Here is a 112198-nt window from a genome sequence, read left to right on the forward strand (position 1 = left end):
AGTACCTGGTTGCAAGCCTTGACCAATCTCTGCACCGGATGGGACTCGATTACGTTGACATCTTCTACTCACACCGCGTCGACCCGACGACGCCCCTCGAGGAAACCATGGGCGCCCTTGCGCACCTGCATCGGCAGGGCAAGGCCCTCTATATTGGCATTTCGAGCTACTCGCCCGAACTGACGCGCAAGGCCGCCGCACTGCTGCGCGAAGAGCGCGTGCCGCTCTTCATACATCAGCCGAACTATTCGATGTTCAACCGGCGCATTGAGCATGGGCTTCTCGACACGCTCGAGGACTTGGGAACTGCTTGCATCGCCTTTTCACCGCTGGCTCAGGGCCTGCTCAGCAACAAGTACCTTCACGGCGTGCCTGAGAGCGCCCGCGCCGGACGTGGCGGGTTTGATAAGAGTTTGATCACAGATGAACTTGTTGGGCGCATTCGATCGCTCAACACGATCGCCGAACGCCGTGGTCAGACCCTGGCACAGATGGCCATCGCTTGGGCTCTGCGGGATCCCCGAGTTACGTCGGCCCTTATCGGCGCACGTACGGTTGAGCAGCTCGACAATTCTCTCAGCGCGCTTGAAAAGATGGAGTTCGAGACGGAGGAATTGGCCGAAATCGAATTGCATGCCAAAGATGGCAATATCGACTTCTGGCGGATCTCGAGCGACCTCTAATGCGCGAGAACACGGCCAGGGAATTTCCTAGGTCCAAATGCCGCTCGCAACCGTGCCGTCCTGCCCGTGCAGGGCGGCACTGCGACTGAGATGGTCTCGATGGAGAGGCCACAAGGCTTGGATTAGCAACTGCGTGCGACACCGCAGCGAGAGTCCCAAAAGGTCCGCATACCGGGAGTTTATTAAGTATGCAGCGAACGGCCGCTCCCCGCCCGACACTTCCCTTCAACCGACTGCGTCAGGCTGCCCCACTCAGCCCCAGTCCCCGGAAAACCCCTTCGGCACCATGAGGATATCCCGGTCCACGCCGCGCACGTCGCGGTGGCCGCAGAGCGCCATGCTCATGTCCAGCTCCTTGTGGATGACCTCCAGCGCCTTGGTGACGCCCGCCTCTCCCATCGCACCCAGACCGTAGACATAGGCGCGGCCGATCCAGCAGCCCTTGGCGCCGAGCGCCAGCGCCTTCAGCACGTCCTGACCCGAGCGGATGCCGGAATCGAGGTGCACCTCGATCTTGTCGCCGACCGCGTCCATGATCGGCTCCAGCGCGCGGATCGAGGACAGCGCGCCGTCCAGCTGGCGACCGCCGTGGTTGGACACCACGATGGCGTCGGCGCCCACGTTGCAGGCCTCCAGCGCGTCGCGGGGGTCGATGATGCCCTTGATGATCAGCGGGCCGTCCCACATCTTGCGGAACTCGCGGATGCGGTCCCAGTTCAGGGACTGGTCGAAGCTCTCGTTGGTCCAGTTGCCAAGCGAGGAGGGGTCGGTGACGCCATGCGCGTGACCGACGATATTGCCGAAGAAGCGCCGCTTGGTCTGAAGCATCTCGAGGCCCCAGGTCACCTTGGTCATCATGTCGGCGATGGACTTGGCGGTGAACTTCGGCGGGGCGGAGAGGCCGTTCTTGAGGTCCTTGTGGCGCTGGCCCAGCAGTTGCAGGTCGACGGTGATCACCGCGGCAGAGCATTTGGCCGCCTTGGCGCGGTCAAACAGCCGCGTCATGTAGTCGTCGTCCTTCAGCGTGTAGACCTGCATCCAGAAGGGTTTCGTCGTGTTCTCGGCCACGTCCTCGATGGAGCAGATCGACATGGTCGAGAGGCAGTAGGGTACGCCGAATTTCTCGGCAGCCTTGGCGGCCTTGATCTCTCCGTCCGCGCTCTGCATGCCGGTCAGGCCGACGGGGGCGAGGGCCACGGGCATGGACACGTCCTGTCCGATGAGCTGCGATTTGGTCGAACGGTTGGCCATGTCGATGGCGACGCGCTGGCGCAGGTAGATCTTGTCGAAATCCGAGGTGTTCTCGCGGAAGGTCTGTTCCGACCAGGATCCGCTTTCGCAATAGTCGTAGAACATCTTGGGCACGCGGCGGCGGTGGATGCGCTTGAGGTCGTCGATATTGGTAATGACGGGCATGGCGGACTCGCTTTGTGCAAATTGGTAAGGAACGGTTACCAATTTAGTGTGGCTGGTGCAATGCGCGATTAAGGCGCCGTTCATGCCCCCGGGTTTAGTCTGCCGCAGTTGTTGCAGGAGGGTACCCGTGAAGGGCATCGTGTTCACCGAATTGCTGGCCATGGCAGAGCAGGCCGTGGGCGAAGCGGCCGTCGATGCGGTTCTCGACGAGGCAGAGCTGAGCTCTGGCGGGGTCTTCACGGCGGTGGGCTCTTATCCCTGCTCCGATCTCATGGCCATCGTTGCCGGGCTGTGTCCGCATACGGGCATGAGCGTGGAAGCTCTGCAACGGGCCTTCGGCGGCTGGATGCTGCGGTATTTCGTGGCCCACTACCCGGGGGTCTTCGCCGGCAAGTCCGGCCCGCTGGAGATGCTGGAATCGGTCGACGGCGAAATCCACGTCGAGGTGCGCAAGCTGTACCCGGATGCCGAACTGCCGCGGTTCCGGACCGCGCGCGGGGGCGCAGGGGAGTTGCAGATGATCTATACTTCGGCGCGGCCCCTGACGGCCTTCTGTCACGGCCTGATAGAGGCCTGCGTCGCGCATTACGGAACGGTGGCCCAGATCCGTTGCACCCCGCGCCCGCCCGACGGCGCGGTCTTCGATATCCGGCTGGAGCGGTAGCGGATGGCAGGGCGCGCGGCCGGTCAGGGGGCGCCGCCGGACGGTGTCTCGCGCCGCCGCTACGAGCGCGAGCGGCTGGCCCGGATCACGGCAGAGCACCTGTTGGAAGAGAAAGCCCGCGCGCTTTTCGAGTCGCAGCAAAGGCTGGCCACCCACGCGGAGTCGCTGGAAAAGGCATTCGAGGCGCGGACGGAACAGCTGAAGGCTGCCATGGTCGCCGCCGAAAGCGCCAATGCCGCCAAGAGCGGCTTTCTTGCCATGATCAGCCATGAGATCCGGACGCCGCTGAACGGGGTCCTGGGCATGGCGACGGTTCTGGCGGAAACCGAGCTGAGCGCCGAACAGATGGAGATGGCGCAGACCATCCTGCAGTCCGGGCAATCGCTGCTGTCGCTGCTCAACGACGTGCTGGACCTGAGCAAGATCGAGGCCCGCAAGATGGAGCTGGAGGCGCAGGACGTGGATCTGCGCCTGTTGTGCAACGAGACGCTCAAGCTGTACCGCGACCGGGCAGAGCGCAAGGGGCTGAGTTTCGCGGTCGAGGTCAACGGCAGCGCCCGGCGCTGGGTGCGCGTCGATCCGACCCGGGTGCGGCAGGTTCTGGGCAACCTCGTCTCCAACGCGATCAAGTTCACGCCGGAAGGGGGCGTTCAGGTCCATGTGCGCCAGACCGGGTCAGAGCTGCAGTTGCGGGTGCGTGACAGCGGCCCGGGGGTGCCCGAAGAGCGCCGCGACCGGCTGTTCGAGGCCTTTTCGCAGACCGACGAGACGATCACCCGGCGCTTTGGCGGCACCGGTCTTGGCCTTGCGATCTCGCGCCAGATCTGTCGGTTGATGGGCGGCGATCTGGTCTATCGCGCGGTGCCCGGGGGCGGAAGCTGCTTCGTCGCCACCCTGCGGGTCGAACGGGCCGGCGGCGCGGCAGACCGGCAGGCCCGCAATCCGCGCAGCGCCGACAGCGTCCTGAGGTCGCGGTCATGGCGCATTCTGGTGGCCGAGGACAGCCTGACGAACCAGAAGGTCCTGCGGCTGCTGCTGCGCAATTTCGAACTGGATATCGAGTATGTCGGCAACGGGGCGCAGGCGGTCGAGATGCATTGCCACGACCCTTTCGACCTGATCCTGATGGATGTGAACATGCCGGTTCTGAACGGGCTGGAGGCGGCGGCCATGATCCGCCAGAGCGAGGCGGCGCTGGGGCTGAGGCGGGTGCCGATCGTCGCCCTGACCGCCAACGCCATGACGCATCAGGTGGCAGAGTACCTGCGGCAGGGCATCGATGCGCATGTGGCCAAGCCGGTCCGTCGCGAAGACCTTTGCGAGGCCATGGCCCGGCTGTTGTATGACCGGACCGCCGGGCCGCAGGGGCCGGGCGGGCAGGGGCAATGACCTGTGGTCGCGGCCCTTGGGCGCGGCGCGGGGGCCGCGACCGGGCCAATCCTGCGCCTCGGCCTGGCAGCGGCGGGCGATGCTGCCGGGCGCCGCCCCGGGGCGGCGATGCGGCTCAGGCGCTGTGGGCGCCGCTTGCAAGGCCCTCGACAAAGGCAAGGATCTCTGCGGTCGGGCGGCCCTTGGCGATCTCGCCGACGATGGCGGAGCCGACCACGCAGCCGTCCGCGACCGATGCGATCTCGCGCGCAGTTTCGGGGGTGCGGATGCCGAAGCCCACGATCACGGGCAGGTCGGTGCCGGCCTTGATGCGGGCGACCTCGGGGCCGACGTCCACGGCCTGCGCGGCGGCGGCGCCGGTGATGCCGGTGATCGAGACGTAGTAGACGAAGCCGCTGGTGTTCTGCAGCACGCGCGGCAGGCGGGCATCATCGGTGGTGGGCGTGGCGAGGCGGATGAAGTTCAGCCCGGCGGCCTGTGCGGGCAGGCAAAGCTCTTCGTCCTCTTCGGGGGGCAGGTCGACGATGATCAGCCCGTCGATCCCGGCCTCTTTCGCCTGGGCCAGAAAGGTGTCGACGCCACGCGAGTAGATCGGGTTGTAATAGCCCATCAGCACGATGGGGGTGTTGTCGTTCCCGGCGCGGAAGTCGCGAACCATCTGCAGGGTGCGGTCCAGCGTCATGCCCTGTTCCAGCGCGCGCTGACCGGCCAGCTGGATCGTCGAGCCGTCGGCCATGGGATCGGTGAAGGGCAGACCCAGTTCGATGATGTCCACCCCGGCGCCCGGCAGGCCCTTCATGACCGCAAGCGAGGCATCGACGTCCGGGTCTCCGGCCATGATGTAGGAAACGAAGGCCTTTTTCCCCTCGGAGCGGAGGCGGGCAAAGGTGGCGTCGATGCGAGTCATATTGGTCCTTCCTTCGGCAGGGGCCTTGCCGTGTTGCCGGATGCGCGCGGGAAAAGCAATGGCGGAGGGAAAGCGCGCCTGGGGGGCTCAGGTCGCCCCACGCCTGGTGCCATCGCGGCGCAGGATCGAGGGGCAGGGTGCGGCGGGGTGGGATTTGACAGGCCGGTGGGGGCCAGAGAAGATGCCGGCCGACCCGTGACGGTCGAGGAGGGAGAGACGATGCAGGACGCCAGCGGCACGCCCCGGGAAGAGCCCCCCGTCGAGATTGCAATGGCTGCCCCGGGGGCGGCGGCGCAGACCCCTGTGGCACCCCGGGCGCCGACCCGGCGCCAGCCCACGCCTGCCGAGATCCGCCACGCTTTCGAGAGCGGCACCTACCCCTATGACGTGAAGCTCTCGCGCCGCAGCTACGAGCGCGAGAAGGCGCAGCTGCAGGCGGAGCTTCTGAAGGTCCAGCTTTGGGCGCTGGAGACCGGGCAGAAGTTCGTGCTGCTGTTCGAGGGCCGCGATGCGGCGGGCAAGGGTGGCACCATCAAGCGCTTCACCGAACATCTGAATCCGCGCCATGCCCGCGTTGTCGCCCTGAACAAGCCGACCGAGGAAGAGCGCGGGCAATGGTATTTCCAGCGCTAGGTCGCGCAGCTGCCCACCGCCGGAGAGATCGTGCTCTACGACCGCTCGTGGTACAACCGGGCGGGGGTCGAGCGGGTCATGGGCTTTTGCGAGCCGGCCGAGTACCTCGAGTTCATGCGCCAGACGCCCGAACTGGAACGCATGCTGGTGCGGTCCGGCATCCGGCTTTACAAGTACTGGTTCTCTGTCACGCGTGACGAACAGGCCGCCCGTTTCGTCAGCCGCGAGACCGATCCGCTGAAGCAATGGAAGCTGTCGCCGATCGACAAGGCCTCTCTCGGGCGCTGGGACGACTACACCGAGGCGAAGGAGGCGATGTTCTTCTACTCCGATACGGCGGATGCGCCCTGGACCGTGGTGAAGTCGAACGACAAGAAACGCGCAAGGCTGAACTGCATGAAGCACTTCCTGTCGACGCTCGACTATCCCGGCAAGGATCCCAGGGTGGCCAGGGCACCGGATCCGCTGATCGTCGGCGGGGCGCAGCATGTCATCCACCGTTCCGACCATATCCTTGGCGGCGTGCTGCGTCCCGGGGCGGACCCGGAAAGCTGACCGGTCAGGTCACCTGCGTCAGCCAGTCCATCAGCGGCCGGAACGCCGCGAAGCGATCCTTCAGCGTCTGTTCCGGGTCGGCGGTCAGCGCCTGTTCCAGCCCGTCGGCCCATGCGATCAACCCGCGCTGGCGCAGCAGCGCCGCGCGGGGGTGGTCCGCCGGGTAGGGGTGCGGCATCCGCCTCATTTCAGGGTCGTCGATGCGCCAGCCGCCTGCGCCAAGGATCGCCTCCAGCTCTGCCCCGGCGTCAGAGGCCACGGCCTCGCGCCAGCGAAGCTGCTGATCCCTTTCGAAGCGCATGATGCCCGCGCCGGTCGTCGCGTAGTCGGGCGCGATCCCCAGCATCCAGCTGCGCCCGTCGGGCAGGAACCACATCATGTGAAGATGCGTGTGAAAGGGCGTCTTGTCCTCGGAGAAGCGCACGTCGCGGTGCGGGCGGAAGAGTTTCGTGCGCGGGTGCAGGTTCAGCTCCTGCGCGAACCAGGCGGCGATCTCTGTCAGCAGCTTTTCCGAGGGGCGTTTCAGCGCGCTGTCGTATTGCGCCTTGTTGGCGTTGAACCAGCCGCGGTCGTTGTTTTCGGACAGGGCCTTCAGAAAGGCGCGGCTGTCCGCGAAGAAGCCTGACAGGGCGATGGGATCGGCCATGGGTGCCTCCGCGCCGGGTGGGGTCGGTGCAATTCTAGCACAGAACGGCCCGGCTGGCATGCCACATGCGGACATCCTCGGCGGCGCCCGGTGCCGCCATGGCTTGCCCTTTCGCGGGACCGGGCGTAAGCGCGAAGCATGGGACAGGATGTGATGAATTTTCGGGCACATGCCCGGGCCACGCTGGCGCTGGGTCTGCCGCTGATCGGCGGGCACCTTGCGCAATTCGCCATCGGGTTCACCGATACGCTGATGATGGGCTGGTACGGGGTGCCGGAACTGGCGGCTCTGACGCTGGCCTCGTCGCTGTTCTTCACGCTGTTCCTGTTCGGTTCGGGTTTTGCCTGGGCGGTGATGCCCATGGTCGCGACCTTCGCGGCGCAGGGGGATGACGTGTCCGTGCGCCGCTCGACGCGGATGGCGCTGTGGCTGTCGGGGCTGTATTTTGCCGCGGTCCTGCCGGTCCTGTGGTTGTCGGCGCCGATCCTGCGCGGCCTTGGTCAAAGCCCGGAAATCGCGGCGCTGGCGCAGACCTACCTGCGCATCGCCTCGCTGGGCATGCTGCCCGCGCTGGGGGTCATGGTTCTGAAGAACTACCTCGCCGGGCTCGAGGATACCCGCGTCGCCATGGTCATCACGCTGGCGGCGGCAGCGCTGAACGTGCCGGCGAACTACGCGCTGGTCTTCGGCAACTGGGGCGCGCCGGAGATGGGGATCGCCGGGGCGGCGGTTGCCTCGGTGCTGGTGCAAACCGTGTCCCTGTTGCTGGTGGTGGCCTACGCGCTGCGCAAGCGCCCCGAGCACCAGCTGTTCGTGCGTTTCTGGCGGGCGGATGGCGAGATGTTCAGCCGGGTCTTCCGGCTGGGCCTGCCGATCGGGCTGACCACGCTGGCCGAGGTGGCGATGTTCGCCGCCGCCGCGTTGCCGATGGGCTGGCTGGGCAATGTGCCGCTGGCGGCGCATGGGGTCGCGCTTCAGATCACCTCGGCCACCTTCATGATGCAGGTCGGCCTGTCGAACGCGGCCACGGTGCGGGTCGGCAATGCGCTGGGGCGGCGCGACCTCGGGCATCTGCTGGCGGGCGCGCGGGTCGTCGTGGTGCTGGGCGCGGTGGGCGTGGCCCTGTCGATGGCCCTGTTCCTGCTGCTGCCGGAAACGCTGGTCGGGGCCTTCGTCGACCCGGAGGATCCGGCGCGGGACGAAATCATCGCCACCGGCAAACGCTTCCTGTTCTTCGCCGCGCTGTTCCAGCTGGCGGATGCGGCACAGGTTCTGCACCTCGGGCTGCTGCGCGGCCTTCAGGACACGCGGGTGCCGATGATCATGGCCTCGGTGGCCTATTGGGGGATCGGCCTGCCCTCGACGCTGCTGTTTGCCTTCCCGCTCGGGCTGGGCGGGATCGGCGTCTGGCTGGGGCTGACCCTTGGGCTGGCGGTGGCGGCGGCGCTGCTGATCTGGCGGTTCTGGACACGCGGCGCGGCACTGGCAGAGGCGCAGGTTTCGGCGGCCTGACGGCAAAATCCGGAAAGGCGAGCAGCCAGACCGCGTGCGCCACGCGGTTTCGGCCTTGAAATGCCCCGCGCAGAGTGGGGAAAACCAGCATTGTCCCAAGGCCGGGTGAAATGGTTAACTCTGCCCGGAACCCAAGGGCGACAGGCCCGGGGCAATACAAGACACATGAGATTTGCAAAGGGACATGATCATGGAAAGCACGATGGGTAACGGCGGATACACCGGCGGTTCGGCCTACAGCCGCGAGGTCGGCTACGGCGAGGCGTTGAAGCTGTTTTTCGCCAATTACATCAAGTTCGAGGGCCGCTCGAACCGGGGCGAATACTGGAAGGCCGTCCTGCTGCTGATCGTGATCAACATCGTGGTCGGGGTGGTCGACACCATCCTCACCGGCGCGGGCGGCGTTCCCTTCCTGGGCATGATCTTCTCGCTGGTGACGCTGGTTCCCAGCCTCGCCATCGGCGCCCGCCGCCTGCATGATATCGGCAAAAGCGGATGGTGGTTGCTGATCGGCCTGATCCCGCTGATCGGCTTCATCATCCTGATCGTCTGGTTCGCCAAGAAGCCCGACCCGGCACAGAACCAGTACGGCTGATCTCTGCCGCTTGAAGGAAAGGGGGGCGGCGCGAGCGGATCGCGCCGCCCCCTTTTTGGTGTCAGCCCTCGTATTCTTTGGCCATGACCATCCAGCGGGTGCCCCATTTGTCGGACAGCGTGCCGAAGGCCGGTGTCCAGAACATCGGCATCATGGGCATCCGAACCTCTCCGCCCTCGCTCAGGGCGTCGAAGACACGTTGCGCCTCCTCCGCTGTCGGCAGCACGATATTGACCGAAGACCCGGCCATGGGCGTGAAGTCCGGCCCGACCTCGTCCGAACCCATCAGCGTACCCGACCCGATATTCAGCGAGGCATTCATGACCGCGTCGTCGGCAACGCCCGGCATATGCGCCTTGTCTTCCTCCGGCAGGTCGGCAAAGGCCATGATCTCGGGCGCCTCGACGCCAAGGATCTCGGCATAGCGGGTCATGGCCTCTCGGCAGGTGCCGGGGAAGAAGAGGTAGGGGATGATTTGCATCGCGCGTTCTCCAAGTTGCGTTGATATCAACCTATCCACCCCGGGGCGCCCGCGTCAAGCGGCGTGCTTGCGCTTTGGCCATGCTCTGCCTAGAAGGCGCCGGAACCGCCAGAAAGGGAACGCGACATGGGATTTCGCATGGGCATCGTGGGTCTGCCGAACGTCGGCAAGTCGACCCTCTTCAACGCTCTGACCAGAACCGCCGCGGCGCAGGCCGCGAACTTTCCCTTCTGCACGATCGAGCCCAACGTGGGCGACGTCGGCGTGCCGGACCCGCGTCTGGATACGCTGGCGCGGATCGCCAAGTCGCAGAGCATCATTCCCACGCGCATGACCTTCGTGGACATCGCCGGTCTGGTGAAGGGCGCGTCGAAGGGTGAGGGCCTCGGCAACCAGTTCCTTGCCAATATCCGCGAGACCGATGCCATCGCGCATGTGCTGCGCTGCTTCGAGGATGACGACGTGACCCATGTCGACGGGCGCGTCGATCCGGTGGCCGATGCCGAGACCATCGAGACCGAACTGATCATCGCCGACATGGAATCGCTGGAAAAGCGGCTTCAGAACATCGTGCGCAAGGTGCGCGGCGGCGACAAGGAGGCCGTGCAGCAGGAACGCCTGATGAAGGCCGCGCTGGCGGTGCTGGAAGAAGGCAAGCCCGCCCGTCTGGTCGAGGTGGCCGAGGACGACCAGAAGGCCTGGCGGATGCTGCAACTGCTTAGCGCGAAGCCGGTGCTCTACGTCTGCAACGTCGACGAGGGCGAGGCCGCCGAGGGCAACGCGCTGTCGGCCAGCGTGGCCGAGATGGCGGCGGCGCAGGGCAATTCCCACGTCGTCATCAGCGCCAAGATCGAGGAAGAGATCAGCCAGCTCGACGCCGAAGAGGCGCGCGAGTTCCTCGACGAGCTTGGGCTGGAAGAGGCCGGTCTCGACCGGCTGATCAAGGCGGGCTACGAGCTCTTGGGCCTTCAGACCTATTTCACCGTCGGCCCGAAAGAGGCCCGCGCCTGGACGATCCGCAAGGGCACGCTGGCGCCGCAGGCGGCGGGCGTGATCCACGGCGATTTCGAGCGCGGCTTCATCCGGGCCGAGACCATCGCCTTTGACGACTACGTCGCCGCCGGGGGCGAGGCGGGCGCCAAGGAGGCGGGCAAGATGCGCGCCGAGGGCAAGGGCTACGAGGTCAAGGACGGCGACGTCCTGCACTTCCTCTTCAACACCTGATCCGTGACGGCGGGCGCGGGGCCGGTGCCCTGCGCCCCCGCCGCGCCGGGGAAAGGCGACACCCCGTCAGCGCAGGCTGCCTTGCCTGCTCAGCGCCTGCGCCCAGGCAGTCTTGCCTGGCCAGCGCGCCCGCCTGTTCTGCCTTGGCGCGCCTGTGCGCACCGCCGCGCCTGAATGGCCGCCCCGCGCAGACATTCGCGGCGAACAGGCCCGCCTGTACCTAAGCCCGCGCGGCCTTCTGCGCCGCCACGGTGCGCGTCACGAGATCCTTGTAGAGCGTTCGGATGCGTTCTGTGACGGGCATTGACCCGTCGCCCACCGGCTTGCCGTCGATGCTGGCGACCCGGGTCTGCGCCCCGAAGGTGCCGGTCAGAAAGACCTCTTCGGCGCCATAGGCCTCGTAGAGCGAAAAGTTCTTCTCGAAGACCGGAATGCCATTCTCGCGACACAGGGCGATGACATTGGCGCGGGTGACGCCGTTCATGCAGTAGTCGCCGGTCGAGGTCCAGACCGCGCCCCGGCGCACCACGAAGAGGTTGCAGGCATTGGTGGTGTTCACGAAGCCATGCGGGTCCAGCATCAGCGCCTCGTCGGCGCCCGCCGCCTCGGCCTGAAGGCAGGCGATCACACAGTTCAGCTTCGAATGGCTGTTGAACTTGGCGTCCTGGCTGTGGGGCAGGCCGCGCACCTGCGGCACGCTGGCCAGACGGATGCCCCTGGCCAGCCCGGCGGCGGGTTTGGAATGCTCGACGATGGCGACGATGGTCGGTCCCCAGCGCGAGAGGGACGGGTGCTGGAAGGGCTTGGCCTTGCGCCCGCGCGTCACCATCAGGCGGCAATGGGCGTCGCCGGTCATGCCGTTGGCGGCGGCGGTCTCGTCCAGCAGGGCGCGGATCTCGTCGCGGCTCTTGCCGATGTCCAGATCGACCGCCTTGCAGCTGTTGAACAGCCTGTCCATATGCGCATCGAAGAAGGCCCATTCGCCGTCGTAAAGTCGCATCCCCTCCCACATGCCGTCGCCCAGCATGAAGCCAGAGTCGTAGACAGAGACCACCGCCTCGTCCTTCGGCACCAGAGCGCCGTTGACGTGGATCAGAAGCGCGTCGTTGCGCGGGTCGTGCTCGGCGTCATGGGTGGTCCGGCCGGTGGGGTCGATCATGGTCTCAGCGCCTCCGCGCGCATCTTCTCGTAATAGGGCAGGGCCTCGGCGCAGACCCCGGCCAGCGCGCCGTCGAGCACCGGCAGCGGGCCTTCGGCCCCGGCGAAACCGGTAGAGCGGTGCACGGCATCGTACCAATGCGCGGCCCAGACGCCGTCGTCCTTGTGGCCGCCTGCGGGCCAGCGGGTCATCGCCGGGTCGTAGGGGATCGCCAGCGCCGCGCAGAGCCTGCGCAGCATCGGCTCTGGCGCGGCGCGGATCTCGGCGCTGTCGATCACGGTCACGGGCAGGCCCTGCGCGCGGACCGCATCGAAGATCTCGGCCTGCTGGCGAAAGCCGATGTCGTCCAGCGTCGCGCGTTCGCGCTTGCGGTCATAGCTGGCAAGAACGCGGGCCGGATGGCGGATCAGGAAGACATGCGCGACCGAGCCGAACCAGTCGCGGGGCACACCCGGCACCATGTGGTGGGTCATGTGCTTCTGGTAGAAGAGCGGCCTGTCCGCAGGCGCGGCGCAGCGGCTGGCGACGCGGGCGGGGTCGGGCTCTCCGGCGGCGATGATGGCCTCGCGCATCGGGTGGTCGAGGCCGGTAAGCCGCAGGTAGGCGGCGTAGAAGGGCTCGTCCCAGACCGCGCAATCGGACCGCGCGCCGAAGGCGTACATCATGGCCGTCGACAGGTTGCGCGGGCCGGACCACATGGCAATATTCGAAGCGGGCATGGCGGTCTCCTGCAAGGGGGCCCGTGCAGGAGAGCGGAGCCGCAGCGGATTCGCAAGCGGCGGAGGCATCGAAGTCTTGCAAAGACTTCGGGTCGGTTTCTTTGCAAGAAACCGACGCCCGATTGGCCGGGACCGGCGCCTCGGGTCTTCGGTGCGAGGGTGAAGGGCGCCGGCGCCTTATGCATGATTTGGCACCCGGCCTTTTCCCCTGGGGCGCGGTCCGGGCGCGGCAGGCCTTTCAGAACTTCGGGCGCGCGAAGCTCCAGTCGGGCCGGTGCTTCTTCATCTCGGTTGCGTCGTCGCGCAGCGTGATGCCGCAGGCAAGGTACTGGCGGTGCAACCGGGCCAGCTCTGACCGGTCGAGCGTGACACCAAGGCCCGGCCCCTCCGGCACGGCGAGGCAGCCCCCGGTGAAGGCAAGCTTGCCGCCCTCGATCACCTCGTCGCTCTGCCACGGGTAGTGGGTATCGCAGTCGTAGGTCAGGTTCGGCGTGGCCGCGGCCAGATGGGTCATCGCCGCCAGCGAGATCCCCAGATGAGAGTTCGAGTGCATCGACAGCCCCAGCCCCCAGATCTCGCAGATCCGGGCAAGCTCGCGGCTGGCCCTCAGCCCGCCCCAGTAATGATGGTCCGACAGGATCACGCGAAAGGCATCCCGCGCCATATTGGGCGGCAGGTGGCTTTCGTGGACGACATACATATTCGTGGCCAGCGGCGTATCCGTTGCGGCCTGCACCCGGGCGTTGCCCTCGATGCCCACGGTCGGATCTTCGAGGTACTCGACCAAACCGTCGAGCTGCGGCAAGAGCTTCAGCGTGGTCTCGACGCTCCAGCCGCCGTTCGGGTCGATGCGCAGCGGCGCCTCGGGGAAGGTGTCGCGCAGGGCGCGCAGGCCCTCGATCTCTTCCTCGGGCTCGAAGACGCCGGCCTTCAGCTTGATCGCGTCGAAGCCGTGAAGCGCCTTCATCCGGGCGGCCTGTTCGACCAGCCCCTCGGGCGTCAGCGCTTCGCCCCAGTCGTCGGGGGGCGTGCCATCGGCGTGCTTGCCGAACTTGTAGAAGAGATAGGCCGAAAAGGGCACTGTCTGCCGTACCTGCCCGCCCAGCAGGTCGCAGACCCGGCGCCCCGTGGCCTTGCCGTAGGCATCCCAGCAGGCCACCTCGATTGCGGCGATGACGCGGGGCAACAGCCGCTCGCCGCCGGTGTAGGCGTCCATTGCACTCGTGACATGGGTGCGGCAGCGCGCGGCGAGGCCGTTCAGATCGGTGACGTCGAGGCCGGTGAGATGCGGCGTGACGCGGGCCAGCGCCTTCAGCACCGGTTGGGAGCCGTAGCTTTCGCCAAGACCCACTGTGCCATCCCCGGTCTCGACCTCGATGATCGAGCGCAGGGCAAAGGGTTGGTGACAGCCCGCATTGTTCAGCAAGGGCGGGTCGGCAAAGGCGATGGGGGTGGCGCGGACGTCGGCGATACGGGTGTCGGGCATACAGGTTTTCCGCTGGTCAATCAGGGCGAATGTCAGGGCGAACGGTCGGTTAACGGGTGTTTCGGAGTGTCCCTCTCCCTACCGCCCTTCATCCTGAAGCGATTCGGTGGAGAAAGGGTTCAGGCGGCCCGGTGCGACAGCGGCCGGTCCGGGCGGGGTGGCGCGGCAGGGGTCAGACAAGGTTGCCCTCGATGTAATCCCAGTTCAGATCCTGCCCCAGCCCCGGGTCTTCGCGGCCATGCACGTAGCCCTCGGCATCCATCTCGTCGTCGATGCGGTTCTGGTAGGCCTTGGGCTCGTCGTAGTCGATGAAGGGGTGCAGCAGCCCGCGCTCGTAGTAGCTGGTGTTGTGGATCGCCAGCGCGACCGAGAGGTTTGCGGCGCCGGTGCCGTGCATCTCGCAACTCATGTGAAAGCTCTCGGCCATGTTCGCGCATTTCATCGCGGGGGTGATGCCGCCCATGTCCCAGACCCCGGCGCGGACGATGTCGCAGGCCTCGTGCCGGACCCATTCGGCGCGGGTCCAGTGCTTGCCGGTCATGGTCTCGGGGCCGAGGATGTTCAGTTTCGTCTTCGCGGTCAGCCACTTGAACGAGGACATCGAGGCCTCTTCCATCGGCTCTTCCATCCAAGCGAAGTCCAGTTCCGCCAGCTTGTCGGCCAGCCACAGGACCTCTGTCCGGGTGTAGAAGTGGTGCGGGTCCAGCATCAGCGGCACCTCCGGCCCCAGCGTCTCGCGCACGGCGGCGCAGGCGCGGTAGTCCTTCCTGACGTCCGGCGCGCCGGGGACGGGGGGCATCCAGCCGTGCAGCTTGACCGCCTTGTAGCCGCGCGTGTTCACCAGCCAGTCGGCGAAGCGGGCGTAGTCCTCGGGCGTGGCGAGGCCGTTTTCCAGATCGTCGCCGCACATGGTCGAGCCATAGGCGAGGATCTTTGGCCGCGCCCCGCCCAGCAGCTTCCAGACCGGCATCCCGGCGGCCTTGCCCTTCAGGTCCCACAGCGCGAGGTCCACCGCCGCCAGCACGCGGTCGGTCAGCAGCCCGGCGCCAAGGCGCTGCCACTTGTAGACCTTGTACCAGAGCGCTTCGGTGCAGAGCGGGTCCTGCCCGATCAGGTTGGGCCGCACGAAGCGGTCCAGCAGCGCCTCGGACACATCCGCCGTGCGGGTGACGATATGGCCGGAGAGGCCTTCGTCGGTCTCGATCGACAGGATGGCGCTGGTGGTCTGCGAGACCGGGCCAGGGTGGCCGTGGCCATCGCTGTCGCGCACGGTGTTGGTGCTGTGCCGGAAGGTCCGGGCGGTGATGGCGGTGATCTTCATGCGGTCGTCTCCTTGGTCCCGATCCCTGCAAGGAAGGCGCAGGCCCGGGCGATGGCGGCATCGGTGGCGGGCACGAGGCGACCGCGATTGATGAAGCCGTGGGTCACGCCGGGTTCGACGTGGTAGTCTGTGCGCACGCCGGCGGCGCGCAGGGCCTCGGCAAAGGCGCGGTTGTCGTCGAGCAGCACGTCGTGTTCGGCGGCGATGATCGCCGTGTCCGGCAGGCGGCCCAGGTCATCCGACAGGACCGGCGTGATCAGCGGCTCTGAGGCGGCGCGGCCCTTGGGGTCGTAGTGGCCGAAAAGCTCCATCATGCGGGCGCGGGTCAGGCCGGGGCCGTCGCGGTAGCGGGTGTAGCTGTCGCTGTCGAAGTCGCAGCCCAGCACGCCGTAGAAGATCAGCAGCCCCGCGAAGCGCCCCGGGTCGGACCTCAGCGCGGCGGCGGCGGCAAGGTTGCCGCCCGCCGAGGCGCCGCCGATGACCAGCGGCCCGGTCAGGCCAAGCGCCGCGCCCTCACTCTCGATCCAGCGGGCGGCGGCGAGGCAATCCTCCAGTCCCGCCGGGAAGGGATGCGCGGGCGCGAAGCGGTAGCTGATCGAGACCACGTTGGCGCACGCCCCGGCGGCCAGACCGCGTGCCGAGTAGTCGTGCAGCTCGATGGAGCCGCCGACCCAGCCGCCGCCGTGGATGTAAAGCAGCACCGGCGCGCCCTCCGCGCCGCCCCGGTAGAGGCGCAGCCGCTGCGGCTGGCCCGCGCCGCCGGGGTAGGAAAGCTCTTCCGAGGGCACATCCGCGCCGCCCTGCGACCAGTAGACCCCGGCCTCTTCGGGGGTGAGGGTGGCTTCTTTCTGAAGGGCTTCGGCAATGCCTTGGGCAAGGTTCATCGGGCGGACTCCGTGTAGCGGTGGCGCTGGCGGGTGCCGCGCAGGGTGGGGTCGGGGATCGGCACGGAGGACAGCAGCGCCCGGGTATAGGGGTGCTGCGGGTCGGTGATGACCTGCTCGGTCTCGCCGATCTCGACGATCTGGCCACGATACATCACCGCCACCCGGTCGCAGAAATAGCGGATCACCGCCATGTCGTGGCTGATGAAGAGGAAGGACAGCCCCATCTCGGCCTGCAACTGCAGCAAGAGGTCCAGCACCTGCGTGCGGATCGAGACATCCAGCGCCGAGGTCGGCTCGTCCGCGATCACCAGCTTCGGGTCCAGCGCAATGGCGCGGGCCACGACGATGCGCTGCCGCTGGCCGCCGCTGAAGGCATGCGGATAACGCTCCATCATGCCCGGGTCGAGGCCCACGTCGGTCAGCAGCTTCGCGACGCGGTTCTCGAGGTCCCGCCCCTTGGCGAGGCCGTTCACCACCAGCGGCTCGGCCACGATCTGCTTGACCGTCATGCGGGGGTTGAGGCTGGCAAAGGGGTCCTGAAAGATCATGCGGATCTGGCGCCGGGCATCCCGAAGCGCGCGCCCCTCGGCGGTGACAAGGTTCTGGCCCGCGTAGTCGATCTGCCCCTTGGGGTCGTAGACCCGCGCGATGCAGCGCCCCACGGTGGTCTTGCCGGAACCGCTTTCGCCGACAATCCCCAGCGCCTCGCCCTCGCGCAGGGTGAAGGACACGCCGTCCACCGCGCGGGTCACATCGGTCACGCGCTGGAAGAAGCCTTCCTTCTTCTCGAAATGCAGGTGCAGGTCGTCGACCGTCAGGATGGGCCGCGCGTCCGGGGCGGGGCGGACCTTGGCGGTGGCGGGTTCCTCCAGCCGGCGCACGGCGCCCAGCAGGCGCTGCGTATAGGGGTGCTGCGGCGCGGCAAACAGGCGGAAGGTCTCTCCCTGCTCGACGACGTGGCCCTTTTCCATGACCACCACCTCGTCGGCGATTTCGGCCACCACGCCCATGTCGTGGGTGATGAACATGATCGCCATACCCAGGTCGCGCTGGAGGTCGCGCATCAGGTCGAGGATTTCGGCCTGTGTCGTCACGTCCAGCGCCGTGGTCGGTTCGTCCGCGATCAGCACGTCCGGGCGGCAGGCCAGTGCCATGGCGATCATGGCGCGCTGCCGCATCCCGCCGGAGTACTCGAAGGCGTAGCGGTCCACGGCCTTCTCGGGCTTGGGGATTTCCACCTGCGCCAGCGCGTCCACCGCCATCCGCCGCGCGGTCTTCTTGTCGACGTCGCGGTGCAGGCGGATCGCCTCGACGATCTGGTTGCCGATGGTGTGGACCGGCGAGAGGGAGGACATGGGTTCCTGAAAGATCATCCCGATGCGTCCGCCCCGGATACGGCGGATCTCGCGCCCGCGCGGGTCCATGGCGGTCAGGTCCATGGGCTCCGTCCCGTCGGGCGAGAACAGCACCCGGCCGCCGTTGATGACACCGGGGCGGGGCACCATGTTGAGGATCGTGCGCGCGGTGACCGACTTGCCGGACCCGCTTTCGCCGACGATGCAGGTGGTTTTGCCGCGATGCAGGTCGAAGGACACGCCGTGCAGCACGTCCACCACGCCCCTGCGGCTGGAAAAGCCGACGTTGAGGTCCTGAACCTGGATGATGGGGGCGGTCATGGGCGGGCCTCCGATGGGGTGAACGACGCGCAGTCCTGATCGGATGCCGGGTGCCACGCCAGCGCATGCGCCATGCCCGACCTCGGGAGGGCCGTTGCGCGGGGCGAACCGATACGGGCGCAGACCACCGGGCTTGCCGAGCCTGACCTCTGTGGGACATATGCCCTCCCGACACGCCATAGGCGTGCCGACCTCGATCGGCGCCCCTTTGGGGCGACGGGGAGGTCGGGCATGGCGCATGCGCGCCGTGTTGCGCGGGGGTTCGGAGGTTCGACACCCCGCCGGCCGATGCCGTAGTCACTTCGCTGGCGCCGCGCCATGCGAACCGCAAAAGGGTCGGGCATGGCACATGCGCGCCTTGTTTCAAACGGCGTCACGGGTCGTGCTTTATGCCGGACTCCAGCGCTCGAAGGTCTGCCTGCCGGGGCTGTCCGACCCTTTTTGCGAACTGACATCACACCCTCACTGCGCATAGGGGTCGGCGGCATCGCGCATGCCGTCTCCGAGGAAGTTGAAGGCCAGCACCGCGATGACCACGAAGCCGCCGGGGATGAAGAGCCAGGGCGCCTGCGAAATCGAGACGATGTTCTGCGCCTCCTTCAGCAGCACGCCCCAGGATATCGCGGGCGGCTGCAACCCGAGGCCGAGGAAGGACAGGCCGGTTTCCGCAAGGATCATCAGCGGGATCGCCAGCGTCAGCGAGGCGATGATATGCGAGGTCAGCGAGGGCAGCATGTGGCGGAAGATGATCCGCCGCTCGGACGCGCCGTCCAGCCGCGCCGCGATGACGAAATCGTCGTTCTTCATGGCAAGGAAGCGGCCCCGCACCACGCGGCCCAGTTCTGTCCAGCCGACCAGCGACACGATCAGCGTGATCACGAAATACTGCTGGTAGATCGGCCATGACGGCGGCAGGGCGGCGGCCAGCGCCAGCCAGATGGGGATCGTCGGCAGCGACAGCACGAACTCGATCAGCCTTTGGATCACCATGTCCACGCGCCCCCCGTAATAGCCCGAGAGGCCCCCCAGCGCGATGCCGAGGACCAGCGAGATCGCCACCCCCACCAGCCCGATCGACATGGAAATCCGGGTGCCGTAGATCACCCGGCTGAACATGTCGCGGCCCAGCCGGTCCGCCCCGAAGAGAAAGAACTTCTCGCGCGGCTCGACGGTGGCGAAGAGGTGGCGCTGGGCGTTCCAGAGGCCCCAGAACTTGTAGTCTTCGCCCTTGCCGAAGAGCGTCAGGTAGATCTTTTCCTCGGTCTGCACGTAGGTGATCTTCAGCGACTGCGGGTCGCGCTGGCGGTCCATCTTCCAGACGTAGGGGCGGATGCGGGTGCCGTCTTCGGTGCTGTCGATGAAATGGATCATCTGCGGCGGATGGTAGATCGCGCGCCGGTTCTGCCTGGTCGGATCGGCGGGCGCGACGAACTCGGCAAAGAGCGACAGCAGGTACAAGAGCCCGATCACCCAGAGGCCCGCCATGGCCAGCTTGTGCCGCCTGAAGGCCCACCAGGTCAGCTGCGCCTGCGAGGCGATGGCGACGCGGTCCATGTCGCGCTCTGCCGCGATGGCGGGGGCGTCGTGGACCGGGGTGTCGGCGGGCAGCGCCGTGCCGTGGGGCGCGTCGAGCGCGGGATCCTTCGCGCTGTTACTCATAGCGGACCCTCGGGTCGAGAAGGACGAGAAGGATGTCCGAGATCAGCATCCCGATGACGGTCAGCGAGGACAGCAGCAGCACGAAGGCCCCGGCGAGGTACATGTCCTGAGACAGGAGCGCCTGCAGCATCAGCGGCCCGGCGGTGGGCAGCGACAGCACGATGGCGGTGACCACGGCGCCCGATACGAGGTTCGGCAGCACCCAGCCGATGGTCGAGACGAAGGGGTTCAGCGCCACGCGCACCGGGTATTTCATGATCAGCGCGAATTCCGACATGCCCTTGGCGCGGGCGGTGTCGACATAGGGCTTGTTCAGCTCGTCCAGGAGGTTGGCGCGCATCACGCGGATCAGCGAGGCGGTGGCCGAGGTGCCCAGCACGACGATCGGTAGCCAGAGGTGCTCGACGAGGTTCAAGAACTTGGCCCATGACCATGGCGCGTTCTGGTATTCGGGGCTGAAGAGGCCGCCGACGTCGGTGCCGAAATGGACGACGCCCACATACATCAGGATCAGCGCCAGCAGGAAGTTCGGCGTCGCCAGCCCGATGAAGCCGATGGTGGTGGCGATGTAGTCGCCGACGGAGTACTTGCGCACCGCGGAATAGACGCCGATGGGAAAGGCCACGGCCCAGGTGAACAGAAGCGTCGAGAAGGACAGCAGCACCGTCAGCGCCATGCGGCCCCAGACGAGGTCAGAGACCGGCTGGCGCCATTCGAAGGACATGCCGAAGTCGCCCTGCAACAGGTTTCCGACCCATTTGAAATACTGCACGTAGAGCGGCTGATCCAATCCGAAGCGTGCCCGCAGGTTCTGGATCGAGGCCTGATCCAGCACCTCGTTCGATTCCCCCAGCTTGGCGATATAGGTGGTCAGGTAGTCCCCCGGCGGCGCCTGGATCAGCAGGAAGGCCACGATGGAGACCGCGAAGAGGAAGGGAACCATCCAGAGAAGGCGTTTGAGGATGAAGCGCCAGATCATGCGGGGAACCTTTGGGCAATGCGGCAGCGGGGCAGGGCCTTGTGCCGCGGTTGGGGGCGGTGTCGGGCCGCAGGCCGGCCTGCGGGGTCGCGGCGGCGGGCCGAAGCCTCTGGCCCGGACGATTGCAGAGCGCGGGGCCGGGCCGGCACTCCCCCGCCCGCAAGGGGCGAGGGGCGCGGTCCGGGCGGCGCTATCGACGCACCTGCGCCCCTACTCCGCGTAGTAGTAGGTCTGCGGCAGGGTCGGGCCCGGGTCGGGGTACATCCACGATCCCGGCAGCGCCCCCGGCACGTTGCGCAGCCTGGCGTTCACCACGCCGTAGGTCGAGGGCCGCGTCGCCACGCCGATAATCTCGAATTCGTCCGCGGCGATCTGGTGGATCTGGCGGAAGATCTCCTGCGCCTTCTCCGGATCGGCCTCGCCCTTGAACCGGTCGTAGAGCGCCAGCCGTTCCTTCATGCTTGCCGAGGGTTCTTCCCCGTCGGAGCCGCCGGTCAGGTACCAGCGCGCCCATGGAATGGCGAACCACGAGGCCTGCGGGTGGATCGACAGCACGTCGCGGGGCGACAGCGTCGGGTCCAGACCGCCCGGCGCGCCCCAGACCATGAAGTCATGCTCGTTGGCCTCGCCGCGCGAGTAGTAGATCGACCGTTCCACCGAATTCGCCGTCAGGCCGACGCCGATCTCTTCCCACTGCTCGCGGATGATCTCGAGGTTGTCGCCCCATGCCGGGACCTCGACGCCGGTATAGCTGACGTTGAACTCGAACCGGCGGCCATCGGGCAGCAGGCGAAAGCCCTCGTCGTCCCGCTCGGTAAAGCCCTCGGCATCCAGCATCGCGTTCGCGCGGTCGGGGTCGTACTCGGTGTGTTGCTTGCCCAGCTGCTCGTTATACAGCGGATGCTGCGGCAGCGGACCGATCTGGTAGGGCTCCGACTGGCCCTGATAGACGATGTCGATGATCTCGTCCCGGTCGATCCCCAGCGACAGGGCGATGCGCACGTTCTTGTTGCGGATCACTTCGCGCATCACCGGGTCCTTGTGGGTGTGGTTGAAGTGGATCGCCATGTCGTTGGCATCCGCGCTGGTCCGCTCATAGAGCTTGTAGCCGCCCTTTTCCTGGTTCTCGAACAGCACCGGCACGTTCTGAAGGTTGGTCAGACGCCGGGCCTGCATGTCGACATTGCCCGCGATGGCCTCGAGCAGGATGGCCTGCGCATCGCCCGAGACGCCCCATTGCAGCGTGTCCACGTAGGGCAACTGGTTGCCCTCGGTGTCGACCTGCCAGAAGTAGGGATTGCGCTCCATGATGACCTGCGTGGACCCGGCGGTGTAGCCGTCCCCCGTCACCACCCACGGGTCCAGCGTCGGACGCTCGGCATTGCCCCAGCGGTTGGGCGCCTCGACTTCGCCGCAGCGCAGGCGGAAGAGCGCGGGCCAGTCCTCGACGGCCTCGGTTTCGTCCACCATGGCCTGCACGTCGTCGTTGTAGGCGGGATGGAACTGCTGGCAGTAGTGCTTGGCCCAGATCACCGGTTCCTGCGCCAGCGGCGTCGCCAGTTCGGTCAGGAAGGTGCCGTAGGGCGCCGCGAAGCTCAGCACGACGGTGGTGTCGTCGATCTTCTCGGCCTGCATCGGCTGCCCGTCGATGACGAAGCGGGCCGGGGCGTTGGGATAGAATTCCTTGTTGTTCAGCAGGTCGTTGACGAAGAAGACGATGTCGTCGGCGGTGAAGGGTGCGCCGTCCGACCATTTCATGCCTTCGCGCAGGTGGAAGGTGAAGGCGCTGCTGTCCTCGTTGACCTCCCAGCTTTCGGCGACATTGGGGATCACCTCGGAGAAGTCGGGCGACCAGCGCGTCAGGCCCTGCGGCGAGACGAAGCGCAGGATCGAGTTGTGGTCGTTCGACCCGGACAGAAAGCGGCGGATGGTGCCGCCGTAGCTGCCGATGCTGTCCAGCGGCGTAATGACCTCGGGGCTGGCAGGCAGGCGGTCGTCGACCGGGGGCAGGTCGCCCGCCTCGACGCGGTCCGCCAGCATCGGGGCCTCTTCGTAGGCCAGCGCCGCGAGGGGCGCGCAGAGCGCCGTCACGGCCACCCCCGCAAGCGCGGTGGTTCTCCATGTCTTCATCGGTTTCTCTCCTCCCTGGATGCCGGGCTTTGCGCCTCGACCTCGGTAGTCCTGCATTTGAATGACAGCTTGTCAAACATATTATGGCATGTTGTAAGGTCGTCCTGGGTGCTATCGAGGATGCCATGACAGGGATCGCAACAAACGAACCGGGGGCCGAGAAGGGCAGGGAGCGCGCTGGCGGGCGGCTGGAGGATCGCGTCTTCGGCAAGCTGCGCGAGGCAATTCGCTCTGGCACCTACAGCCTTGGCGACCGGCTGCCCTCGGAGATGGAGCTGGCGCAGGAGTACGGCGTGTCGCGCCCGGTGCTGCGCGGCGCCCTGTCGCGGCTGCGCGAAGAGGGGCTGATCGTCTCCCGGCAGGGCGCCGGGTCTTTCGTCAGCAGTGGGCTGCAGGCCTCGGGCGAGGGCTTCGGGCCGCTCGACTCGGTCGACGACATCGCCGCCTATTTCGCTTACCGCAGGCTGCTGGAGGCCGAGGCCGTGGCCCTTGCGGCCCTGCGCGCGACGCCGGCGGATCTGGCCGAGCTGCGCGGTCACATGGCGGACATGGCGGCGCTTGTCGAGGTTGGCACCGCGACCATCGAGCCGGACCTGCTGTTTCACCAGAAAATCGCCGAGTTGTCGGACAACCGGTTCCTGGTTGACAGTGTCGCGATGCTCCGGCCTCACATGGTCTTCATCGGGCGCTTTGTGCGGTCCCTGGGCAGCACCGGCTACGCGCGAGGCAAGGCTGCGATGTCGGATGAGCACGAAGACATCGTCCGGGCACTGGAAGCCGGCGATGCAACGGCCGCGCGGGCGGCGATGGTCGCGCATATCGACCGGTCGCAGCGGCGCGTCTTCAAGGGAGAATGAGCATGGATCCGAAGATCACCTGTGTCGCGCCGACGCGCAGCACGGTCGGCGAGGGCGCCGTCTGGGACGACTGCGAGAACGTGCTGTGGTGGGTCGATATTCCGGCGGGCATTGTCTACCGCTACGATCCCGCGACCGGCGAGAACCGCGCGCATGAGGTGGGCGAACCGGTCGGCTGCCTCGCCCTGCGCGAGGCGGGGGGCATGGTGCTGGCGACGAAGTCGGGCTTCTGGTTCTGGGACCCGGAGACCGGCGAGAAGACTGCGATCCACGACCCCGAGGCGCATCTGCCGGAAAACCGCTTCAATGACGGCACCACGGACGGGCAGGGACGGTTCTGGGCCGGCACCATGAAGGACGGCGGCGACCCGCAGGCGCGCGGCACCTTCTACCGGCTAGACCCGGACCTGACGGTGACGGCATGGCGCGGCGGCATCTGGACGACGAACGGGCTGGCCTTCAGCCCCGACGGCAAGACCATGTACCACTCCGACAGCAACGCCCGGGTGCGCACGATCTACGCCTGCGACTACGACAGGGAAACCGGCACGCCGGGGGCCGTGCAGGTCTTTCGCGACACCAACGGCCTGCCCGGGCGCCCGGATGGCGGCACGGTGGATGCCGAGGGCTGCTATTGGCAGGCGGGCATCGAGGGCTGGCAGTTGTACCGCTATTCGCCCGAGGGCGCGGTGATCCTGACCGTCGACATGCCCATCGAGAAGCCCTCGAAGCCGATGTTCGGCGGCGAAAAGCTGGATGTGCTTTACGTGACCTCGCTGGGCGTGCCGGACGACCCGAAGCAGCCCGAGGCCGGATCGCTGTTCTCGGTCGAGGGGCTGGGCATTCGCGGCGTGCCGCAGACCCGCTTCGCAGGGTAACGGCCCATGAAGATCACCGGTCTGCGCAGCTTCATGGCCCGCGACGGCAACCGCCCCCGGGTGATCGTGGCACTGGATACCGACGCAGGCATCACCGGCTGGGGCGAGTGTTACAACCATGGCCCCGACCGGGCGCTGCCGCCGCTGCTGGATTACCTCTTCGGGCAGATCGAGGGCGAGGACCCGCGCCGGATCGAGCGGATCATGCTGAAGCTCTACCAGCATACACGCTTTCCCCCCGGCGCGCTGGGGCTGGCGGCCATGTCCGCCATCGACCATGCGCTCTGGGACATCTCGGCCAGGGCCCTGGGCGTGCCGGTCTACCAATTGCTGGGCGGCACGGTGCGCGACCGGGTGCGCGTCTACCTCGGCGTCTACTCGGCGCCCGGTGCGGAACAGCTGCGCGACCATTGCGCGGCGGCGCATCAGGCCTACGGGCTGAATGCCTTCAAGCTGTCGCCCTACCGCGCCGACATCCATGCCGAGCCATGGGGCAGGGTGATCACGCAGACGGTGGACTGGGTCGAAGAGGTCGCAGACCTCTGCCCCGACTGGGAATTCGCCTTCGACGCGCACGCCCGCATCTTCGAGCCCTGGCAGGCGCAGCAACTGGGCAATGCGCTGGCGCCCTTTCACCCACTCTTCTTCGAGGAACCCATCCGCCCCGAGAACATCGAGGCATGGGGGCGGCTGAAATCGCAGCTGACGGTGCCGCTGGCCACGGGCGAAAGCCTGTACTCCAGGTTCGAGTTCCTGCGGCTTTTGCAATGCGCGGGCGCCGACATCATCCAGCCCGACATCTGCGCCGTCGGCGGCCTCTTGGAGATGCGCAAGATCGCCACGATGGCAGAGGCCTTCTACGTGCCGGTCGCGCCGCACAATCCGATGGGACCGCTGGCGACGGCGGTGAACCTGCATTTCGCCGCCGCCTGTCCGAACTTCAAGATCCTCGAATACCGGCTGCCCGGCACCGCGGCCTTCCTTGGCCGCGAGCTGGCGCAGGTGGACGAGGCGGCGGGTTACGTCAAGGACCCCTACCTGCCGGTGGATGGCTACCTCGAATTCCGCCCAGACCGGCCCGGCTGGGGTGTCGAGATCGACGAGGACTACCTGAAGACCGACCGCTACATCCACTGGGAACGCAAACTGCCCATCCGCCCCGACGGATCGACGGGCTACACATGACCGAGGCCGCTGCCCTGCGCGCGACCCTGCGCCGCCTGCTGGCGCTGGAGCCCGAGGCCCTGCCGCCCGAGCACAGCTTTCTGGTGCCCGAAGGCGAGGGCCCCTTTCCGGCGGTGCTCTATGCGCATCTGCACGGCGGGCACTACCACCTCGGGCGGCGCGAGTTGACCGAGGGCTGGCGCTGCCTGCAAGGCCCCTATGCGCCGGACCTTCTGGCGGCGGGCTACGCGGTGCTTTGTATCGACATGCCCGGTTTCGGCGCGCGGCAGGGCGAGGGCAACGAGGGCGCGCTGGCCAAGGCGGCGCTCTGGCAGGGGCGCACGCTGATGGGCCGGATGCTGGGCGAATTGCAGGCGGGCTTCGACTGGCTGGCGGCGCATCCGAAGGTGGACGCGGGCAGGATCGCCACGCTGGGCCTGTCCATGGGCGGCACCCACGCCTATTGGCTGGCCGCTCTGGAACCGCGCGTCGCCGCCGTGGCGCAGCTTTGCGTGCTGGCCGATATCGGCCCGATGATCCGCGACGGGTCCTTCGACAAACACAACCACTACATGACCGTGCCGGGGTTCCTGCGCCATGCCGAAATGGGTGACGTGGCCGGGCTGGTCGCGCCGCGCCCGCAGCTTGTCTGTCACGGCGCGGCCGACGCCCTGACGCCGGAACCGGCGCGCGGCCATGCTCTGACGCGCCTGCGCGCAGCCTATGGCGGGTCCGAGGCGCTGGAGCTGTTCACCGCGCCCGGCGCGGGTCACGAAGAGACACCGGACATGCGCCGCAGGGTGCTGGATTTCCTGTCCCGGACCATCGGGCAGGAGTGAAATCAATGGGAGGAACCATGCTGAACCGACTTCTGATCACCGGGGCCAACGGCAATCTGGGGCGCGAGATGCGTACGCGCCTGACGCATCTGGCAAAGACCATCCGCCTGTCCGACCGGGGCGACCTTGGCGCGGCGCAGGCGCATGAAGAGCTGATGCCCTGCGATCTGGGCGACAAGCAGGCCGTGGAAGAGCTGGTCGAGGGCTGCGACGGTATCCTCCACCTTGGCGGGCAATCGGTCGAGGCGCCCTGGGAGGTGATCCGCAACGCCAACCTCGACGGCATGTTCAACCTCTACGAGGGCGCCCGGAAATCGCGCGTTACGCCGCGCATCATCTTCGCCTCGTCCAACCACGCCATCGGCTTTCACAAGCAGACGGAACGGCTGGACGCCAGGTCCGTCACCCGGCCCGACGGGCTCTATGGCGTGTCCAAGGTCTTTGGCGAGGCCATCGCCAGCATGTATCACGACAAGTTCGGGATCGAGACGGCCAGCGTGCGCATCGGCTCGTGTTTCCCCGAGCCCAAGAACCACCGGATGCTGTCCACATGGATGAGCCACGAAGATTTCGTGCGCCTGATCGAGCGGATCTTCATCACGCCGCGCCTCGGCTGCCCGATCATCTACGGAGCCTCGGCCAATGCGGCGTCCTGGTGGGACAACCGCGAGGTGGCCTACCTGGGCTGGACCCCGCAGGACAGTTCCGAGCCCTTCCGCGCCAAGATCGACGCCGAGATGGACCCGCCGAAGGGCGACGATGCGAACGCCCTCTACCAGGGTGGCGGCTTCTGCGCCGACGGCATTCACGAAGACTGACCCATTCCTCAAACCGAACGATTCAAGGAAGATACGAGCCATGATTGCCCCGACCGAGCTGCGCGACATCATCCGATCCGGCCTGCTGTCCTTCCCCGTCACGCCCTTCGACGCTGACGACAATTTCAACCCGACCGCCTTCTCGGCCCATCTGGAATGGCTGAGCCCGCACAAGATCGCGGGGCTGATCGTTGCCGGCGGCACCGGAGAGCTGTTCTCGTTGTCGCCCGCCGAGGTGGTCGAGGTGGTCAGGACCGCCCGCGCCGCACAGCCCGGCCAGCCGGTGCTTGCCGGCTGCGGCTATGGCACGAAGATGGCCTGCGACATGGCCCGCGCCATCGAAGCGGCGGGCGGCGACGGCATCCTGTTGCTGCCGCACTACCTGATCGGCGCGCCGCAGGACGGGATCGAGGCGCATATCCGCGCGGTCTGCAAATCCACCGACATGGGGGTGATCGTCTACAACCGCGGCCAGTCGGTCTGTTCCGCCGACACGCTGGCGCGACTGGTCGAGGATTGCCCGAACCTGATCGGCTTCAAGGACGGCACCGGCGACATCGACACGGTCAAGCGCATCACCGTGACCCTTGGCGAGCGGCTGGCCTATATCGGCGGCATGCCCACGCATGAGCTCTTCGCACAGGCGGTGCGCGGCGCGGGCGTGGACACCTATTCCTCGGCCGTGTTCAACTTTGTCCCCGAGACCGCGCTGGAATTCCACGCCGCCTTCAAGGCGCATGACGATGCCAAATGCGAGCAGATGCTGCGCGATTTCTACTATCCGTTTGCCAAGATCCGTGACCGCAAGACCGGCTACGCCGTCTCGGCCATCAAGGCGGGTGTCAGCCTGCGCGGCTTCGACACCGGGCCGGTGCGCAGGCCGCTGACCGACCTGACCGAGGAAGAGCGCGGCATGATGATGGCGCTGATCGGGGATCGAAAGTGACGGTTTGAGAACCGGTTTCGCCTCGCTTGCGCGCGGCGACCGGCCGGGGGCTTTGCCCCCGGACCCCCAAGGTATTTGCTGGACCAAAGAAGGATGGGGCGCGGTCCCTCCGTCTTCTTTGGTCCGAAAATACCTCGGGGAGTGCGAGGGGCGGAGCCCCTCGTTCCCCCGGTCACCCCTGGGGCGGATGCGGTGCGTAGGACCTAGCTGCGCGACGATCGCCAGCGTTCGAAGTCTCTTTGCGCGGCTTCCAGGGTCTCGATGTTCAGCGTTCGCGTCACCAGCGCGCGGTTCAGGGCGCGCACGCGTTTGTTCAGCGGGCGGTCGGTTTCGCAGTCGTCGTCCACGCCCAGCTTGTCGTAGAGCGCCAGAAGCCGGTTCTGGACGGTGCGCAGGGACATGCCGCGCCGCTCGGCGATGAGCTTGTCCTGCAAGCCGATCGAGAGGTCCAGCAGCACCGCGTATTCGCTGTCGTCGAGCGCATTGCGCGGGGTGGCGGCGCGGCGTTGCAGGCGGTGGATCTCGCGGTCCACCATGATCTGGCCCTCGATCAGCACCGCGCGCAGCGCCAGTTTCAGCCGGTCGCGCGGCGCGGTCTTGAGCACGTAGCCATAGGCGCTGTCCTCGGGCACGATGGCGGCGATGCCGCGCAGGTAGGCCTCGTCCGCGTAGTTCGACCAGAACAGGATGCGCGTCTCGGGGCGCTCCTGCCAGAGCGTGCGCGCCGCCTCGATGCCGTTGCGGCGGGCCATGCGCAGGTCCATGACCACCGCCTCTATGCCGATGGTCCGTGCCTCTTTTTCGGCCTCTTCGCCGTGCAGCGCGTGGTAGATCTCTGTCACCTCGGGCAGGGCCTCGGCCAGTGTATCCTCCATGTAGGAGGCGTGGAACTGGTCGTCCTCGACAAGCAGGACCTTCATTGCGGCGCCTCCAGCGTGACCGTGACGGTTGTCCCGCCGTCGCCGGTGATCTCGAGCCTGGCCGAGATCAGCCGCGCCCGCGTGCGCATATGCGACAGGCCCGACTGCCGGGCGGGCGTTGGCGGGATGCCGCAGCCGTCGTCGCGGATCGTCACCGCAAGCGCGCCGGGGGCGGGGCGGGCGACGGTGACGCGGATCTGCGCGGCGCCGGCGTGCCGGGTGGCGTTGTTGACCGCCTCCTGCACGATGCGGAAGAGCGCGGTGCGCACGGTGGGGTCGAGCCGGTCGGGCGCGCCATCGGTGCCGTCATCCACCGCGGTCCGCGCCCGGCCCGAGGCGGCGCGTTCGAGATGGACCCGGACCGCATGGGCAAAGCCGAAGAGGTCCAGCAGCGTCGGCACGGCGGTGTCGATGATCCGCCGCAGGTCGTCGATGGTGTCGCGCAGCCGCGCCGCAAGCTCGGATGCGGGCAGGGGCCGGTCGCCGGTCGCCTCGCGCAAGAGCCGCGAGAGATCGGCGAGCGTCTGGTCGTGCAGGTCCATGCCGACGCGCTGCCGCTCCTGCTCCAGCTGCTGGGTGAGTTCCAGCGCGCCCTGCCGCAGGCCCTCGTCGCTGGCGCGCGCCAGCTCGATGCTGCGGGCGCCGCGCCGGATGCGTTCGGCCTGATGCAGGGCGTGCACATGCGGCGCCAGCGTGTCCGCGATGTCCCGGGCGCGGGCCACGGTTCCCGCGTCGTAGAGCCCCTGCGTCGAGTGCGACAGGTTCAGCGTTCCGATCAGCCGCCCCTGTATGCGCATCGGCACGTTCACCCGGGCGCGCAGGGCGTGGTTCAGGATGGGTTCGCAGGAGGCGCCTGGGTAGGTGTAGCGCGGGTCCGTGGTGGCGTCCTCGGCCAGCATGACATCGCAGGCGCCGGTCAGGATGTCGCGGATCGGCGCGTGATCGACCCGGCCCGAGGCGCGCGACCAGCGGGTGCGGATGCCGGTCTCGTAGCTGACGACCCAGCCGGGACGGTCGAGCAGGCAGATGTCCGCATGGGTGAAGGGGATTGCCGAGGCGATCTCTGCCGCAACCGAGTCGAGCGCCCGGGTGATGCTGCTGCGCCGGTCCAGCGCCCTGTCGATGCGCGCGCAAAGGCCGTCCTGCGGCAGGGTCAGGGTGTTTTCGGCTATGTCTCCTCCGGGCGGGTCGCGGGGGTCGGGTTGCGCGTCCCTGCAACCTTGCCCCCCGAATGGCGGAAAGGGAACAGCCGAACCCGCAAGCCTCTTGCGGGAACCCGCAAGCGTTCTGCGGGTCGCTGCCTTTACAGCCGGGGCCCGGGGGCTTCACGATTGCCGCGTCGCAGGGGCTGCCGTGAAGCCGGTCGCCTGACGACACGGGAGGAGGCGCGGCACAGGCGCCGTGGGACACGGGTGTGCGCGCTGCGCTCGTCCGAAGGCCGCGCGGCAGCGTGCGGCCGGCATTCTGCGCGGAGACGCGCAATCGCTATGCCGCGCGGGAGAGGCGCGGTGCACATGATGCGCGGAGACACGCGCAAGGGAGGACTGACATGAAAAGGCTCTTTCTGGGCGCGGCGACGCTGGCCCTGATGGCGGGCGCCGTCTCGGCGCAGGACGCGGACACCAGCGGCAAGCGCATCGCGCTGTCGAACAACTACGCGGGCAACTCGTGGCGGCAGGCGATGCTGTCGACCTTCCAGGAGACCGCCGATCAGGCCGTCGCGGAGGGTGTCGTGGCCGCTGCCGACCCCTATACCACCTCGGAAAACCAGGCGACCGAACAGGCCGCGCAGATCCAGAACATGATCCTGCAGGGCTATGACGCCATCGTGCTGAACGCCGCCTCTCCGACCGCTCTGAACGGCGCGGTCAAGGAAGCCTGCGACGCCGGGCTGGTGGTTGTCAGCTTCGACGGCATCGTGACAGAGCCCTGCGCCTGGCGCATCGCGGTGGATTTCGCCGCCATGGGCAAGGAAGAGGTGGACTATCTCGCGGGCCGTCTGCCGGAGGGCGGCAACCTGCTGGAGATCCGCGGCCTCGCGGGGGTCTTCGTCGACGACGAGATCTCCAAGGGCATCCACGCGGGCGTGGCCGAGCATGACCAGTTCGAGATCGTCGGCTCGGTGCATGGCGACTGGGCGCAGGACGTGGCGCAGAAGGCGGTGGCGGGCATCCTGCCCTCGCTGCCCGAGGTCGTGGGTGTCGTGACGCAGGGCGGTGACGGCTACGGCGCGGCGCAGGCCTTTGCCGCCGCGGGCCGCGACACGCCGCTGATCGTGCTGGGCAACCGTCAGGACGAGCTGAAATGGTGGGCCGAGCAGCGCGACGCCAACGGCTATGAGACGCTGTCGCTGTCGATTGCGCCGGGCGTGGCCTCGCTGGCCTTCTGGGTGTCGCAGCAGATCCTCGCGGGCGAAGAGGTGCCGAAGGACCTGACCGTGCCCTTCCTGAAGATCACGCAGGACACGCTGGACGAGGCGCTGGACACGACGCCCGAGGGTTCGGTCGCCAATGTGTCCTATGCGCTGGAAGACGCGCAGCAGGTCATCGCGGAGGCAAAGTGAGCCGGAACGGCAAATTTCATCGATGAAATTTGCAAAAGGTGTCCACACCTTTTGACACCGCCCCTCGCGCGCGACGCGCGGGGGGCACGCGACAGCCCTTGGGACGAGCGAAGACCATGACAGCGACAGAGGGCCTGCCCATCGTCACATTGACGGGGGCGGCGAAGCATTTCGGCCCGGTGCGGGCGCTGGATGGCGTGGACCTGACGGTCCGGCCCGGCGACTGCCTTGGCCTTGTCGGCCACAACGGCGCGGGCAAATCCACGCTGGTGAATATCGTGAACGGCTCTCTGCCGCCCTCGGGCGGCACGGTGGACTTCCCCGGCGGGCCACAGGGGCTGCGCAGCGTCTTTCAGGAGCTCTCGCTCTGTCCGAACCTGACCGTGGCCGAGAACCTGCGCATCTCGCATCCCGCACTGAAAGGGCCGGGCTGGCGCCGCCCCGCGCGGGCCGAGATCCGCGCGGCGCTGGACGCGGTCTTTCCCGGCCATGGCATCGACGCCGATGCCGAGGTCGACACGCTGTCCATCGCCGAACGCCAGATGGTCGAGATCGCCATCGGCTTCGCCCGCCGGGGCGGGGCCGCGCGGCTGGTGATCCTCGACGAGCCGACCTCCTCGCTGGATGCGGGCATCGCCAAGCAACTGCTGGCGCATATCCGCCGCTTCTGCGCCGGGGGCGGGGCGGTGATCTTCATCTCGCATATGCTGGGAGAGATCTTCGCCGTCGCCAGCCGCATCGTCGTGCTGAAGGACGGCAGGGTGGTCGCCGAGCGGCCCGCCGAGGGCTTCACCCGGCAGGGGCTGGTGGATGCCATGGGCCATGTCGCCACCGAGGAAACCGCCCGCGCCGCCGAGGCCCGCCCGCCGCTGGGCGCGGTCATCCTGCAAGCCGAGGGGCTGGAGGCCCGGCGCGGCGAGGTCGTGGGCCTTTCGGGCCTCGCGGGCCATGGGCAGGCCGCCGCTCTGGCGCGGCTTTATCTTGCGCAGACCTCGGACTGGCGCGCGGGAAAGACCGCGCGCGCGGTCTTCGTCGCCGGCGACCGGCCGCGCGACGGGGTGCTGCCGCTCTGGTCCATCCTGCGCAATATCTCGGTCTCCGTTCTGGGCCGCGACGCGCGGCGCGGGATGGTGAACCGTGAGGCGGAACAGCGCATCGCCGAGGACTGGAAGCGCCGCATCGGCATTCGGACCGGGAACCTCGACAACCCGATCCTCTCGCTCTCGGGCGGCAACCAGCAGAAGGTACTCTTTGCCCGCGCGCTGGCCTCTTACGCGCCCATCGTCGTCATGGACGACCCGATGCGCGGCGTCGACGTGGGCACGAAACAGGACGTCTACGCGATGATCCGCGCCGAGGCCGCGAGGGGCCGCACCTTCCTGTGGTACTCGACAGAGACAGAAGAGGTCTGCCAGTGCGACCGCGTCTTCGTCTTCCGCAACCACCAGATCAGCGCCGAACTGACCGGCGCCGACATCACCGAAGAGAAAATCCTCGAAGCCTCCTTCGAGATGCAGGAGGCCTCGTGAATTTCCTTTCCCGTCACCGGATCATCCTGCCGGTCGTGTCCCTTGCCGTCCTGCTGGCGCTGACCTTCTGGATGCAGCCCCGCGCCATGAGCTATTTCGGCCTGAACCTGCTGTTCAACCTCGCGGTGCCCATCGCGCTGGCGACCATCGCGCAGATGTGCGTGATCATGGTCAACGACATCGACCTGTCGATCGGTGCCTTCGTCAGCCTCGTGGCCTGCGTCACCGCGACCTTCCTGAACGACACGCCCCTGCTGGGGCTGCTGATCCTGCTGGCGCTGATCCTGTCCTACGCGGCCATGGGCGCGGTGATCCACGCGCTGGATCTGCCCGCCATCGTCGTCACGCTGGGCCTGTCCTTCGTCTGGGGCGGGCTGGCGCTGTTCATCCTGCCGACGCCGGGGGGCGCCGCGCCGGGCTGGATCCGCACGCTGATGACGGTGAAGCCGCCGTTCGCCCCCATGGCTGTGGTGGCGGCGGTGCTGATCGCGGCGGTGACGCATGTCATGTTCATCCGCTCGGGCCTTGGCACGGTCCTGCGCGGGGTCGGCGGCAACATGCGCTCCGTCCAGCGGGCGGGGTGGAACGTGATCTACCTCAAGGCGCTGGCCTACGGGCTGGCGGGCCTTTTCGGCGTGCTTGCGGGCATGGCGCTGGTCGGGCTGACCACCTCGGCGGATGCCAATATCGCGCTGCGCTACACCCTGCTCAGCATCGCGGGGGTGATCCTCGGCGGCGGAGAGTTCATCGGCGGCAAGGTCTCTCCGGTGGGGGCGGTAATCGGCGCGCTGACGTTGACGCTGGCGGCCTCTTTCCTGTCCTTCATGCGGCTGTCACCGGACTGGCAGATCGGCGCGCAGGGGGCGATCCTGATCCTCGTGCTGACCGCGCGGCTGCTGTTCGCCCGGAAAGGAGCGGCCGCATGATGACGCGTGCGACCCCGCTTGCCGCCCTCGCGCGCCCCTGGCTCTGGGCCTGGGTCGCCGCCGGGCTGGCCTTTGCCGCGACGCTTGGCCTGACCTCCGGGCGCGGCGCCGGGGAACTGGCCTATGCCGCGCTCAGCTTCGGCGCCTTCGCCGCCATCGTCGGCATGGGGCAGATGCTGGTCATCACGCTGGGGCCGGGCAACGTCGACCTCTCGATCCCGGCGACCATGACGCTTTCTGCCACGCTGGCGCTGAAGGTCATGGGCTCGGACCCCGGCACTGCCCTGCTGGGCCTTGCGGTGGCGCTGGCCGCCGGGCTGGGCGTGGGGCTGGCGAACTTCGCGCTGATCTACCTGCTGCGTCTGCCGCCGATCATCGCCACGCTCGCCGCCTCGCTGATCTACCAGTCGCTTGCGATCTGGTCGAACCGGGGCCTGCGCATCAAGCCGCCCGAGGGACTGGCGGATTTCGCCACCGGGCGCTTCCTCGGCCTGCCCAACGTGGCATGGGTGGGCCTCGTGCTGGCCCTGGCCACATGGGTGGTGCTGGAACGCTCGGTCGCCGGGCGCTGGCTGCTGGCCACGGGGCAGAACCTGCGCGCCGCGCGGCTGGCGGGCATCCCCGTGCAGGCGGTGCGCGCCGTGGCCTATGTCACCGTCGCCCTGTGTGCCGCGCTCGCGGGCTACCTGCTGGCCAGCTTTTCCGGCGGCGCGGCACTGAACATGGGGGCGGAATACCTGCTGATGTCCATCGCCGTGGTCGTCATCGGGGGCTGCTCCATCGCCGGGGGCAACTCCAACGTGCCGGGCATCTGGGGCGCCGCACTCTTCATGTTCCTCGTCGTCTCGATGCTCAACAGCTACGGCGCGGGGGCGGGCGTCCGCAACATCCTCACCGGCGCCATCATTATCGCCATCGTCATCGCCGCCAGCACCCGGAGGTCCCGCCCATGATCACCTTCCCGCCGCACCTTCAGGTGCACGACCCGCGCTTTCTGGAGCTGGTCCACCCCATGGCCAAGCTGGAAAAGATCGCCGAGGGCTTCACATGGACCGAGGGCCCGGTCTGGTTCGGGGACCGCGACTGCCTGCTGTTTTCGGACATCCCCTCGCGCCGTATCCTGCGCTGGTCCGAGAGCGAGGGCCTGTCGACCTACCGCGCCGAGAGCGGCTTCAACAACGGCAACACGCGCGACCGGCAGGGGCGGCTGCTGGGCTGCCGCCATGGCGCGCGCGACGTGGTGCGGACAGAACATGACGGCAGGCTGACGGTTCTGGCGGATCACTTCGAGGGCAGGCGGCTGAACTCGCCGAATGACGTGGTGGTGTCTTCGGACGGCGCGGTCTGGTTCACCGATCCGACCTACGGCATCCTGTCGAACTTCGAGGGCTACCGGGCGGACCCCGAGCAGGCCGCCCACAACGTCTACCGCCTGTCGCCCGAAGGCGACCTGACGGCGGTCGTCAGCGATTTCACCCAGCCCAACGGGCTGTGTTTCTCGCCCGACCAGAGCCTGCTCTACATCGCCGAAAGCGGGTCGAGCCACGACGACACGGTGCCTTCGCATATCCGCGTCTTCGGCGTGGACGGCGGGCGGCTGGTGGATCGCGGGGTCTTTGCCGCCATCGACAAGGGCCTGCCGGACGGGATGCGCTGCGACGTCTTGGGCAACCTCTGGTCCTCTGCCGCCGACGGGGTGCATTGCTTTGCGCCCGACGGCACGCTGCTGGGCAAGATCCTCGTGCCCGAGGTCGTGTCGAACCTCTGTTTCGGCGGCTCGGACGGGCAGCGGCTGTTCATCACCTCGACCACCAGCGTGCATCGCATCTTCGTCGACACCATGGGCGCCGAGCCCTGGACGCGGGGCCATCAGTGCCCGTAGCCCGCCGGCAGATGTCGAGATCAAAAGAGCGTTCAGAAGCTCTTGCGTCCCCGGTTCTGCTTTGCTAACTAGCCGCACGATCCGAATGGGTGTACTGTTCGGGTTCCGGTGCCGCCTTAGCTCAGTTGGTTAGAGCGCCTGATTGTGGATCAGGAGGTCCCCCGTTCGAGCCGGGGAGGTGGTACCATTCTTCTCCCCCGTGACATCGCCGAAAACCGTTGCCGCACCGTGCAGAGGCAGCGCAAGAGCCGCTTGGCCGGGCCCTTGCGGGCCAGAACGGTCCAGTGTCGCCACCGGGGCCGGGCCGCGACACGGTAAGGGCCGGTGCGCCGCGAGTCATGGAAAGGACGCGGAATCGCGCGGTTCGGGGGCTGCCGGGCATTATGCCGGTTCGGACCGCATGGCGATCCGGCAAGCCATGATCAAATTGCAGCCGAATCCGGCGCTCAGGCGGCCAATTCCCGAATTACGGAAATCCCGACCTTGTTCCGGCGTAGGCGCCACGGTTACAATTTCCCGTAAAAGTAGATTTATTGAACAGTGATTCAGTCAAAAAGTGAGTTCGGGGAAGACCTCATGACCGTGACACAGGCGATGGACCGTGCCGCCCGTAAAACCCTCTGTGCCCGCGCCCGAGCGCCCTGTCGTGGTGGGGCGAAGGGCTGCGAGGCCGGGGGCATGCGTTCGGATGCCCGTGCCATCCTGCGCCCGACCGCCGGGGCTGGGGCGTGGTTCGACCGCGTGTCGGCGCCGGATCTCATGGCCTTCCGCAAGCGCCGGGCCGTGGTCCGGGGCGCCTGAAACGGGGGGGGCTGCGCCATGGCCAGGGCGATCATCGTCGGCGGCGGCATCGGCGGGCTGACCGCGGCCCTCGCGCTGCGGCGCCTGGGGATGAGGATTTGCCTGCTTGAGTGCAACGACAGGCCAGGGACGGGCGGAACCGGGCTGACGCTTTGGCCCAATGCGCTGCGGCAACTGGAGCGGCTGGGTCTGCAAGAGGAGATCGTCGCCCATGCACGGCCCTTGCTGAAGGGCGAGGTCTTCGACCAGTCTGGCAAGCCGCTGGCCGAGGTCGACCTGTCGTCGATCGAGGCGCGGACCGGACACCCCCTGATCTGCCTGCGCGAGGCGGATCTTTGCAGGGTGCTTCTGGATGCCCTTGGAGAAGTTGAGGTTTGCGCCGAAACCACTTGTTTTTCCTATGAAAACCATCCGGACCGCGTGGTCGCACAGACCAGCCGGGGGGTGGTCGAGGGTGACATGCTGGTGGCCGCCGACGGCATGCGGTCGCGCCTGCGCGGACAGATGCTGGAGACCGATCCGCTGCAATACCTCGGCTGGATGACATGGCGCGGCGTGGCGCGCCTGCCCGGGGGAAGCTTTCCCGAGGGGCTTTACCGCGAGTTCTTCGGGCGCGGCAGCCGCTTTGGGATCTTCGCGATCGGGAAGGACCTCGTGTACTGGTCGGGCAGCCGCAATGGCCCGGCGGAGGCGGGCGGCCCGGTCGGTCCGGCCCATCGTGCCGAGGCCCTGTGTGCCTTCGCCGGGTGGCCCGATCCGGTGCGGAGCGTCATTGAGACCACCCGGGCCGAGGATCTCGTGCGCAGCGGGGTCTACGACACGCAACCGCTGGCGCGGTGGAGCGACGGGCGCGCGGTGCTGCTGGGAGACGCGGCGCATCCCATGACGCCGGATCTTGGGCAGGGTGCCTGTCAGGCCATCGAGGACGCCCTGTGCCTTGCGGAATGCGTCGTCGCGGCGGCAACGGTGCCGCAGGCCCTGCGCGCCTACGAGCGGCAGGGACAGGAGCGGACGGCCTCGCTGGTGGCGCGCTCGCGGCGCATGGGGCGGATGCGGCAGTGGCAGCACCCGGTCATGGCGCGGTTCCGAAACGGGCTGATGCGGTCGATCCCGCCGAGCGTTCTGTTGAAACTCTTCAACACCCGGTAGGGCCGTCGTTGCGGCGGGCCCTGAGCGTCCGGGATGCGCCTCGGTCCACCCGGGTGGTCTGGGTTGCGGCTGTGGATGGGCTTCGTGTTCTGCGCAAGGAATGCTCGTTAAGCGCATGAATTAAAGCAAATAATTGTTTTGTGGTGATTGGAGGGCGAGGCGTTCTGGCGCTGGTGTTGCAGGGGGCTCTGCCCCCGCTGCGCTCCCCCGAGGGTATTTGAGGGACCAGAGAAGACGCGGGCGCGATTATTGCGAGAGCGTCTCGATGCAGAGCACCGTGGGCAGGTGTCGGGCGATCTCGGCCCAGCTGTCGCCCTCGTCCGTGGAGGCAAAGACCGAGCCGCTGTTGGTGCCGAAGTAGAGACCGGGGGCCGCGGCGGTATCGGTGGCCATGGCCTGACGCAGCACGGTGAAATAGCAGTTGTCCTGCGGCAGGCCCCTGCGGCAGGCCTGCCAGGTGTCGCCCGCATCGCGCGAGCGCCAGACGGCGGCGGCGGCGTCGGGCGGGAAGCGGCCCTGCATGTCGCCGTTCAGCGGCAGGGTCCAGAGGGTCTCTGGCCTGCCCGGATGGACCGCCACCGGGAAGCCGAAGGTCGAGGGCAGGCCCGCGGTGATCTCGTCCCAGCTGCGCCCGCCGTCGCGCGAGCGGAAGACGCCGAAGTGGTTCTGCTGGTAAAGCAGGTCGCCGCCGCGCGCGATATTGTGCACGCAATGGCCGGTTTCGCCGCCCGAGGGGCCGGCGGGGTGGCTGTGCTGGGCGCAGGCCTCTGCGTTGGACAGGCGATTGCGGCGCTGCCAGCTTGCGCCGCCGTCCTCGGTGGCAAAGATGCCCGCCGCCGAGATGCCCAGCCACATCCGGTCGGGTGCGTCGGGCGCAGTGACGATGCTGTGCAGGGTCAGCCCCGCGCCGCCGGGCTGCCAGGTGTCCGCCGAGGGGTGGTCGGTGAGGCTGTCGACCGCCGCCCATGTCTCGCCTTCGTCGGTGGAGGTGAAGAGCGACGCGGGCTTGGCACCGGCGTAGAGGCGATGGCCCGCGCGGGCGAGCGACCAGAGGTTCTCGATCCGGCCCGAGAAGGGCGCGGGATCGGCGGGGGTCACGCCGAAGGCCTTCGCCGCCTCGGGGTCATTGCGCGCCCAGTCGTCCATTTGCCCGTCCGCGAGCTTGGTCAGGGTCCATGTGGCGCCCCGGTCGGTGGAGCGCCAGACGCCCGCGCCGAAGAAGTCGCCGCCGCCGCAGGCCCAGAGGCTGCCGCTGACGGGATCGCCGATGGCGTGGTTGATGCCCCAGCCGCCGCAATGCGGACCGGAGACGGACCAGGCGACGCGGTCGTCGGAGGTGAGGAGGAAGAGGCCCTTGGTGGTGCCCGCCAGAACGGTCGTGTGCTGCGACATGGCATGGTTCCCTGTTTCAGGGCGAGCCTAGCACGGGTTTGCCTGTCGGCGGTGGGGATTGTTCGGGAATGCGCGGGGAATGGCACGGGGACCGGGTCGCGGGCGCGCGGGATGGCGCCCTTCGCCGTCCACCGGGGCGCTTTTGGGGCGACGTGGCGCGGGGGGCGGCGGCGGAAGAGGTATTTGGGCCAAGAAGAAGCAGGGGACCTGTGCCTTGTCTTTGGCGGTGGGGTTTAGTGGGGTCCCTTTGGCCGAGGGCCCGGGGTCAAGGTGGGGTCGGGGGCTCAGCGCATCCAGAAGCCTTCGCGCTTGATGCGGTTGCGGATCGCCTGTTCGCGGCGCGGCAGGTCGTCCCGGTCGAAGAGCGCGCGAACCTTGGCGCCCCGGCCCTGGTAGATCATGCGCTTGGCGGGTTCGTATTGCTTCAGCACCTTCTTCAGGCGGTTGGGGGCCGCGATCTCTTCGAGCAGGGCCACCACGGTGTCGGCCTCGCGGGCGTAGAGCAGCGGCAGGGTGCGGTAGTGGCAGGTGACCCGGCCGTCCAGCAGGCCCTCGGGCAGGCTGTCGCGCCCGCCGCCGAAGCTGTGGATCACCAGCGGCAGGGCGACCTGGTCGAGCCAGGGGTCGAGGCTCTGGCAGACCAACGCCTCGGGCGTGTCGTCGCGGATCGACAGGGCGTAGTCGAGGAAGCGCTGGCCGAAGGCGCGGGGGCAGCGATAGAAGAAGAAGCCCGCGTTGAAGTAGAGGTAGCGGCGCCAGTATTCGTCGGGCTGCGTCAGGTCGAGCGAGCTGTCGAAGTCCAGACCGAAGCGGTCGTAGAGGGCCTTCCAGGTCTCGGTATAGCCCGGCCCGTAAAGCTCTGGCTGCGGCCAGGTGCCTTCGCGCCGCAGTGAGGCGGTGGGCCGGTCGAAGTCGAAGGGCACGTCGGAGAGGTCGCCGGTCACCAGCGTGTCGGTGTCGAAGAAGACGAAGGCTTCGCCCTCGGGCAGGGCGAAGAGCGCCTCGATCTTGTTGCCGTAGGGGTAGGACTGGCCGAAGTGGCGGCTTTCGAAGGGCAGCAGCGTGGCGCCCATCTCTTGCAGCAGCGCGCGCAGGTCCGCGTCGCGGATGCGCGGGTCATTGTCCCAGATGTCACCGGGTTGAGGCTCGGCGACAAACAGGCGAAAACGCGGGCGGGTGGTGCGGGCGCGCAGCGAGGCGGCGAAGAGCAGCGCCTCGTAGGCCAGCCGCCCGTTCTGCCCGACGATCATCAGATTTACGGTTTGAGGGGCGGGGTTGTCGCGTGCCATCATGGTGCTGCTCGGGGCTTTTGCCGGGCACTATAGGCGGGACGGCGCAGGGCTGAAAGCCTTGCCGCGCGCGGGCCTGCGGGGATTTTCATGAAGGAGAGCGGCATGCTCGATTTTCTCTTGGTGGTGATTGCCTTGGCGACTGGCGGCGCACGGCTGGAGGCAATGGACGGTGGCGCGCCGATCCCGACAGAGGTGGCGAAGCCGCGTGTCGCCGGGGTCGAGGAGAAGGCGCCGGTGGCAGGCGGGGAAGAGGCGCCGCCGGGCTACGAGGCGCCGGTGGCCGAGGCGGACGCGCCCTTGCCCTACGAGGCGGAACAGCAGGTCGCCACGGGGCGCTTCACCACCGCCGTCGAGGTCAAGCCGATCATGGCGGCCACGCGGGCCAACTGGATCGCGGTGCGGGAGTTCAACGGGCAGGATCTGGTCTATGTCACGCATATCTGGTCGTGGCGCTGCGGGCTGGTGGCGCTGCACTACGGCGTGAACGGCGCCGCGCCCGAGCCCTGGCCGCTGCCGGACTGTCACGAAGAAACCAACGCGCCCAATGCCATGCTGCCGGACGACGGGTTACCCTATCGCGGCTACCCGCTGGGGTCCATCGAGACGGTGACGGTCGAGCTGATCTTCGACGACCTGACGGTGGAGCGGGCGACCTTCAACCGCCAGGGTGCGATGATTCCCTGACCCGCGAGCCCCGTCTCGCGGGTCAGCGTGGCAAGGCTGCCTTCTGCGCAGCAGAAGGTCAGCAGCCACTCGCCAGCCATTGAAGCGCGGGCGGTCGCGCTGCCGACCTGCGGGCTGGTTGCCCGTCTCGCGGATCAGCGTGGCAAGGCTGCCTTCTGCGCAGCAGAAGGTCAGCAGCCACTCGCCAGCCAGTGAAGCGCGGGCGGTCGCGCCGCCGACCTGCGGGATGGTTGCCTGTCTCGCGGATCAGCGTGGCAAGGCTGCCTTCTGCGCAGCAGAAGGTCAGCAGCCACTCGCCAGCCAGTGAAGCGCGGGCGGTCGCGCCACCGATCTGCGGGCTGGTTGCCCATCACCCGGTGGCCCTTGCCGGGTGGGTGCGGTGCAAGCCCCGCCGCACCGCGACGGGGCAACCGATCCGCATGGGCCGCGCGGGTGCGCCTATGCCGCGCGTCCCCCTACAGCGTGATCGCCTGCATCACCTGCGGTTCGATCACGTCGACGCCGGGCAGGCCGCGCGTCAGGGCCTCTGCCGATTGCTCCAGCGCCGGGAAGGTGCGGTAGTGGCAGGGGATCACGGTTTTGAAGTCGAAGTACCGCTTCGCAGCCCAGGCTGCCGCCTTCATGTCCATGGTGTAGTAGCCGCCCGCCGACAGGATGCCGATGTCGGGTTTGTGGTAGGCGCCGATCCAGTCCATGTCGGCCATGATCGTCGTGTCGCCTGAGAAGTAGATCGTGTGGCCCTCGCCGGAGATGATGAACCCGGTCTCCATCCCCATGTAGCGCGCCGTGCCGTCGACCGGCATCGAGGAGGAATGCGAGGCGGGCACCATGGTGACCGCGACCTCTCCGAACCGGACCGTGCCGCCCTTGTTGAAGGCGTGGCCCTCGACTGCGCCCTGCGCCGTGAGGGCACCGGCCAGTTCGACGATGGCGTTCACCGGCACACCGGTCCGCTTCGACAGATCGGCGACGCCGCCGGTGTGATCGCCGTGCCCGTGGGTCACGAGGATCTGCGTGGCGCCCTTCAGGGCGGCCTCGGTATCCTGCCCTTCCATCATCGGGTTGCCGTCGATCCATGGGTCGATGAGCAGGACCTCTCCGCCGATTTCGATGCGAAAGCTGCCGTGGCCAAGCCAGAGGATGTTCATTGTGGGACTCCCGTGTTGTCTGGCCGAAGGGTAGCGGCGGGGCGCGGATTGGCCAGTGCCGTCAGGCAATCGCGTCGGGTGAAGGCCCGGGGCGCCGGTTCCGCGATGCCCGCAGCCGCCGCGGCGGCGCATTCGGGAGAGGAGGGGGCGCGCCCCCGCATCCCCGGTCCCGCCGGGACGGCCCGCCCGCGTCCCGGTGACCGTCGCACAACCGGCGCGTCCGGGCAGTTGCGAGAACACCGGACGAGCGGGACACCACCGGACCGCCGCGCCGTTCGTCAACGGCGGGGTGCCGTGCCGGGAAGCCTGCGTCTTGTCTGGTCCGACAGGCGGCCTACCTCTCGGGCAATCGAGCCGATCGCCTGCGACGAGGGACGGATGGACTGGACACGCCCCGTCGACGGGTATTGCGAAAGGCTGGACGCCGCCTTCTGGGCGGAGCCGGTGAATGCCGCGACCAACGCCGCCTTCCTGTTGGTGGCGCTGTTCATGTGGGGCCGGACCTTCGGTCTGGGCCGGGTGCTGGCGGCGGTGCTTTTCATCATCGGTGTGGGGTCGTTCCTCTTCCACACCCTTGCGCAGCCTTGGGCGGGGCTGGCGGACACGCTGCCGATCCTCGGCTTCGTGCTGTTGTATATCTTCGCCGCGAACCGGGACTTCTGGCGGCTGGGGACCTGGCCCGCCGCCGGTCTGACGCTGCTCTTCTTCCCCTTCGCCGCCGCAACGACGCCGCTCTTCGCCATGATCCCGGGCATCGGCGGCTCTGCCATGTATATGCCGGTCCCGTTGCTGATCGCGCTCTATGCCGCGATGCTGGCCAGACGCGCGCCGCAGACCGCTCGGGGCCTTGCCATCGGGGCCGCGATCCTGCTGGTCTCGCTCACCGCCCGCGTGCTCGACGAACCGCTCTGCGCGGTCTGGCCGCTGGGCACGCATTTCCTGTGGCACATGCTCAATGCGGCGATGCTGGGCTGGATGATCCACGTCTGGACCCGCCACAGGCTTGCGACCCGCCGCGCGGGGCGGTAAAGCCGCAACCGACATTCAGCGAAAGAGGCCCCCATGTCGATCGACATCGAGACCGCCGCGCGCGTGGCGAAACTCGCCCGCATCAAGGTGGAAGAGGACCAGCTGCCCGAGCTGGCGATTGCCTTCAACGACATCCTCGGCTTCATCGAGCAGTTGAACGAAGTCGACGTCGAGGGCGTCGAGCCCATGGTTTCGGTCACCCCGATGCGGCTGAAGCGGCGGCAGGACGGCGTCACCGATGGCAACCAGCAGGCCAAGGTGCTGTCCAACGCGCCCGACGCGCGCGAGGGCTTTTTCGCGGTTCCGAAGGTGGTCGAGTGATGAGCGAACTGACGAAACTGAAAATCGCCGAGGCGCGTGACGCGCTGCGCAAGGGTGACGTGACCAGCGCCGAGCTGACAGAGGCCTGCCTTGGCGCCATCGAGGGCGCCGATGCGCTGAACGCCTTCGTGCACAAGACGCCCGAGATCGCGCGCGAGATGGCCGCACAGGCCGATGCGCGGCTGAAGGCGGGCGAGGCGCCCGACCTCTGCGGCATCCCGCTGGGCATCAAGGACCTGTTCTGCACCAAGGGCGTGGCCTCTCAGGCGGCCTCGGGGATCCTCGAAGGCTTCAGGCCCGAGTACGAGTCCACCGTCACCAGCCAGCTTTTCGACGCGGGCGCGGTCATGCTGGGCAAGCTGAACATGGACGAGTTCGCCATGGGCAGCAGCAACGAGACGAGCGTCTACGGCAATGCCGTGAACCCGTGGAAGACGGACAACCGGCAGCTGACGCCGGGCGGATCGTCGGGCGGCTCTGCCGCTGCCGTGGCCGCCGACCTCTGCCTTGGCGCGACGGGCACCGACACCGGCGGCTCGATCCGCCAGCCCGCCGCCTTCACCGGCATCACCGGCATCAAGCCGACCTACGGGCGCTGCTCGCGCTGGGGCATCGTGGCCTTTGCCTCTTCGCTGGATCAGGCCGGGCCGATGACCAAGGACGTGCGCGACGCGGCGATCATGCTGCGCGCCATGTGCGGGCATGACCCCAAGGACAGCACCTCTGTCGACCTTGCGGTGCCGGATTTCGAGGCCGCGCTGACCGGCGACATCAAAGGCAAGACCATCGGGATTCCCAAGGAATACCACATGGACGGCATGCCCGCCGAGATCGAGGCGCTCTGGGCCGAGGGCCGCGCCATGCTGCAGGATGCGGGCGCCAAGATCGTCGATATCTCGCTGCCGCACACGAAATACGCGCTGCCCGCCTATTACGTGATCGCCCCGGCAGAGGCCTCGTCGAACCTCGCCCGCTATGACGGGGTGCGCTACGGCCACCGCGCCAAGCTGGGGCAGGGCGACGGCATCACCGAGATGTATGAAAAGACCCGCGCCGAGGGCTTCGGCGAAGAGGTCCAGCGCCGCGTGATGGTGGGCACCTACGTGCTGTCGGCGGGCTTCTACGACGCCTATTACAACCGCGCGCGCAAGGTGCGGACGCTGATCAAGAAGGACTTCGAGGATGTCTTTGCACAGGGCGTCGACGCGATCCTGACGCCCGCAACGCCCTCCGCCGCCTTCGGCCTGGGCGAGATGCAGGATGCCGATCCGGTCAAGATGTACCTCAACGACGTCTTCACCGTGACGGTCAACCTTGCCGGTCTGCCGGGCATTGCCGTGCCCACCGGGCTGGACAAGCAGGGGCTGCCGCTGGGGCTGCAACTGATCGGCCGTCCGTGGGAGGAAGGCGACCTGCTGAATACCGCCTATGCCCTCGAACGCGCGGCTGGATTTGTTTCCAAACCGGCGAAATGGTGGTAAGGCGCCCGTTAACATTCTGGCAGGAACCCTCATGCGTTACTTGATCTGCGGCGTGGCCAGCCTGGCCCTCATGGCGTGCGACCCCTCGATGCCCGACAGCGGTGCGGGGGTCGCGGAGCGCGGGCAGGGCGTCGGCTTTTCGGATTACGACAGCTACCAGTCCTACCATAAGGAGCGTGAGGCGCGGCTGAACGGCACCGCGCCCGCCACCACCATCGCCGCGCCCCCCGCGGTCAGCGGCGGTGCCCTGGACGAGGCCGACTCGGTGGCCGACTCCAACGCGCGTATCGCGGCGGCGGCGGCCAATTCCGGTGTGGCGCCGCTGAATGCCTCGCCGTCCAACGCGGCGCCGGCGATCGTGGAAAATGCGCGCGGCATCTCGGGCGAGAACGACTTCGACGCGGTCGCCGCACAGCGCGACATCGACGACGACGCCCGCCTGATCGCGGAGAATCGCGCGCAGTACCAGGTGGTCGCCCCCGAGGCGCTGCCGACCCGCGAGGGTTCGAACCGTCCGAACATCGTGGCCTTCGCCCTGCAGACGACCAACCCGGTCGGCACCGCGCTGTACAAGCGCGGCGGCTTCAATGCCGAGGCCAAGTACCAACGCGCCTGCGCCTCTTACGCCTCGTCCGATCTTGCCCAGGAAGACTTCCTCGCCAGCGGCGGCCCGGAAAAGGACCGGAAGGGCATGGACCCGGACGGTGACGGCTTTGCCTGCAGCTGGAACCCGGCCCCCTTCCGCGCGGTGCGCGGCGGCTGAACCGGGTGCCGGGCACCGGGGTTCCCTGGCATCCCTCGCCGAACCACGGCGAGCGCCGCGGGGTCACCGCCCCCGACATGGTCGTGCTGCACTACACCGCCATGCAGTCGGCAGAGGCGGCGCGGGCGCGGCTCTGCGCGCCCGAGGTCGAGGTCTCGGCGCACTACCTGATCGCCGAAGACGGCCGGACCTGGCAGATGGTCGAGGAAGAGCGCCGGGCCTGGCATGCCGGGGCCGGGGCCTGGGGCGCGGTCCGGGACGTGAATTCCCACAGCATCGGGATCGAACTGGCGAACCGAGGCGATCATCCCTTTCCCGAACCGCAGATGCGCGCGCTGGAAGGCCTGCTGGCTCCGATGCTGGCGCGCTGGTCGATCCCGCCGGAGCGGGTCGTCGGCCATTCCGACACCGCCATCGCGCGCAAGATCGACCCGGGCCCGCGCTTCGACTGGCACAGGCTGGCGCGGCGGGGGCTTTCGGTCTGGCCGGCACCCGCCAGCCCCGGGGACTTTCTGCGCGATTGCGCGCGGTTCGGCTATGACAGCGCGCAGGCCGGGGCAGAGGAAGTGTTGTGCGCCTTCCGCCTGCGGTTCCGGCCCATGGCCAGGGGCGCGCTGGAGGACAGGGACCGGGCGCTTGCCGCCGACCTCGCCGCGCGCTGGCCCGCCCGCTGAGGCGCGGGACCAAATTTCTTCGAAGAAATTTGCCAAGAGTTTTCGAAAACTCTTGGCCGCCTGCGGGAGCCGGGCGCGCTATTCCAGCCGGTAGGGCAGGGTGTCGCGCCGGTCCGGGTCGATGGAGAGGTGTTTTTCGAGCGGCGGCACCGAGCGCTGGTGGCAATGGGTGCGTTCGCAGATCCGGCAGGAGATGCCGATGGGTTCGAAGGATGCGGCGCGGGTGAAGTCCATGTCATCGGCATAGACGAGGCCGGCGGCGTGGCGCACCTCGCATCCCAGCGCAATGGCGTAGCGCCGCACCGGCGCGCCGAAATGGCCGCCGGTCTTGGACACGTCCCGCGCCAGCAGGATGTAACGCACCCCGTCCGGCGTCTCGGCCAGTTGCCGCAGGAAGCGGCCGGGCGTCTCGAAGGCGCGGTGGACGTTCCACAGCGGGCAGGCGCCGCCGAAGCGCGCGAATTGCAGCCGCGTGGCAGAGTGGCGCTTGGTGATGGTGCCGGCCTGATCGACGCGCACGAAGAAGAAGGGCACGCCCTTGCCGCCGGGCCGCTGCAGGGTGGAAAGCCGGTGGGCAACCTGTTCGATCGAGGCGCCGAAGCGCGCCGCCAGAAGCTCCAGATCGTGGCGCGTTTCCTGCGCGGCGGCGAGAAAGGCCTTGTAAGGCATCATCGCGGCCCCGGCGAAGTAGTTGGCCAGCCCCAGCTTGGCGATGGCGCGCGCCTCTTCGGACTGGAAGCGCGCAAGGTCCAGCGTCGCGTCAAGCAGCTGGTTCTGCCGCAAAAGCGCGACCTGCACCAGCAGCTGGAAGGTCTGCGTTTCCTTGGTCGCCAGCGCCGAAAGCGTGATCTCCTGCTTTTCGCTGTCGTAGACCCGCAGGGGCGTCGCGCGCACCAGCCGCGTGGTGATCCCGCGTGCCGCCAGCCGCTCCAGCGCGGCGCTGCGGATGTCGCTTTCCCCCTCGCTCAGCCGGGCGAAATGCTCTGCCGCGCGATCCACCGCATCGATGTAGTTGTCGCAGTAGTGGAAGAAGTCGCGCACCTCTTCCCAGGGGCTGGGTTGCAGCTGCGTGCCCTCGCGCCCCAGCGCCTCGTCCAGCGAGGCGAGCCTTTCGTGGGTCTGTCGGTAGGCACGATGCAGGGCCAGGAAGGCCCGCGCCAGAACCGGCGCGTTTGAGGCGGTCAGCCGCAGGTCCGCCAGCTGCGGCGTGCTTTCGCCGAAGACCGGGTCGGCCAGCGCCTCGCGCATGTCGCTGACCAGCCGTTCTGCATCGCCCTGTCCCAGTTCGGTGACGTCGAAGCCGAATTCCTGCGCCAGCGCCAGCACCACCGTGGTCGAAACGGGGCGGTTGTTGTTCTCCATCTGGTTCAGGTAGGGCAGCGAGATGCCCAGCTTCGCGGCGAAGTCCTTCTGCGTCAGGCCAAGGCGGCCGCGGATGTCGCGCAGCTTGGCGCCCGCGTAAAGCTTTTGCGGCGGCATATCCGTCCCTTTGCATCTTTGCGAAGCCTTCGGGACGACTTTGCAATGTCGCTCAGGCGGCGTCCAGCCCCCCGAGCTGCTTCTCGCGTGCCATGACATGCGCGATCGCCAGAACCGAGGCCACGCCGCAGGCGAACATCAGCCACAGCAGCGGCCATGCGCCGCTGCCCGGTTGCAGCATCGCGCCTGCCAGCGCCGAAAGCGCCGCGCCGCCGCCGATCATGATCGCCCCGCCCAGCCCCGAGGCCGAGCCCGCCAGATGCGGGCGCACCGACAGCGAGCCCGCGGTGGCATTGGGGATGGTCAGCCCGTTGCCGAGGCCCACCAGCGTCATGGAGCCGAAGAAGATCAGGGCAGAGCCGCCACCGATGGCAAACAGCACCATGGTGACCGTCATGCCGCCCGACACGACCACCGCGCCGATCAGCACCATGCGGTTGATCCCGACGCGGGCCGAATAGCGTCCGGACAGGTAGTTTCCGAGCATGTAGCCAATGGCGGGCGCGCCGAAATAGTAGCCGATCACGGTCGAGGGCAGGCCATAGACCTCGGACCCCACGTAGGGGGCGCCGCCGAGGAAGGAAAAGAAGGCCCCGGAGGAAAAGGCGCAGGCCAGCGCATAGCCCCAGAACCGCTGCGAGCGGAAGAGTTCGGGGTATTGCGAGAATTGCTGCGACAGGGTCAGGCCGCTTTTGGCCGCGGTCTCTCCGAGGTCGCTCCGGACCAGCCAGATCATGAAAAGCCCGAGGCCCAGCATCAGCCAGAAGCTGGCCTTCCAGCCGAAGACGTCGCCGAGGTAGCCGCCGATGGCCGGGCTGACCATGGGAATCACCGCCATGCCCATGGTGACATAGCCGATCATCGAGGCGGCCTCGTTGGCGGGGACCATGTCGCGCACGACGGCGCGGCTGAGAACCATGGCGACGGTGACCACCGCCTGAAGCATGCGGAACAGCAGGAAGACGTAGACATTCGTCGCAAGCAGGCAGCCCAGCGTGGCCAGACAGAACAGCGCCAGCCCCGCAAGGATCACCGGGCGCCGCCCGATCTTGTCGGAAATCGGCCCAACGACAATCTGCAGCAGCGCGTTGGCCGCAAGATACACCGTCACCGAAAGCTGCAAGAGACTGTAATCCGCCTCGTACCAGGCCGCCATGTCCGGCAGGCTGGGGAGGAAGATGCTCATCGTCAGCGCCGACATGCCTGCCAGAAGGACAAGCGTCGAGATATGGGGCGGGGTAGAGCGGTCCAGGAACCGCACGGGGCTTGGTGAACTCATGTGTTCAGCGGTAAGAGCATTCCGCTGTTTTGTCCAACCTTAGCGGCGGAAAAACATGCCCTGCGCATCATTTTGCTGCTTTGCAATTTCCACAGCGCCAACTTCGCCGGATTTGCAAATTTGCCGGATAGTTCTTGAGGCCGCTGCATTCCCCTGTATTTTCCAGCCAAACCGAAAGGGGCGCCAGATGAAAGACATTCTCCACGAATTGCAGGACCGCCGCGAGAACGCCCGCCTTGGCGGCGGGCAAAAGCGGATCGACGCGCAGCACGCCAAGGGCAAGCTGACCGCGCGCGAGCGGATCGAGCTTCTGCTCGACGAGGACAGCTTCGAGGAATACGACACCTTCGTCGCCCACCGCTGCACCGACTTCGGCATGGAGAAGAACCGCCCCTACGGCGATGGCGTGGTGACCGGCTGGGGCACCATCAACGGGCGCATGGTCTATGTCTTCAGCCAGGATTTCACCGTGCTGGGCGGCTCGGTTTCGGCCACCCATGCGCAGAAGATCTGCAAGATCATGGATATGGCGGTGCAGAACGGCGCCCCGGTGATCGGGCTGAACGATTCGGGCGGCGCCCGCATCCAGGAAGGCGTGGACGCGCTGGCGGGTTATGCCGAGATCTTTCAGCGCAATATCATGGCCTCGGGCGTGGTGCCGCAGATCTCCGTGATCATGGGCCCTTGCGCGGGCGGGGCGGTCTACAGCCCGGCGATGACCGACTTCATCTTCATGGTGAAGGATTCGTCCTACATGTTCGTCACCGGCCCCGACGTGGTGAAGACCGTGACCAACGAGGTCGTCACCGCCGAGGAACTGGGCGGGGCCTCGACCCACACGAAGAAGTCTTCGGTCGCCGATGGCGCCTTCGAGAACGACGTCGAGGCCCTGGCCGAGGTGCGCAGGCTGGTGGATTTCCTGCCGCTCAACAACCGCGAGAAGCCCCCGGTGCGGCCCTTCTTCGACGACGTGGACCGGATCGAGACCAGCCTCGACACGCTGATCCCCGACAACCCCAACATGCCCTACGACATGAAGGAGTTGATCACCAAGGTTGCGGACGAGGGCGATTTCTACGAGATCCAGGAAGAATTCGCCAAGAACATGGTGACCGGCTTCATCCGGCTGGAAGGCCAGACCGTTGGTATCGTGGCGAACCAGCCGATGGTTCTGGCGGGCTGTCTGGATATCGACTCGTCGCGCAAGGCCGCGCGCTTCGTGCGGTTCTGCGACTGTTTCGAGATCCCGATCCTGACCTTCGTGGATGTGCCCGGCTTCCTGCCCGGGACGTCGCAGGAATACGGCGGCGTCATCAAGCACGGGGCGAAGTTGCTCTTTGCCTATGGCGAGGCGACGGTGCCCAAGGTGACGGTGATCACCCGCAAGGCCTATGGCGGTGCCTATGACGTGATGGCGTCCAAGCACCTGCGCGGCGACGTCAACTATGCCTGGCCCACGGCGGAAATCGCGGTGATGGGCGCCAAGGGCGCGACCGAGATCATCCATCGCGCCGATCTGGGTGACGCCGAGAAGATTGCCGCCCATACGGCGGAATACGAGGATCGCTTCGCCAATCCCTTCGTCGCCGCCGAGCGTGGCTTCATCGACGAGGTGATCCAGCCCAAGTCCACCCGTCGCCGTGTCTCCAAGGCCTTCGCCATGCTGCGCAACAAGCAGCTGACGAATCCCTGGAAGAAGCACGACAACATTCCGCTCTGAGGACCGACCATGGTGGCTGAGGCCGACAGCATCGCGGGGCAGGGCGCGCCGACCGCCCGCCCGGGCCGCCGCAACGGCTGGTACGAATCCGCCGCGGCGGGGCGCTATGTCCTTGCCCGGCACTGGCCGCCGCGCTTCGATATCTGCGCGGAAACACGTCTGCCGATTGCGAATCGCAGGCGGATCGCCTTGCAGGTGCGTCAAGATCTGTGGAGAGAATTAAAGCACTTGCGTGGTTTTTCACCCGTGATAGAAGTCTCGCAGTGCGACCAAGGTCTTAGTCTGGTCGCAGGTGGGCGGTTGAACGCGGCCGCACCGTCGACCCTTGGGTCCAGGATTTCAGCGCTTTTGGACAATCCCGCCAATCGGGAACGATGGCTGTCCTGGGCGCGGGAGCGCACGTCATGAACCGGCGTGCCTCAATTCCGCTGCCCTCGATGACGGCAGCACGGAACACCACCCCGGGCGCGCCCGCGGGTTCAGCAGCCCCGACGGGAGGAGCCTTCGGGTGTCGGGGCTGCGCCAAACTTGCCCTGATGGCAGTGACGCTTTGCCTGCCCGCGCCGGATCTTTCCGCGCAGGAAGCGGCGGCTGTTTCCCTGCCCTCGGGGCTGGTCGTCAACTATCTGGATCGCATCGACGAATCACCGACCTGGCGATACCGCTACATCGCGCCCGCGCTGGATGAGGAATCCGTCGATTTCACCGCTGTCGCGCAGGACATGGAGATGCTCTGCGCCACCCATGCCCTGCCGCAACTGCAGCATGACGGACGGTCACCCGAGCGTATCATCGTCTCGCTGATGTCCGAAAAACTGGACTTCGGCGTGATGTCGCCAGAGGTCCGTCAGTTCTTCGAGAGTTATCGCGTCGAGGATAACCTCTGCATCTGGGAGGTATTCTGATGCTTGCACAATATCTTGAGGGGCGTCTTTCATGTGGAAAACCATATGAGGCTTTCGAGTCACAGCTTCAGGACTTGCATCGGCTTGCATATCTTTTTCCAAAAGGCCAAGGTAGTTTGAGCGTCGATTGCACCCAAGCAATCGTTACCTCGAAATGGGGACAGGCAGGGCGCACGCGCTTTGCAGGTTTCGCAGAAACTGACAGGAGTAAGAGATGTCCAAGAGCATCAAGCTTCTTGCCCTTTTTGCAGTCGCAGCCGGCGTTGCCGCATGCGCACAGCAGGAAGAAGAGTACGTCGTGGTCGACCCCGAGCCGATCACGGTCGAACCCGTCTACACCGGCAAGTACAAGTAAGAACCTATCGGGACGGACGTTCGCGCCCGTCCCGATTTTCCTCCCCTCGCGGGCCCTCGAAACACAGGAGGGCAGGGGATGCTGAAGCACCGCGGCTTTCCCGGACGCCTGTCCGGCACCGATTTCCACTTTGTCATCCGTCGCGCCAATCCCAAGGGCGTCACCGCGCTGAAGCAGCTGGAGCGGTATCGCGACCGCCGTCCGGCGGACAAGCGCGCCGATGCCGCCTTCATGCAGGCGCTCTGGCAGCATTTCGGGACCGAGCCCTTCGAGCGCGGGAACCTGGATGCGGGCAGGCTGTCGTGGCTCTTTGGCCGCGAGGTCAAACCCTATGACGATCCCTTCGACCCCGCCAGCTACGACTCGCTTCTGATCATCGACGAGGCGGTGGCCCGGGTCTCCTTCCCCGAGGCCTTCGAGGAGGCAGAGGAATGGTAGGCGCAATAAGCGTGTTCTTGCCAATCCCGCGAAGCCTTGGGCAGGGTGCTGCCTATGGTTGCACAAATCGCTTTGCTGCACGGGGACGCAGGGTAAACCTTGTCCCGGGTACGGTTTGGGGCGCGTTTTCGGCCCCTTGTTCCCTTCGTGCCCACTCCCCATCGGGGCGGCTGGACGTTTCCCCGAACCAGCCGCCCCACCTCTCTCCCTGTCCCATCGGCCAATGTCCGCCTGACCCGGCGGAAAGCCATGGAACGGTTTACAATGCGCTGGCGTTGCCATGGCAGATGCCGCAGGAGAGTGGCCAAGAAACTGACACGGAGTCGAGACAATGCGTACCCTTATCATCGCCCTTACGGCCTGCACCGCCCTTGCTGCCTGCGAAGGCACCGACCTCGAGCGCGGCGCGCTGGGTGCCGGCATCGCGGGTGGCGCGGCCATGGCGACCGGCGGCAACGTGGCGGGCGCCGCTGCGGTTGGCGGCCTCGCCGGTGTGGTCTGCGACGACGTCACGCCGCAGCTCTGCCGCTGACCTGACAGCCGGCCCGCGCGCCGGAACAGAGGGTGCGCCGTCGCTGACGGCGTCTCGCCCCATATCCATGCAACGCCGTCCGAAGCACAGGCTTCGGGCGGCGTTTGTCGTTGCACAACAGCGCCCCAAGGCGCGGAAGACGAAGGGACTGACATGTTCGACAAGATCCTGATCGCGAACCGGGGCGAAATCGCCTGCCGCGTCATCAAGACGGCCCGCAAGATGGGCATCAAGACGGTCGCCGTCTATTCGGACGCCGACCGCAACGCCCTGCATGTCGAAATGGCGGACGAGGCGGTGCACATCGGCCCGCCGCCCGCCAACCAGTCCTATATCGTGATCGACAAGATCATGGAGGCGATCAAGACCTCGGGCGCGCAGGCGGTGCATCCGGGCTATGGCTTCCTGTCCGAGAACGCCAAGTTCGCGCAGGCGCTGGAGGCCGCTGGCGTCGCCTTCGTCGGCCCGCCGGTCGGCGCCATCGAGAAGATGGGCGACAAGATCACCTCGAAGAAGATCGCCAAGGAGGCGGGCGTCTCGACCGTGCCCGGCTACATGGGCCTGATCGAGGACGCCGACGAGGCGGTGAAAATTTCCGGAGAGATCGGCTATCCGGTGATGATCAAGGCCTCCGCCGGCGGTGGCGGCAAGGGCATGCGCATCGCATGGAACGACGAAGAGGCGCGTGAGGGCTTCCAATCGTCCAAGAACGAGGCGGCCAGCAGCTTTGGCGACGACCGCATCTTCATCGAGAAGTTCGTCACCCAGCCGCGCCACATCGAGATCCAGGTGCTGTGCGACAGCCATGGCAACGGCATCTACCTGAACGAGCGGGAATGCTCGATCCAGCGCCGCAACCAGAAGGTCGTCGAAGAGGCGCCCAGCCCCTTCCTCGACGAGGCCACCCGCAAGGCCATGGGCGAGCAGGCGGTGGCGCTGGCCAAGGCGGTGGACTACGCCAGCGCGGGCACCGTGGAATTCATCGTCGACGGCGAGCGGAACTTCTACTTCCTCGAGATGAACACCCGTCTTCAGGTGGAACACCCGGTGACGGAACTGATCACCGGCGTCGACCTCGTGGAACAGATGATCCGCATCGCCAATGGCGAGGCCCTGTCGATCACCCAGGACGACGTGAAGATCGACGGCTGGGCCATCGAGAACCGGCTTTACGCCGAAGACCCCTATCGCAACTTCCTGCCCTCCATCGGGCGGCTGACCCGCTACCGTCCGCCCGCCGAGGGCGAACTGGGCGAGGGCGTCGTGCGCAACGACACCGGCGTCTACGAGGGTGGCGAGATCTCGATGTACTACGACCCGATGATCGCCAAGCTTTGCACATGGGCGCCCACGCGTGCGCAGGCGATCGAGACCATGCGTCGCGCGCTCGACAGCTTCGAGGTCGAGGGCATCGGTCACAACCTGCCCTTCGTCGCCGCCGTGATGGATCACCCCAAGTTCATCTCGGGCGACATGACCACCGCCTTCATCGCCGAGGAATACCCCGAGGGCTTCGAGGGCGTGACGCTGGACGACGGCCAGCTGAAGCCCGTCGCGGCGGCGGCGGCGGCGATGAACCGCGTCGCAGAGATCCGGCGCACGCGGGTCTCGGGCCGTCTCGACAACCACGAACGCCGGGTCGGCTCGGACTGGGTCGTGGGGCTTCAGGGGCAGGACTTCGCGGTGACGGTCGAGGCCGATCAGGGCGGCTCCACCGTCCGCTTCGAGGACGGCACCACGCATCGGGTCGAGGGGGCGTGGACGCCGGGCGACAGCCTTGCGCATATGACCGTCGACGGCGCGGCGCTGGTGCTGAAGGTCGACAAGATCGTGCAGGGCTTCCGCCTTCGCACCCGCGGGGCCGACATGAAGGTCCACGTGCGCTCTCCGCGTCAGGCGGAACTGGCGAAGCTGATGCCCGAGAAGCTGCCGCCCGACACCTCGAAGCTGCTGCTCTGCCCGATGCCGGGGCTGATCGTGAAGGTCAATGTCGCCGAGGGCGACGAGGTGCAGGAGGGGCAGGCGCTCTGCACCGTCGAGGCGATGAAGATGGAGAACATCCTGCGCGCCGAACGCCGGGGCGTGGTGTCGAAGATCAACGCCGGGGCAGGCGACAGCCTTGCGGTGGACGACGTCATCATGGAGTTCGAGTGACATCATGCTCCGCGGCCTCCGCATCTGGCTCTTTCACGGGTTGGCCTTTCTGGCCGGCATGATCGTGTCGGCGGTGGTGGCCTCGGGGCTGATGGTGCTGGCGCCGGGCGGCGCACCGGCGGTGATTGCCGTCGCCGCGGCGGGGCTGACGCTGGGCTACCTGGTCTGGGCGGCGCTGGTCTGCCTGCTGCTGGACATGGCGGCCGGGCCGGTGCTGAAGCTGATCGGGCCGGGGCTGCTGATCGCCACGATGCTGGGCTATTTCGCGCTGATCTACTGGGAGGTGGCCACACCGACCGAGGGCAGCGTCCTGATCTACCTGCTTCTCTTCCTCGCCGGTGGCCTCTGGCTGTCGTTTCGGCCCGAGGAATGGGAGGAATGAGCCCGCTGCCGGAAACCCTTTGGCAAGGCCCTTGCGCTAGCCTTTCCCTCGTGGACGACCACGGGGGGAAGGCCCTTGCGACGCGTCTTGATGCAATGGGCGGCCTGCTGGCGGGCGGGGGCGAAGGCCCTTGGCAAGGCGCTGTTGCGGTGCGGGCCGGTTCCGGCAAGGGCCTTCCGCGCGGGCCGCGGGCTGGGCGCCGACTGGCTGGCGGGGGCCTGTGGCCTTGCGCTGCTGGCGGGCTGCCTGCCGCTGGACCGGGAAGAGGCGGTGCGCAGGGAGGTCGGTCGCTTCGTCTTCCTGGCCCAGACGCGCGATTTCAGATCGACCGCGACCTGCACCGCCGCCTCGTTCGAGGTGATCTCGGACCAGTTGCGCACCACCGGCGGGCCGGTCCGGGTGTCCTCGGTGCGCGATGCGCTGCCGCGCTTGCAGAAGGGGCAGGCGGTGGCCTTCGAAATCCCCGGGGCCTCGCCCAATGCGATTTCCGAGGCGTTGATGTCGCTGTCCCTGCCGACCGGTCTGGGCCTTGTCTCGGCGGTGGTCGGCCCGGCGCGCGGCTGCATGTCAGAGGTCTTCAGGATGGATGTCGCGATGGTTCTCGCCTCGCCCGACACGGTGCTGGTCTACGACCCCGGACGCGATGCGGCGCTGCTGCTGTACCGGCCTTTGCCCATCGCCTTCTTCCTGCGCGGCACCGTCTGAACGGGCTTTACCGCAGCGCGTCGCGGCGCTCGCGGACCTCCTGCTGGCGCAGCGGCTGCTTGTCGATCGAGCGGGTGATCTCGCGCACCGACCAGGGCGAGGGCTTGCGGGCGATGATCGTGCCGTCCTTGGCGATGATCGTCAGGGCGAAGCCGCGCGGCCGCAGCTTTTGCCGCACCGCGGTGCGCGCCGCCGGGTCGGTGTCGGTGATCACGACCACGTCGCGCTCTTCCAGCGCATCCAGCCGCTCTGTCAGCAGGGCCATCTGCTGCACGAAGCGGGGGTCGGCGGCATTGTCCGCGAAGACCACGATGGGTCGCCGCAGCCAGATCCAGTCGTCCAGCGTGGTCTCGGCTGCGGAGCGGATCATCTCGAACGGCTTCGGGACGGTGACGTCCTGCTCGGCCCCCTGCGCGGCGCCGATCCCGGCCCAGAGGCCCAGTGTCACCACCGCGAATAGTCGGAAATGCTTGTTCATACGGCAAGATATAAGCCGCCCCCGGCGTTCTGCACAGTCCGGCACCGCCCGCCCGCGCGAAAATTTTATCTTTAACCGCCCGCTCAGCCCGATCCCCGACACTCGCGGCACGGCGGCGCCGGTCGCCGCGGCGAAAGGATCGAAGAGCATGGACGTCATTCTGCATCTCGGCGCGCATCGCACCGGCTCCACCAGCTTTCAGCACTGGCTGCGCGCGCATCGCGCCGGGCTGCAGGCGGCGGGTATCGGGTTCTGGGGGCCGTGGCGCACGCGGTCGGGCCTGCTGAACGGCATCGCGGACCCGCGCCAGAGCGCGCAGGCGGCGGCGCGCCGCGCCGGGCGGCTGGGGCTGAACCTTGCCCGCGCGAAGCGGCACAGCCTTGGCGCGCTTGTGGTCTCGGACGAGAACATGCTTGGCACACCCCGGCGCTGCCTGCGGCGGGGCGTGCTGTACCACGACGCGGGGGAACGTCTGGCGCGGCTGTCGCAGGCCTTTGGCCAGCCCCGGCGCATCGTGCTTCAGATCCGGTCGCTGGATGCCTGGTGGGCCTCGGGCATGGCCTGGCTGATCCCGCGCGGCGAGGCGGTTCCGGCGCCGGAGTATGTCGCGCGCATCGCGGGCAGCGCACGCAGCTGGCGCCATGTGGTGACCGATATCGCCTGCGCCTGCCCGGGCACCGAGATCGTCGTGACCGCCTTCGAGACATACGGCAACCGGCCCGACCGGCTGCTTGCGGCCATGACCGGCCGGACCGACCGGATGCCGCTGCGCGCCGGGACCTTCTGGGCCAACCGGCGCCCCGACCTTGCGACCCTGCGCGCCTGCCTTGCCGGGCGCGGGCAGGACGGCGGAGCCCTGCGGGCGGATGGCCCGCGCTGGCAACCTTTCGACGCCGCACAGGTGGCGGAGCTGCGCGAACGCTATGCCGACGACCTCTTCTGGCTGATGTCGGGGGCGGACGGGCTGGCGAGCCTGAGACAAGAGGAAGCGCCTGCAAGACCGGGAATACATCCGGCGGCGGGCCTGAAAGACAAAGGACAAGGACATGACCGATCTGCCCGAAGACTGGCGCCGCATCGCCGAGAAGGAACTGCGCGGCAAGGCGCTTGAGGACCTGACGTGGAAGACCCTCGAGGGGATCGAGGTCAAGCCGCTCTATACCGCCGCCGACACCGAGGGGCTGCCGCATATGGGCAGCCTGCCGGGGGTGGAGCCCTTCACCCGGGGCGTCAAGGCGACGATGTACGCGGGCCGTCCCTGGACGATCCGGCAATACGCGGGGTTCTCGACGGCGGAGGAATCCAATGCCTTCTACCGGCGCGGGCTGGCGGCGGGGCAGCAGGGCGTGTCCGTGGCCTTCGACCTGGCCACCCACCGCGGCTATGACAGCGACCACCCCCGGGTCGAGGGCGACGTCGGCAAGGCGGGTGTGGCCATCGATTCCGTCGAGGACATGAAGATCCTCTTCGACGGCATCCCGCTGGATCAGGTCAGCGTCTCGATGACCATGAACGGCGCGGTGATCCCGGTGCTGGCCAGCTTCATCGTCACCGGCGAGGAACAGGGCCATTCGCGCGCGGTGCTGTCGGGGACCATCCAGAACGACATCCTGAAGGAGTTCATGGTCCGCAACACCTACATCTACCCGCCGGCGCCCTCGATGCGGATCATCTCGGACATCATCGAGTATACCTCGAACGAGATGCCGAAGTTCAATTCGATCTCGATCTCGGGCTACCACATGCAGGAGGCGGGCGCGAACCTTGTGCAGGAGCTGGCCTTCACGCTGGCGGACGGCAAGGAATACGTGAAGACCGCGACCGAGGCGGGCATGGATATCGACAAGTTCGCGGGGCGGTTGTCGTTCTTCTTCGCCATCGGCAAGAACTTCTTCATGGAGGCGGCCAAGCTGCGCGCGGCGCGGATGCTGTGGCACCGCATCATGACCGATCTCGGCGCGCAGAACCCGCGCTCGAAGATGCTGCGGACCCATTGCCAGACCTCGGGCGTGTCGCTGGCCGAGCAGGATCCCTACAACAACGTCATCCGCACGGCCTATGAGGCGATGTCGGCGGTGCTGGGCGGCACGCAGTCGCTGCACACCAATGCGCTGGACGAGGCGATTGCGCTGCCCACGGATTTCTCGGCCCGGATCGCGCGCAACACCCAGCTGATCCTGCAGGAAGAGACCGGCGTGACCAAGGTCGTCGATCCTCTGGCCGGGTCCTATTACGTCGAGAAGCTGACCCACGATCTGGCCGAGGCCGCGTGGAAGCTGATCGAAGAGGTCGACGAGATGGGTGGCATGACCCGCGCGGTCGAGAGCGGCATGCCCAAGCTGCGGATCGAGGAGGCGGCGGCGAAGCGGCAGGCCGATATCGACCGGGGCACCGACGTGATCGTCGGCGTCAACAAGTACCGGCTGGAAAAGGAGGATGACCTCGACATCCTCGATATCGACAACGCCAAGGTCCGTGCCGCGCAGGTGGCGCGGCTGGAGAAGATCCGCGCGACGCGCGACCAGGCCGCCTGCGACGCGGCGCTGGCCGAGCTGGAACGGCGCGCGCGGGAGGGCGGCAACCTGCTGGAAGCCGCGGTAGAGGCCGCCCGCGCACGGGCCACGGTCGGAGAGATCAGCATGGCAATGGAAAAGGAATTCGGACGGCACCGCGCCGAGGTAAAGACGCTGGCGGGTGTCTATGGCGCCGCATACGAGGGCGACGAGGGCTTTGCCGCGATCCAGAAGTCGGTTGAGGCCTTCGCCGAGGACGAGGGCCGGCGCCCGCGGATGCTGGTGGTGAAGATGGGGCAGGACGGCCACGACCGCGGCGCCAAGGTGATCGCCACGGCCTTTGCCGACATCGGCTTTGACGTCGACGTGGGCCCGCTGTTCCAGACGCCGGCCGAGGCGGCGCAGGACGCCATCGACAACGACGTGCATGTCATCGGCATCTCGTCGCAGGCGGCGGGCCACAAGACGCTGGCGCCGCAACTGGTCAAGGCGCTGCAGGCCGAGGGCGCGGGCGATATCATCGTGATCTGCGGCGGGGTGATCCCGCAGCAGGACTACGAGTTCCTCTACAAGGCCGGGGTCAAGGCGATCTTCGGCCCGGGGACCAATATTCCCGAGGCGGCGCTGGATATCCTGAAGCTGATCCGCGCGGCACGCTCGGAAGCGGCCTGAGACGGTGTTTCGCCCCGCTTGCGCGGGGCGACCGGCCGGGGGGCCAGCCCCCCGGACCCCCCGAGGTACTTGCAAGACCGAAGAAGGGCAGGGGCGGCGTAGGGCGCGCGCGCGCCCCGGGGCCGGAGGCGCCGGGGTCCGCAGGGGGGGGGGGGGGCGCGAGCGGTGCGCGCCTATTTCGTCAGGATCAGTTTTCCGGCGCGGGTGATGCGCAGGATGTAGGTCTGGCCGTCCAGCACGATTTCGGCCTTCACGCCATCGGTGATCAGGTCGTGGGCGTCGTAGACCGGCGTGGCACCCTGGGCGGCGGCGGTGACGGGTTCGGGAGCGCGGCGCATGAAGGTCATCGTGCCTCTTCCCCGCCGCGGGTCTTGCGGTCGATCAGCGCCTCGAGCGCGAGGTCACCGATGGCCGATGCATCAGCGCCGGTCTCGATCAGCGTCTTCCAGTCGGGAGTGCGGGGCGCCCGGTCCTGCGTCCTTTGGGTCATTGTCGTTCCTCTTGTCCGACATCCGGGCTTCCTTGGCGGTGGCTGGGACGGGCGCGGCGTCGCGCCTGTTTCTTGCAAAGGTGACGGATCGAGTCGCCTTTTCAGCACCTGTTTTTCATAACCTATTATTTTAGTCAAGAATATCCGGGGCCGGGGCCGGGTGTGGACTGTCTGATCCATGGGCCGCCTGCACAAGGCAAAGCGGCCGCGGATCGCTCCGCGGCCGCTGTGTTTCTGCCGGTTGGCGCTGGCCTATTGTGCCGCCTGCGCCTCTGCCGGGGCGGGTTCCGTGCTGGACAGGCGCAGGGCGACGAAGCCCGTGACGCCCGAGATCAGCGACCCGCAGAGCACGCCCAGCCGCACGCCGTTCATCAGTTCCTGATCGTCGAAGCTGAGAGAGCCGATGAACAGCGACATGGTAAAGCCGATCCCCGCAAGGCAGGCGACGCCGAAGATCTGCGCCCAGTTCGCGCCATGCGGTTTGCGGGCGAGGCCCAGGCGCACCATCAGGTAGGTGATGCCGAAGACGCCGACCATCTTGCCCAGCACCAGCCCCGAGGCGATGCCAAGCGGCAGCGGCGCGAGAAGATCGGCAAAGCTGATGCCGGTCAGCACCACGCCGGCATTGGCGAAGGCGAAGATCGGGATGATGCCGAAGAGCACGTAGGGCGCAAGCCCATGCTCGATCGAATGCAGCGGCGACTTGCCCCATTTGTCCTTGAGCGGGATGAAGAAGGCGGTCAGCACGCCGGCCAGCGTCGCATGGACCCCGGATTTCAGCACGAAGAACCACATCACCACGCCAAGCAGCAGGATCGGTGCCACGCGGTGCCAGCGCCGCATGTTCATCCAGAACATCAGCACCGCCGGGATCAGCGCGAGGAAGAGGTAATCGACCTTCAGCTCGGCGGTATAGAACAAGGCGATGATCAGGATCGCGCCCATGTCGTCGAGGATCGCCAGCGTCAGCAGGAAGATCTTCAGCGACGAGGGCACGCGGTCGCCCACCAGCGCCAGAACCCCCAGCGCGAAGGCGATATCGGTCGCCGCCGGGATCGCCCAGCCGCCGACCGTCACCGGGTTGCCCCAGTTGAAGGCCAGGAAGAACAGCGCCGGCAGCACCATGCCGCCCACCGCCGCCATGCCGGGAAGCACCACGTCCGAGGGGTTCTTGAGTTTGCCTTCCAGCAACTCGCGCTTCAGTTCCAGCCCGATGAGGAAGAAGAAGATCGCCATGAGGCCGTCGTTGATCCACAGGATCAGGGGTTTTTCCAGCCCCTCACCGCTGATGGTGACGGCCAGATAGGCGCCCAGCACGCCCTCGTAGACGCCGGAAAGCGCCGAATTGGCCACGATCATGGCCGCCAGGGCCGCGACGATCAGCAGGATGCCCCCTGAGGCTTCGTGCGAAAAGAAGCGGTCGATGGCGCGTAAAAGCATTAAGAGTCCCCCGTTTGGAATGATGGTTTTTCACGTGGGGCTGAATCGTTCCAAATCAACGTCCGAAATGCACATTTAGTGCTTTCTTGCGCCTTCCGACCGAACTAACTTTCTGCATCCGCACGGTCACACGGCAGGGTTCATGGAAAAGCTGGTACTCGATCACATCGCTGTTCTTGCTGCCTCTCTGGCAGAGGCGACCTCTCATGCCGAGCGCACGCTGGGGCAGCCGCTGTCGCCCGGCGGGACACATGCCCGCTTTGGCACCCACAACCAGTTGATCGCGCTGGCCCCGGATCTGTACCTCGAAGCGATCGCGGTGGATCCTTCGGCGCCAGATCCGCAGGACGCGCGGTGGTTCGGGCTGGACAGTTTTTCCGGGCCGGCGCGGCTGGACAAGTGGATCTGCCGGGTCGCGGACATGGATGCGGCGCTGGCGGTTTTCCCGATGGCCGGGCGCCCGGTGTCCCTGGAACGCGGGGCGCTGCGCTGGCGCATTGCGGTGCCCGAGGACGGTGCGCTGCCCTTCGACGGGGTCTTTCCGGCGCTGATCCAGTGGCAAAGCCCGGTGCCGCCGGGCAAGGCCCTGACCGCCTCGGGCCTGACGCTGGAGCGGCTGACCGTGACCCATCCCGAGATCGAGGCCCTGGAGGCGCTGCTGGCGCCGCATCTGGATGCGCCGCTGGTGCGCTTTGCCAGTGGGGCGCGGGCGGCTCTGGCGGCGCAGGTGAAACGGCCCGACGGGATCGTCACGCTGACCTGAGCGCAGGGCGCCGCTGCCAAAGGCCCTGTCGCCGGATGCATCAGGCGGGGTTTTTGCACTGCCGCACAGTTTTTCGCTCATGCAGAAAAATCCCGTGATTCCCGCCCTGACAGTCGGGGCGCTTCCGCGTAAGATGACCCCCATGTCGATCTGGACGCGCATATCGCAGGCCCTTCAGGCCCTTGCCTCGGGCGAGGGCCTTGGCACCGTCTTCGAACGGCTGCGCACACCGCCCGAGCGGTCGGTGGCCTTTACCATCGCGGTCATTGCCCTGTCGGCGAAGATGGCCAAGGCCGACGGGCTTGTGACCCGCGCCGAGGTCACCGCCTTCCGCGAGGTCTTTTCGATCCCGCCCGAGGAAGAGCCCAACGCCGCCCGTGTCTTCAACCTTGCCCGGCAGGACGTGGCGGGGTTCGAGGATTACGCCCGCCGCATCGCCGCCATGTTCGAGCGCGACAAGAGCACCCTGTGCGACCTGCTCGAGGGGCTGTTCCATATCGCCATGGCGGATGGCACCTACCACCCGGCAGAGGATGCCTTCCTGACCCGGGTGGCAGAGCTGTTCGGCCTGTCCGAGACCCGCTTTCGCGCGATCCGCGCCCGTTTCGTGCCGGACGCGGTGCCCGATCCCTACACGGTGCTGGGCGTCAGCCCGGACATGCCGCTGAAGGAGATCCGGGCCGAGTGGCGCAAGCTGGTGCGCGACAGCCACCCCGACCGGATGATCGCCCGCGGCGTTCCCGAAGAGGCGGTGAAGATGTCCGAGCGCAAGATGATCGCCATCAACCGCGCCTGGGAAGAGATCTCGGCCCGCGAAACCGCCTGAACCGCCGTGCGCCTTGCGACCTACAACGTGGAATGGTTCGACGCGCTCTTCGACGACGACGGGCGGCTGCTGCGGGACGATGGACCGACGAAACGCCCTGACGTCACCCGGGGCATGCAGGCCGAGGCGCTGGGGCGGGTCTTCCGCGCCATGGATGCCGATGCGGTCATGGTGATCGAGGCCCCGGACACCGGCAGCCGCCGCTCCACCATCCGCGCCCTTGGGGCCTTTGCCGAGATCTACGGCCTGCGCACGGATGCGGTGGCCACCGGCTTTGCCAACGAGACCCAGCAGGAAATCGCGCTGCTTTACGACCCGCAGGTGCTGGTGGCACGCCATGACCCGCAAGAGGGCGCCGGGGCACCGCGCTTCGACGGCGTATTCGGCATCGACCTCGACGTGGACGCGACCGAGGATCGCGTGACCTTCTCCAAGCCGCCGCTGGAACTGGCGGTTCAGGGGGCCGGGGGCAGGGCGCTGCGCCTGATCGGCGCGCATCTGAAGTCCAAGGCGCCGCATGGGGCGCGCAGCCGCGATGCGGTCATGCGCCTGTCCATCGCCAACCGGCGCAAGCAACTCGCGCAGGCGATCTGGCTGCGCCGCCGCATCGAGACGCATCTGGCCGCCGGCGAGAGCCTGATCGTGATGGGCGATCTCAACGACGGGCCGGGGCTTGACGAATACGAGGATCTCTTCGGGCGCTCTTCGGTCGAGATCGTGCTTGGGACGCCGCCGGGGCCGGTGCTCTACGATCCCCATGCCTCCGAGGCGCTGGCCAGCCGGCTTGGCGCCCAGCCCTCGACCGCGCGCTTCTTCCTGAAGGATCGCGGACGCTACCTGCAGGCGCTGCTCGACTACGTGATGATTTCGCCGGACCTGTGCGCGCTGGCGCCCCGCTGGCGCATCTGGCACCCCTTCGACGACCCCCAGTGCTGGGCGGACGCATCCCTGCGCCGGGCGCTTCTGGACGCGTCGGACCATTTCCCGGTGACGCTGGATATCGCGCTCTGAGCAATGGAGCGGTGGGGGTAGGCGGCCTGTCGTGGGGCGGTCAGCCGTGTCGCCCGGACCGGCGGCGCGACACTGGCGCCCTGTCCGAGGGTGTTTGAAAAACCAGGGAAGTCAGGGCGCTGCGACCGGGTCCGCCCTGTCGCCGGACGCGCCCCTTTTTTCCGACGCAGCGACGCGCTATAATCGCCGCCATGAAACCGATTGCCGCCGTCCTTTGCCTTGCTGTTCTGACCGCTCCGGCTGCCGCGCAGGAGGCCGATGAGGGCCTGAGCCTGATGGAAGAGGGGGCGCGCCTGTTCTTCCGGGGGCTGATGTCCGAGATGGATCCGGCGCTCGAGGAACTGGAGGGGATGGCTGACGACATGCTGCCCCTGCTGCGCGAGTTGCGGGCCGAGATGGGGCCGGCCTTCCGCAGGCTGCTGGAAGAGGTCGACGACTGGTCGGCCTATCGTGCGCCCGAGATCCTGCCCAACGGTGACATCATCCTGCGGCGCAAGGTTCCGCTGACGCCCGATGATGAGGCGCCCGAGGCCCCGGAGGAAGGCCCCGTCGATCTGTAATCCCCCGTGTCGTGATGTTGCCGGTGGTCCGCCCTTGCGGGTAAGGGCCGGGCAGGCATCTTGGCAGGGTGCCACTGCCGGTGATCGCCACGGCGTGCGAGGGGGCGGGCCCGAGGCCGTTTCCGTCGCCGCAGGCGGTGATGCCGGGGCGGCGGGTGCGGCTCGGGGCTGCCAGCGGTCGCGGCGCGACAGCCGTGCCGGACGCGGGGGGCCGTCTGTCAGGCCTCTGCAGCGATCTTCCAGCTATCGGCCTTCAGCGAGTCGGCCAGCGACTTGAACCGCGACTCGGCCACTTCGTTGTAAAGCACATGGCTCTCGGACCCCAGGTGAAGCGTCAGCGTGGCCTGTTCCGGCTGCCAGTCCAGCCGTGCCCGCCCGTCGACGTCCCGCAGGGTCCAGAGCATGGCCCCGAAGCGCATCGCCTTGCCCAGCACCTCGGCCTCTTGCTGGTGCGCCGCGTCGAGCATGGCGAAGAGGTCTTCGAACCGCGTGCCCTCGCGCTTGTTGCGGTAGCGGTGCATCAGCGCCATGCCCAGCCAGACGCGCTCCCAGTGCTTCAGCCCGCCAAGGTTGGCCCGGGTGGCATTGTCGAAGCAGATCTCGGCCCGGTAGTCCGGGTGGGCGCGCCAGCTGACGTCGTGCAGCAGGCAGGCCGCCTTGATCAGCCGCCGCCGCGCCGGGCCGCTGTCGGGGAACAGCGGCAGCACGAAATCGTAGAGGTCGCGCCCGAACCCGGGGTTGCGGGCGTCCTTGGCCTCGGCAAAGCGGCAGGCCTCGACCAGCGGATCGCGGTCGCGCAGCACCTGCGGCATCTGTTCGTACAAAAGCCCCTCGCGGATGCCGTAGGAGGACACCGCGATGTCCTGCGGCTGAAAGGCCTCGACCACCTGTGCCAGGACCTCGGCGGCGTAGGGCACCAGCGCCATCCGGGTCGAGGAGATGCCGCAGCGCTTGCGCAGCGCGTCCGGGTCCTGTCCTTCGAGAAAGGCCAGCGTCTCGCGCACGCTTTCAGCATCCATACGGTACTCGTGCAGCACATGCAGCGGGTAGCCGCGCCGTTCCATGTCGATCTTGGCGATCGAGCGCCAGCTGCCGCCGACCAGGAAAAGCCGGTCGCGCTGCGTGCCCATATGGGCGACCAGCCGGTCGATCTCGGCGCGGATGTGTTTCTCGCGCGCCTTGCGCCCGCCGTCGATGTCCTTCAGCTTCAGCGGCCCCAGCGCCGAGGTGATGCGGCGCCCCACCGACCCGCCCGAGATCTCTGCCAGTTCCATCGACGAGCCGCCGATGTCGCAGACCAGGCCGTAGGAACCGGGCCAGCCCAGCAGCACGCCCTGCGCCGACAGCCGGGCCTCTTCGGTGCCGTCGATGACCCAGACCTTCAGGCCGGTCTCGCTTTCCAGCTGGCGGCGGAACTCTGGCCCGTCCTGTGCATCGCGCATGGCGGCGGTGGCCACCACGGTCAGGTCTTCCAGCCCCATGCCCTCCGCCAGCTTGCCGAAGCGGCGCATGGCCTTCAGCGCGCGGTCGCGCCCTTCCGGGTTCAGATGTCCGGTTTCGTTCATCCCGGCGCCCAGACCGCAGAGCACCTTTTCGTTGAAGAAGTAGGCCGGGCTGCGCGCGGCGCCGTCGAAGACCACCATCCGCACCGAGTTGGAGCCGATGTCGACCACCCCGACGCGCGACAGGGCGCGGGCCTCCGGGTCGTTGAACAGGGGCCTGCCGAATGGGCTCCAGTGGCCGTGGGTGTCCTCGTCGCCGTCCATATGTCTTCCCCGAGTACCTTGGGGGCGGTTCTGCCGACTGGCGCCGCCGGGGTCAATCGCTAGCGGCAACGCAAATCGGATTTTCGCAGGGTCACTTTCCGCGGCAGGGGCAGGGTGGCGTCCCGGTCTGCCTGCGGCGCCCGGGATAGGGGACACGGGCCGCGCGGACGTTCGAGCGCGACAATGTCAGCGGAGAAAGGCCCGCCGATGCCTGCCTGCCCGGCGTACCGCGACAGGCCGGGGCATGAAAAAAAAGGGGCGGCCCGGCAGGGCAGCCCCATGTCACTCGTCAATACCGTAACGCGGTTATACCACGGATTTGCCTCTGACGGCGCGTGCGATCATCATGACCACGAAGAGGACGAGGAAGATCACGAAGAGGATCTTGGCGATCCCGGCAGAGGCCGCGGCCACGCCGCCGAAGCCCAGGATCCCGGCGATGATCGCCACAACAAGGAATGTCAGTGCCCAGCCAAGCATTTGAACCTCCATCTTTATTGTCGAATGTCAGCTGTTTCGACAACGCGCGGGGGTGCAAAAGGTTGCATGGGCCGGGATCGGGGCCTCAGCCCTGATAGGTGTGCCGGTAGAAGACATGCACGCCGATGCGCGCGGTCCGGCGGTACTTGGACGACCAGTTGGGGCGCACGGCGGTCGTGTGGTAATGCGTCGCGCCTTCGGTCAGGGCGCGCGGGGCGCCATCCAGCACCGCGCGGGCGACCTTGCCCACACGCTCCCAGGCGCCGGGCTCGCGGATCGCTTCGGGGTGGCCGTCGCAGGTATAGGTGAACTGGCAGCCGAACTTGCGCCCGGTGCCCTGATGGATCACGCCGCAGACCGACTGCGGGAAGCGGGACGAGGCGACACGGTTCATGATGACCTCGGCCACGGCGAACTGCCCCTTCACCGTCTCGCCGCGCGCCTCGAAGTACAGCGCCTCGGCAAGGCAGCGCCATTCCGCGCCGCCCGAGGGCTTGGGCTGACGGGACAGCCAGTCGGTGGTGTAGCGAATGCCGCCGGCGCCCTGAACAGAGGCCACCGGCGTCACCAGCGCCTTGAGGTGGCCGTCGTCGACACGGGCAAGCGCGCGCTTTTCCAGCGAAACGAATTGGGCCGCGGTGCGGGCGGGATCGGCGGCGGCGGGCATAGCGGCAAGCGCTGCCACAAGGGCAACGGCACAGCGAAGGGCATTCATCATCGGGCGTCTCGTTCAGCTTCGGGATGCCCCGACGCCTTGGCAGCGACATGCGGGACCGGAGCCTGATACGGAATTTCGCCATTTCCGTAAACCGCGCGGGGATTTTGGGCGGATTCGTGCCGATCGGGGCGCCAGATGCCTTTCTTTCGGGCATCTTATGTATGCGGCCCGCTGCCGCAGGGCAGAGCGGAAAACCCCCGCCGGGTCAGAGCTTGGGCGGCAGCTTCACCCCCTTGGCCCGCAGCGCCAGCTGGGCGGCGGCAAGTCGCGCAACCGGCACCCGGAAGGACGAGCAACTGACGTAGTCCATGCCCACATCGCGGCAGAAGGCGATGGAATCGGGGTTGCCGCCATGTTCGCCGCAGATCGACAGGGTGATGCCGGGATTCGCGGCGCGGCTGCGCTCCGCGCCGACCGCCAGCAATTCGCCGACGCCGTCGGTGTCGAGCACATGGAAGGGGTCTTCGTTGAACACGCCCTGACTGACGTAGTCGGACATGAAGCGCCCCGCGTCGTCGCGCGACAGCCCGTAGGTCATTTGCGTCAGGTCGTTGGTGCCGAAGGACAGGAAATGCGCGAAGGGCGCGATTTCGGCGGCGCGCAGGCAGGCGCGCGGGGTTTCGGCCATGACACCCAGCCGGAAGGTGAAATCGCGGCCACGTTCGGTACGCACGGCGGTGGCGACCGCTTCGATCCGGCCGCGCAGCAGTTCGACCTCGCGCTTGGCACTGACCAGAGGCAGCATGATTTCCGGCACCACGGGCGGCGCGCCCTCGTGGCTGGCGTCCAGCGTCGCCTCGAAGATCGCGCGGGCCTGCATGTCGTAGATCTCGGGCACGGTGATTCCCAGACGCACGCCGCGCAGGCCCAGCATGGGGTTGTACTCGCCCAGAGATTGCACGCGCCGGGTAACGTCCGACACCGGCAGGTCCAGTGCCTCGGCCAGATCGCGCAGGCCGTGGCGGTCGGTGGGCAGGAATTCGTGCAGCGGCGGATCGAACAGGCGGATGCAGACCGGCATGCCTTCCATGATGCGGAAAAGCTCTGTGAAATCCTTGCGTTGCATCGGCAAAAGGATCGCCAGCGCCGCCTGCCGGTCCTGCGGGGTATCGGCAAAGATCATCTCGCGCATGGGCGTCAGGCGGTCGGCCTCGAAGAACATGTGCTCGGTCCGGCACAGCCCGATACCCTGCGCGGCAAAGTTGCGCGCGGTGGCGGCATCCTTGGGCGTGTCGGCATTGGCGCGAATGTCGATATCGCGCGCCGCATCGGCCCAGCCCATCAGCACGTGGAAGGCCTCGTCCAGGGCGGCCTCGACGGTGGCGGGGCTGCCCTCCAGCACGTCGCCGCTGGTGCCGTCGATGGTGATCACGTCACCCTCGCGGAAAACCTGCCCGCGCTCGGAGGTCAGGGTCTTGCGCTGCAGGTTGAACCGCAGCCGCGCCGCACCGACCACGCAGGGCAGGCCCAGGCCGCGCCCGATCACCGCGGCGTGGCTGGTCATGCCGCCGCGCTCGGTCAGCACGCCGACGGCGGCATGCATGCCGCGCACGTCCTCGGGCGAGGTCTCGCGCCGGACAAGGATGCAGGGCTCGTTGCGGGCGGTGCTGGCCAGCGCCTCGGCGGCGGAGAAGACGATTCGCCCCGTGGCCGCGCCGGGAGAGGCGGCAATGCCGCGCCCGATGACGCTGCGGGCGGCGCCGGGGGCGATCTGGCGGTGCAGCAGTTCCGAGACGGCGCGCGGCTCGATCCGCATGACCGCCTCTTCGGGGGTGATGATGCCATCCTCTGCCAGCCGCACGGCGATGCGCAGGGCGGCGCGGGTGCTGCGCGGCACCAGCACCCCGTCGAGGATATGCAGCGTGCCGTTCTGGATGGTGAATTCGATCTGCATCTCGGCGCGCAGGCGGCGGCGCATGACGCCCGCGTAGTCCTTGAGCAGGGCAAAGGCCTCGGGCGCGGCCTCTTCCAGGGAGCGCCCGCGCGGATCGCGTTCCAGATAGAGGCTGTCGGCGCCGCCGGTCAGGGCCTCGCGGCCCTGGCTCTGGCTGAGGTAGCGCCCGGTGATCTGGGGCAGGCCGGTCTGGCTGTCGACCAGTTGCAGTACGCCCGAGCCGCATTCGCCACGGCCCAGCCCCGGCGCCATTTCCTGCACCACCAGTCCCAGCCCGGCGTCGACGGGCGCGCCCCGGGCCTGCCGCAGCAGGCGGGCGGTCGTGCCCTCCCAGGCGCGGGCCATGGAGCGCAGGACCTCGGCCAGCTGGCGCTGCGGGTCCTGCGGAAAGGGCTCTTCGGCCTCTTCCTCATAGGCGGCGAGCGCGCGGGCAAGGCCTTCCTCGTCGCTTCCGTCGATCTCGTCGAAGAGATCCGGGTCGAGCCGGGCGACATGGACGGCATAGGCCTCGACGAAGCGCAGGTAGAGCCCGGCGGCGGCCTCGGCGCCGATGTTCTCGGCGAGAGAGGCGAGGCGGGCGTCGTTCATGCCGATGTTGAGGATCGCGCCGGGGCCGCCCCAGTCGGTTTCCTGCGAGGAGGGGCGGACGCAGAGCAGCGCATCGGGGTCGAAGGCGGCGGTCAGCGCCGCCATGTCGGGCAGGTTGCCCTGCGCGATGGCGTGGACCGAGTCGAAGGACAGCGCGACGGTGCGCGGCACCGGCAGGCTGAGGCGCACCAGCCTTTGCAGGCATTTCGCCCGGCTGCCATGGGTCGGCGGGGACATCGGGGAGGTCGGCGTGATCAGCGTCACGTGGGGATTGTCGTCGCTTGGTTTCTGCACTGCGGCACCTTTTCTTTGGGCGCAGAATACGGCTGCGGCGCCGTCTGGCAAGATGGGCAAGCGTCGCGGGTGACGGCGGCGCGGCGGCGGATCCCACGCGCGGGTGTCACGAGAGGCGGCGTCGGATGCCTCCGGCGGGGATATTTTTGGACAGAAGAAGGGCGGGGCGCGTTCTTGTGGGGGCCGGTTGTGGCGGTGCGCCGGGGGATTTGGGCGGGTCTTCAGATAGAGAAGGCGGCAGCGGGGTTCTGTCGCGGCAGATCGCGGTGCCGGGGGCGCGGATCGGGTGCTTCGGCGGGGCTGGCCGTATGTTCGGCGGGCGGGGGCCCTTTGGGGGCCGCCGTCGGGTGGGTCAGCCCTCGATCCGCGTCAGGTCGGCAACCTGCAGGCAGGTCTGGCGGATGCGGCTGAGCAGGTTGAGCCGGTTGCGGCGCACCACCGAATTGTCGCTGTTGACCTGCACCGCCTCGAAGAAGGCGTCGATGGGGGCGCGGAGCGTGGCCATGGCCTCCATCGCGGTGGCGAAGTCCTCGGCTTCCATCGCGGGTTTGATGCGGGTGTCGGCCGCGTCGAGGGCCGCGAAGAGCGCGCGTTCCTCGTCGGTCTCGGCGAACTTGGGGTCGGCGCCGTAGGAATATTCGACGCCGTCCTTTTCCTCGGCCTGCGTGAGGATGTTGTTGGCGCGCTTGAAGCCCTGCACGAGGTTCTTGCTGTCTTCGGTCTTCAGGACGGTGGCCATGGCCTCGGCGCGCTTCACCAGCAGGGTGAGGTCGTCGCTGCCGGGCATGGCGAGGCAGGCGTCGATGACGTCATGCGGGATGCCCTCGGCGCGCAGGTGGACCTTCAGGCGGTCGTGGATGAAGGAGAGGAGGTCGGCGGTTCTTTCTTCAGCCGTGGCACTCCAAAAAGCAGCCTTTTCTTCGTCACTGCCGCCGTAGCCATTCCCGGACAAAAGGTTGAATAGCTCGATTTGGAAATCCGTCTCTCCTCCAAAGCCATATCCGTCACCGTCTTGGAAGTGGGCGTTGCCATCGATTTTCACCGGTCGCAGAAGGTGCTGCTTGAGGATTGTGAATAGCGTCAACCGCAACCCGTTCCCCAGTACCAGCCGGATCACCCCCAGCGCGGCGCGGCGGAGGGCGTAGGGGTCTTTCGACCCTGTGGGCTTCTCGTCGATGGCCCAGAAGCCGGTGAGCGTGTCGATCTTGTCGGCCAGCGCCACGGCGACCGAGACCGGCGCCGTGGGCACGGCGTCGGAGGGGCCCAGCGGCGAGTAGTGTTCCTGTGCCGCCGCCGCGACAGCCTGAGGCAGGCCCGCGGCCTCGGCGTAGTAGCGGCCCATGAGGCCCTGCAGTTCGGGGAATTCGTAGACCATTTCCGAGGACAGGTCGGCCTTTGCGACCTGCGCGGCCTGTTCGGCCTGATCCGCCTCGGCGCCGACCAGCGGGGCGAGGTCGCGGGCAAGCGCCGCGATGCGGTCGATGCGGTCCTTCTGCGACCCGAGCTTGTTGTGGAAGGTCACGTTGGACAGGCGCTCGGTCCAGGCGGTCAGGCCCGCGTCCTTCGCCACGCGCAGGTCGTTGTCCCAGAAAAACTTCGCATCCGACAGGCGCGCCGCAAGCACCTTCTGGTTGCCCGCGAGGATGGTGGCGCCGTTGTCCGCCGTCTCGACATTCGCCACGGTCACGAATTTCTCGATCCGGCCCGTCCTGGGGTTCCTCACCGAGAAGAACTTCTGGTGTTCCTTCATCGAGGTCTGCAGCACCTCGGGCGGCAGGCCGAGGAAGGCCTCGTCGATCTCGCCCATCAGCACCACCGGCCATTCGACCAGCCCCGCGACCTCGGCCAGGAGGCCCTCGTCGTCGACCACCTCAAGCCCCTGCGCGAAGGCCGCGTTGGCGGCGTCGTTGCGGATGGTCTGGGCGCGCTCGCTGGCGTCCAGCACCACGAAGGCGCGCTTGAGCTTGGCCGCGTAGTCGTCGAAGCCACTGACCGTGAAGGCGGCGGGGGCGAGAAAGCGGTGGCCCTCGGTCTCGGCGCCCGCCTTGATGCCGTCGATGTCGAGCGGCACGACCTCGGCGCCGCCCTCGTCCGAGAGCAGGCAGAGGATGCGGTGCAGCGGGCGGACCCAGCGCAGCGTGCCCGCGCCCCAGCGCATCGACTTGGGCCAGGGGAAGGTCCGAATGGTCTTTTCCAGCACTTCGGCGACGATGGCCTGCGCGGGGCGGCCCTCGGTCACGACGGTGGCGTAATAGAAGGCGCCCTTCTTCTCTTCGCGCTCTTCAAGCTGGTCGCGGGTGACACCGGCGCCGCGCAGGAAGCCCTCGATCGCCTTGTCGGGCGCGCCGACCTTGGGGCCGCGGCGCTCTTCGCGCAGGGTGGGAGAGTTGGCGGTCAGCCCCTCGATGGCCAGCGCGAGGCGGCGGGGCGTATGAAAGGCCCTGGCGGCGGCATAGGTCAGACCGGCCTCGACCAGACCGTCGGTCACCATCTTCTGCAGGTCGGAGGCGGCGCGGGCCTGCATCCGTGCCGGGATTTCCTCGGAGAAGAGTTCGATCAGAAGGTCGGGCATGACGTCTTTTCCCTGCGGCCGTGGTCGGGGGGTGATTACCGGGCCGGGGCAGGGGCGGCAAGCGGATATGGCGGGACTCGAGGGGGCCGGTGGACCGAGGGGCGCTGCCCCTCCGGCTCCCCGAGGTATTTGCCGGACCAAAGAAGGGGCAGGGTGCGGGTGCGTCCGGTTCGATTTAGGGAACCTGTCTCTGCGCCGGGGGCTGGCGGCAGCGCGGGGGGATGCAAAGTCTTGGCGGCAGTGGAGAGGGGCGGGGCTCTTCGCAGGCCCCGCCCCTGGCTTGTCAGGCGGTGGCCTCGGCCAGCTTGCCCTCGGCCTTCAGCCTGGCGCGGCGGGCGAAGGTCATGACGTCCTCGCCGGAGTGCGCGGGCACGACGCGGTAGAGCGCTTCGACGAGGTTCTCGATGGCGAATCCGATCAGGCCGAGGCCGATGGCGCCCAGCAGCAGGCGCCCGAAGGGCTGCGAGCGGATCATGTGCAGCGCCTCGCCGACGCCGCCCGCCTCGCCGGGGTCGGCGGTCAGGGCGGCGTAGAGGATCAGCGCGCCGATCACCGCGATGACCACGCCCTGCGCCACGCATCCGGCCTTCATCGCCGGGTCCAGCCTGCGGGTCGTGGGGGTGACGCGGATGTGGTCCTTGTAGGTCTCGGCATGGCCCTTGTAGACGTAGTAACCCCCGGCGCCGATGGTGCCGAGACCGATGGCGCCGCCCTCACCGCCGCCGCCGCGCAGCGCGGTGGTCAGAACAGAGACACCCAGACCGGCGTGAATGGCCCCGGTGACCAGAAGCCCGGCGCGGGCGAAGAGGCCCTCGGCATCGGTGCCCCGGCATTCCAGATCCATCCAGGCGGCGATGACGCGCCAGAGGGCATAGGCGATCAGCCCCAGCCCGATGGCCCAGAGCGCGATCAGCCCCCAGGTCTGGCCCTTGAGGTCGGCCAGCGCATCGGTGGTGCCCTGCGCCTGCCCCCCTGCCATGCGGCGAGGACGGCCAGGCCCCCCACGACGGTATAGGTGGCGGCGGGGCCGCCGGCGCCGGGCGGCCCGTGCTGTCAGTCGCGCGGCGGGCAGTCCTCGCCCAGCGGCGTGCCGTCATAGGCCTTGGCGCCGCAGTCGTTGATCTCGTGCCAGACGTAGCCGCGGCCCTGCTCGGTGATCGCCACGACCCGGTCGATGCCCCATTCGATGTTGCGCACTCCGGTGAAGACCTGCGCGCGGCCCGCCGCGATCTCTGTCCCCAGCGCCTCGGCGTCGAAGCAGTCGAACCAGGCGGGCGTGATCTTGGGTTCCGCGCCCTCGTAGGGGGCGTAGGTCGCGGTCAGCTCGGGCAGCGACAGCGCGGTGGTGAAGCAGGCGCGGTAGCGGATCGGAGAGCTGTCGGCGTCGATGCCTTCGAAGCCCTCGACGGGGATGACCTCGGGCGTGCCCGCCAGCGTCGTCAGTTGGACGTCCTCGCCGGTCGGCTCGACGGTGTCGTAGAAGGCGTAGACGTTAGTGTACCAGACGCCGAAGCCCGCAGCCAGGGCGCAGAAGACCGTCAGCCCGGCAAGGAACTGGCCCATCCTCACGCCGCGAACCCTCCGGCTTCCGTCTGAACGAAGGCATCGGCGCACATCTTGGCCAGTGCCCGGACGCGACCGATATAGGCCTGCCGCTCGGTGACCGAGATCACGCCGCGCGCGTCCAGGAGGTTGAAGATATGGCTGGCCTTGATGGTCTGGTCATAGGCGGGATGCGCCATGACGATGCGCTTGCCGGTCTTCGGGTCCTCGTGCGGCTGCGACAGGATGCGGGCGCATTCGGCCTCGGCCTCTTCGAAATGGCGCAGCAGCACCTCGGTGTCCGCCACGTCGAAGTTCCAGCGCGAGTATTCCTCTTCGGTCTGGCGGAAGATGTCGCCATAGGTCAGCGGCTGCGGGCTTTGCGGGTTGTTGAAGGGCATGTCCATGACGTGGTCGATGCCCAGCACATACATGGCCAGACGCTCCAGCCCATAGGTCAGCTCGCCCGAGACCGGGGTGCAGTCGTGGCCGCCGACCTGCTGGAAATAGGTGAACTGGCTGACTTCCATGCCGTCGCACCAGACCTCCCAGCCCAGCCCCCAGGCGCCCAGCGTCGGGCTTTCCCAGTCGTCCTCGACGAAGCGCACGTCGTGCTGGCCCATGTCGATGCCGATGGCCTCGAGCGAGCCCAGGTACAGCGCCTGAAGGTCCGGCGGGCTGGGTTTGATCAGCACCTGATACTGGTAGTAGTGCTGCAACCGGTTGGGGTTCTCGCCATAGCGCCCGTCGGTGGGGCGGCGCGAGGGCTGCACATAGGCGGCGGCCCAGGGTTTGGACCCCAGCGCGCGCAGGGTGGTGGCCGGGTGGAAGGTGCCGGCGCCCACTTCCATGTCGTAGGGTTGCAGGATGGCGCAGCCCTTGGAGGCCCAGTAGGTCTGAAGCGCCAGGATGATCTCCTGGAAACAGGCGGGTTTCGTCGGGGTGGGGACGGTCTGAACCATGGTCCGTGGGCTCCTTCCGGCAGGTTGGCGCCTGATTGCCGCATTTCGCGCCGGGCTTCAATGACCAACGGGACCGCGCGGCGGGACGCATGATCGCAGCGGCTGTGGCGGCGCGATGCCGCCGGGGTGGCCCGGGCAGGGCGGTCGGCAAGTCATCGCGGTGGGCGCCCTGCGGGGGGGGGCTTCGTGGCATGGGCGCCGCGCTGGCGGGGCACCACGGCAGGCTCCGCCCGGTGCCGGAGGGCCTTTGGCGCCCGGAACGGCCGGGGCGCCGCCGCAGGGTTCGGGCCGGGCCTGTGCGTCCTGACCGCTGTTGTCGCGGCGCCGCGCCGTGTCCGCGCATCGGCAAGGGTGGGCCGCCGCGATGTGCCGCCCCCGTCACATCTGCTTTACGTGGCCGCGAGCGCCCTTGATTTTGCGTGCAACCCGCCGGGGCTGCCCTTAAGACATTGGGGAACTGTTCACGAGGGAGCCCGGGGCCGACAGAGGCCCGATTGACCATGACGAAAACGTTTCTCGCCCTGGCCGCTGCGGCCTTCATCGCCGTACAATCCGCCTCCGCGCAGTCTCCGGACGACAGCGTCTTTATCCAGCTTGAGGCCCGGACCTCGCTGAACAGTGCGCAGGCCAGCGTGCGGACCTACGCCGACCGGCTTCAGGACGTCAGCGGCTTTGCGCTGGGTGGCGGCTGGTACGGCATCGCCATCGGCCCCTTCACCCGCGCCGAGGCAGAGCGCCAGTTGCAGGACCTGCGGGCGCGTCGCGCGATTCCGCTCGACAGCTACATCGAAACCGCCGATGCCTACGGCCGCCAGTTCTGGCCCGTTGGTGCCAACGCGCAGCGCATACCGCAGCCCGCCGCGCCCCAGCCCGAGCCGGTGCAACAGGCGCAGGCCGCGCCGGTGGTCGAGCCGGTGCAGGCCGTGCCCGAGGCCGCGCCGGTGCAGCCCGCACCGGTCCCCGAGGAAACCCCGCGCGAGGCCCGTGCCTCGGAGGCGCAACTGACCCGGGCAGAGCGCGACGAGTTGCAGATCGCCCTGGAATGGGCCGGTTTCTACCAGGGCCGCATCGACGGGGCCTTTGGTGGCGGCACCCGGCGCTCCATGGCCGCATGGCAGGCCGAGAACGGCCACGACGCCACCGGCATCCTGACCACCCGCCAGCGTGACCAGCTTCTGGGGCAATATTACGCCGTGCTCGAAGGTATGGAGCTGGCCCGCTACGCCGATCCGCGCGCCGGGATCGCCATGGACCTGCCCATGGGTGTGCTGGAATTCGACCGCTACGAGGCGCCCTTCGCGATCTTCCGCCCCTCGGGCGATCTTCAGGCCCGCGCGCTGCTGATCTCGCAGCCCGGCGACCTGTCGGCGATGAATGGCCTTTACGAGGTCATGCAGACGCTGGAGATCGTCCCGCTGGAGGGTGAGCGCAGCCGCGACAACGGCGGCTTTGTCATCGAGGGCGCCAACGATCGCATCGTCAGCCATACCGAGGTCTCGCTGCGCAACGGCCAGATCAAGGGCTTCACGCTGATCTGGCCCGCGGGTGACGAGGAACGCCGGACCCGCGTGCTTGGCCTGATGCGCGCCAGCTTCGAGCGTACCGAGGGCGTTCTCAGCGCCGCCGAGGTCAGCGACGACGGCCAGTCCGTCGATCTGGTGTCCGGTCTCAAGGTGCGCACAGCCAAGGCCACCGGCTCGGGCTTCTTCATCGAGACGCGCGGCACGGTGCTGACCTCGTCGGACATGGTTGCCTCTTGCGAGCGGATCACCCTGAACGGCGTCTATACGGCGCGGGTTCTGGCGTCCGATCCGGCGCTGGGTGTTGCCGTGCTGATGCCCGAGGACCGGCTGGCGCCGCGCCGTGTCGCGCAGTTCCGCGCCGGTGATCCCCGCCTGCAATCCGAGGTCGCGGTTGCGGGTTTCTCCTTCGGTGGGGTGCTGGCGGCGCCTACGCTGACCTTCGGCACGCTTGAAGACCTGCGCGGCCTCGGCGGCGAGGAAGAGATGAAGCGCCTTGCCCTTGCGGCGCTGCCCGGCGACGTGGGCGGCCCGGTCTTCGACGCGGGCGGCACCGTGCTGGGCATGCTGCTGCCGCGCGGCGACGAAGAGGGGCGGCGGCTGCCGGACGAGGTGAGCTTTGCCGCCAAGGGCGAGATGATCCTCGACTTCCTGCGCGACAACGGCATCCAGCCGGTCGCGCGCGGCGGAATGGGCCCGATGGCGCCCGAAGACCTGACCGCGCTGGCGACCGACATGACGGTGCTGGTGGGCTGCTGGTAAGGCCGCCACCGACACCGCGAGAGACGCCCCCGCGAGAGGACCTCGCGGGGGCTTTTTCATGCGCGCAGGGCCGCTGACGGGCTTTGCCGGTTTGACAGGGGGCACGCGCCAGAGGGCGGGACTGCGGTACACCACCCGGCGCCGCGGCAAGGCGGCCCCGGGATTTGCACATGTTCAAGGCGGCGGGGCCTTCGCCCCGCCGCCCCGTTTAGCCCCGCAGGCGGTGATGCAGCACGATGGGCACGACGAGGTCCTCCTCGTCGGTCAGGTGCCGTTCGAGAAAGCCGTTCAGCCCCTCCAGCGTGTCGCGCAGCGGCTTCGCCTCTTCGGCCATGCCGGCGGGGTCCAGCGTTTCCAGCGTGATCACCCGGTTGGCCTGCCGGGTAAGCCGGTCGAGCCGTTCGTCCAGAACCACATGGTCCGCCTCCAGCATCTCCAGCCCGCGGGCAAAGCGGGCATCGGCGGCTTCGAGTTCCGGGAAGAAGCGCCGGTCCTCCCAGGCGTGGTGCCCGTGCAGGTTGCCCACCAGCCGCCCGCCGAAGGCGCCCAGCCGTTCCGCGTAAAGGTCCTCTGGCGTCTCCCCGTCCAGAAACCGCTCTGTCTCTGTCTGCAGCAGCGCGCCGATCTGGCGAAAGCCCAGATGTGCCCCCATCCATTGGCGGGTGGCCTTGTGAAAGCCCGGGTGATCCGGCCAGCCGTCGCGTGGCAGGTCCCGATAGAGGGTCCGCATTTCGGGCGGAAGCCCCTCGCGTTGGGTGATGTCGTAAGTCATGACACCCAAATCGGGATTGCGTTATATCATAACAATACGCATGGACGCACGGAGGTGCTGCCGCCGCGCACCCTTTTCAGCGCCAGAGTGCTGTCTTCCGTCAAGGGCTGTGCATGGGGCGTCGGGACCGGCGGGGCCCAATCCATCCGGCCAGTCAGGGGGCCGCAGGCCCGGTCAAACAACGCGGCACAAGGGGCCGGATGACCCCGGCACGCCCCGGAAAACCCTGTGCCCCAAAGAGAAAGGGGGCCGCAGGGGCCCCCTTTCGATCCGATCCGTGAACGGGGATCAGTTCTTGGCTTTGTCGACCATCTTGCCGGCGGAGATCCACGGCATCATGCCGCGCAGCTTCTCGCCTACCGCTTCGATCTGGTGCTCGTCGTTGATGCGACGGGTCGCCTTGAAGTAGGGCTGACCGACCTGGTTCTCTGCCATGAAGTCGCGCACGAACTTGCCGCGCTGGATGTCCGTCAGGACCTCTTTCATGCGGGCCTTGGTCTCTTCGTAGGGCAGGATGCGCGGACCCGAGACATACTCGCCGTATTCGGCGGTGTTCGAGATCGAGTAGTTCATGTTCGCGATGCCGCCTTCGTAGATCAGGTCGACGATCAGCTTCACCTCGTGCAGGCACTCGAAGTAGGCCATCTCGGGGGCATAGCCCGCCTCGACCAGCGTCTCGAAGCCCATGCGGATCAGCTCCACAAGGCCACCGCAGAGCACGACCTGCTCGCCGAAGAGGTCGGTTTCGCACTCTTCGCGGAAGTTGGTCTCGATGATGCCGGAACGCCCGCCGCCGATGGCCGAGCAGTAGGACAGGCCCACTTCCAGCGCCTTGCCGGTTGCGTCCTGATGCACGGCCACGAGGCAGGGCACGCCGCCGCCCTTGGTGTATTCGCCGCGCACGGTGTGGCCGGGGCCCTTGGGCGCCATCATGATGACGTCGACGCCGGGCTTGGGCTCGATCAGGCCGAAGTGCACGTTCAGACCGTGGGCGAAGGCGATGGCCGAGCCTTCCTTCAGGTGGTCATGCACGTATTTCTTGTAGGTCTCGGCCTGAAGCTCGTCGGGCATGGTGAACATGATCACGTCGCACCAGGCCGCGGCTTCGGAGATGCCCATGACCTGCAGGCCTTCGGCTTCGCATTTCTTGGCCGAGGCCGAGCCTTCGCGCAGGGCGATGGCGACGTTCTTGGCGCCGGAGTCGCGCAGGTTCAGGGCGTGGGCGTGGCCCTGGCTGCCGTAGCCGAGGATCGCGACTTTCTTGTCCTTGATCAGGTTCACGTCGCAGTCGCGGTCATAGTAAACGCGCATGGGGATACATCCTTCCGGGTTCTTGTTCTATGGGGCGCACTTTAGCCGGACCGTGGTGAGTGTGTTTGCGTTTTTCAGGTATTTGGGCCAAGAAGAAACATAATCATGCGTCTTGTTGGGGAATGCTGGAGAATTCATGCTCGACGATACGGATCGGCGCATTCTGCGCTACCTTATGGCGGACCCGGGCATGGCGCTGTCGGATCTCGCAGAGCGGGCGGGGGTCACCGGATCGACCCTGACCCGGCGGCTGGACCGGCTGCGCAGGCGCGGGCTGATTGGAACGGTGCAGGCCGTGGTGGACTGGAAGGCGCTTGGCTACGAGGTCGAGGTCAGCCTGCGCGTGACCCTTGACAAGACCCAGCCGCGAGCCTTCGACGAGTTTATTCAGGGCGCCAGGGATGTCCCGGAAGTGCTTGAGATACAGACGTTTCTGGGGCAGGTGGACGTGCGCCTGCTGATTGTCGCGCGGGATATGGCGCATTACCAGAGACTGTACCGCGAACACCTGCTGACCCTGCCGCATATCACCGACATAGAGGCGCTGATGCATGTCGCCCGTGTCTTCGAGAACGAGGCCCTGCCGCTGTGATCGTGCTTGACGACATCGACCGCGCGCTGATCCGGGCGTTGGCCAGGGACATGACGCAAAGCGCCGGCGCGCTGGGGCGCGCGCATGGTCTGTCGCAGCCCGCCTGCTGGCGCCGCATAAAGCGTCTGCGCGAGGCGGGAGTCTTTCGCGGCGCGCGGCTGGATGTGAACGCCGAGGCCATGGGCTTTGGCGTGACGGTCTTTCTGGGCGTCAAGCTGGCCACCAAGGGGCGCGTCAGCCTGGAAGACTTCGAGCGTGTCGTCAGCGCGATCCCCGAGGTGCAGACGGTCGAGCATGTGCTGGGCGCCTATGACTACCGCCTGCGGGTCGTGGCGCGCGACCTCTCCGATTTCGAGCGGGTGCTGCGCCGACGGATCATGGCGCTGCCGGGGGTGGGCAATCTGGACGCCAATGTCATGCTCTCGGAAGAGCGCCGCCCGGGGCCGCTGTAGCCGGGGCGGGGCTTGCCACCGGTGATGGAGGTCGGGCCCATTCCCGGGGGCGTGCCCCTGCGGGTGGACACGCCCGGCGCGCTTGGGGGACGCCGGGGCGCGTGGCTGGCGGGACGGACGGGCGGCGCTGCGGCAATTCGGGTTTTGCCAATCCGTGCACCAGCCGCTACGTCTTGGCCGGAACAGGATGGAGAGAGCCATGGCGCTTTTGGACAGGGTTGACCCCTCGGGTCTGGACGAATTCTCGGTGGTCTTCACCGACCGCTCGCTGAATCACATGTCGGCACAGTTTCAGGAGGTCATGCGCGACATTTCCTCCATGCTGCGCGAGGTCTACGGCGCGGCAGAGGTGGCGCTGGTGCCCGGCGGCGGCACCTTCGGGATGGAGGCGGTCGCCCGCCAGTTCGGACAGGAGGCCCGGGTGCTGGTGGTCCGCAACGGCTGGTTCTCCTACCGCTGGTCGCAGATCTTCGAGGCCGGCGGATTCGCCGGAGAGACCACGGTGCTGAAGGCCCGTCAGACCAGCAACAGCGCCACCGCGCCCTTTGCTCCGCCACCGATCGAAGAGGTCGAGGCCGCCATCGCCGAGGCGCAGCCGGATCTGGTCTTCGCCCCGCATGTGGAAACTGCGGCCGGGATCATCCTGCCCGATGACTACATCACCCGCATGGCGAAGGCCGCGCATGACGCGGGCGCGCTGATGGTGCTGGACTGCATCGCCTCTGGCTGCGTCTGGGTCGATATGCAGGCAACCGGCGTCGACGTGCTGATCTCGGCCCCACAGAAGGGCTGGTCTTCGACGCCCTGCGCCGGGCTGGTCATGCTGTCCGAGCGCGCCGCCCGGCGGATGCAGGACACCACCTCGAACAGCTTCGCCGCCGACCTGAAGAAATGGCGCGAGATCATGAAGGCCTACGAGGACGGCGGCCACGCCTATCACGCCACCCTGCCCACCGACGGGCTGAAGATGTTCCGCGACACAATGGCGGAAACCCGGGACTACGGTTTCGACCGGCTGAAGGACGCACAATGGGCGCTTGGCGACAAGGTCCGCGCAATGTTCGCCGGGAAGGGTATCGCATCGGTCGCCGCCGAGGGCTTCGGCGCCCCGGGCGTGGTGGTCAGCTATACCGGCGATGCCGATGTGAAGACCGGAAAGGCCTTTGCCGCCAAGGGCATGCAGATCGCCGCCGGGGTGCCGCTGGCGGTTGACGAGCCGGCGGGGTTCTCGACCTTCCGCATTGGCCTCTTCGGCCTCGACAAGCTCTACGACGTGGATGCCACCGTCGAACGCCTGCGCGCCACGGTCGACGCGGTGCTCTGATCTCAGGTCCGGGCGCCCGCCCTGCACGGGGCGGGCGCCCGGGGTCCGCGGGCCGGTTGGTCCGTGCTGGCACTGTGCCGCGAGGTGCCGGGCCGCAGGATACTGGCCCGCTGCTTCTCTGGTCCCGCAAATACCCTCGGGGGGAAGGCCGAAGGCCGGGGGGCAGAGCCCCCTTCGCGCTTAGCCCGCTTTGCGCTCAGCTGCCGGTGCCAAGCCCCAGCCGCATCAGCGCCGTCCTGACCGGTTTCGCCCCGTAGAGCACATCCAGGCCGGCCGCCCGCAGATCCTGCATCGCCGGGGCCGAGACCTGGCTGATCCGGTTGAGCGCGGTGATCCCCGCGACCCGCGCCCGCACGTCGGCGCTGCGGGCGCGCTCATAGGCCTCCAGCATCGCCGCATCGCCCAGCCGCCCGGGTGCGGCGGTGGCCAGATCCAGCAGGCAGGCAAGGTCGCGCAGGCTCATGTTCAGGCCCTGGGCGCCGATCGGGGGAACGACATGGGCGGCCTCGGCCACCAGCGCAAGGCGCTGACCCGACAGCCGCTCGGCTTCCTGCGCGATGATCGGCCAGAGCGTCCGGCGCGTGGCCAGCGTCAGCGGGCCGAAAAGATGGCACGAGCGTTCCGACATCGCCGCCTCGAAGGCGGGCACCTCGAGGGCATGAAGCGCCTGCGCCTTGGGCCCGTCCTCCATCCAGATGACCGCGGAAGAGGGATGGCCGTCGCGGTCGGGCAGCGGCACCAGCGTGAAGGGGCCGCCGGTCCGGTGGATCTCTGTCGAGACGTTGCAATGCGGAATCGGATGGGTGACCGCGAAGGCCAGCGCCTTCTGGCCGAAGCGCGTGGTCCGCACGCCGATCCCCGCCGCCTGCCGCATCGGAGAGCCACGCCCGTCCGCCGCCACCACCAGCCGGCAGCGCAGGCGGCTGCCGTCGCTCAGGCCGACGCGGGCCTCGCCCTCGCGGGTGAACAGCGAGACCGTGCCGGTGCCGGGACGAAAGTCGACATCGGCAAGCTCGGACAGGCGCTGCGACAGCTCGCGCTTCAGAAGCCAGTTGGGCAGGTTCCAGCCAAAGGGCGCATCGGAGAGGTCGGAGGCGGCGAAATCGCGCATCACGCGCGGCTCCGCCTCTGGCCCGCCCGCGTCGACGATGCGCATGACCTCCAGCGGCATGGCAAAGGGTGCCAGCCTGTCCCAGAGACCGGCGGCGTCCAGAAAGGCGCGGGCCGGTTGCAGGAAGGCGGTGGTGCGCAGGTCGGCGGTCTCTGCCGTGGCGTCGGTCACCGGCGGCGCAGGGTCGACGCAGACCACCCGGAAACCCGCCCCGGCAAAGGCGGCGGCGGCTGTCAGTCCGGCGATGCCACCGCCAGACACGAGGATATCGCAGTCCATGGTCCTTCTCCTGCCCGAGTCGTGCCGACATGCGTCGGTTCCCCTTCAAGGAGCTATCACTCGGGCCGCTGGCTGCGAGGGGCGAAATGTCGCGGCAGGCCCGGTTGGATGGCCGGGGGCTGGCTTCGGCTTGAACATGGTCGCGCGAGACGGGTATCGTGTCGCAACGACAGGGGAGAGGGTCATGACACAGGGCAGAACGCCGCAAAAGGATGCCTATACGCTGATCCTCGACGCCATCGATTCCGGCGTCTACCGGCCCGGCGACCGGCTGGTGGAAAGCGAGTTGGCCGACCGCTTCGGGGTCTCGCGCACGCCGATCCGCGAGGCGCTTCAGCGGCTGGAAACGCAATCGCTGCTGGCGCGGGACGGGCGGTCGCTGATCGTGGCCTCGCTGGATCACAACCAGATGGCCGAGCTTTACGCCGTGCGCACAGAGCTGGAGGGGCTGGCGGCGCGGCTGGCCGCCCGCCATGCCACGGAGGAAGAGGTCAGGGTGCTGCGAGACATGGTCGCCGACGACCGGGCGCTGTTGCACGATCCCGCCGCGCTGGCGCGGGCCAACCGGCGGTTTCACAAGCAGATCCACCTTGCCTCGCACAACCGGTTTCTCGTCCAGCAGCTGGATCTCGTCTACCGCTCCATGGCGCTGATGGCGACCACCTCGCTGGCGGCGCAGGGGCGCGGAGAGATCGCGCTGGCCGAACATCTTGCCATTGTCGAGGCGATCGCCTGCCGCGACGAGGCGGCCGCGAACAGCGCGCTGAGGGATCACATCTCTGTCGCCTTCGTCACCCGGCTGAAGCAGGATGCCGCCGAGGCCTGATCGGTGCCCGGCCCGTCGCCGGCCGCGGGATGGCGCGGGCCTGGCCCGAAGCGCCCGGCTCATAACGACCGGCTCATAACGAGCTGTCGGTTGGCAAGTCGGCGCCGGGGCCGTCGGGCGCCGAGCGGCCATGCATGGTCTTGTCCCAGTAGAAGGGGCTGCGCAGCGTTTCCCAGAGCGCCTTGTAAAGCGCCAGCGTGCCCAGCGGAAAATAGGCGAAGAGCGTCGGCACCCAGCCCATCAGCCCGGCGTGCGGGCTGCGGGCCAGCGCCGCGATCCCCAGAAGGATCGAGATGCCTTCGGCGCTGAGGAAGACCCCGGTCAGCCAGAACACCGCCTCGGGCGTGAGATGCCCGTCCAGCGGGTGCGGCAGGCCGAGAAGGATCATCCAGAAGGACCAGAGCACCGGCGCGAGGGCGAATTGCATCAGCGTGCACAGAAACAGCAGCTGCACCCCCAGGAAGCGCTTTGGCCCAAGCGCGCGCCAAAGCCTGACGGGGCGGCGCGTGTGCACCCACCAGGTGATGCCGTAGCCCTTCAGCCAGCGTGAGCGTTGCTTGATCCAGGGCCACAGGCGGTTGTTGGCCTCTTCGCGGGTGACCGAGGCGAACAGTTCCGTGCGATACCCGTAGCGGGCAAGGCGCAAGCCCAGATCCGCGTCCTCGGTCACATTATGGGCGTCCCAGCCGCCGACCTGGTCCAGCACGGCCCGCTTCAGAAAGACCGATGTGCCGCCCAGCGGCACGGCAAAGCCCATCCGCGCGAGGCCGGGCAGCATGACCCGGAACCAGCTGGCGTATTCGATGGTGAAACAGCGCGATAGCCAGTTGGCGCGCGGGTTGTAGTAATCGAGGATGCCCTGCAGACAGCCGACATCCGGGGTAGCCTGCGCAAAGGCCGCCACCATCCGCTCGATCTGGTCGGGGGCGGGCGCGTCCTCGGCATCGTAGATCCCGACGATCTCGCCCCGGGTGAAGCGCAGCGCGTAGTTCAGGGCGCGCGGCTTGGTCGTCACCTCGCCCGGCGGCACGAAGACGCAGCGCATCCAGGGCGGCAGGGTGGTGCGGGCCAGCGTGGCACGGGTCATCGCGTCCTCGGCTTCCAGCACCAGCACCACCTCCAGCAGTGCCTTGGGGTAGGTCAGCCGCGACAGGCGCCGGACCAGCGTCGCGGCGATCTCTTTCTCGTCGAAGAGCGGCACGAGGATCGTCACCGTCGGCAGCACCTCGGGCAGGTCCGCCTGTCCAACGGCGGTGCGTCGGGGCACGGCAAGCAGCGCCGCCAGCTTCAGCCCCTGCGACAGGATCAGAGAGCCCAGGGCCAGCAGGAGCGCCCCGGCAAAAAGCGCCGTGGGCTGCCAGATCAGCAGGGCGATGAAGGCCGCCCCGGCAAGGATGGCTGCCGCCTGCCGCTGCGGGCTGGACTGGTTCAGGTCGCGGCAGCTTTCGTCCGGGGCCACGCGGTGCGCGGCCTCGACCGCCATGGCGGCGCCGTGGCGTGCGGCGATCTCGGCATGGATATCGGCCTCGGTCGCCAGCGCCAACATCACCGGGCCGATGTCCGAAGGTAGCCTTGGCAGGAGGGCCGGAAACTCTGCCGGGCGGGCGGTGGCCAGCACCAGCGTATCGCCCAGCCGGACCCAGGGCAGCATGCCGTGCCGCAGGCAGAAATCCGGTGCCAGAAGCCCGTCGAGCGCCGCATCGGGCGGCGTCACATCGCGGCGCAGGGCAAGGGCGCCGTAGCTGCGCGCCTGCGCCGAAAGCACCTGGTCGGGCGTGGCCAGCGATTCGGCGGCGACGATATGCGACACCGGCTGGTCGAACCGCTGCGCCTTTGCCAGGGCGCGCAGCATGTCCGACGCGGCGACAGCGCCATCGTCGATGAGGATATGACTGAGGGGCTGACCGCGCTGATCGGCGGCCTGTGCGCGCCTTGCCTCTGCCGAAAGGAGGCGGTGCTGTGTCATCACCAGTACCCCATGATTGCGGATACCGGTGTTATGGCGGGCGTTTGCTTAATTTTTTCCTAATATCAAAAGGTTAACGGCGGGAAAAACCTGCCCGCCGTTAACCCTTTGGCAAGACCTGACGCGGATCGCTCTGCTCAGGCGGCATCCATCGACGCGGCAAAGCGTTCGAAGAGGTAGAAACTGTCCTGCGGCCCGGGGCTTGCCTCGGGGTGGTGCTGGACGGAAAAGACCGGGCGGTCGGCCATGCGGATCCCGCAGTTCGAGCCGTCGAAAAGCGAGACATGGGTCTCGACCACGCCGGAGGGCAGGCTCTGGCTGTCCACGGCAAAGCCATGGTTCATCGAGGTAATCTCGACCTTGCCGGTCTCGATGTCCTTCACCGGGTGGTTGGCGCCGTGGTGGCCGTGGTTCATCTTGATGGTGCGCGCGCCAAGGGCCAGCCCCAGCATCTGGTGACCGAGGCAGATGCCGAAGAGCGGAAGCTGCGTCTTGTCCAGAAGGTCGCGAATCATCGGCACGGCGTATTCGCCGGTGGCCGCCGGGTCGCCGGGGCCGTTGGACAGGAAGATGCCCGCCGGATCATGGGCCATGACATCGTCATAGGTCGCCGAGGCGGGCAGCACCGTGACCTCGCAGCCGGCAGAGGCGAGGCAGCGCAGGATGTTGCGCTTGGCGCCATAGTCGATGGCCACGACCTTGTGGCGCGCCTCGGTCTGGCGCTGGTGACCCTCGGGCCAGGCCCACCGCATCTCGTCCCAGCGGTAGCTTTGCGCGCAGGTCACGGTCTTGGCGAGGTCGAGCCCGGTCAGACCCGGGAAGCCGCGCGCGGCCGCGACCAGCGCGGCGATGTCGAAGTTGCCGTCGGGGCTGTGGGCCAGCGCCACATGCGGCGCGCCGGACTGGCGGATCGCCCGGGTCAGGCGCCGGGTGTCGACGCCGCCGATGGCAATGCGCCCGCGCGCGGCCAGCCAGTCGCCCAGTTCCTGCGCGGCGCGCCAGTTCGAGGACTGCGTGGGCATCCATTTGACCACCATGCCCGCGGCCACCGGATCCTGCGTTTCATCGTCTTCCGGGTTCACGCCGACATTGCCGACATGCGGAAAGGTGAAGGTCACGATCTGGCCCGCATAGGACGGGTCCGTCATGATTTCCTGATAGCCGGACATGGCGGTGTTGAAGCACAGCTCTGCTGTGGTCTGTCCGGTGGCCCCGAACCCCTGACCATAGAAGAGGGTGCCGTCGGCAAGGGCAAGACAGGCGGTCGGCGCTGGCGTGGGCATGGGAAGACTCCGGGGCTGGGGGCAAATCGCGCGGAACCTAAGGCGGCGCGGGGCAGGGGTCAAGGGGGGTGGCTGAAATGATAAATTTAGAAAATTCAAGAACTTGGCGCTTTTGGGTTTGGTTGCGCGGGGGCGGGTTTCGGTATAGGGTGCCAATCTTGTGATATGAGACTGGGGATAAGGCTCATGGAATTGCGAGAGCGTGTGAACGCGGCGGTCAAGCAGGCGATGAAGGACCGCGAGGCGGGGCGCCTGTCGACCCTGCGCCTGATCAACGCCGCCATCAAGGATCGCGATATCGCGGTCCGGGCCGAGGGTCACGAGACCGGCGTCGACGACACCGAGGTGCTGGGCATCCTTGGCAAGATGGTCAAACAGCGCCGCGAAAGCGCCAAGACCTACGAGGAAAGCGGCCGACTGGATCTTGCCGAACAGGAGCTGGCCGAGATCGAGGTGATCGAGGAATTCCTGCCGCGCGCCCTGAACGAGGCGGAAATCGACGCGGCGGTGAAGGCGGCGGTGGCCGAGGTCGGCGCCGAGTCGATCCGCGATATGGGCCGCGTGATGGGCGTGTTGAAGACCAAGTACACCGGCCAGATGGACTTTGGCGCCGTCGGCGCCCGGGTGAAGGACCGCCTCGCCGCGGGCTGACGGCCCGGTGCCCGCCCGCCGCGAAGGTCTGCGGTGACAAAATCGGGGGGCTGCCCCATCCATCGGATGGCCCCCCTGAAGCGCGGCCTCGCCGCCGGTGCTCTGGGGCGCAGACCCGGTCTAGGGAACGGGGAAACCCTCGGCGACCTCTGCAAGCGCATCGGGATCGTCGATGCGGAAGCGCTCGACGAAGCGGGTCTTGAAGCCGACCCGCCCGCGCCGCGCGCCGAAATTCTCGCCATGGTTCAGCACGTAAAGCACGGAAGGCTGCGACAGCGGCGCAAGCGGACGCCCGGCCAGCGCGCCGAGGTAGGGGAACATCCGGTGCTCGTGCTGCGTCATCGCCTGCAGGAAGGCGGCGCTTTGCGGCAGATCGGGGTCATGGGCCACCGCGGCGCAGGACCCGCAAAGCTTCCAGAACGGCTTGCGCATCGGCTGTTTCAGGTCCGGCGCATCGGCCAGGGCGATCACCCCGGTTGCATCGTCCATCACGTAGCCCGCCTGGACCAGGTAGCCGCCCGGCGCCTGCCGCCGCAGCATCTCGCGCACCGTTCCCTGCCGCAGCAGGTCGTCGGCGTCGAAGCTCATGACGTAGCAGGGGGCGGGGGCGATCTGGTCAAGGTGGCCGGTCAGGGCCGCCAGCTTGCGCCACTTGTCGTTGCCGGGCTCGGGATCGTCGAAGGGCAGGAAGCGGATGCGCGGATCGTCGGGCAGCGGCGGCCGTTCCTGACAGCAGATCACGGCCTGCCAGTGCGGATCGTCCTGCGTGCGCATGCAGTGCAGCGTTGCCTGAAGCCGGTCGGTCACCGCCTGCCAGTCGCCGACCTGATCGGGGCCGACCAGCGGGATCAGGAAGACCACCTGCTTGCGCAGCGGCGGCACCCGGGTCGAGAGCGCGCCGCGCAGCGCCAGCGCCGCCGCTTCGCTGGGCACCGGCTTCAGCCAATGCGCCCAGTCCGCGCGCCCGAGCGCGGCGGCCAGCATCAGCGCGGCGCGGTGGGTCTTGGCGGTTGCGGGGGCCTGCGCCATGGTTTCACGGGGTCCTGATCGGGGGTGGACGGAAGAGGCGCGGGGCCCGGTTGACACAGAGGTGGTGCCGGAAGGCCGGGGCGCATGCAAGGGTAATCCTGCGCCTTTCCGGTGAAGCGCCGAAATATCAAGGGGATGGGCGGGTTCAGGGGGCCGGTGCCGACCCTTCGGGCGCGGTGATCCCGGCAAAGGCCCGCAGCAGCTCGTCATAGAGTGCGATGCGCTCTTCCTCGGAGAGGAAGGCGCCGACCTCGACCTCGCGCCCGGCGCCCTTGAGCGTCACGTAGTAGGGCACCGGGCCCTCCGTCTCGTGCATCGTCACGCTGACCCAGTAGGTATTGGCGTCCCAGCGCTGCTCCGCGCCGCGCGGATCGGTGTGGATCAGGGTCGTCCGGTCGGGGGTGATGGTCAGCTCTTCGACGATCCGCCGGTCGAAGGCATTGCGCCGGAGCGCATAGTAAAGCCCCGCCGTGGCGGCAAGCATGAAGGGCAGCAGCCCCCACAGAAGGACCGTGCCGAGCAAGCCGTAGAGCGGGATCGAGGCGAAGAGGAAGAAGCCCAGCACCATGATGGCAAAGCCGCGCGCCGAAAGCGAGTTATGCGGCCAGAGCCTCAGCCTGCGCGGCGCGTCGGGGCCTGTGTCTGTCCAGTGGTAGGGCATGGGTCTGTCCGCTGCCTTCGGGAGCTGGTTTTCCGTTTCGCGATGTCTACAGGTGCCGGTCCAGCGCCGCCATCATGGCGGCTGTCTGGGCCTCGGTCTTGCGCCCAACCGAGGCCATGGCAAGGCGGCGCCGCAGGGCCGCATCCCCGGGGTTCCGGCAGAGATCCTCCAGCAGGAAGAGCCGTTTCTGCGTGGCTTCGAACTCGGCGTAGGCGGAGGAGGGAGAGACCGCCTCCAGCCGCCGTGGCCCGAAGCGCCGGGTCAGCGGTTCGAGCATCTGGTGGATGTGCACAAGGCCGAGGCTGAGGTCGATCAGGCGGCGCAGCTGCTGGTGCACATGCGCTGCATTGCCGGGCGCCAGCGCCACCGCAAGGCAGACGGTCTTCACCACGTTGCTGCTGGAATTGAACAGGTAGGACGAGGCGCGGCGCGGCGACAGGCGGTCAAGCTCGCTCAGCGCCGTGGCGGCCAGCGCGGGCAGATCCCCGGCGTCGCGCAGAAGCGCGCTGCCGATCAGCACGTTCAGCACCGAGTAGCGCAGGTGAAATCCGTCCCGGCGCAGGATGTTGCGCTGGGGCAGGGCGCGCGCCCAGTCCAGTGTCTCGTGCAGCTCGGCGTCGATGCTGTCGAGCATATCGGTATCCACCGTCTCGCAGGCCTTGTGGGCGCAGGCGATCAGCGCATAGGTCCGGCCGAAGCGGTCCAGCGGCTCGGCCCGCGCCAGCGCCCGCAGCAGCGCCATCTGCTGCGCCAGATCCGCGGGGCGGCTGGACTTGCGGTAGATCAGGCGCTGCATGGCCCGGCGCGCGGCCCGGCGCGGCATCGCGTTCAGGCGCGCCAGCGTGTCGTCCGCGGTCATCGAGGTGAAATCCTGCATGGCCAAGGCTTCCTTGCAGTGGTCCGGGGCGGCCATTGGCGTCACCCTTCAACAGGAAAGGCCCCGCACGTGTCGGGGCCTTTCGGTTTGTTTGGCCGCGCCGCTTAGTGGTGGGCGGGCGACTTGTCCCAGTCCTCACGCTTGGGGAGGATTTCGAAGGTATGCTCCGGCGGCGGAGAGGGCAGGGTCCACTCCAGCGTGTCGGCATATTCGTTCCAGGGGTTGTTCTCGGTCGACTTGGCGCCGCGCGTCAGGGCGTGGAACACGATGTAGAAGAAGAACAGGAACGACGCGAAGGACAGCAGCGCACCCCAGGACGAGATGTAGTTCCAGAAGGCAAAGGCCTCGGGGTAGTCGATGTAGCGGCGGGGCATGCCCTGACGGCCCAGGAAGTGCTGGGGGAAGAAGGTCAGGTTGGCGCCGATGAAGAAGGTCCAGAAGTGGATCTTGCCCATCGCCTCGCTGTACATGCGGCCGGTCATCTTGGGGAAGTAGAAGTAGATGCCCGCGAAGATGGCGAAGACCGCGCCGAGGCTCATCACGTAGTGGAAGTGCGCCACGACGTAGTAGGTGTCGTGATAGGCGCGGTCGACGCCGGCCTGGCTCAGCACGACGCCGGTGACGCCGCCCACGGTGAAGAGGAACAGGAAGCCGAAGGCCCAGAGCATCGGCGTCTTGAACTCGATCGAGCCGCCCCACATGGTGGCGATCCACGAGAAGATCTTCACCCCCGTCGGAACCGCGATGACCATGGTCGCCAGCATGAAGTAGCTCTGCTGGGTCAGGGACATGCCGACGGTGTACATGTGGTGCGCCCAGACGACGAAGCCCAGAGCACCGATGGCGATGATCGCCCAGACCATCGGGAGGTAGCCGAAGATCGGCTTGCGCGCGAAGGTCGCGATGACGTGGCTGATGATGCCGAAGCCGGGCAGGATCACGATGTACACTTCCGGGTGGCCGAAGAACCACAGGATGTGCTGGTACAGGATCGGGTCACCGCCGCCCGAGGGCTGGAAGAAGGTGGTGCCGAAGTTGCGGTCGGTCAGCAGCATGGTGATGGCGCCCGCCAGAACCGGCAGCGACAGCAGGATCAGCCACGAGGTGACGAAGATCGACCACGAGAACAGCGGAACCTTGAAGAGCGTCATGCCCGGGGCGCGCATGTTCAGGAAGGTGGTGATCATGTTGATCGCACCCAGGATCGACGAGGCGCCCGAGACGTGGACCGCGAAGATCGCAAGGTCCATGGAGAGGCCGGCCTCGTTGGTCGAGAGCGGCGGATAGAGGACCCAGCCCACACCAGACCCCAGCTGACCGTTGCCGCCCGGCGCGAAGACCGAGCAGACCGCCAGCGTGGTGCCGGCGACATAAAGCCAGTAGGACAGGTTGTTCATCCGCGGGAAGGCCATGTCCGGCGCGCCGATCTGCAGCGGCATGAAGTAGTTGCCGAAGCCGCCGAACAGCGCGGGAATGACCACGAAGAACATCATCAGGATGCCGTGGCCGGTGATCAGCACGTTCCAGAGGTGGCCGTTGGGCGTGCAGTTCTCGACCGCGGTCGGGAACAGGCGCATGCCCTCCATGCACATGTATTGAACCCCGGGGTTCATCAGCTCCATGCGCATGTAGACGGTAAAGATCACCGAGATCAGGCCTGCGATGGCCGCGGTGATCAGGTAAAGGATACCGATATCCTTGTGGTTCGTGGACATGAACCAGCGGGTGAAGAACCCACGGTTGTCCTCGTGCTCATGGCCGTGAATGGCGGCGTCTGCCATTTGGTGCCTCCTGCTGGTGCCTGCGTCAGAGGCGCGAGAGGGAATCCGCCCACGCCGAAACTCTGCGGCTTTTTAGGATGTGACCAACCTGCGGGCAATGGAGGCTTTTGACGCAGATCAAACAATTTTGTCGCACCCGGTTGCGGCAGGGGCGCTTTCCGACCCGGAAAGCGGTCCGAAATCTTTCAAAGATTTCGGCTGCCGCGCGATGGACGGGGCGCGCGGGGTGGGGAATGCCGGACTGTCGGGGAACCCGGCTGCGGGTTTAACGTTATCCCAGCAACTGCCGCGACGGCGCGGCGCCAGACAGACCGGGGAACCTGACAATGGCCTATTTCGACCACAGCTTCGTTTCGAACCGCTCCACCCTGCGCCAGCGCATCGAGCGCATGTTCGAGACGCCCTTCGACCGCCGCTATCGCCAGCGCACCGAGCAGATCGCCAAGCTGCGCGCCAAATCCGACGCCGAGCTTGCCTCGATGGGCCTCAGCCGCGAGGATATCCTGCTGCACGTCTTCGCCAACCGCGCGACCATGCGCTGATGCGCGCCGACCTCTGAGCGCGCCGGGCGATCTCCCCGGCGCCCGCACCCGCATCTCCAGACGCCGCGTGCCTGTCAGACCGGACAGGCACGCGGCGTTTTCCGTTCCATGACCTCGCCGAACTGGTGGCGCAGCGCCACGTCGAGGTCGTCCATCGTCACCGGCAGCCCGAGGTCCACGAGGCTGGTCACCCCGTATTCGGTGATGCCGCAGGGCACGATGCCGTCGAAATGGTCCAGCTCGGGCTCGACGTTGATCGAGATGCCGTGGAAGCTGACCCATTTGCGCAGGCGGATGCCGATGGCGGCGATCTTGTCCTCTGCCATGGCGCCCGAGGCGGTGCGGGGCCGGTCCGGGCGCTCGATCCAGACGCCGACGCGCCCCTCGCGGATGTGACCGGTCAGGCCGAATTCACCAAGCGTGGCAATGACCCAGCGTTCCAGATCCTGCACGAAACAGCGCACGTCCCGGCCTCGTTTGCCGACGTCCAGCATGACGTAGACCACCCGTTGCCCGGGGCCGTGGTAGGTGAACTGCCCGCCCCGCTTGGTCTGGTGGACGGGAAAGCGGCCCGGGTCCGTCAGGTCCTCGCGCCGCGCGCTGGTGCCTGCTGTGTAAAGCGGCGGATGCTCCAGCAGCCAGACGCATTCCTCCGCCGCGCCCGCGGCGATGGCGGCGGCGCGGTCTTCCATGAACGAGACAGCCTCTTCGTAGGGAACGAGGCCGTCGCTGATCTTCCACTCTACCATGAGAGCCTCCTGCAAGGGACCTGTTTCCGGGGTACGCGCTGCGGCGGCGGGGCACAATGCGGCCCGGGGTCAATTTTCCTCTTCACATCCCCTTTGGGCTTCGTTAAGAGGCGCTTCACCAAGTCAGGACAGTGCGGTCGTGGCGGAATTGGTAGACGCGCAGCGTTGAGGTCGCTGTGGGGTAACTCCCGTGGAAGTTCGAGTCTTCTCGACCGCACCAACTTGAAGCTGAAAGCCCCGCGGTTTCGCGGGGCTTTTGCTTTTGGCCCCACGGTCTTCCCCGAACATGGCCTTCCCCGAAGAGGGGCCCGTGCCCGATCCCTGACGCCGTTCGGGGCGGCGGTGTATCGGGGGACATGTCTCGCCTTGTTGAAGCCGGGCAGGGGCGGCGCCCGGACCGGCCTGCCTGCCGTGATCCGGGGCGCTGGTCGCGGTGCGCCGCCGTGCCATGCACGGGGCGGCGTTGCTCAGCGTCATCGAGAGGCCGCGCTGCCCCCGTGTTGCGGCAGGGGAGCGGCGGCCCCCCTTTATACGCTGGTCTGGCATCGCGTGGCGGCAAGGTTTTCCGGGATGCTGCGCTGCGGGTCTGGCCGTCATGCAGCGCGCTGCCGGCAACCGAAGGGAAAGCGTTTGCCCTCGACCGGTCGCTCTGCATAGTGAATTGCCGGAGGGGCAGGCAATGCGGGGGGCTGCTGCATGATCGTGACGCCGGAGTATTGCGTGACCATGGCGCGCTACAACGCCTGGCAGAACCGGCAGGTGATCGCCGCCTTCGCCGGGCTGGACGAGGAGGCCCTGCGGGCCGAGCGCGGCGCCTTCTTCGGGTCGCTTCTGGCCACGGCCAACCACCTGCTCTGGGGCGACCGGATGTGGCTGTCGCGGCTGACCGGCACCAAGGGGCCGACGGTGCCCGGCAGCGAAAGCACCAGCTTCTGCGCCACCCCGGCGGATTGGGAGATGGCCCGCTACCGCACCGACGCAGAGATCCTGCTGTGGGCCGAGCGCCTGCGCGCGGTGGATCTGGCGGGCGAGCTGACGTGGTACTCGGGGCTGACCAGGGCAACCCTCGCCAAGCCCGTGACCCTGTGCATCGTGCATATGTTCAACCACCAGACCCACCATCGCGGACAGATCCACGCCATGCTGACGGCGGCGGGGGCCAAGGGGGCGGTGACCGATCTGGCCTTCATGCCGGACGGCGGGCCCTGGCTTTAGACGACACTCAAAGGGAGAGAGACATGACTTTCAACGCGCTCGTGGTCGAGAAGGACGCCGACAGCGGCAAGACCACCGCCGCCGTTCAGGCGCTGGCAGAGACCGACCTGCCGGATGCCGAGGTGACCGTCGCGGTCGAGTATTCCACGGTGAACTACAAGGACGGGCTCTGCATCGGGCCGGGCGGCGGGTTGGTGCGGCGCTACCCCCATGTGCCGGGCATCGATTTTGCCGGCACGGTCGAGGCCTCGGATGACGCCCGCTACAAACCCGGCGACAAGGTCGTGCTGACCGGCTGGCGCGTCGGAGAGGCGCATTGGGGCGGCTATGCGCAGAAGGCGCGGGTCAGGGCCGACTGGCTGGTGCCGCTGCCCGACGGGCTGGACACCCGCGCCGCCATGGCGGTGGGCACGGCGGGTCTGACGGCGATGCTGGCGGTGATGGCCCTGCAGGACCACGGCCTGACGCCGGACAAGGGGCCGGTTCTGGTGACCGGGGCCGCCGGTGGCGTGGGGTCGGTCGCCGTGGCGATCCTGTCGAACCTCGGCTTCGAGGTCGCCGCCGTGACCGGGCGCCCCGAGCAGGAAGGCTACCTGCGCGACCTCGGCGCCAGGCAGATCGTGCCCCGGGCCGAGCTGACCGAGGTCACACGCAAGCCGCTGGAAGGCGAGCAATGGGCGGGCTGCGTCGATGCGGTGGCGGGCGCGATGCTGGGCCGTGTCCTGAAACAGGTCAAATACGGCGGCTCGGTGGCGGCCATCGGCCTTGCGGGCGGGGCGGCCATCGAGGGCGCGCTGATCACCCCCTTCATCCTGCGCGGGGTGAACCTTCTGGGGATCGATAGCGTCATGCAGCCCTATGAGGCCCGCCTGCGGGCCTGGGCGCGGATCGCGTCGGACCTGCCGATGGACCGGCTCGAGGCCATGGTCCAGCCCGCCACGCTGTCGGACCTGCCGCGCCTCGGCGCCGAGATCCTGAAAGGCCAGGTCAAGGGCCGCGTCGTCGTCGATGTGAACGCCTGACGCAGGGGCAGGGGGCGCCCGCGACAAGGCGCCGCGCCCCCGGCCATGGCGGCGGCCTGCCGCTCCGCGCCCCGGCGGACGCTACGGCAACCGGACGCCATCAGGCCCCCTGCGCGTCGCTTTCGGCGGGCGAAGGGTCGTGACGGTTTGAAGTACCTGTCCTTTTCGCGTTACCCTGTCTTCAGAGGCGTCCTGTCAAGGGGGCCTCCGACCAGAGGGACCCTTCGTCGGCAAAAAGCCGCGGCCCGAATGCTTCGGGTGGGTCGCTGCACGACAAGACAAGGAGTGGACTGTGTTCAAACGGATCATGGTGCCGGTTGACTTGACGCATGCGGATCGTCTCGAGAAGGCGCTTGGCTGTGCGGCCGACATGGCAAAACAATACGGAGCCGAGGTGGTCTACGTGGGCGTGGCCAGTGCCTCTCCCAGCGCGATCGCCCACAACCCACAGGAATATGCGCAGAAGCTGAAGGATTTCGCGGATGCGCAGGCCACGGCGCGCGGCATCACGGTACAGGCCCACGCGCTCACCAGCCACGACCCCGCGACCGATCTTGACGCGACCCTGCTGAAGGCCATCGCGGACACCGGGTCGGATCTGGTGGTCATGGCCAGCCATGTTCCGAACGTCACCGACTACATTTGGGCCTCGAACGGCGGCACCATCGCCGCACACGCCAAGATTTCGGTCATGCTGGTACGCTGAACCGAAGGACAGCCGGGCCTTCGGGACCGGACAAGACCGGCGGCCTGCGGCACCGGCGAGACAGAACGAGAAACAGGACAGGGGACGTCTACATGTCAGATTCCACCTCTGGACAGGGCATTCCGGAACCGGAAGGCCAGTCCGACATCATCGAAACCGATTACGAGATCGGTCAGGACAATATCGAAACCCAGATCGGCCCCTTCGGGCTGGACATTCACAACCCGGTCTTCGCCATCTCGGCGGCGGCGGTCGTGGCCTTCGTGTTCTACGCGCTGGCCCTGCCCGAGCAGGCGGCCAGCTTCTTCGGCTGGCTGCGGCCCGCGCTGACCTCGACCTTCGACTGGTTCTTCATGAGCGCGGCGAACGTCTTTGTGCTCTTCTGCCTTGCGCTGATCGTGCTGCCGGTGGGCAGCGTGCGCCTTGGCGGGGCCGATGCCACGCCGGATTACACCTACCTCGGCTGGTTCGCGATGCTCTTCGCCGCCGGCATGGGCATCGGCCTGATGTTCTTCGGCGTGCTGGAACCGGCCTATTACTTCGGCACCCCCTGGGGCGACGAGCCGCTGGGCACGGTCCGGCCCTTCACCGAGGACGGCGCGCTGATCCCCGAGAACGTCGAAGCCGCCCGCCGCATGGCGCTGGCCGCGACCTCCTACCACTGGGCGCTGCACCCCTGGGCGATCTACGCCGTCGTGGCCCTGGCGCTGGCGCTCTTCAGCTACAACAAGGGCCTGCCGCTGACGATCCGCTCGGCCTTCTACCCGATCCTCGGAGAGCGCGTCTGGGGCTGGTGGGGACATGTCATCGACGTCACCGCCGTCTTTGCAACGCTCTTCGGTCTGGCGACCTCGCTGGGCTTCGGCGCGACACAGGCGAACGCGGGGCTGGAAAAGGTCTTCGGCCTGCCCAACAACACCACCGTTCAGGTCATCCTGATCTCGCTCATCACCGCCGTGGCGCTGGTTTCGGTCCTGCGCGGCCTCGACGGCGGCGTGAAGGTGCTGTCCGAGATCAACATGGGCCTCGCCATGCTGCTGCTGCTCTTCGTGCTCTTCGCGGCGGGCGTGGTCGGCATCCTGACCGACTTCGGCAAGGGTCTCGTGGCCTACGTGCAAGAGGTCGTGCCGCTGTCGAACCCCTTCGGGCGCGAGGATGACGGTTTCCGTCAGGGCTGGACGGCCTTCTACTGGGCCTGGTGGATCAGCTGGTCGCCCTTCGTCGGCATGTTCATCGCGCGGGTGTCGCGCGGGCGGTCGGTGCGCGAGTTCGTCATCTGCGTGCTGCTGATCCCCAGCGCGGTTTGCCTGCTGTGGATGTCGGTCTTCGGCGGCGCCGCGATCAACGACATGGTCGCCAACCCCGAGACCTCGGCGGTCAAGGCCAATGTGATCGACGCCTACAGCCCGGAACTGTCGCTGTTTGCGATGCTGGAAGGCCTGCCGCTGGCCTCGATCACCTCGGTGCTGGCCATCGTGCTGGTGATCGTCTTCTTCGTGACCTCGTCGGACTCCGGCTCTCTGGTGATCGACACGATCACCGCGGGCGGCAAGGTCGACGCGCCGGTGCCGCAGCGGGTCTTCTGGTGCATCTTCGAAGGCGCGGTGGCCATCGTGCTGCTGCTGGGCGGGGGGCTTGCGGCCCTGCAGGCCATGGTCATCTCGACCGGTCTGCCCTTTACCGTCGTGTTGCTGCTGATGTGCTACGCGATCTGGAAGGGCCTCCTGGCCGAGCGCGCCCTGCGCTGACATCGCCCTGACATCGCCCTGACAGGGCAGCGAAAGGCCCCGGTTCTCGCCGGGGCCTTTTTGCCTGCGACGGCCGGTCGCCCGCGGGCCCGGCCCGGGGACCGGGCGGCGGTGGCTTGACCTTCGCGGCGCCGGGCGGTCTTGTCGCGCCCAGAGGCAGGCAGGACGAGGTGGACATGCTGGACAGTGATTTCGTGCGGGCGCAGTTTCCCGCTTTCGCAGAGCCGTCGCTGGAGGGGCAGGCCTTCTTCGAGAACGCCGGTGGCTCCTATACCTGTCAGCCGGTCATCGACCGGCTCGAGCGCTACTACCGCCAGCGCAAGGTGCAGCCCTATGGCCCCTATGCCGCCAGCCGCCTCGCGGGCGAGGAAATGGACGAGGCGCGCCGCCGCATGGCCGCGCTCCTGGGGGTCGAGACCGGGGAACTCAGCTTCGGCCCCTCCACCACCCAGAACACCTATGTGCTGGCGCAGGCCTTCCGGCAGTTCATGCAGCCCGGAGAGGCGGTGATCGTCACCAATCAGGACCACGAGGCCAACTCCGGCCCGTGGCGGCGGCTGGCCGAGGCGGGCATCGAGGTGCGCGAATGGCGCATCGATCCCGAAACCGGCCATCTCGACCCCGAAGACCTGGCGGAATTGCTGGACGAAAAGGTCCGGCTGGTCTGCTTCCCGCATTGCTCGAACATCGTCGCAGAGATCAACCCGGTGGCCGAAATCACCGCCATGGCCCATGCGGCGGGGGCATTTACCTGCGTCGACGGCGTGTCCTACGCGCCGCATGGCTTTCCGGACGTGGGCGCGCTGGGGGCCGACATCTACCTCTTCTCGGCCTACAAGACCTATGGGCCCCATCAGGGGCTGATGGTGGTGCGCCGCGCGCTGGCCGAGGTGCTGCCGAACCAGGCGCATTTCTTCAACGCAGATGTCCTCTACAAACGCTTCATCCCCGCCGGGCCGGATCACGCGCAGGTCGCGGCCTGCGCCGGGATGGCGGATTACATCGAGACGCTGGCAGCCCACCACGGCTGCGCGCCCGGGGCGGTCCACGACCTGATGCGCGCGCAGGAAGAGCGGCTGCTGCAACCGCTGCTGGACGCGCTCAAGGGCCGCAACCGGGTGCGCCTGATCGGCCCTGCCGAGGCGGCGCGGCGGGCGCCCACGCTGGCGCTGGCGCTGGGACGTCCCGCCGCCCCGGTGGCCGCCGCGCTGGCGGAACAGGGCATCATGGCGGGCGGCGGCCACTTCTACGCGGTACGCCCGCTGCGCGCCCTGGGCCTCGACCCCGAAGAAGGCGTGCTGCGCCTGTCCTTCACCCATTACACCTCAGAGGCGGAAGTGACCAAGCTGATCGAGGCGCTGGACGCGGTGCTCTGACCGCCGCCGCACGAGTCCTCCTCGGCAAATCCTTCGCAGAGCCCAAGCGCCCCCGCGCGCGGCGGGATACCAAAAGCCGCGCGGGATATGCTCGCCATGACCCCGAAGACGAAGGTCCCCCGCGAATGCGGCAGCCCTCGCGTGCGCAGGGACCCAAGCCGCAAAGGGACGGCCTCCCCCGCTTCTTCGGTCTTGAAAATACCTCGGGGGGCGAGCGTAGCGAGCGGGGGCAGAGCCCCCACCGGTCGCCTGTCCCGCAGGGCAGGCGACCCCACTGAAACCGCAGTGCCCGCGCCGGTGGGACCCGCGCTTGGCCTACAGGAGCCGCGCCGCCTCCTTGCGGGCAAAGCTCTTCATCCCCGCGCCATGCGCGTCCAGAAAGGCCCGGACCCGGTCCGGGTCATGCTTCGACAGGTCCCGCAGCCACCAGGCCACCGCTTTCTGGATGAACCAGTCCCGGTCCGGCACATAGCCCGCCGCCCAGCCCAGCACCCGCTCGCGCGCCTCCCGCTCGGCGGGTTTCGGGAAGGACAGCTTCGCCAGCGGCAGCGTCATCACCAGCGCCGCGCGTCGCACCCAGAGGTCCGGCGAGACGGTCCATTCCTCGACCCGGTCCATCCGCGACAGGTCCGCCATGACCCGCCGCGCCCCGGCAGAGCAGGCCTGATCCGCCACCGCCCAGCCGTCGAACTGCGGCACCCATCCCGCGATCAGCGCCCAGACCGCCGCATCGGGGCGGATGCGTGCCTGGGTCAGCAGCTTGGCCGCCGCGATGCGCGCCTCGTGGATGTCGCTTTGCCACAATGCCTCCGCCAGCGCGACGCGCTCTTCCAGCGGCAGGGCCGCGCGCCAGTCGCGGGTCAGGTCGTTGATCGCCGGATTGGGCGTCCCGAGATAGACCCGTTTTGCCTTGTGATAGGCGGCCATCTCCGGCGCCCTGCCGGGGTCGGCGGCGGCGCGCAGCGCGCCGAGGGCCGCGTCAATCCGCATCGGTGGGCAGGCCGGTTTCGAAGCCGTCGATGGTCGCGGTGTTCTTTTCCGTCCAATAGGCGCGCACGCCCTCGGGGCCCTTCTTCTCGGCCCAGCCTTCCAGCACGCGGCGATCCTCGACGAAATCCATGAAGGGCACGGCATAGCCGCAGGAGGACTGCACCAGGTCGACCGCCACGTCATAGACCTGCCGCGCGCCGGGGTCGGGCGGAAACAGCGCGTCCTGTTCGGCAAAGCCCGGTTCCTTCGCGTGCAGCACCGTCGCGGTGCCATAGGCGCGCAGGATCAGCGGGCGCGTCTCGAAGGAACACCACATCAGCGTGATCCGGTTGACCCGCGCCAGATGCCCGGCGGTCTCGTTGCCGGACCCGGTGAGGTTGCGCCAGAGGATGCGGTTCGGTCCCATGACGCGCAGCGAATCCATGCCCTTGGGCGAGACGTTGACCCGGCCCGTTTCGGCGGCGCTGCCTACGAAGAACAGTGGCTGCGCCGCGATGAAGCTGCGGTGATCCTCTGTCAGAGCCTCGAACTGCTTTGCCACCTATTCCACCGTCACGGATTTGGCCAGGTTGCGCGGCTGGTCCACGTCGGTGCCCTTGGCGATCGCCGTGTGATAGGCCAGCAGTTGCGCAGGCAGGGCATAAAGGAGCGGCGTCAGGATCTCGGGCACCTCGGGCATCTGGATGACGTGCCAGACATCCTGTCCGGCGATCTCGGCGCCCTTGGCATCGGTGATCAGCACCACCTTGCCGCCGCGCGCCATGACCTCCTGCATGTTCGACACGGTCTTTTCGAACAGCCGGTCGCGCGGCGCCATGACCACCACCGGCACCGTCTTGTCGATCAGCGCGATGGGGCCGTGCTTCAGTTCGCCAGAGGCATAGGCCTCGGCGTGGATATAGCTGATCTCCTTCAGCTTCAGCGCGCCTTCCAGCGCCAGCGGATACATCAGCCCGCGCCCGAGGAAGAGGATGTCGCGCGCCTCGGACAGCTGCCGGGCGATGTGTTCGAAGGCATTGTCCCGCGCCAGCGCGGCGTTCATCACGCCGGGCAGGGTGCGCAGCGCGGCCAGCATTGCATCGCGGTCCTCGGCGGACAGCCGCCCGCGATCCTCGGCGGCCTTGATCGCCAACAGCAGCAGCACGTTCAGCTGGCAGGTGAAGGCCTTGGTCGAGGCGACGCCGACCTCGACGCCGGCGTGGATCGGCAGGGCAAGGTCGCTTTCCCGCGCGATCGAGCTTTCGGCCACATTGACCACCGACAGGATGCGGTCGGCCTTGTCCTTGCAGTAGCGCAGGGCGGCCAGCGTGTCGGCGGTCTCGCCCGACTGGCTGACGAAGAGCGCGGTGGTGCCGGGCAGCACCGGCGGCTCGCGGTAGCGGAACTCGGACGCGATATCGACCTCGACCGGCAGGCCGGCCAGTTGCTCGAACCAGTATTTCGCGGTGAAGCAGGCGTAGAAGGCGGTGCCGCAGGCGACCATGGTCAGCCGGTCGATCCGGCTGAAGTCCACACCCGGGTCGGGCAGGGCGATGCCGTCCCCGGTCAGGTAGGCGGCAAGGGCGTCCGACAGAACCACCGGCTGCTCGGCGATCTCCTTGGCCATGAAGTGCTTGTGCCCGGCCTTGTCGATGCGCGTCTGGTCCATCTGGACGGTGCGCATGTCGCGGGTCACGCGGCGGCCCTCGGCGTCGGTGATGGTTGCCCCCGCGCGGGTCAGCACCGCGCGGTCGCCTTCCTCCAGGTAGGTGATGCGGTTGGTCAGCGGCGCCAGCGCGATGGCGTCGGAGCCCACGTACATCTCGTTTTCGCCATGGCCCAGGGCCAGCGGGCTGCCCTTTCGGGCGACGACCATCAGGTCCTCTTCGCCGTCGAAGAGGAAGGCCAGCGCAAAGGCGCCCTCCAGCCGGTCGATGCATTGCATCGCGGCCTCGACGGGCGACAGGCCGCTGTCCAGCAGGTGCTTGGCCAGCATCGAGATGGTTTCCGTGTCGGTCTGGGTCTGCGGCGTCAGCCCGTGTTCCGCCAGATCCGCGCGCAGCTCCTTGTAGTTCTCGATGATGCCGTTGTGCACTACCGCCACCGGCCCCGAGCGATGCGGGTGCGCGTTGTCGGCGGTGGGCGCCCCGTGGGTGGCCCAGCGGGTGTGTCCGATGCCCGACCGGCCCGCCAGCGGTTCGTGCACCAGCAGGTCCGACAGGTTCACCAGCTTGCCGACCGCGCGGCGGCGATCCAGCTTGCCCCGATGCACGGTGGCGATGCCCGCGCTGTCATAACCCCGGTATTCCAGGCGCCGCAGCGCCTCGACGATGGTCGGGGCGACTTCGTGCTGCCCCAGCACGCCGACGATTCCACACATGCGACTGTCCTTTTCTGCTCTGGCCCTTGGCGGCCTTGGTGTCTCAGGCCTTGCCGGCCTCTTTGTCCTTGCGTGCCCGCAACATGCGGAACAGCTTTGTCGCCAGCCCGTCCTTGTTGACCTGCCGCGCCCGCGCGACGGCCAGGGCGCCGGGCGGCACATCCTCTGTCACGACAGAGCCCGAGGCGGTCATCGCCCCGTCGCCCACCGAGACCGGCGCCACCAGCATGGTGTTCGAGCCGATGAAGGCGTTCCTGCCGATCACCGAGCGGTGCTTGAACACGCCGTCGTAGTTGCAGGTGATGGTGCCCGCGCCGATGTTGGTCTTCTCGCCCACCTCGGCATCGCCGATATAGGTCAGGTGGTTGGCCTTGGCGCCCTCGTGCAGGACGGCGTTCTTGATCTCGACGAAATTGCCGACATGCACGTCCTCGGCCAGTTCCGCGCCGGGGCGCAACCGGGCATAGGGGCCGACGACGGCGCCTCGGCTGACGTGGCAGCCCTCCAGATGGCTGAAGGCGCGGATGCGGGCGCCGGATTCAACCGTCACGCCGGGGCCGAAGACCACGTTGGGCTCGATCTCGGTATCGCGTCCGATGACGGTGTCCCAGGCCAGATGCACGGTCTCGGGGGCGGGCAGGGCGACGCCGTTCTCCAGCAGCGCGGCGCGGGCGCGGGTCTGAAAGGCCCGCTCTGCCGCTGCCAGTTCGGGGCGCGAGTTGATGCCCATGGTCTCGGCCTCGTCGCAGACCACCGCCGTTGCGGTCAGCCCCTCGGCACGGGCAAGGCCCACGAGGTCGGTGAGGTAGTATTCCCCCGCCGCATTGTCGTTCGAGACCTTGGCCAGCAGGGCCATCATCCGGCCCGCGTCCATCGCCATGACGCCCGAGTTGCAGAGCGTGATCGCGCGTTCCTCTTCAGAGGCGTCCTTGAACTCGACGATGGCATCCAGCTGGTCGCCCGCCATCTTCAGCCGTCCGTAGCGGCCCGGATCGGCGGCCTCGAAACCCAGCACGACCACGTCGTGGGTCTGCCGCGCCGCCTGCATGGCGGCAAGCGTCTCTTCCGACAGGAAGGGCGTGTCGCCGTAAAGCACGATGGCATCGCCCTCGAAGCCCTGCAGCGCCGGTTCCGCCTGCCGCACCGCATGGCCGGTGCCCAGTTGGTCGGACTGGATCACCACGCGGATCTCGGGATCGTAGTCCAGCGCCGAGGCCTCGACCGCCTCGGCGCCGTGGCCAGCGACGACGACGGTGCGGACCGGTTCCAGCGCCTGCCCGGCGCGCAGCGCGTGCCACAGCATCGGCGCCTGCGCGATGCGGTGCAGCACCTTGGGGCTGTCCGATTTCATCCGCGTGCCCTTGCCCGCTGCAAGGACGATCAGGGCCATGCTCATGTCGCCATCCGTTTGTCTTTTCGTTGGCCCCGTTCTATCCGGTTGCGGGCGTGAGACAAGGGCATGGCTCTCACGCTTGATTGCGGGTTGTGACAGGGGGCATCTGTGATGCGGAAATGCGTGGTTTTCGACCTCGACGGGACGCTGGCGGACACCAGCGGCGACCTGATCGCGGCGGCGAATGCCTGTTTCGAGGGCATGGGCCGGGCCGTGCGGCTCGACCCGGTGGCGGATGCGGGCGTGGGGCTTCTGGGCGGAAAGGCCATGCTGCGTCTGGGGCTGGAGCGCGAAGGCGCCCTGACCGAGGATCTGCTGACCGAGTGGTATCCGCACCTGCTGCGCTTTTACGGCGATGCGCTCTGCGTCCATACGCGGATGTATGACGGCGCCGTCGAGGCGGTCGAGGCGCTGCGCAGCGCGGACCACGCGGTCTCGGTCTGCACCAACAAGCCCGAGGCGCTGGCAGAGGCGCTGCTGCGCGCGCTTGGGGTGCGCGATCTTTTCGGCGCGCTGGTGGGGGCGGATACGCTGCCCACGCGCAAGCCGGACGTGGCGCCCTACTGGGCCGCGGTCGAGCGGGCGGGCGGTGCGCGGGGGGCCTCGCTTCTGGTCGGCGACAGCGACACCGACCGCAACACCGCGCGGGCGGCGGGGCGGCCCTGCGTGCTGGTGACCTTCGCGCCGGGCGGGCAGGCGGTGCACGCGCTGGAACCCGAGGGCGTCATCGACCGCTTCGAAGAGCTGCACCCCGAGGTGGATCGCCTGCTGATGTGAGCCGGGCGGTTTCTTTCAAAGAAACCGGCCCGAAATCTTTGCAAGATTTCGGCTGCCCGCCCGCGAAGGACGGATTGACCGCCCCGCGCGGGCGGGCCACAACCGGGGCCATGACAGAGCGTTTCACCGGCAGTTTCACCCAGCAGGAACCGATCCCCGAAGAGGGCATCGAGGCCGCGCTTTCCGTCCTGCGCCACGGGCGGCTGCACCGCTACAACACCGTCCCCGGAGAGATCGCCGAGACGGCGCTTCTGGAAGAGGAACTCGCCGCGCTCACCGGCGCGCGCTACGCGCTGGCGGTGGCCTCGGGCGGCTATGCGCTGGCCTGCGCCCTGCGCGCTCTTGGCGTGCAGCCCGGCGACCGGGTGCTGACCAATGCCTTCACGCTGGCGCCGGTGCCCGGCGCCATTGCCAGCCTCGGGGCGGTTCCGGTCTTCGTCGCGGTGACCGAGGCGCTGACCATCGACCTTGACGATCTGGCCGCCAAGGCGGGTGAGGCGGGCGTGCTGATGCTCAGCCACATGCGCGGGCATCTCTGCGACATGGCCCGCCTGCTGGAGATCTGCGATGCCGCCGGTATCCGCGTGGTCGAGGACTGTGCGCATACCATGGGCGCCACCTGGGAAGGCCTGCCCTCGGGCCGCCATGGCGTCATCGGCTGCTATTCCACCCAGACCTACAAACACGCGAATTCGGGCGAGGGCGGCTTTCTCGTCACCGATGACGAGGAGCTTGCGGCGCGGGCGGTGATGCTGTCCGGCTCCTACATGCTGTACGACCGCCATCGCGCGGCCCCGGCGCCCGAGGTCTTCGAGCGGGTGAAATACGACACGCCCAATGTCTCGGGGCGCATGGACAACCTGCGCGCCGCGATCCTGCGCCCGCAGCTGCGCGCGCTGGCCGGACAGGTGGCGCGCTGGAACGCGCGGTACCGCGTGGTCGAAGAGGGGCTGCGCGGCACCCCCGGCCTGACGGTGATCGACCGCGATCCGCGCGGCGGTTTTGTCGGCTCGTCGATCCAGATGCTGCTTCTGGACTGGCCCGAGGGTGCGATCCCCGAGGTGCTGCGCCGCTGTGCCGCGCGCGGGGTCGAGCTGAAGTGGTTCGGCGGCGCCGAGCCTGCCGGGTTCACCTCGCGCTACGACAGCTGGCGCTACGCGCCCTCCGAACCCATGCCCGCCAGCGACCGCATCCTGCGCGGCATCCTCGACATGCGCCTGCCGCTGACCTTCTCGGAGGAGGACTGCGCCCTGATCGCCCGGATCATCCGCGCCGAGGTCGGCGCGGTCTGGCAGGCCTCGGGGCGCGCCGGGGCCTAGATCTCCGACAGCCAGGGCCCGGCGTCTTTGCCAGGGTCGTAACGCGACATGCACCGCGTCAGAGGTGGAACGCGTGCGGCGCGTCGCCGTCGGTTCCGCCTGCCGTCTTGCGAGCAGGGGGCAGGGCATGGACCGGGCCTTGGGGCAGACGCAGGGTTTGTGTATGTCCGGCAGTGGTATCGCGGCGGTGACCCGCGTTGAAGGTTGGGTGCGTCCGGCGCATCTCTCTCAGCCATCTTGCGAAGGGCAGTCCGGCATGGCGGATGCATGGACCGGGCCTTGGGGCAGGCGCGGGGCTTGTGCGTGTCCGACAGGCGTATCGCGGCGCGACCCGCGTCGCGCGTGGTGGGCGTCCGGCGCGCTGCGTCCTCTGCCGTCTTCGGCGCGCTGGACCGGGCCTGCCTTCGTTTCACCGTGTTACAGGTTCGGCGGCCTGCCGCGCAGGCAGCCAATCTTCCGGGGGAACGAATTGCGGCGCCGGGATGTTCTTGCTCCAGACTGATCAACAGGAGATAACATCATGAAAACGCGCATCCTTATCGCCGCTACCGCCACCTCTGCCCTGCTTGCCGGTGGTGCCGCCGCGGCAACCTCTGCCTTTGCCACCACCGACCTGAACCTGCGGTCCGGCCCCGGCCCGCAGTACGAGATCATCGGCGTCATCGACGGCAGCACCGAGACCATGGTCGAGGGTTGCCTGGCCGAAGCCAACTGGTGCCAGGTCACCTATGACGGTCAGGCGGGCTGGGCCTCGGGCGAGTACCTCGCGCATTCGCTGGAAACCCCGGTTCCGGTCTACTCGCCGGACAGCCAGGTCGAGGTTTCGACCGTGACCTATGAAGAGCCCGGCGACAACGGCGGCGCGGCGGTTGGCGCCATCGGCGGCGGCGCGGTTGCCGCAGCGGCCCTGGGCGGACCGCTGGCCATCCTCGGCGGCATGCTGATCGGCGGCGGCGTCGGTGCGGCGGTCGACGTGGACGAGACCACCGTGACCTACATCCGCAACAACCCGGTCGACCCCGTCTATGCCACCGGTGAGGTCGTCGTGGGCGCCAAGCTTTCGGACACCGCCGTGGTGACGCCGATCCCGGAAAGCGAATACGGCTATGTCGCGGTGAACAACACCACCGCTGTGGTGGACCCGGCAACCGGCGAGATCGTCTACATCGTGCGCTAAGCCACGCGGTTCACCCCGGAAGTTACCGGCCCCTGCCTCGCGGCGGGGGCCTTTTTCATGCCCGGCTGCGTCGCGCGCCCGCCTGCGGACATCCGGGAAGGCGGTTGCGGCGCTGACCCGTCTGCCCGCGCGGGCCGCTTATCCGGCCTCGTAGAGTTCCAGCGGCAGGTCGTCGGGGTCCTTGAAGAAGGTGAAGGCGCGTCCGGTATAGGGATCGGTTCGGATCGGTTCCACCGCGACGCCCGCGGATTCCAGCCTTGCCTTCACGGCGCCCACGTCCTGAACGGTGAAGGCCAGATGCCGCAGGCCCTGCGCTTCGGGATGCGAGGGGCGGGGCGGCGGCGCGGGAAAGGAAAAGAGTTCCACCTGCGTGCCGTCCGGCAAGGCGAGGTCCAGCTTCCAAGAGTCCCGCTCCGCGCGGTGGTTCTCTGCCACGACGGTCAGGCCAAGGATATCGACATAGAAGGCGCGCGCGCGGGCGTAGTCCGAACAGATGATCGCGGCATGATGCAGTCCCGACAGCATGACATCCTCCGTTTCGCCTCAGACCGTTTGTCGGCCGCTCGGGGCAGGTGGTCAAGAGATCCCCTCTGACCGGTTGCCGTTGTTGGGTGAGGGAGGCGGGCGCCGGAGGCCTGCGGATCGCCCGGGCCAGTGGCCCGGTCCCCTTCGTCACCAAGGCCTTCAGAAAAGGGGGGCGGTCGGGGTGGTGCCTGTGCCGGGAGCCGGGACGGCGCCGCGCCGCTGGGGTTTGAGGGGAAGCGGTGCTGGGTGATCTTCCGGTGGCCCGGTCGCGTTGTCATGGCCCAACAGGACCTGTCCCGGGACAGGGAGCGGCGGCCCATCTGCCGAAGATCGGGAGGGTGGCCCGGGAGCGCGCCGTACCGGTGGGACTCTGAAAGCGAGCGGCGCAAGGGGCGGCGTACCCGGATCAATCTGGCCGAGAGGGTCAACGCACATTGAACCGGGGGGACCAACTGCCGGGCGGAGCGGTCTTGCCCGGGCCGCTTTCTGCCGGGGCGGTGCCGGGTGGCCGGGCGTTGCTGTCCCGCCCCCGGGGCCGCGCCACGAAAAAGCCCCCGCGGCACAGGGGCCGGGGGGCTTTCATCGCCAGAGCGGCGCCGCAGGTCAGGCGGCTGCGGCAAAGGTGACGTGGCCGTGCTCGCCGCCATCGGGCGTGTCGTCGGTCACAGTGGCCTTGGCGATCTCGTAGAGGTAGCCGACGGTCTTTTCCGTGGCCCAGACCTCGGCGTGAAGCGGGGTGAACTTGACGAGGCGCACCTTGCTGTCCTCTCGACCGTTCTCGAACCATGCCGCGGCGAAGACGTTCCACATCTCGTCCAGCTTCCGGTCGTCGTGGACCTCGGTCAGCGTGCCTTCGATCGTGGCGTAGAGGTTGGCCTTGGGGTCGGCCACCTGGAAGCTGGCCTTGCCGCCGCCCCTGGCGCCGTCGTGCGCGGCGGTGCCTTCGGCGGTGATGAACCACAGCGCGTTGGCCTTGCGGTCGGGCTGCGGTGCCATCGGCACGGGGCGCTCACCCTCGGGGGCAAGCAGCCCGGCGCGGACGTCGTCGATGCGGTCCCAGAAGGTGTCGATGAGGGCTGTCATGGTGCTCTCCTGCAAGCTGTGTCGTTGCAGGAGAAACACGCGGGGGCCGGACCGGGTTCCGGCGCGCCTTTGGCTGCGCGCAAACGCGGGCAAAGGACCGGGCCGGAGGGAACCGGCCCGGCGCGGGGCCTCAGAAGGTGAAGCTGGTGCTGATCTTGAAGGTCCGGCCCGGCTGGGGCAGGGCGTTGGGGTAGATCGTGTATTCCGTGTCGAAGAGGTTATCGACGCCCAGACGCACGGTCGCCCCCTCCAGCGCGCCCCGGCCAGGCTGCCAAGTGGCGAACAGATCCGCCGTCTGCCAGGCATCGCCGCCGGTGGCGCCCTCGGGCAGGCGGGTCTGTTCGGCGGCGAAGGTGCCCTTCACGCCCATTTCCCAGTCTGCCCAGGGCCGCAGGCCCACGGTCGCCGTCAGCCGGTCCTGCGGGATGGACCCGAGGTTGCCGCCGCCGTCACGCTCGCCCCGGTTGACGGTCAGCCCGGCCTTCACGAACCAGTCCTGCGCGTCGTAGTCCAGTTCGGCCTCAAGCCCCCAGAGCCGGGCGTCGGTGTTCGTCGTGGTCGTGTAGTCGGTGAACAGCAGTGTGCCCGGCGGCACGAAGACCGGCGAGACGCTGCTGAAATCGCCCACCACCTGATCGACGTAGTCCTTCACGCTGGCGTTGTAGATATTGGCGCTGAAGCCCAGCCGGTCGCCAGAGCGGAAGACATCCGTGCCGGCGTAGCGCGTGCCCAGTTCGACCTGCGTCGAGGTTTCGGGCTTCAGGTCGGGGTTCGGGACAAAGCGGTTCACGAAAGAGCCGGTGGTGCCCGGCCCGAAGGGCGTGGTGAAGGCGAAGTGCACGCCGTCGTTGTAGATCTCGGACAGCGAGGGCGCGCGGAAGGACCGCGAGACATTGCCGAAGATCTGCCAGTTCTCGGTCGGGCGATAGCTGAACCCGATGCGCGGCGAGGTGAAGCTGCGGTCCACCGTGTCGAGCGCGCTGTCGTCCGGGTCGCGGTGGTAGCGGTCGTGGCGCAGGCCAAGGATCAGGTCCATCCGGTCGCTCAGCCCCAGCGTCGCCTCGGCGAAGACACCCAGCGTTTCGGCGCTGGCATTGGGGTAGGTCGAGCGCAGGGCGCCGTCGCGGTCGCCCTCCTGCTCGTCGCGGAAGGCCTCGAAGCCGTAGACCAGTTCGACCGGCACACCCAGCTCGACCTGCGAGCGGTTCACCACCTCGACGCCGGTGGTGGTGTATTTGGTGGTGTCCAGACGCCTGCCGCTGACCTGCTCTTCGGTGATCTCCAGCCTGTTCGAATACAGCAGGACCGAGAGGTCCAGCAGTTCGGAATTGCCCGGGTTGAAGTCCCAGCTCAGGCGCAGGGCGTCGTGGTCGGCCTCGCGGTTGACATCCGTCAGCGGATCAGAGGCACTGGCGGCATTGGGCGGCAGAAGTCCGTCGTCGGTGTATTTCGAATAGCTCAGCTCGAAGCGCTGGTCGGCGTTCGGCTCGAAGCCCAGCTTCACCAGCCCGTTCTGCAGGTCGACGGCAGAGCGCCCGATGGCATTGCCGTCGCCGTCCGTCAGGTCGTCGCCCATCCTGCGGTCGGCAAGGAAGAGCATGGCGTCGACGGCGCCCCAGTCGCCATAGGCGGCAAGGCTGCGCCCGATGGTCTCGCCGTTCGACGAATAGCTGAGCGCGGTGCGCCCGCCGACCGTCTGGCCCTCCTTCAGCAGGTCGCCCGCGT

At 67.9% G+C, this 112198-nt stretch carries 104 protein-coding genes, 2 tRNA genes and 1 pseudogene (1 of these 107 only partly in view); 58 read left to right on the forward strand and 49 right to left on the reverse strand.

The window, feature by feature from the left end; all coding sequences use genetic code 11:
• On the forward strand, positions 1-683 hold a 683-nt coding region (locus ACN5KJ_RS02010), incomplete at its 5' end, for an aldo/keto reductase (RefSeq protein ID WP_418591850.1).
• A gap of 252 nt (positions 684-935) precedes the next feature.
• On the opposite strand, the gene ACN5KJ_RS02015 is transcribed toward ACN5KJ_RS02010, so the two are convergent.
• A complete protein-coding gene (locus ACN5KJ_RS02015) occupies positions 936-2099 on the reverse strand; it encodes an alpha-hydroxy acid oxidase (RefSeq protein ID WP_418591851.1) in 1164 nt (387 codons plus the stop codon).
• 127 nt (positions 2100-2226) lie between these two features.
• On the opposite strand from ACN5KJ_RS02015, the gene ACN5KJ_RS02020 reads away from it, so the two are divergent.
• Together ACN5KJ_RS02020 and ACN5KJ_RS02025 are read left to right on the forward strand one after the other, a co-directional pair.
• Positions 2227-2763, forward strand: a complete 537-nt coding sequence (locus tag ACN5KJ_RS02020) for a heme NO-binding domain-containing protein (RefSeq protein ID WP_418591852.1) — start codon at positions 2227-2229, stop codon at positions 2761-2763.
• A 3-nt stretch (positions 2764-2766) separates the two neighbouring features.
• Positions 2767-4152 carry an ATP-binding protein gene (locus tag ACN5KJ_RS02025; RefSeq protein ID WP_418591853.1) on the forward strand — a complete coding sequence of 462 codons (1386 nt, stop codon included), beginning with the start codon at positions 2767-2769 and terminating at the stop codon, positions 4150-4152.
• A 115-nt stretch (positions 4153-4267) separates the two neighbouring features.
• Here ACN5KJ_RS02025 and trpA read toward each other — a convergent pair whose 3' ends face one another.
• The gene (trpA, locus tag ACN5KJ_RS02030; protein ID WP_418591854.1) at positions 4268-5059 is read right to left on the reverse strand and encodes a tryptophan synthase subunit alpha; all 792 of its coding nucleotides are present in this window, start codon (positions 5057-5059) and stop codon (positions 4268-4270) included.
• A gap of 270 nt (positions 5060-5329) precedes the next feature.
• Between trpA and ppk2 the strand changes: the two are divergent.
• Positions 5330-6247 (forward strand): annotated as a pseudogene (ppk2, locus tag ACN5KJ_RS02035) (polyphosphate kinase 2).
• A gap of 4 nt (positions 6248-6251) precedes the next feature.
• Here ppk2 and ACN5KJ_RS02040 read toward each other — a convergent pair.
• Positions 6252-6893 carry a TIGR02453 family protein gene (locus ACN5KJ_RS02040; protein WP_418591855.1) on the reverse strand — a complete coding sequence of 214 codons (642 nt, stop codon included), beginning with the start codon at positions 6891-6893 and terminating at the stop codon, positions 6252-6254.
• A 153-nt stretch (positions 6894-7046) separates the two neighbouring features.
• Here ACN5KJ_RS02040 and ACN5KJ_RS02045 point away from each other — a divergent pair, with 153 nt between their 5' ends.
• A complete protein-coding gene (locus ACN5KJ_RS02045) occupies positions 7047-8405 on the forward strand; it encodes an MATE family efflux transporter (protein WP_418591856.1) in 1359 nt (452 codons plus the stop codon).
• 190 nt (positions 8406-8595) lie between these two features.
• A complete protein-coding gene (locus tag ACN5KJ_RS02050) occupies positions 8596-9000 on the forward strand; it encodes a DUF805 domain-containing protein (RefSeq protein ID WP_418591857.1) in 405 nt (134 codons plus the stop codon).
• A gap of 61 nt (positions 9001-9061) precedes the next feature.
• Here ACN5KJ_RS02050 and ACN5KJ_RS02055 read toward each other — a convergent pair whose 3' ends face one another.
• A complete protein-coding gene (locus ACN5KJ_RS02055) occupies positions 9062-9481 on the reverse strand; it encodes a VOC family protein (protein WP_418591858.1) in 420 nt (139 codons plus the stop codon).
• Between the two features lie 126 nt (positions 9482-9607).
• On the opposite strand from ACN5KJ_RS02055, the gene ychF reads away from it, so the two are divergent.
• Complete coding sequence (gene ychF, locus ACN5KJ_RS02060; protein ID WP_418591859.1) at positions 9608-10705, forward strand: redox-regulated ATPase YchF; 1098 nt, start codon at positions 9608-9610, stop codon at positions 10703-10705.
• A 220-nt stretch (positions 10706-10925) separates the two neighbouring features.
• Here ychF and ACN5KJ_RS02065 read toward each other — a convergent pair whose 3' ends face one another.
• From ACN5KJ_RS02065 to ACN5KJ_RS02105, 9 genes are all read right to left on the reverse strand, one after another.
• Positions 10926-11864, reverse strand: coding sequence for an aminotransferase class IV (locus ACN5KJ_RS02065; protein ID WP_418591860.1), 939 nt, complete (start codon positions 11862-11864; stop codon positions 10926-10928).
• Positions 11861-12583, reverse strand: a complete 723-nt coding sequence (locus ACN5KJ_RS02070) for an HAD family hydrolase (RefSeq protein ID WP_418591861.1) — start codon at positions 12581-12583, stop codon at positions 11861-11863. Before ACN5KJ_RS02070 ends, ACN5KJ_RS02065 begins: the two co-directional genes overlap by 4 nt.
• A gap of 238 nt (positions 12584-12821) precedes the next feature.
• Entirely contained in the window at positions 12822-14069 is a 1248-nt protein-coding gene (locus tag ACN5KJ_RS02075) for a glucarate dehydratase family protein (RefSeq protein ID WP_418591862.1), read from the reverse strand.
• A gap of 172 nt (positions 14070-14241) precedes the next feature.
• Positions 14242-15390, reverse strand: a complete 1149-nt coding sequence (locus ACN5KJ_RS02080) for an enolase C-terminal domain-like protein (protein ID WP_418591863.1) — start codon at positions 15388-15390, stop codon at positions 14242-14244.
• Positions 15387-16274, reverse strand: a complete 888-nt coding sequence (locus ACN5KJ_RS02085) for an alpha/beta hydrolase (protein WP_418591864.1) — start codon at positions 16272-16274, stop codon at positions 15387-15389. The genes ACN5KJ_RS02080 and ACN5KJ_RS02085 overlap by 4 nt, the downstream gene beginning before the upstream one ends.
• Positions 16271-17953: an ABC transporter ATP-binding protein gene (locus ACN5KJ_RS02090; RefSeq protein ID WP_418591865.1), complete on the reverse strand. Its 1683-nt coding sequence runs from the start codon at positions 17951-17953 to the stop codon at positions 16271-16273. The genes ACN5KJ_RS02085 and ACN5KJ_RS02090 overlap by 4 nt, the downstream gene beginning before the upstream one ends.
• 462 nt (positions 17954-18415) lie before the next feature.
• A complete protein-coding gene (locus tag ACN5KJ_RS02095) occupies positions 18416-19612 on the reverse strand; it encodes an ABC transporter permease (protein WP_418591866.1) in 1197 nt (398 codons plus the stop codon).
• A complete protein-coding gene (locus ACN5KJ_RS02100; protein ID WP_347167360.1) occupies positions 19605-20591 on the reverse strand; it encodes an ABC transporter permease in 987 nt (328 codons plus the stop codon). The genes ACN5KJ_RS02095 and ACN5KJ_RS02100 overlap by 8 nt, the downstream gene beginning before the upstream one ends.
• Before the next feature lie 210 nt (positions 20592-20801).
• Positions 20802-22721: an ABC transporter substrate-binding protein gene (locus tag ACN5KJ_RS02105; RefSeq protein ID WP_418591867.1), complete on the reverse strand. Its 1920-nt coding sequence runs from the start codon at positions 22719-22721 to the stop codon at positions 20802-20804.
• 125 nt (positions 22722-22846) lie between these two features.
• Here ACN5KJ_RS02105 and ACN5KJ_RS02110 point away from each other — a divergent pair, with 125 nt between their 5' ends.
• From ACN5KJ_RS02110 to ACN5KJ_RS02135, 6 genes are read left to right on the forward strand one after another with little or no spacing between them, the layout of a single operon-like run.
• A complete protein-coding gene (locus tag ACN5KJ_RS02110) occupies positions 22847-23578 on the forward strand; it encodes a FadR/GntR family transcriptional regulator (RefSeq protein WP_418591868.1) in 732 nt (243 codons plus the stop codon).
• A 2-nt stretch (positions 23579-23580) separates the two neighbouring features.
• Positions 23581-24456: an SMP-30/gluconolactonase/LRE family protein gene (locus tag ACN5KJ_RS02115; RefSeq protein ID WP_418591869.1), complete on the forward strand. Its 876-nt coding sequence runs from the start codon at positions 23581-23583 to the stop codon at positions 24454-24456.
• Between the two features lie 6 nt (positions 24457-24462).
• Positions 24463-25641 carry a mandelate racemase/muconate lactonizing enzyme family protein gene (locus tag ACN5KJ_RS02120; RefSeq protein WP_418591870.1) on the forward strand — a complete coding sequence of 393 codons (1179 nt, stop codon included), beginning with the start codon at positions 24463-24465 and terminating at the stop codon, positions 25639-25641.
• Positions 25638-26459: an alpha/beta hydrolase family protein gene (locus ACN5KJ_RS02125; protein ID WP_418591871.1), complete on the forward strand. Its 822-nt coding sequence runs from the start codon at positions 25638-25640 to the stop codon at positions 26457-26459. Before ACN5KJ_RS02120 ends, ACN5KJ_RS02125 begins: the two co-directional genes overlap by 4 nt.
• A gap of 17 nt (positions 26460-26476) precedes the next feature.
• Positions 26477-27277 (forward strand): NAD-dependent epimerase/dehydratase family protein, encoded by an 801-nt coding sequence (locus ACN5KJ_RS02130; RefSeq protein WP_418591872.1) that lies wholly within the window; start codon positions 26477-26479, stop codon positions 27275-27277.
• A 43-nt stretch (positions 27278-27320) separates the two neighbouring features.
• A complete protein-coding gene (locus ACN5KJ_RS02135) occupies positions 27321-28223 on the forward strand; it encodes a 5-dehydro-4-deoxyglucarate dehydratase (RefSeq protein ID WP_347168045.1) in 903 nt (300 codons plus the stop codon).
• Positions 28224-28426: 203 nt separating this feature from the next.
• Here the strand turns inward: ACN5KJ_RS02135 and ACN5KJ_RS02140 are convergent, their stop codons facing one another.
• Both ACN5KJ_RS02140 and ACN5KJ_RS02145 read right to left on the reverse strand, forming a co-directional pair.
• Positions 28427-29143, reverse strand: coding sequence for a response regulator (locus tag ACN5KJ_RS02140; protein WP_418591873.1), 717 nt, complete (start codon positions 29141-29143; stop codon positions 28427-28429).
• The gene (locus ACN5KJ_RS02145; RefSeq protein ID WP_418592223.1) at positions 29140-30315 is read right to left on the reverse strand and encodes a GAF domain-containing sensor histidine kinase; all 1176 of its coding nucleotides are present in this window, start codon (positions 30313-30315) and stop codon (positions 29140-29142) included. Before ACN5KJ_RS02145 ends, ACN5KJ_RS02140 begins: the two co-directional genes overlap by 4 nt.
• 377 nt (positions 30316-30692) lie before the next feature.
• Here ACN5KJ_RS02145 and ACN5KJ_RS02150 point away from each other — a divergent pair, with 377 nt between their 5' ends.
• The 8 genes from ACN5KJ_RS02150 to ACN5KJ_RS02185 all read left to right on the forward strand — a co-directional run bounded on the left by ACN5KJ_RS02150 (position 30693) and on the right by ACN5KJ_RS02185 (position 37993).
• Entirely contained in the window at positions 30693-31706 is a 1014-nt protein-coding gene (locus ACN5KJ_RS02150) for a substrate-binding domain-containing protein (protein ID WP_418591874.1), read from the forward strand.
• A 116-nt stretch (positions 31707-31822) separates the two neighbouring features.
• On the forward strand, positions 31823-33235 hold the full coding sequence (locus ACN5KJ_RS02155) for a sugar ABC transporter ATP-binding protein (protein WP_418591875.1): 1413 nt from the start codon (positions 31823-31825) through the stop codon (positions 33233-33235).
• Positions 33232-34161 carry an ABC transporter permease gene (locus tag ACN5KJ_RS02160; RefSeq protein WP_418591876.1) on the forward strand — a complete coding sequence of 310 codons (930 nt, stop codon included), beginning with the start codon at positions 33232-33234 and terminating at the stop codon, positions 34159-34161. The genes ACN5KJ_RS02155 and ACN5KJ_RS02160 overlap by 4 nt, the downstream gene beginning before the upstream one ends.
• Positions 34158-35114 carry an ABC transporter permease gene (locus ACN5KJ_RS02165; RefSeq protein ID WP_418591877.1) on the forward strand — a complete coding sequence of 319 codons (957 nt, stop codon included), beginning with the start codon at positions 34158-34160 and terminating at the stop codon, positions 35112-35114. The genes ACN5KJ_RS02160 and ACN5KJ_RS02165 overlap by 4 nt, the downstream gene beginning before the upstream one ends.
• A complete protein-coding gene (locus ACN5KJ_RS02170; protein WP_418591878.1) occupies positions 35111-36043 on the forward strand; it encodes an SMP-30/gluconolactonase/LRE family protein in 933 nt (310 codons plus the stop codon). Before ACN5KJ_RS02165 ends, ACN5KJ_RS02170 begins: the two co-directional genes overlap by 4 nt.
• 110 nt (positions 36044-36153) lie before the next feature.
• Positions 36154-36230 (forward strand) — tRNA-His (locus ACN5KJ_RS02175).
• A gap of 389 nt (positions 36231-36619) precedes the next feature.
• Positions 36620-36844, forward strand: a complete 225-nt coding sequence (locus ACN5KJ_RS02180) for a hypothetical protein (RefSeq protein ID WP_418591879.1) — start codon at positions 36620-36622, stop codon at positions 36842-36844.
• Positions 36845-36862: 18 nt separating this feature from the next.
• Positions 36863-37993, forward strand: coding sequence for an FAD-dependent oxidoreductase (locus ACN5KJ_RS02185; protein WP_418591880.1), 1131 nt, complete (start codon positions 36863-36865; stop codon positions 37991-37993).
• 246 nt (positions 37994-38239) lie between these two features.
• Here the strand turns inward: ACN5KJ_RS02185 and ACN5KJ_RS02190 are convergent, their stop codons facing one another.
• Both ACN5KJ_RS02190 and ACN5KJ_RS02195 read right to left on the reverse strand, forming a co-directional pair.
• Positions 38240-39385, reverse strand: a complete 1146-nt coding sequence (locus ACN5KJ_RS02190; RefSeq protein WP_418591881.1) for an exo-alpha-sialidase — start codon at positions 39383-39385, stop codon at positions 38240-38242.
• Between the two features lie 284 nt (positions 39386-39669).
• Positions 39670-40674, reverse strand: a complete 1005-nt coding sequence (locus tag ACN5KJ_RS02195; protein WP_418592224.1) for a hypothetical protein — start codon at positions 40672-40674, stop codon at positions 39670-39672.
• A 105-nt stretch (positions 40675-40779) separates the two neighbouring features.
• Here ACN5KJ_RS02195 and ACN5KJ_RS02200 point away from each other — a divergent pair, with 105 nt between their 5' ends.
• Entirely contained in the window at positions 40780-41361 is a 582-nt protein-coding gene (locus ACN5KJ_RS02200; protein WP_418591882.1) for a hypothetical protein, read from the forward strand.
• Positions 41362-41816: 455 nt separating this feature from the next.
• Here ACN5KJ_RS02200 and ACN5KJ_RS02205 read toward each other — a convergent pair whose 3' ends face one another.
• Positions 41817-42509, reverse strand: coding sequence for a metal-dependent hydrolase (locus ACN5KJ_RS02205; RefSeq protein WP_418591883.1), 693 nt, complete (start codon positions 42507-42509; stop codon positions 41817-41819).
• A 378-nt stretch (positions 42510-42887) separates the two neighbouring features.
• Between ACN5KJ_RS02205 and ACN5KJ_RS02210 the strand changes: the two genes are divergently transcribed.
• From ACN5KJ_RS02210 to ACN5KJ_RS02230, 5 genes are all read left to right on the forward strand, one after another.
• Positions 42888-43538 (forward strand): ceramidase domain-containing protein, encoded by a 651-nt coding sequence (locus tag ACN5KJ_RS02210; protein WP_418591884.1) that lies wholly within the window; start codon positions 42888-42890, stop codon positions 43536-43538.
• 33 nt (positions 43539-43571) lie between these two features.
• Positions 43572-43859, forward strand: coding sequence for an Asp-tRNA(Asn)/Glu-tRNA(Gln) amidotransferase subunit GatC (gene gatC, locus ACN5KJ_RS02215; RefSeq protein ID WP_347167377.1), 288 nt, complete (start codon positions 43572-43574; stop codon positions 43857-43859).
• Entirely contained in the window at positions 43859-45340 is a 1482-nt protein-coding gene (gene gatA, locus ACN5KJ_RS02220) for an Asp-tRNA(Asn)/Glu-tRNA(Gln) amidotransferase subunit GatA (protein WP_418591885.1), read from the forward strand. Before gatC ends, gatA begins: the two co-directional genes overlap by 1 nt.
• A 31-nt stretch (positions 45341-45371) precedes the next feature.
• The gene (locus tag ACN5KJ_RS02225; RefSeq protein WP_418591886.1) at positions 45372-46103 is read left to right on the forward strand and encodes a hypothetical protein; all 732 of its coding nucleotides are present in this window, start codon (positions 45372-45374) and stop codon (positions 46101-46103) included.
• A 77-nt stretch (positions 46104-46180) separates the two neighbouring features.
• Positions 46181-46777, forward strand: a complete 597-nt coding sequence (locus tag ACN5KJ_RS02230) for an N-acetylmuramoyl-L-alanine amidase (protein WP_418592225.1) — start codon at positions 46181-46183, stop codon at positions 46775-46777.
• A 78-nt stretch (positions 46778-46855) separates the two neighbouring features.
• On the opposite strand, the gene ACN5KJ_RS02235 is transcribed toward ACN5KJ_RS02230, so the two are convergent.
• Together ACN5KJ_RS02235 and ACN5KJ_RS02240 are read right to left on the reverse strand one after the other, a co-directional pair.
• Positions 46856-48256 (reverse strand): helix-turn-helix domain-containing protein, encoded by a 1401-nt coding sequence (locus ACN5KJ_RS02235; protein ID WP_418591887.1) that lies wholly within the window; start codon positions 48254-48256, stop codon positions 46856-46858.
• 52 nt (positions 48257-48308) lie between these two features.
• Entirely contained in the window at positions 48309-49535 is a 1227-nt protein-coding gene (locus ACN5KJ_RS02240) for a multidrug effflux MFS transporter (protein ID WP_347167379.1), read from the reverse strand.
• Positions 49536-49722: 187 nt separating this feature from the next.
• Here ACN5KJ_RS02240 and ACN5KJ_RS02245 point away from each other — a divergent pair, with 187 nt between their 5' ends.
• From ACN5KJ_RS02245 to ACN5KJ_RS02285, 9 genes are all read left to right on the forward strand, one after another.
• A complete protein-coding gene (locus ACN5KJ_RS02245) occupies positions 49723-51255 on the forward strand; it encodes an acyl-CoA carboxylase subunit beta (protein WP_418591888.1) in 1533 nt (510 codons plus the stop codon).
• A gap of 9 nt (positions 51256-51264) precedes the next feature.
• Positions 51265-51663, forward strand: a complete 399-nt coding sequence (locus ACN5KJ_RS02250) for a hypothetical protein (RefSeq protein ID WP_418591889.1) — start codon at positions 51265-51267, stop codon at positions 51661-51663.
• 128 nt (positions 51664-51791) lie between these two features.
• On the forward strand, positions 51792-52160 hold the full coding sequence (locus ACN5KJ_RS02255) for a DUF6497 family protein (RefSeq protein ID WP_418591890.1): 369 nt from the start codon (positions 51792-51794) through the stop codon (positions 52158-52160).
• Positions 52161-52374: 214 nt separating this feature from the next.
• Entirely contained in the window at positions 52375-52515 is a 141-nt protein-coding gene (locus ACN5KJ_RS02260; protein WP_023849477.1) for a hypothetical protein, read from the forward strand.
• A gap of 78 nt (positions 52516-52593) precedes the next feature.
• Complete coding sequence (locus ACN5KJ_RS02265; RefSeq protein WP_418591891.1) at positions 52594-52953, forward strand: hypothetical protein; 360 nt, start codon at positions 52594-52596, stop codon at positions 52951-52953.
• A gap of 331 nt (positions 52954-53284) precedes the next feature.
• Positions 53285-53485, forward strand: coding sequence for a hypothetical protein (locus ACN5KJ_RS02270; protein ID WP_347167381.1), 201 nt, complete (start codon positions 53285-53287; stop codon positions 53483-53485).
• Positions 53486-53638: 153 nt separating this feature from the next.
• The gene (locus tag ACN5KJ_RS02275) at positions 53639-55639 is read left to right on the forward strand and encodes an acetyl-CoA carboxylase biotin carboxylase subunit (RefSeq protein ID WP_418591892.1); all 2001 of its coding nucleotides are present in this window, start codon (positions 53639-53641) and stop codon (positions 55637-55639) included.
• 4 nt (positions 55640-55643) lie between these two features.
• Entirely contained in the window at positions 55644-56021 is a 378-nt protein-coding gene (locus ACN5KJ_RS02280; protein ID WP_347167382.1) for a hypothetical protein, read from the forward strand.
• 75 nt (positions 56022-56096) lie between these two features.
• On the forward strand, positions 56097-56726 hold the full coding sequence (locus ACN5KJ_RS02285) for a hypothetical protein (protein WP_347167383.1): 630 nt from the start codon (positions 56097-56099) through the stop codon (positions 56724-56726).
• 7 nt (positions 56727-56733) lie between these two features.
• On the opposite strand, the gene ACN5KJ_RS02290 is transcribed toward ACN5KJ_RS02285, so the two are convergent.
• A complete protein-coding gene (locus ACN5KJ_RS02290; protein WP_418591893.1) occupies positions 56734-57204 on the reverse strand; it encodes a DUF4174 domain-containing protein in 471 nt (156 codons plus the stop codon).
• A 148-nt stretch (positions 57205-57352) separates the two neighbouring features.
• Here ACN5KJ_RS02290 and ACN5KJ_RS02295 point away from each other — a divergent pair, with 148 nt between their 5' ends.
• Together ACN5KJ_RS02295 and scpA are read left to right on the forward strand one after the other, a co-directional pair.
• Positions 57353-58315, forward strand: coding sequence for a hypothetical protein (locus ACN5KJ_RS02295; RefSeq protein ID WP_418591894.1), 963 nt, complete (start codon positions 57353-57355; stop codon positions 58313-58315).
• On the forward strand, positions 58251-60389 hold the full coding sequence (scpA, locus tag ACN5KJ_RS02300) for a methylmalonyl-CoA mutase (protein ID WP_418591895.1): 2139 nt from the start codon (positions 58251-58253) through the stop codon (positions 60387-60389). Before ACN5KJ_RS02295 ends, scpA begins: the two co-directional genes overlap by 65 nt.
• Before the next feature lie 173 nt (positions 60390-60562).
• On the opposite strand, the gene hemP is transcribed toward scpA, so the two are convergent.
• From hemP to nhaA, 3 genes are all read right to left on the reverse strand, one after another.
• Positions 60563-60736 (reverse strand): hemin uptake protein HemP, encoded by a 174-nt coding sequence (hemP, locus tag ACN5KJ_RS02305; protein WP_418591896.1) that lies wholly within the window; start codon positions 60734-60736, stop codon positions 60563-60565.
• The gene (locus tag ACN5KJ_RS02310) at positions 60733-60879 is read right to left on the reverse strand and encodes a hypothetical protein (protein WP_347167388.1); all 147 of its coding nucleotides are present in this window, start codon (positions 60877-60879) and stop codon (positions 60733-60735) included. The genes hemP and ACN5KJ_RS02310 overlap by 4 nt, the downstream gene beginning before the upstream one ends.
• A 252-nt stretch (positions 60880-61131) precedes the next feature.
• On the reverse strand, positions 61132-62319 hold the full coding sequence (nhaA, locus tag ACN5KJ_RS02315; RefSeq protein WP_418591897.1) for a Na+/H+ antiporter NhaA: 1188 nt from the start codon (positions 62317-62319) through the stop codon (positions 61132-61134).
• Between the two features lie 142 nt (positions 62320-62461).
• On the opposite strand from nhaA, the gene ACN5KJ_RS02320 reads away from it, so the two are divergent.
• The 4 genes from ACN5KJ_RS02320 to ACN5KJ_RS02335 all read left to right on the forward strand — a co-directional run bounded on the left by ACN5KJ_RS02320 (position 62462) and on the right by ACN5KJ_RS02335 (position 65479).
• Positions 62462-63082: a VOC family protein gene (locus ACN5KJ_RS02320; RefSeq protein ID WP_418591898.1), complete on the forward strand. Its 621-nt coding sequence runs from the start codon at positions 62462-62464 to the stop codon at positions 63080-63082.
• 142 nt (positions 63083-63224) lie between these two features.
• Positions 63225-63908, forward strand: a complete 684-nt coding sequence (locus tag ACN5KJ_RS02325; RefSeq protein WP_418591899.1) for a TerB family tellurite resistance protein — start codon at positions 63225-63227, stop codon at positions 63906-63908.
• 6 nt (positions 63909-63914) lie between these two features.
• Positions 63915-64919, forward strand: coding sequence for an endonuclease/exonuclease/phosphatase family protein (locus tag ACN5KJ_RS02330; RefSeq protein ID WP_418591900.1), 1005 nt, complete (start codon positions 63915-63917; stop codon positions 64917-64919).
• A gap of 191 nt (positions 64920-65110) precedes the next feature.
• A complete protein-coding gene (locus ACN5KJ_RS02335; protein ID WP_418591901.1) occupies positions 65111-65479 on the forward strand; it encodes a hypothetical protein in 369 nt (122 codons plus the stop codon).
• A gap of 218 nt (positions 65480-65697) precedes the next feature.
• Here ACN5KJ_RS02335 and ACN5KJ_RS02340 read toward each other — a convergent pair whose 3' ends face one another.
• The 8 genes from ACN5KJ_RS02340 to ACN5KJ_RS02375 all read right to left on the reverse strand — a co-directional run bounded on the left by ACN5KJ_RS02340 (position 65698) and on the right by ACN5KJ_RS02375 (position 76295).
• Positions 65698-67245 carry a Ppx/GppA family phosphatase gene (locus ACN5KJ_RS02340; protein ID WP_347167393.1) on the reverse strand — a complete coding sequence of 516 codons (1548 nt, stop codon included), beginning with the start codon at positions 67243-67245 and terminating at the stop codon, positions 65698-65700.
• Positions 67246-67551: 306 nt separating this feature from the next.
• Complete coding sequence (locus ACN5KJ_RS02345; RefSeq protein WP_023849460.1) at positions 67552-67725, reverse strand: DUF1328 domain-containing protein; 174 nt, start codon at positions 67723-67725, stop codon at positions 67552-67554.
• 85 nt (positions 67726-67810) lie between these two features.
• Positions 67811-68443: a cell wall hydrolase gene (locus tag ACN5KJ_RS02350; protein WP_418591902.1), complete on the reverse strand. Its 633-nt coding sequence runs from the start codon at positions 68441-68443 to the stop codon at positions 67811-67813.
• A gap of 205 nt (positions 68444-68648) precedes the next feature.
• Complete coding sequence (locus tag ACN5KJ_RS02355; protein WP_418592226.1) at positions 68649-71162, reverse strand: putative PEP-binding protein; 2514 nt, start codon at positions 71160-71162, stop codon at positions 68649-68651.
• 409 nt (positions 71163-71571) lie between these two features.
• Positions 71572-73791 carry a glycine--tRNA ligase subunit beta gene (gene glyS, locus ACN5KJ_RS02360; RefSeq protein ID WP_418591903.1) on the reverse strand — a complete coding sequence of 740 codons (2220 nt, stop codon included), beginning with the start codon at positions 73789-73791 and terminating at the stop codon, positions 71572-71574.
• A 283-nt stretch (positions 73792-74074) separates the two neighbouring features.
• Positions 74075-74770 carry a DUF1206 domain-containing protein gene (locus ACN5KJ_RS02365; protein WP_418591904.1) on the reverse strand — a complete coding sequence of 232 codons (696 nt, stop codon included), beginning with the start codon at positions 74768-74770 and terminating at the stop codon, positions 74075-74077.
• Between the two features lie 74 nt (positions 74771-74844).
• A complete protein-coding gene (locus ACN5KJ_RS02370; RefSeq protein ID WP_418592227.1) occupies positions 74845-75354 on the reverse strand; it encodes a DUF6446 family protein in 510 nt (169 codons plus the stop codon).
• 2 nt (positions 75355-75356) lie between these two features.
• Positions 75357-76295, reverse strand: coding sequence for a glycine--tRNA ligase subunit alpha (locus tag ACN5KJ_RS02375; RefSeq protein ID WP_418591905.1), 939 nt, complete (start codon positions 76293-76295; stop codon positions 75357-75359).
• Between the two features lie 500 nt (positions 76296-76795).
• Between ACN5KJ_RS02375 and ACN5KJ_RS02380 the strand changes: the two genes are divergently transcribed.
• The gene (locus ACN5KJ_RS02380) at positions 76796-78577 is read left to right on the forward strand and encodes a serine protease (RefSeq protein WP_418591906.1); all 1782 of its coding nucleotides are present in this window, start codon (positions 76796-76798) and stop codon (positions 78575-78577) included.
• A gap of 208 nt (positions 78578-78785) precedes the next feature.
• On the opposite strand, the gene ACN5KJ_RS02385 is transcribed toward ACN5KJ_RS02380, so the two are convergent.
• Together ACN5KJ_RS02385 and ilvC are read right to left on the reverse strand one after the other, a co-directional pair.
• Positions 78786-79349: a hemerythrin domain-containing protein gene (locus ACN5KJ_RS02385; RefSeq protein ID WP_418591907.1), complete on the reverse strand. Its 564-nt coding sequence runs from the start codon at positions 79347-79349 to the stop codon at positions 78786-78788.
• Between the two features lie 288 nt (positions 79350-79637).
• Entirely contained in the window at positions 79638-80660 is a 1023-nt protein-coding gene (gene ilvC / locus ACN5KJ_RS02390; protein ID WP_418591908.1) for a ketol-acid reductoisomerase, read from the reverse strand.
• A gap of 136 nt (positions 80661-80796) precedes the next feature.
• On the opposite strand from ilvC, the gene ACN5KJ_RS02395 reads away from it, so the two are divergent.
• From ACN5KJ_RS02395 to ACN5KJ_RS02405, 3 genes are all read left to right on the forward strand, one after another.
• The gene (locus tag ACN5KJ_RS02395) at positions 80797-81252 is read left to right on the forward strand and encodes an Lrp/AsnC family transcriptional regulator (protein ID WP_418591909.1); all 456 of its coding nucleotides are present in this window, start codon (positions 80797-80799) and stop codon (positions 81250-81252) included.
• A complete protein-coding gene (locus tag ACN5KJ_RS02400) occupies positions 81249-81704 on the forward strand; it encodes an Lrp/AsnC family transcriptional regulator (protein ID WP_347167400.1) in 456 nt (151 codons plus the stop codon). Before ACN5KJ_RS02395 ends, ACN5KJ_RS02400 begins: the two co-directional genes overlap by 4 nt.
• Positions 81705-81903: 199 nt before the next feature.
• A complete protein-coding gene (locus ACN5KJ_RS02405; protein ID WP_418591910.1) occupies positions 81904-83028 on the forward strand; it encodes an aminotransferase class V-fold PLP-dependent enzyme in 1125 nt (374 codons plus the stop codon).
• Between the two features lie 196 nt (positions 83029-83224).
• Here the strand turns inward: ACN5KJ_RS02405 and ACN5KJ_RS02410 are convergent, their stop codons facing one another.
• Positions 83225-84418 (reverse strand): UbiH/UbiF family hydroxylase, encoded by a 1194-nt coding sequence (locus ACN5KJ_RS02410; RefSeq protein ID WP_418591911.1) that lies wholly within the window; start codon positions 84416-84418, stop codon positions 83225-83227.
• Between the two features lie 184 nt (positions 84419-84602).
• On the opposite strand from ACN5KJ_RS02410, the gene ACN5KJ_RS02415 reads away from it, so the two are divergent.
• Positions 84603-85244 (forward strand): GntR family transcriptional regulator, encoded by a 642-nt coding sequence (locus ACN5KJ_RS02415; RefSeq protein WP_418591912.1) that lies wholly within the window; start codon positions 84603-84605, stop codon positions 85242-85244.
• Positions 85245-85317: 73 nt separating this feature from the next.
• On the opposite strand, the gene ACN5KJ_RS02420 is transcribed toward ACN5KJ_RS02415, so the two are convergent.
• Both ACN5KJ_RS02420 and carA read right to left on the reverse strand, forming a co-directional pair.
• Positions 85318-87210 (reverse strand): glycosyltransferase family 2 protein, encoded by a 1893-nt coding sequence (locus ACN5KJ_RS02420; protein ID WP_418591913.1) that lies wholly within the window; start codon positions 87208-87210, stop codon positions 85318-85320.
• A 137-nt stretch (positions 87211-87347) separates the two neighbouring features.
• Positions 87348-88493, reverse strand: coding sequence for a glutamine-hydrolyzing carbamoyl-phosphate synthase small subunit (carA, locus tag ACN5KJ_RS02425; protein ID WP_418591914.1), 1146 nt, complete (start codon positions 88491-88493; stop codon positions 87348-87350).
• A gap of 186 nt (positions 88494-88679) precedes the next feature.
• Between carA and ACN5KJ_RS02430 the strand changes: the two genes are divergently transcribed.
• Entirely contained in the window at positions 88680-89144 is a 465-nt protein-coding gene (locus ACN5KJ_RS02430; protein ID WP_418591915.1) for a GatB/YqeY domain-containing protein, read from the forward strand.
• Positions 89145-89264: 120 nt separating this feature from the next.
• Here ACN5KJ_RS02430 and ACN5KJ_RS02435 read toward each other — a convergent pair whose 3' ends face one another.
• The 4 genes from ACN5KJ_RS02435 to ctaD form a co-directional block, all read right to left on the reverse strand.
• On the reverse strand, positions 89265-90173 hold the full coding sequence (locus ACN5KJ_RS02435; protein ID WP_418591916.1) for a hypothetical protein: 909 nt from the start codon (positions 90171-90173) through the stop codon (positions 89265-89267).
• Positions 90174-90318: 145 nt separating this feature from the next.
• Entirely contained in the window at positions 90319-90834 is a 516-nt protein-coding gene (locus ACN5KJ_RS02440; protein ID WP_418591917.1) for a DUF2244 domain-containing protein, read from the reverse strand.
• A 46-nt stretch (positions 90835-90880) separates the two neighbouring features.
• Positions 90881-91711, reverse strand: a complete 831-nt coding sequence (locus ACN5KJ_RS02445; RefSeq protein WP_418591918.1) for a hypothetical protein — start codon at positions 91709-91711, stop codon at positions 90881-90883.
• Between the two features lie 104 nt (positions 91712-91815).
• The gene (gene ctaD / locus ACN5KJ_RS02450; protein ID WP_418591919.1) at positions 91816-93492 is read right to left on the reverse strand and encodes a cytochrome c oxidase subunit I; all 1677 of its coding nucleotides are present in this window, start codon (positions 93490-93492) and stop codon (positions 91816-91818) included.
• 326 nt (positions 93493-93818) lie between these two features.
• Here ctaD and ACN5KJ_RS02455 point away from each other — a divergent pair, with 326 nt between their 5' ends.
• Positions 93819-94034 carry a hypothetical protein gene (locus ACN5KJ_RS02455; protein ID WP_206564912.1) on the forward strand — a complete coding sequence of 72 codons (216 nt, stop codon included), beginning with the start codon at positions 93819-93821 and terminating at the stop codon, positions 94032-94034.
• Between the two features lie 74 nt (positions 94035-94108).
• On the opposite strand, the gene lipB is transcribed toward ACN5KJ_RS02455, so the two are convergent.
• Entirely contained in the window at positions 94109-94783 is a 675-nt protein-coding gene (gene lipB, locus ACN5KJ_RS02460) for a lipoyl(octanoyl) transferase LipB (protein WP_418591920.1), read from the reverse strand.
• A 133-nt stretch (positions 94784-94916) separates the two neighbouring features.
• Here lipB and ACN5KJ_RS02465 point away from each other — a divergent pair.
• The 6 genes from ACN5KJ_RS02465 (at position 94917) to ACN5KJ_RS02490 (ending at position 100850) form a co-directional block, all read left to right on the forward strand.
• Positions 94917-95003: transfer RNA gene (locus tag ACN5KJ_RS02465), tRNA-Leu, on the forward strand.
• Positions 95004-95479: 476 nt separating this feature from the next.
• Positions 95480-95998, forward strand: coding sequence for a DinB family protein (locus tag ACN5KJ_RS02470; RefSeq protein ID WP_418591921.1), 519 nt, complete (start codon positions 95480-95482; stop codon positions 95996-95998).
• A gap of 23 nt (positions 95999-96021) precedes the next feature.
• A complete protein-coding gene (acuI, locus tag ACN5KJ_RS02475) occupies positions 96022-97020 on the forward strand; it encodes an acryloyl-CoA reductase (RefSeq protein WP_418591922.1) in 999 nt (332 codons plus the stop codon).
• Between the two features lie 292 nt (positions 97021-97312).
• A complete protein-coding gene (locus tag ACN5KJ_RS02480; protein WP_418591923.1) occupies positions 97313-97726 on the forward strand; it encodes a universal stress protein in 414 nt (137 codons plus the stop codon).
• Positions 97727-97818: 92 nt separating this feature from the next.
• The gene (locus tag ACN5KJ_RS02485) at positions 97819-99474 is read left to right on the forward strand and encodes a BCCT family transporter (protein WP_418591924.1); all 1656 of its coding nucleotides are present in this window, start codon (positions 97819-97821) and stop codon (positions 99472-99474) included.
• Between the two features lie 176 nt (positions 99475-99650).
• Positions 99651-100850 (forward strand): aminotransferase class V-fold PLP-dependent enzyme, encoded by a 1200-nt coding sequence (locus tag ACN5KJ_RS02490; protein WP_418591925.1) that lies wholly within the window; start codon positions 99651-99653, stop codon positions 100848-100850.
• A gap of 315 nt (positions 100851-101165) precedes the next feature.
• Here the strand turns inward: ACN5KJ_RS02490 and ACN5KJ_RS02495 are convergent, their stop codons facing one another.
• Genes ACN5KJ_RS02495 through glmU form a run of 4 tightly spaced genes read right to left on the reverse strand, consistent with a single transcriptional unit; the run spans position 101166 to position 105595 of the window.
• Positions 101166-101840: a DNA alkylation repair protein gene (locus ACN5KJ_RS02495; protein WP_418591926.1), complete on the reverse strand. Its 675-nt coding sequence runs from the start codon at positions 101838-101840 to the stop codon at positions 101166-101168.
• Positions 101830-102381 (reverse strand): pyridoxamine 5'-phosphate oxidase family protein, encoded by a 552-nt coding sequence (locus tag ACN5KJ_RS02500; protein ID WP_418591927.1) that lies wholly within the window; start codon positions 102379-102381, stop codon positions 101830-101832. Before ACN5KJ_RS02500 ends, ACN5KJ_RS02495 begins: the two co-directional genes overlap by 11 nt.
• Positions 102382-104199, reverse strand: a complete 1818-nt coding sequence (glmS, locus tag ACN5KJ_RS02505) for a glutamine--fructose-6-phosphate transaminase (isomerizing) (RefSeq protein WP_418591928.1) — start codon at positions 104197-104199, stop codon at positions 102382-102384.
• Between the two features lie 43 nt (positions 104200-104242).
• Entirely contained in the window at positions 104243-105595 is a 1353-nt protein-coding gene (gene glmU / locus ACN5KJ_RS02510) for a bifunctional UDP-N-acetylglucosamine diphosphorylase/glucosamine-1-phosphate N-acetyltransferase GlmU (RefSeq protein WP_418591929.1), read from the reverse strand.
• 108 nt (positions 105596-105703) lie between these two features.
• Here glmU and ACN5KJ_RS02515 point away from each other — a divergent pair, with 108 nt between their 5' ends.
• The 3 genes from ACN5KJ_RS02515 to ACN5KJ_RS02525 all read left to right on the forward strand — a co-directional run bounded on the left by ACN5KJ_RS02515 (position 105704) and on the right by ACN5KJ_RS02525 (position 108865).
• Positions 105704-106369: an HAD hydrolase-like protein gene (locus tag ACN5KJ_RS02515; protein ID WP_418592228.1), complete on the forward strand. Its 666-nt coding sequence runs from the start codon at positions 105704-105706 to the stop codon at positions 106367-106369.
• 110 nt (positions 106370-106479) lie between these two features.
• Positions 106480-107688: a DegT/DnrJ/EryC1/StrS family aminotransferase gene (locus ACN5KJ_RS02520; protein ID WP_418592229.1), complete on the forward strand. Its 1209-nt coding sequence runs from the start codon at positions 106480-106482 to the stop codon at positions 107686-107688.
• Between the two features lie 520 nt (positions 107689-108208).
• Positions 108209-108865, forward strand: coding sequence for an SH3 domain-containing protein (locus ACN5KJ_RS02525; RefSeq protein ID WP_023849424.1), 657 nt, complete (start codon positions 108209-108211; stop codon positions 108863-108865).
• A gap of 138 nt (positions 108866-109003) precedes the next feature.
• Here the strand turns inward: ACN5KJ_RS02525 and ACN5KJ_RS02530 are convergent, their stop codons facing one another.
• From ACN5KJ_RS02530 to ACN5KJ_RS02540, 3 genes are all read right to left on the reverse strand, one after another.
• The gene (locus tag ACN5KJ_RS02530) at positions 109004-109390 is read right to left on the reverse strand and encodes a VOC family protein (protein ID WP_418591930.1); all 387 of its coding nucleotides are present in this window, start codon (positions 109388-109390) and stop codon (positions 109004-109006) included.
• Between the two features lie 603 nt (positions 109391-109993).
• Positions 109994-110473, reverse strand: a complete 480-nt coding sequence (locus tag ACN5KJ_RS02535) for a pyridoxamine 5'-phosphate oxidase family protein (protein ID WP_418591931.1) — start codon at positions 110471-110473, stop codon at positions 109994-109996.
• A 130-nt stretch (positions 110474-110603) separates the two neighbouring features.
• On the reverse strand, positions 110604-112198 hold the 3' portion of the coding sequence (locus ACN5KJ_RS02540; protein WP_418591932.1) for a TonB-dependent hemoglobin/transferrin/lactoferrin family receptor. It continues 451 nt past the right edge of the window; 1595 of the gene's 2046 nt are visible here — the last part of the coding sequence; the start codon falls outside the window, past its right edge; its stop codon occupies positions 110604-110606.

The organism is Ponticoccus sp. (in: a-proteobacteria), from assembly GCF_048381735.1.

Coding starts and splice junctions, on each gene's coding strand:
- ychF (WP_418591859.1), top strand. CDS start 9,608: ATGGGATTTCGCATGGGCATCGTGGGTCTGCCGAACGTCGGCAAGTCG.
- ACN5KJ_RS02365 (WP_418591904.1), bottom strand. CDS start 74,770: ATGGCAGGGGGGCAGGCGCAGGGCACCACCGATGCGCTGGCCGACCTC.
- ACN5KJ_RS02310 (WP_347167388.1), bottom strand. CDS start 60,879: ATGACCCAAAGGACGCAGGACCGGGCGCCCCGCACTCCCGACTGGAAG.
- ACN5KJ_RS02270 (WP_347167381.1), top strand. CDS start 53,285: ATGCGTACCCTTATCATCGCCCTTACGGCCTGCACCGCCCTTGCTGCC.
- ACN5KJ_RS02430 (WP_418591915.1), top strand. CDS start 88,680: ATGGAATTGCGAGAGCGTGTGAACGCGGCGGTCAAGCAGGCGATGAAG.
- ACN5KJ_RS02100 (WP_347167360.1), bottom strand. CDS start 20,591: ATGATCTGGCGCTTCATCCTCAAACGCCTTCTCTGGATGGTTCCCTTC.
- ACN5KJ_RS02410 (WP_418591911.1), bottom strand. CDS start 84,418: ATGGACTGCGATATCCTCGTGTCTGGCGGTGGCATCGCCGGACTGACA.
- ilvC (WP_418591908.1), bottom strand. CDS start 80,660: ATGCGCGTTTACTATGACCGCGACTGCGACGTGAACCTGATCAAGGAC.
- ACN5KJ_RS02165 (WP_418591877.1), top strand. CDS start 34,158: ATGATGACGCGTGCGACCCCGCTTGCCGCCCTCGCGCGCCCCTGGCTC.
- ACN5KJ_RS02260 (WP_023849477.1), top strand. CDS start 52,375: ATGTCCAAGAGCATCAAGCTTCTTGCCCTTTTTGCAGTCGCAGCCGGC.
- ctaD (WP_418591919.1), bottom strand. CDS start 93,492: ATGGCAGACGCCGCCATTCACGGCCATGAGCACGAGGACAACCGTGGG.
- ACN5KJ_RS02515 (WP_418592228.1), top strand. CDS start 105,704: ATGCGGAAATGCGTGGTTTTCGACCTCGACGGGACGCTGGCGGACACC.
- glyS (WP_418591903.1), bottom strand. CDS start 73,791: ATGCCCGACCTTCTGATCGAACTCTTCTCCGAGGAAATCCCGGCACGG.
- ACN5KJ_RS02355 (WP_418592226.1), bottom strand. CDS start 71,162: ATGTCCCCGCCGACCCATGGCAGCCGGGCGAAATGCCTGCAAAGGCTG.
- ACN5KJ_RS02435 (WP_418591916.1), bottom strand. CDS start 90,173: ATGGCGCAGGCCCCCGCAACCGCCAAGACCCACCGCGCCGCGCTGATG.
- ACN5KJ_RS02200 (WP_418591882.1), top strand. CDS start 40,780: ATGCTCGATTTTCTCTTGGTGGTGATTGCCTTGGCGACTGGCGGCGCA.
- ACN5KJ_RS02490 (WP_418591925.1), top strand. CDS start 99,651: ATGCTGGACAGTGATTTCGTGCGGGCGCAGTTTCCCGCTTTCGCAGAG.
- ACN5KJ_RS02265 (WP_418591891.1), top strand. CDS start 52,594: ATGCTGAAGCACCGCGGCTTTCCCGGACGCCTGTCCGGCACCGATTTC.
- ACN5KJ_RS02130 (WP_418591872.1), top strand. CDS start 26,477: ATGCTGAACCGACTTCTGATCACCGGGGCCAACGGCAATCTGGGGCGC.
- ACN5KJ_RS02485 (WP_418591924.1), top strand. CDS start 97,819: ATGTCAGATTCCACCTCTGGACAGGGCATTCCGGAACCGGAAGGCCAG.
- ACN5KJ_RS02375 (WP_418591905.1), bottom strand. CDS start 76,295: ATGGTTCAGACCGTCCCCACCCCGACGAAACCCGCCTGTTTCCAGGAG.
- ACN5KJ_RS02295 (WP_418591894.1), top strand. CDS start 57,353: ATGGACGTCATTCTGCATCTCGGCGCGCATCGCACCGGCTCCACCAGC.
- ACN5KJ_RS02340 (WP_347167393.1), bottom strand. CDS start 67,245: ATGGACGGCGACGAGGACACCCACGGCCACTGGAGCCCATTCGGCAGG.
- ACN5KJ_RS02065 (WP_418591860.1), bottom strand. CDS start 11,864: ATGATCGACCCCACCGGCCGGACCACCCATGACGCCGAGCACGACCCG.
- ACN5KJ_RS02105 (WP_418591867.1), bottom strand. CDS start 22,721: ATGAAGACATGGAGAACCACCGCGCTTGCGGGGGTGGCCGTGACGGCG.
- ACN5KJ_RS02440 (WP_418591917.1), bottom strand. CDS start 90,834: ATGCCCTACCACTGGACAGACACAGGCCCCGACGCGCCGCGCAGGCTG.
- ACN5KJ_RS02255 (WP_418591890.1), top strand. CDS start 51,792: ATGGCAGTGACGCTTTGCCTGCCCGCGCCGGATCTTTCCGCGCAGGAA.
- ACN5KJ_RS02080 (WP_418591863.1), bottom strand. CDS start 15,390: ATGAAGATCACCGCCATCACCGCCCGGACCTTCCGGCACAGCACCAAC.
- ACN5KJ_RS02385 (WP_418591907.1), bottom strand. CDS start 79,349: ATGACTTACGACATCACCCAACGCGAGGGGCTTCCGCCCGAAATGCGG.
- ACN5KJ_RS02395 (WP_418591909.1), top strand. CDS start 80,797: ATGCTCGACGATACGGATCGGCGCATTCTGCGCTACCTTATGGCGGAC.
- ACN5KJ_RS02415 (WP_418591912.1), top strand. CDS start 84,603: ATGACACAGGGCAGAACGCCGCAAAAGGATGCCTATACGCTGATCCTC.
- ACN5KJ_RS02055 (WP_418591858.1), bottom strand. CDS start 9,481: ATGCAAATCATCCCCTACCTCTTCTTCCCCGGCACCTGCCGAGAGGCC.
- ACN5KJ_RS02195 (WP_418592224.1), bottom strand. CDS start 40,674: ATGGCACGCGACAACCCCGCCCCTCAAACCGTAAATCTGATGATCGTC.
- ACN5KJ_RS02180 (WP_418591879.1), top strand. CDS start 36,620: ATGACCGTGACACAGGCGATGGACCGTGCCGCCCGTAAAACCCTCTGT.
- ACN5KJ_RS02370 (WP_418592227.1), bottom strand. CDS start 75,354: ATGGGCCAGTTCCTTGCCGGGCTGACGGTCTTCTGCGCCCTGGCTGCG.
- acuI (WP_418591922.1), top strand. CDS start 96,022: ATGACTTTCAACGCGCTCGTGGTCGAGAAGGACGCCGACAGCGGCAAG.
- ACN5KJ_RS02090 (WP_418591865.1), bottom strand. CDS start 17,953: ATGACCGCCCCCATCATCCAGGTTCAGGACCTCAACGTCGGCTTTTCC.
- ACN5KJ_RS02070 (WP_418591861.1), bottom strand. CDS start 12,583: ATGCCCGCTTCGAATATTGCCATGTGGTCCGGCCCGCGCAACCTGTCG.
- ACN5KJ_RS02455 (WP_206564912.1), top strand. CDS start 93,819: ATGGCCTATTTCGACCACAGCTTCGTTTCGAACCGCTCCACCCTGCGC.
- ACN5KJ_RS02345 (WP_023849460.1), bottom strand. CDS start 67,725: ATGCTTGGCTGGGCACTGACATTCCTTGTTGTGGCGATCATCGCCGGG.
- ACN5KJ_RS02325 (WP_418591899.1), top strand. CDS start 63,225: ATGTCGATCTGGACGCGCATATCGCAGGCCCTTCAGGCCCTTGCCTCG.
- hemP (WP_418591896.1), bottom strand. CDS start 60,736: ATGACCTTCATGCGCCGCGCTCCCGAACCCGTCACCGCCGCCGCCCAG.
- trpA (WP_418591854.1), bottom strand. CDS start 5,059: ATGACTCGCATCGACGCCACCTTTGCCCGCCTCCGCTCCGAGGGGAAA.
- ACN5KJ_RS02280 (WP_347167382.1), top strand. CDS start 55,644: ATGCTCCGCGGCCTCCGCATCTGGCTCTTTCACGGGTTGGCCTTTCTG.
- ACN5KJ_RS02210 (WP_418591884.1), top strand. CDS start 42,888: ATGGACTGGACACGCCCCGTCGACGGGTATTGCGAAAGGCTGGACGCC.
- glmS (WP_418591928.1), bottom strand. CDS start 104,199: ATGTGTGGAATCGTCGGCGTGCTGGGGCAGCACGAAGTCGCCCCGACC.
- ACN5KJ_RS02155 (WP_418591875.1), top strand. CDS start 31,823: ATGACAGCGACAGAGGGCCTGCCCATCGTCACATTGACGGGGGCGGCG.
- ACN5KJ_RS02170 (WP_418591878.1), top strand. CDS start 35,111: ATGATCACCTTCCCGCCGCACCTTCAGGTGCACGACCCGCGCTTTCTG.
- ACN5KJ_RS02095 (WP_418591866.1), bottom strand. CDS start 19,612: ATGAGTAACAGCGCGAAGGATCCCGCGCTCGACGCGCCCCACGGCACG.
- ACN5KJ_RS02205 (WP_418591883.1), bottom strand. CDS start 42,509: ATGAACATCCTCTGGCTTGGCCACGGCAGCTTTCGCATCGAAATCGGC.
- ACN5KJ_RS02235 (WP_418591887.1), bottom strand. CDS start 48,256: ATGCCGCCGCAAAAGCTTTACGCGGGCGCCAAGCTGCGCGACATCCGC.
- ACN5KJ_RS02085 (WP_418591864.1), bottom strand. CDS start 16,274: ATGAACCTTGCCCAAGGCATTGCCGAAGCCCTTCAGAAAGAAGCCACC.
- ACN5KJ_RS02535 (WP_418591931.1), bottom strand. CDS start 110,473: ATGACAGCCCTCATCGACACCTTCTGGGACCGCATCGACGACGTCCGC.
- ACN5KJ_RS02420 (WP_418591913.1), bottom strand. CDS start 87,210: ATGACACAGCACCGCCTCCTTTCGGCAGAGGCAAGGCGCGCACAGGCC.
- ACN5KJ_RS02185 (WP_418591880.1), top strand. CDS start 36,863: ATGGCCAGGGCGATCATCGTCGGCGGCGGCATCGGCGGGCTGACCGCG.
- ACN5KJ_RS02470 (WP_418591921.1), top strand. CDS start 95,480: ATGATCGTGACGCCGGAGTATTGCGTGACCATGGCGCGCTACAACGCC.
- lipB (WP_418591920.1), bottom strand. CDS start 94,783: ATGGTAGAGTGGAAGATCAGCGACGGCCTCGTTCCCTACGAAGAGGCT.
- ACN5KJ_RS02190 (WP_418591881.1), bottom strand. CDS start 39,385: ATGTCGCAGCACACGACCGTTCTGGCGGGCACCACCAAGGGCCTCTTC.
- ACN5KJ_RS02380 (WP_418591906.1), top strand. CDS start 76,796: ATGACGAAAACGTTTCTCGCCCTGGCCGCTGCGGCCTTCATCGCCGTA.
- ACN5KJ_RS02335 (WP_418591901.1), top strand. CDS start 65,111: ATGAAACCGATTGCCGCCGTCCTTTGCCTTGCTGTTCTGACCGCTCCG.
- ACN5KJ_RS02320 (WP_418591898.1), top strand. CDS start 62,462: ATGGAAAAGCTGGTACTCGATCACATCGCTGTTCTTGCTGCCTCTCTG.
- ACN5KJ_RS02225 (WP_418591886.1), top strand. CDS start 45,372: ATGCGTTACTTGATCTGCGGCGTGGCCAGCCTGGCCCTCATGGCGTGC.
- ACN5KJ_RS02350 (WP_418591902.1), bottom strand. CDS start 68,443: ATGATGAATGCCCTTCGCTGTGCCGTTGCCCTTGTGGCAGCGCTTGCC.
- ACN5KJ_RS02050 (WP_418591857.1), top strand. CDS start 8,596: ATGGAAAGCACGATGGGTAACGGCGGATACACCGGCGGTTCGGCCTAC.
- ACN5KJ_RS02125 (WP_418591871.1), top strand. CDS start 25,638: ATGACCGAGGCCGCTGCCCTGCGCGCGACCCTGCGCCGCCTGCTGGCG.
- gatC (WP_347167377.1), top strand. CDS start 43,572: ATGTCGATCGACATCGAGACCGCCGCGCGCGTGGCGAAACTCGCCCGC.
- ACN5KJ_RS02120 (WP_418591870.1), top strand. CDS start 24,463: ATGAAGATCACCGGTCTGCGCAGCTTCATGGCCCGCGACGGCAACCGC.
- carA (WP_418591914.1), bottom strand. CDS start 88,493: ATGCCCACGCCAGCGCCGACCGCCTGTCTTGCCCTTGCCGACGGCACC.
- ACN5KJ_RS02520 (WP_418592229.1), top strand. CDS start 106,480: ATGACAGAGCGTTTCACCGGCAGTTTCACCCAGCAGGAACCGATCCCC.
- ACN5KJ_RS02405 (WP_418591910.1), top strand. CDS start 81,904: ATGGCGCTTTTGGACAGGGTTGACCCCTCGGGTCTGGACGAATTCTCG.
- nhaA (WP_418591897.1), bottom strand. CDS start 62,319: ATGCTTTTACGCGCCATCGACCGCTTCTTTTCGCACGAAGCCTCAGGG.
- ACN5KJ_RS02245 (WP_418591888.1), top strand. CDS start 49,723: ATGAAAGACATTCTCCACGAATTGCAGGACCGCCGCGAGAACGCCCGC.
- ACN5KJ_RS02525 (WP_023849424.1), top strand. CDS start 108,209: ATGAAAACGCGCATCCTTATCGCCGCTACCGCCACCTCTGCCCTGCTT.
- ACN5KJ_RS02275 (WP_418591892.1), top strand. CDS start 53,639: ATGTTCGACAAGATCCTGATCGCGAACCGGGGCGAAATCGCCTGCCGC.
- ACN5KJ_RS02150 (WP_418591874.1), top strand. CDS start 30,693: ATGAAAAGGCTCTTTCTGGGCGCGGCGACGCTGGCCCTGATGGCGGGC.
- ACN5KJ_RS02445 (WP_418591918.1), bottom strand. CDS start 91,711: ATGCAGGATTTCACCTCGATGACCGCGGACGACACGCTGGCGCGCCTG.
- ACN5KJ_RS02140 (WP_418591873.1), bottom strand. CDS start 29,143: ATGAAGGTCCTGCTTGTCGAGGACGACCAGTTCCACGCCTCCTACATG.
- ACN5KJ_RS02015 (WP_418591851.1), bottom strand. CDS start 2,099: ATGCCCGTCATTACCAATATCGACGACCTCAAGCGCATCCACCGCCGC.
- ACN5KJ_RS02530 (WP_418591930.1), bottom strand. CDS start 109,390: ATGCTGTCGGGACTGCATCATGCCGCGATCATCTGTTCGGACTACGCC.
- ACN5KJ_RS02495 (WP_418591926.1), bottom strand. CDS start 101,840: ATGCGGATTGACGCGGCCCTCGGCGCGCTGCGCGCCGCCGCCGACCCC.
- gatA (WP_418591885.1), top strand. CDS start 43,859: ATGAGCGAACTGACGAAACTGAAAATCGCCGAGGCGCGTGACGCGCTG.
- ACN5KJ_RS02045 (WP_418591856.1), top strand. CDS start 7,047: ATGAATTTTCGGGCACATGCCCGGGCCACGCTGGCGCTGGGTCTGCCG.
- ACN5KJ_RS02115 (WP_418591869.1), top strand. CDS start 23,581: ATGGATCCGAAGATCACCTGTGTCGCGCCGACGCGCAGCACGGTCGGC.
- ACN5KJ_RS02290 (WP_418591893.1), bottom strand. CDS start 57,204: ATGAACAAGCATTTCCGACTATTCGCGGTGGTGACACTGGGCCTCTGG.
- ACN5KJ_RS02075 (WP_418591862.1), bottom strand. CDS start 14,069: ATGCCCGACACCCGTATCGCCGACGTCCGCGCCACCCCCATCGCCTTT.
- glmU (WP_418591929.1), bottom strand. CDS start 105,595: ATGAGCATGGCCCTGATCGTCCTTGCAGCGGGCAAGGGCACGCGGATG.
- ACN5KJ_RS02025 (WP_418591853.1), top strand. CDS start 2,767: ATGGCAGGGCGCGCGGCCGGTCAGGGGGCGCCGCCGGACGGTGTCTCG.
- ACN5KJ_RS02110 (WP_418591868.1), top strand. CDS start 22,847: ATGACAGGGATCGCAACAAACGAACCGGGGGCCGAGAAGGGCAGGGAG.
- ACN5KJ_RS02250 (WP_418591889.1), top strand. CDS start 51,265: ATGGTGGCTGAGGCCGACAGCATCGCGGGGCAGGGCGCGCCGACCGCC.
- ACN5KJ_RS02040 (WP_418591855.1), bottom strand. CDS start 6,893: ATGGCCGATCCCATCGCCCTGTCAGGCTTCTTCGCGGACAGCCGCGCC.
- ACN5KJ_RS02240 (WP_347167379.1), bottom strand. CDS start 49,535: ATGAGTTCACCAAGCCCCGTGCGGTTCCTGGACCGCTCTACCCCGCCC.
- ACN5KJ_RS02230 (WP_418592225.1), top strand. CDS start 46,181: ATGGTCGTGCTGCACTACACCGCCATGCAGTCGGCAGAGGCGGCGCGG.
- scpA (WP_418591895.1), top strand. CDS start 58,251: ATGACCGATCTGCCCGAAGACTGGCGCCGCATCGCCGAGAAGGAACTG.